Source organism: Aquabacterium sp., from assembly GCF_041909175.1.
Taxonomy (GTDB): Bacteria; Pseudomonadota; Gammaproteobacteria; order Burkholderiales; family Burkholderiaceae_C; genus Aquabacterium.
Genome location: NZ_JAYRDZ010000007.1, coordinates 55372 through 167301 on the forward strand (window position 1 = coordinate 55372; position 111930 = coordinate 167301).

Consider the following 111930-nt stretch of genomic DNA (forward strand, 5'->3'; position numbering starts at 1 on the left):
TAGACGTATCGGACAGGCTGGCCATGAACGCCTGGGCCGACCAGGTCGTGCGTGACCATGGCAAGGTCAACCTCATATTCAACAACGCGGGAGTGGCCCTGGGGGCCACGCTGGATGCGGTTCGCCCGGAAGACTTCGAATGGATCATGGGCATCAATTTCTGGGGCGTGGTGTGGGGCACGCAGGCCTTCCTGCCCTATCTCAAGCAGGCCGGTGACGGGCACATTGTCAACACATCGAGCCTGTTCGGCTTGCTGGCGCTGCCCACACAAGGCACCTACAACGCCAGCAAGTTTGCCGTGCGCGGTTTCACCGAGTCGCTTCGGCAGGAGCTGGACCTGGACGCTTGCGGGGTGAGCGCGACTTGCGTGCACCCGGGCGGCATCCGCACCAACATCGCCATGGCGGCCCGTATCGATCCCGCGATGCAAAAGCGCACGGGGTCCGACCCGGAGCAGGCGCGCAAGCGTTTTGACAAGTTGCTCAACACGACGACGGCGGAGAGCGCAGCCTTGCAGATCCTCCGTGCAGTCGAGAAGAACAAGCGCCGGGTGCTGGTCGGCCCGGATGCCCGTTTCCTGGACAAGGTGGTCCGTCTGTTCGGGTCCTGGTACCAACCAATGACAACCTGGTTCGCGCAGCGAACCATGATGGGGTGATGCAATGAGCGCTGTGACTGTGCCCAATACCGACGAACAACTGCATGCCGGGGCGCTGGCTGAGCCAGTCATACGGCATTTCTTGCCACCCACTGGCGCTGGCGAGGCCATTGGCGCAGCGGTGTTGCGCACCACCTTGCGGGCCCTGCTCAAGCCAGTGTTGCGCCTCGGGGTGCCCTTGTCGATTCAGCGTGGGGTGCTGCATGCCTTGTCGGTGACGATGTTGCAGGCTGGCGGCGTCGAGGTGCGCAAGGAGCAACTGGGCCCGATCATGGTCGAGCGGATTCGTCCCAAGGGCATCAAGCCCCGGCAGGCGGTGCTGTACCTGCATGGTGGTGCCTTCTGTACCGGCAGCCCTCGCAGCCACCGCAGTTTGACGACGCGTTTCGCGCGCTATGGGCAGGCAGAGGTGCTGGTGCCCGACTACCGCCGTATCCCTGAGCATGCCTTCCCGACCCAGATAGAAGATTGCCTGATGGCCTACAAAAGCCTGCTCAAGGCCGGTTGGAAGCCGGAGCAGATTGCGATTGCGGGCGATTCGGCAGGCGGGACGCTGACCTTGCAGGTGTGTCTGGCGGCGCGCTTGCAGGGTCTGCCCATGCCGGCTTGCATGGTGATGATGTCACCGGCCATCGACATGAGCTTGAGCTCGCGCAGTGCGACCGAACGGGCAGCAGTGGACCCGCTCATCAATGTCAGCTGGGGGCGTCAGGCCATTTCCTGGCTGAAGGTGCCGGCCGGGCATCCCTTGGCGCACCCCAGTGAGTCAGACCTTGCTGGCTTGCCGCCGATGCTGGTACAGGTGGGCGAGGACGAGGTGCTGTTCGACGATGCCCACTGGATTGCCCATGGGGCGGCGAAGATGGGGGGCCATGCGGAGCTGGAGATCTACCTCAAGCGTTGGCACGTCTTCCCGATCCACGCTGGCGCCTTGCCGAGTGCAACCGCCGCGCTCGGGCGGCAGATTGATTTCATGCGACGCCATTGGCGTGTGTGAGTACATCAGTGTGCTTCAGGTGAAGCTGAAGTGCTCGTTGTCCATCTGCATGATCACCTCGGTGGGGGCCACGGCCCCGGTGCGATGGGCATCTGCACGCGGCAGCAGGCGTTCGAAGTAGAACTCGGCCGTCTGGATCTTCGCTTTGTAGAACGCTGTCGGTTCCTTCCCCTGGCCGCTGGCAAGCAGCTCATTGGCGCGGAAGGCCTGCATGGCCCAGAAGTAGGCCATCATCACATAGCCCGAGTACATCAGGTAGTCGACACTGGCGGCGCTCACCAGGTCGCGATCCTTGGCGGCGCGCAACATGATGCGGGTGGTCAGCACATTCCACTGGATGGCGCGCTTGGCGATGGTGCGGGCCATTTTGCCCAGTGGGCCACCATCGATCAGGTGGCCTTTGGCCAGCTTCAGCATGTCGCCGGTGAACTCACGCACGCATTTGCCGCGGGTGGTCAGCAGCACCTTGCGGCCGAGCAGGTCCAGCGCCTGGATGCCGGTGGTGCCTTCGTACAAGGTGGCAATGCGGGCGTCTCGCGCAATCTGCTCCATGCCGTGCTCCTTGATGTAGCCATGGCCACCAAAAACCTGCATGCCGATGTTGGCGGCTTCCAGGCCGCACTCCGTGAGGAAACCTTTCAGGATGGGGGTGAAAAACCCCAGCTTGTCGTCATAGGCTTCTTGCTTGGCCTGGTTGCCTTCCACCACGCCGTTGACCATGTGGTCCGCAAATTGGGCCGCGTGGTAGATCATGGCGCGACCGCCTTCGGCAAAGGCCTTCTGGGTCATCAGCATCCGGCGCACGTCGGCATGCCAGATCAGGGCGTCGGCGACCTGGTCGGCGTCCTTCTTGCCTGACAGCGCACGCATCGAGCGGCGCTCCTTGGCGTAGGGCAGGGCGCCCTGGTAAGACAGTTCGGCATGGGCCAGGCCCTGGACGGCCGTGCCGATGCGGGCGGTGTTCATGAAGGTGAACATCGCTTCCAGCCCCTTGTTGGGTTCGGCGATCAGGTAGCCCACGGCACCATCGAAATTCAGCACGGCGGTGGCCGAGGCCCGGATGCCCATCTTGTGCTCGATCGAACCACAGCTGACCGGGTTGCGCTCACCCACCGAGCCATCGGCATGGACCAGGAATTTGGGCACGATGAACAGGGAGATGCCGCGGGTGCCTTTGGGTGCGTCGGGCAGGCGTGCCAGCACGATGTGGACGATGTTGTCCGACAGGTCGTGTTCGCCGGCGGAGATGAAGATCTTGGTGCCGCTGAGCTTGTAGCTGCCGTCGGGTTGCGGCTCGGCGCGGGTCTTGAGTTGGCCCAGGTCGGTGCCGCAGTGCGGTTCGGTCAGGCACATCGTGCCCGTCCATTCGCCGGATACCAGCTTGGGCATGTAGGTTTGCTTTTGCGCCTCGTTGCCATATTGCATGATGGTGTTCATGCAGCCCAGGCTCAGACCGGGGTACATGGTGAACGACCAGTTGGCCGTCCCCATCATTTCCGACTTGATGAGGTTGAGCGACATGGGCAATTCCTGCCCGCCAAACGCTTTCGGGTGCGACAGGCCTTGCCAGCCGCCTGCGACGTATTCGGCGTAGGCTTCCTTGAAGCCCTTCGGCGTGGTGACCTCGCCGTTGTTGAAGTGGCAGCCTTCCAGGTCTCCGCTGTGGTTCAGGGGCGAGAGGATGTCTTCGCAGAAGGTGGCGGCGCCTTCCAGAATGGCTTCCACCATGTCGGGGGTGGCGTCGGCACCGTTGGACAGCGAAGCGTAGTGTCCGGGGTAGTCGAACACGTCATTCATCAGGAAGCGCATGTCGCGCAAGGGCGCTTTGTACTGCGGCATGGGTCTCACCTCGTGGTTTGGTGCGGGGGTCAAACGATCTTTTCAAACGATCGTTCGAAGCAGGCCGCATTTATACCTCAGAGTACAACGCCGTGGATCACGAATGGGTTGGTGCTCGGGGATTTCTCGCCCACTGAAATGCGGGGGCGGAAGCGGCGACACGGCCCGCGGGCCGTGTCTGGTGTTCCTTGAGCAGCGAGATCGGCGACCGATCCCGGGTGACCGGCTTACAAGCCGAGTACTTCGTAGATGGGTTGCAGCAGGGTGTCCAGCCAGCCATAGAGCGGTGTGTTCTGGACGTTGCGTGCCGTCTCGTAGGCGCGGATCGGGGTGCCCGAGCCGTCGATCAGGTTGTCGACCACCTTGCCGACACCGGAAATACCGGCTTCGTTGATCGCCGTGCCCGCAAAGGTCAGGGTGGTCATGGTGTGGGCTTTCAGCAGATCGCGGCTATAGGGCACGTAGTAGCCAATGTTTGACAGCGGCTTCATGCCATCCACCCAGGAGGCGACTTCCTTGCGCCACTTCACGTTCAGCAGGGCGTCGCGCTCTGCCCCTGAGGCAGCCAGGATGTCCGGGTAGAACTTGGTGTACGAAAAGGACGAATAGATGCCGTCAGCCTGGAAGGTGGTGAAGCTGAACCGGTCGTTGGGGAACATCTTGGCCACACCGGTGGTGATGCTGCCCAGGTTCTCTGCCGTGCCTGCCGAGGGGAAGCGGGTCAGCAACTTGGTGACCAGACCATTGGTGCCATCCAGCCCCCACACGTCGCGGATCTTGTTGTGCAGCAGCACCGAGGGGGCTTCTTCCGGTGTGGCGGTGCGTGGCACCTGGAACAGCGGGCCGGAGTCAGCCAGCAGGGCTGATTGCTTGGGGTTCAGGGCCAGGCGCAGCCAGGCATAGTTGGCCGTGCTGCCCGCGCCACCTGCAGAGAAACCGGTCACCAGCAGCTTGTCCGGGCGAGACATGTTGGCCGCCAGCCAGTTGGCCATGGCGACGCCGTTCACGCTGCCGCGGTGGTAGTAGGTGGTCGGGTTCGATGCGTCGGCGTCGCTGTAGACGCTGACCTTGTTGCCGGTGTGCACATCACCGGTGCAATACGGCGCGTAGACGATGTTCCAGCTTTGGGTCTGCACGCTTTGCAGCGGGTGCAGGCGCATCGAGAAGGGGGTGATCAGGCCACCCAGGGCCAGGCCGGACAGCCCGCCGTTGAAGAGGTTGGCCAGGTTGGTCATGTAGTCCGCGGGCACCCCGTTGGGGTTGGACGCGGTGAGGATGCCCAGGCCGAGCGTGCCGCCCTTGCCACGACAGGCATCCTGTTCCCAGCAGGCTCCGCCGCCTTCAAAGATGACAACGGTCTTGGTGGTGAAGGGGTTGCGGTTGATGAAGAAGCGATAGGGCGTGCCGTTGCCGCAGGATGCGCCAGTCGAGGTGGGCAAGGTGACCGCGTCCCAGGTGAAGTAACCCGCAGATGCGCCCAGCGGCGCCAGCATGGCCAAGGCGGCGACGCTGATCAAACGTGACATTTTCATGTTTGTCTCTCCTAAGACATTGCTTTTGTTTGCATGGGTAGCGGCGCAGTCTAGGTATGGCTTCAATTTAATGCGATACGGACAAAGCCTCTTCGTGGGAACCCCGGACTGTCATCTACCCGTCAATCTGGGCCTGGTTTTCGTGATAACGCCTTGCGTTCTGTGCGTGACAAACCTGTTTTGGTGCGCAAGAAACTGGCACATGCGTTGCTTGTATACAAGCTAGTACATCACGGTCGCATCAATGCGGTGCGACCAGAAGATGGACGCTCAACGGTCGCTTCAACAGGAGAAACGCATGGCACAGGATCAATGGAATCGTCGGACGTGGATCAAGAATGTGGGCATGGCAGGAGCCGGTGTGGCTCTGGGAGGTTTGTCTGACCTCGTTCTGGCGCAAAAGCCGCTGACCATCGGCATGATCTATGTCGGCCCCAAGGATGACTTTGGCTACAACCAGTCGCACTACGAGGCCGCATCCGAGTTGAAGAAGATGCCCGGCATCAAGATCGTCGGCGAGGAAAACGTGCCGGAGACCCAGGCGGTGCAAAAGACCATGCAGGGCATGATTTCCCAGGATGGTGCTTCGCTGCTGTTCCCGACCTCATTCGGCTACTTCAACCCGCACATCCTGGCTGTCGCAGCGAAGAACCCCGATGTGCGTTTTGCCCACTGCGGCGGTCTGTGGGATGCCGCCAAGCACCCCAAGAACGTGGGCAGTTTCTTTGGCTACATCGACGAATGCCAATACCTCAATGGCGTGATCGCCGGGCACATGACCAAGTCCAAAAAACTGGGTTTCGTGGCTGCCAAGCCGATCCCCCAGGTGCTGCGCAACATCAACGCCTTCACGCTGGGTGCCCGTTCGGTGCATCCGGACATCACCTGCTCGGTCATCTTCACGGGTGACTGGTCCATGCCGGTGAAGGAAGCTGAAGCCACCAACAGCCTGGCCGACCAGGGGGTGGATGTGTTCACCATGCACGTGGACGGCCCCAAAGTGGTGGTGGAAACCGCGGCCAAGCGCGGCAAGTATGTGTGCGGCTACCACGCCAGTCAGGCCAAGCTCGCGCCCCAGGCCTATCTGACCGGCGCCGAGTGGAACTGGATCACCCCTTACAAGCAGATCGTCGAGGCCGCGCGCACCGGCAAGCCGCACCCCAACTTCCTGCGCGGTGGTCTCAAGGAGGGCTTCGTCAAGACCTCTCCTTATGGTGCCATGGTGCCGGAAAAGGCCCGCAAGCAAGCCGATGCCATCAAGGCCAAGATGCTCAAGGATCAGTTTGAAATCTTCTCTGGCGAACTGAAGGACAACACGGGCAAGGTCGTGGTGGCCAAGGGCACCACCCTGAAGCAGACCGATGTCGTGCTGGAGCAGATGAACTACCTGGTTGAGGGCGTGATCGGCAAGATCTGATCCCAACCACGCAGCCAGGAGAGACGCCATGAGCATCCGAAGCGCAACGCCATGGGTAGAGGCTGTGGGCCTGCCCGTGCTGGCACTGGCAGGCGCCCTGCTGCTGTTTGGCGGCTTTGTCTGGCTGGGGGGTGCGAGTCCCCTGGAGGTCTGGACGCTGCTCTTCAAGGGCGCGTTTGGCGATGCCTTCTCCTGGCAGAACACCTTGCAGCGGGCTGCGCCGCTGATGCTCACGGCGCTGTGCGTGGCCTTGCCCTACCAGGCCGGCATGATGGTGATTGGCGGCGAGGGCGCGCTGGTACTCGGTGGGCTTGCGTGCGCCGGCCTGCCTTACCTGTGGATGCCCCCGGCGAACCTGTGGGGCACTCTGTGTGTGCTGTTGGCCGGGGCCCTCGCGGGGGGCGGATGGATCGCCTTGGTCGGGGCGCTGCGGCAATACCGCGGCGTCAACGAAACCATTGGCTCCCTGCTGATGGGCTACCTCGCGATTGGCTTGTTCAAGCACTTTGTTGAAGGCCCCATGCGGGACCCCGCCAGTCTCAACAAGCCATCCACGCTGCCGTTGCCGGAGGGCATGCTGATGAGCAGCATCCCGGGCTATGACGTGCACTGGGGGTTGGTCTGGGGGCTGGCCTTGTGTCTGCTGTCAGGCATCTGGCTGTTTGCCACCACCCATGGCTTTGCCACGCGGGTGGTGGGGGGTAACGCCCGGGCTGCGCGCCTGGTGGGTCTGCCAAGTCACCGCCTGGCCATCACGGCGTGCGCCATGGGGGGCGCCACTGCCGGTCTGGCTGGGGCGATCGAGGTGGCTGCGGTGCACACGAATGCCAATGCCTCGCTGATCGCGGGCATGGGCTACACGGGGATTTTGGTGTCCTTTGTTGCGCGCCACAACCCGTTTGCCATCATCCCGGTGGCCATTTTGTTTGGCGGCTTCGGCTCGGCTGGCAGCCTGCTGCAGCGTCGCCTGGACCTGCCGGATGCCTCCGTGCTGGTGTTGCAGGGCTTTGCCTTTGTGCTGATTCTGGCCAGCGAAGCTTGGCGTGGTCGACTGTCCTTCGGGGCAGCAGGAAAGGGGCGAGCATGAATGACTCCATCTGGCTGGACGTGGCGCTGGCTGTGCTGGGTGGCGCCATCCGGGTTGGCACGCCTTTCCTGTTCGTGAGCCTGGGTGAGTGCCTCACGGAAAAATCAGGCCGCATCAATCTCGGCCTGGAGGGTGTGCTGGTGTTGTCGGCCATGGCCGGCTTCGGTGGCAGCTACCTGTCGGGCTCTGCCTGGGTGGGCGTGCTCCTGGCCGCCGTCGCCGGTGGGCTGTTGGCGCTGCTGCATGGGCTGTTGTGCTCCTTGCCCCGCGTCAACGACATCGCCACGGGCATCGCCCTGATGCTGCTGGGCTCCGGTCTGGCGTTCTACCTGGGCAAGCCACTGATTCAGCCGCAGGCAGCGCAGATTCCTGCCATCAACCTGGGCATGTGGAGTGACGCTCCTCAGGTGCAGGCGGCTTTGCGTATCAATGCCTTGTTCCCCTTGGGTGTGGTGCTGGCATGGCTGCTCACCTGGGCGCTGGCCAACACGCGCTGGGGGCTGATCGTGCGCATGGCGGGGGATTCGAGCGACGCAGCGCGCGCACTGGGCTACTCGGTCAACACGGTGCGCGTGTTGTCGACCACGCTGGGGGGCTTCATTGCTGGCATCGGCGGGGCTTCGTTGTCGCTGTATTACCCGGGCAGCTGGAACGAGGGGCTGTCCAGTGGGCAGGGGCTGATTGCGGTGGCGCTGGTGATCTTTGCGCGCTGGCGTCCGCTGCACTGTCTGGGGGCGGCGCTGCTGTTCGGTGGCGCCGGGGCGCTGGGCCCCGCTTTGCAGTCGGTGGGGATCAGTGCGGGCTACCACCTCTTCAACGCGATGCCCTATGCACTGACCTTGTTGATTCTGGTGTGGACTTGCTCCCCGAAGCGGACCTTGCAGGGCGCGCCTTCTGAGCTGAGCCTGACAAAGTAGGAAAGGACCTGGATCGTGAGTGGACTGGCAGGATTGAACAAATCACCCTCGGGGGTGGTGGTGGGCTTGGTTCAGCTGAAGCTGCCTGTGGTGGAGACCCCGGCACAGCTGGCAGCCCAGACAGATCGCATTGTCGAGATGGTGGGCAAGGCGCGACGCAGCTATGCCGGCATGGACCTGGTGGTGTTTCCTGAGTATGCGCTGCACGGCCTGTCCATGAGCACGGCCGACGAACTCATGGTGACGCTGGATGGCCCGGAGGTGGCGGCGTTCAAGGCCGCCTGTGTGCGGCACCGCATCTGGGGTTGTTTCTCCATCATGGAGAAGAACCCGGGCGGTCAGCCCTACAACACGGGGCTCATCATCGACGACCAGGGGCAGCTGCAGCTGTACTACCGCAAGTACCACCCGTGGGTGCCGGTGGAGCCCTGGGAGCCCGGCAACATGGGCATCCCCGTGATCACCGGCCCCAAAGGCATCAAGCTGGCGCTGATCATCTGCCACGACGGCATGTTCCCCGAGATGGCTCGCGAATGCGCTTACCAGGGGGCCGAGTTGATGATCCGCACGGCGGGGTACACCGCGCCGATCCGCCATGCCTGGCAGGTCACCAACCAGGCCAACGCCTTCCAGAACCTGATGGCGACGGCCAGCGTCTGCCTGTGCGGCAGCGACGGCACGTTTGACTCCATGGGGGAGGCCATGTTCTGCCAGTTCGACGGCACGGTCATGGCGCAAGGCGGTGGTCGTCCGGACGAAATCGTGTGTGCCGAGATTCGCCCCGACCTGATCCGCGAGGCCCGCCAGCACTGGGGCGTCGAGAACAACATCTACCAGTTCTTTCACCGCGGGTACGTTGCCGTCAAGGGCGGCGCGCAGGACTGCCCCTACACCTTCATGCAGGACATGGTCGCCGGCAAGGCGCGCCTGCCCTGGGAAGACGCTGTGGTGCACGTGGACGGCCGGTCCTGCGGTTTCGATGCGCCCACCCGCACCTTCGGCGGCAATGAAGCCAATCTGTTGACAGGAAAGGTCAAGCCATGAGCCTCACGATCGACTCCAAGCCCTACGCCTGGCCGTATGACGGACAGCTGACTCCGGGCAACACGGCCTTGATCATCATCGACATGCAGACCGATTTCTGCGGGGTCGGCGGCTATGTCGACAAGATGGGCTATGACCTGTATTTGACCCGCGCGCCGATCGAGCCGATCAAGGCCTTGCTGGCCACAGCGAGACAGGTGGGCATGCATGTCATCCACACCCGCGAAGGCCATCGGCCTGATCTGAGTGACCTGCCTGCCAACAAGCGCTGGCGCTCGCAGCAGATTGGCGCCGGTATCGGCGACGCCGGGCCTTGTGGGCGGATCCTGGTGCGCGGCGAGCCTGGCTGGGACATCATCCCAGAGCTGTATCCGGTGGCCGGCGAGCCCATCATTGACAAGCCTGGCAAAGGCTCGTTCTGTGCGACCGATCTGGAGCTGATTCTGCACACGCGAGGCATCCGCAATCTGATCCTCACGGGCATCACCACCGATGTGTGTGTGCACACCACCATGCGCGAGGCCAATGACCGTGGCTTCGAGTGCGTGATGTTGTCCGATTGCACCGGTGCGACCGATCACGGCAACCACGAAGCGGCACTGAAGATGATTCAGATGCAAGGCGGTGTGTTTGGCGCAGTCTCTGACAGCCGAGCCGTCATCGCGGCTTTGCAGGCCTTCGTGCCGGGCAAGGTGGAGTGAGACCATGACTGCACCGCTCGACCCGAAGCCACCCGCCACAGGCGCGCTGGCGCTGTCGACCTACAACCTGACCAAGCGCTTTGGCAGTTTCGTGGCGCTGGATCAGGTGTCGATCGATGTGCGTCCCGGCACCGTGCATGCCCTGCTGGGTGAAAACGGTGCGGGCAAGAGCACCCTCGTGAAAGCCGTGGTGGGTTACCACCAGCCCGAAGATGGTGCCGTGCTCATTGATGGGCGAGAGCACGCCATCACCTCGCCCGTGGTGGCGCGGCAGCTGGGCATCGGCATGGTCTACCAGCACTTCACGGTGGTGCCGGGCATGACGGTGGCCGAGAACCTCTTGCTGGCCAAGGGCGATCTGCCTGCGGTGGTGCCCTGGAAAGCGGTGCGTCAGGAGCTGGAGGCTTTCATGGCCACCACGCCGTTTCGGTTGGACCTCGATGCCCGGCCGATGAACCTGTCTGCCGGCGAGAAACAGAAGCTGGAGATCCTCAAGCAGCTTTACCTCAAGCCGCGGCTGCTGATTCTTGACGAGCCGACCTCCGTGCTGACGCCTCAGGAGGCCGATGAAGTGCTCGGCGCCCTGCGCGACCGTGCGCATGCGGGCGAGGTCTCGGTCATCATGATCACGCACAAGTTCCGGGAAGTGATGGAGATCGCCGATGACGTCAGCGTGCTGTACCGTGGGCGCCTGGTGGCCAGTCGGCACGTGGCTGACACCAGTCCGGCGGAGCTGGGCGCGGAGATGATGGGCGAAGCCAGCGGTCTGCCGGTGAGCAAGGCGGCTGACGACGTAATCGAGTCCGATGAAGAGGCTGTGCGAGACGAGGTGATCTCGTCGGCGCCCTTGCACCGACAACCGCAGCCGGCCCAAGCGGCCATCAGACTGGATGTGAATGCCTTGTCCGTGCAGGGCGACCGCGGTGAGCGTGCCGTGCACGGGCTGAGCCTGCAGGTTGCGGCCGGCGAGATACTGGGTATCGCGGGGGTATCCGGCAATGGGCAGCGTGAGTTGATGGAGGCGCTGGTCGGTCAGCGCGACCGCGAGTCGGGGGTGGTGACGGTCGCGGGCGAACGTTACCTGGCCAGACGTGAACAGAACCAGCGCTTGCACGTTCGCAGCCTGCCCGAAGAGCCCCTGCGCAATGCCTGTGTGGGGGACCTGAGCGTGGCCTTGAACATGGGTTTGAGGCGCTTTGACCAGGTGCCCGCCGCGCGTTGGGGCTGGTTGCGCAAGGGCGTGCTGCGTGAGCGGGCGCGTGAGCTGATCGCTGCCTACAAGGTCAAGACACAAGGGGCGGATGCCCCGATTCGTTCGCTGTCCGGGGGCAATGTGCAGCGTGCCGTGCTGGCGCGCGAGCTCGATGGTCAGGTCGATGTGCTGCTGGTGTCGAACCCCGTGTTCGGGCTGGACTTCGCCGCGGTCGCCGAGATCCATGCCCGCATCATGGATGTGCGCAACCGTGGCGGCGCGGTGCTGCTGGTCAGCGAAGACCTGGACGAGCTGCTCAAGCTGGCCGACCGCATCGTGGTCATGAGCGAAGGCCGCATCGTGCACACCTGTCAGGCCGCCGGCGCAGATCGTCGCGTGCTGGGCGCTTTCATGGGCGGGCACGCGCAGGCAGATCAACACGAGGAGCTGGCAGCATGAGCATCGTCACCGTGAAGGCGCAACCCTTTGATTTCGCCCTGGACATGGCCCACGCCGCACTGGTCATCATCGACATGCAGCGCGACTTCGTGGAGCCAGGCGGATTTGGTGAAACCCTGGGCAACGATGTCACACGCCTGCAGGCCATCGTGCCGACCGTCCAGCGGGTGCTGGAGGCCTGGCGCCAGGCAGGCGGGGTGGTGGTCCACACCCGCGAAGGGCATGCCCCGGACCTGCACGATTGCCCACCGGCCAAGCGCCTGCGAGGCCAGCCCAGCTTGCGCATTGGCGACGTGGGCCCCATGGGGCGGATTCTGATCCAGGGGGAGGCCGGTCACGCCATCATCCCCGAACTCACCCCCGTGGCGGGCGACATCGTCATCGACAAGCCCGGCAAGGGGGCCTTTTACGCCACCACGCTGGGTGCCGAGCTGGCAGCCCGGCAAGTGTCCTATCTGGTCTTCATGGGAGTGACCACCGAAGTGTGTGTGCAGACCTCCATGCGGGAAGCCAATGACCGCGGCTATGACTGCCTGCTGGTCGAAGATGGCACCGAGAGCTATTTCCCCGAATTCAAGCAAGCCACCCTCGACATGCTGCGTGCGCAAGGCGGCATCGTGGGGTGGACGGCGCCTGCTCAGGCCCTGATCGAGGCCATCGGGCGGTGAACTGACCAAGACTGATTTTCTGCGTACCTGACGAAACTGAGCGAACCCATCATGGCGACAACTTCTACTTCCCCCCACACCATTGCTGGTTTGCTGGCCGCCTACCGAGACGGCACCCTGACCCCTGCAGATGTTCTCCAGCCTTACCTGTCTCCTGCTGCTGATCGCGCCGCTGACCCGGCCTGGATCACCCTGGCATCGCCTGCTTTCGTGCAGGCACAGATCGATCGCCTCCAGGGGCACAGTCCGGCCACCTTGCCGCTCTACGGCATTCCGTTCGCAGCGAAGGACAACATCGATGTCGCCGGCTTGCCGACCACCGCAGCCTGCCCTGATTACGCCTACGAGCCGCAGGTCAACGCCACGGTGATCGAACGCCTCATGGCTGCGGGGGCCATCGTCGTCGGCAAGACCAATCTGGACCAGTTCGCCACCGGCCTGGTGGGCACACGCTCTCCCTATGGCATTCCGCGCAGCACCTTCTCGGCTGATCATGTCAGCGGGGGCTCCAGTGCCGGCTCGGCCGTGGTGGTGGCGCGGGGCGATGTCTGCTTCTCGCTGGGCACCGATACGGCTGGCTCGGGCCGCGTGCCGGCCGGCTTCAACAACCTCGTGGGCCTCAAGCCCACACCGGGGCTGGTGCCCATCACGGGTGTGGTGCCCGCCTGCAAATCGCTGGACTGCGTGTCCATCTTTGCGTTGACGGCGTCCGATGCTGCCCGCGTGCTGGCGGTCATGGAGGGGCCGGATGCCGGCGCACCGGTGTTCAACACCGTGGTACTGCAGTCGCCGCGCTTTCCGCGCAGCTTGCGTATTGGCGTGCCGACCGAACTCGAGTTTTTTGGTGATGCAGCCTATGTCGCCGCATTCGAGCAGGCCAAAGCGCGGTGGTCCACTCTGTGTGACGAAACCGGGGCGCCGTGGCCGGTTGAATTCGTGCCGGTTGACCTGGCGCCGTTCAGCGCCGTGGCCCGCCTGCTGTATGAAGGCCCCTGGGTGGCCGAGCGCTATGCGGCCATCAGCGAGTTCATCGAATCCAGCGCGGACAAGATGAACCCGGTTGTGCGCGGCATCATCGAAGGCGCTCGCCGCTTCGATGCCCAGACCACCTTCAAAAGCCTCTACAAGCTGCGCGAACTGGCTGCGGGCACCACGGGCGTCTGGGACCTGATCGATTTCATGCTCGTGCCCACGACCCCGACCCATCCCACGGTGGCCAGTGTCGAGGCTGACCCTGTGGTGCGCAACTCGCAGTTGGGCACCTATACCAACTTCGTCAATCTGCTGGGCTTGTCTGCGCTGGCCTTGCCCGCTGGTTTCACGGAGGCGGGCATGCCGTTTGGCATCACCCTGATTGCCCCCGGGGGGGCCGATGCAGCCCTGGCGGATGTCGGTGTCGCCTGGCAGCAAGGGCTTCAAGGCCATACCGGCTACCCGCTGGGTTGTCGTCTGGGTCTGCCATCCAGGCAGGACCTCACCTTGGCCGTGCAACCTGAGGCCGCCCCCACCATGGCGCTGGCCGTCGTCGGGGCGCATCTCAGCGGCATGCCGTTGCATGGGCAGTTGGTCGAGCGCGGCGCCCGTCTGCGCGCCAGCACCACCACCTCGGCCGCCTACAAGCTGTATGCGCTGCCAGGTACCGTGCCGCCCAAGCCGGGGCTGGTGCGGGTGTCGGATGGCGGCGCAGGCACGCCCATTGCCGTGGAGGTCTATGACGTGCCGCTGGACGACATCGGTTCCTTCCTGGCGCTGATTCCACCACCACTGGGGCTGGGCTCGGTCGAACTGGCCGATGGCAGCTGGGTCAAGGGCTTCATCTGTGAGCCCTGCGGTGTGGCTGGGGCACAGGACATCAGTGAGTTCGGTGGCTGGCGCGCCTACATGAAGCGGAGTGCATGATGAGCATCGACGACCTGAACATCAATCTGCCGGATGTGGTGGCCGAGGTCACCACCTTGTTTGAGGCCTATGAAAAGGCCCTCATGAGCAACGATGTCGAGGCGCTCAACGCCTTTTTCTGGGACAGCCCGCTGGTGACCCGCTACGGCATCGCGGACCGGCAACTCGGCCATGCCGCCCTGGTGTCCTACCGAGATGGCGTGCCAGCCCCTGACTTCACGCGCTATTTGCAGGGTGTGCGCATCACGACCTTTGGCATGGATACGGCCGTGGCCATGACGGAGTTTGTTCGAAGCGACACTGATTTGCGCGGATTTCAGACACAGACTTGGGTGCGCCTGCCAATTGGCTGGAAAATCGTCTCTGCTCATGTGAGCATGATTCCGTTTGCCGACACACCAACATGATCCCGGCCAGCCCGCTCCCACAGGCCTCGCCGGCCACCCTGGCCGAGCGGGTCTACTCCCAGATCAAGCAACTCATCTTCGATTTCGAGTTGCTGCCGGGTGACCGTTTCTCCGAAAACGACCTGGCAATGCGGGTCGAGGTGAGCCGCACCCCCTTGCGCCAGGCCTTGCAGCGCTTGCAGCGCGAAGGCTTTCTGCAGGTCTTTCCAAAGAGCGGCTGGCAGGTGGCCCCGTTCGACTTCAATGTGTTCGACCAGCTCTACGACTTCCGGGTGCTGCTGGAAACCCACGCTGTGGCGAAACTCTGCGAAGCAGAAGAGCGCCCGGTGCTGCAGACCCTGGCCGATGTCTGGATGGTGAAACCCGAAGAGCGGCATCCCGTCAAGAGCATGGTCGACAAGCTTGACGAGGCCTTCCACTCCTCGCTGGTGCATGGCATCGGCAACCAGGAAATGGCCCGTGTGCACGATGACATCACCGAGCGCATCCGCATCATTCGGCGCCTCGATTTCACCAAGGAAGCGCGGGTGGAGGCCACGTATGACGAGCACGCGCGCATCCTGCGTGCCATCACGCGGCGCCGTGCCGACGAAGCACAGCATCTGCTGCGCGCCCACATCGAGCAAAGTAAGCTGGAGGTGCGCCAGATTACCCTGGACATGCTCTACCAGGCCCGCCATCGGCTGGCCCGCGAGCGTCAAGCCTGAACGCCTGCGTTCAGACGCGGGAAATCAGCAGGTCAGGCAAGCGCTGCATCATCAGCAGGTCGCGGCTGTCGATCGGCAAGGTGTCGCCGTGGCCTACGAAACGATAGAACTGACCACTCAGTGTCGAGCGCACGCTCAAGGACCCGTGGCCGAGGTATTTCGCCTGGATGTCGGCTCCGCGGGCGCCATGGGCTGCAACACGGTGGGTGTGTGGGGTGGTGTGGTGAACGGCTGATCGGGCCGCGTCGTGCGACGTGGTGCGGCTGCCGAATGGGATCGGCTGCCTGGGGGCATGGGTTCTGGAAATCATGACTCACCTAGTATTGATGTTGAAGCGGCCCTCTCGGGACCGCCAACCCAGTGTGGAGGCGGAGTCAGACTTTGCCCATCCCTCGTGCTAGGGGCACACCGTCGCGCCGAGGCCTCAACCCCAGACCGTCAGCACGCCGGTGTAGCCATAGAGGTGGTTGCGTGCAATTTCGCCGCTGGCCAGCATGCCGACGAGCGGCACGTCACCCAGGGCGTGCTGGATGATCTGCATTTCCCCATGGGGGCTGCCGAAGTAGTTGCCGCCCCGACCCGTGCAGCTGATGTAGACCGCGCCGGCGATCGGGCGGCTCGGCCCGTCCGCAGGGTCGAATTCCTCGCGGATTTCGGCGCAGATGCGCACCAGATCCCGGCGGGCGGCATCGCGGTTGCGGTGGCAGAAGCTGAGCATCATGTCTTCGCGGGCCTCGTCGCCGATTGCCACCGCCTGGCGGTGCGGGTCCAGACCCACAATGTGGCGCACCCGGGTGTCGGCTCCGAGGATGTGGTCATGGTCCACCATGTCGCTGCCCTCATCGGTCAGCCCGACCAGGGTGTTGCGCACCTTGGGCAGGGCATCGCGCTGCAGCACCGACAAGGCCGTGGTGACCGGCAGGTCCAGATCCTTGAGCAGGCAGCTCAGGGCTGGCTCGCCATCGAGTTCATAGATCACGTTGCGGTCAGCAGATGTGATCTTGCGCGTCGGGCCCACCGTCTGGCAGCCCTGTGTGAGCCGTGACACCAGCTTGACGTGATCCGTGAACGCCACGCCCGAGAGCCCCCCGGTCCAGACACCCTGGTTGCGCGTGCCGTGCTGTGCCAGGGGGTCGAGTGCCAGATGGATCTGCCGCCCCTCCGTGCTGCTCATGCCGCCGAACAGGTAGCCGGTGGTGGTGCGCTGGGCCAACTCCTCGATGAGGTCTTGCGCATCCATCGTGGACGCATCGGCATGCACCTGCGCCACATGGGGCACGAAGTCGGCGCCCGGGCGCAGGGGCGGCAGGGGCTGGCGGCCCGAGAACACCCGGAAGTCGTCGTTGGGCATGGTCGACACCATGACGGCCAGCGCCGGCTCATCGATGTACTCCACCCCGGTTGACAGCACACCGTGCCCGATCGCCCCGACCCAGGCCACGCCGGGCAGACGTTCCTTGAGGCCCTTGATGATGCCTTCGGCTTGAGGAGCGAGTTGTTCGGTCAGGTAGCACCAGCCCAGCGTGGCCCCCATGGTTTCGACACCCTGGGGTACCAGTTGCGCCCAGATCAGCGACAGGGCCAGATCGGCCTGCGGGTGCATCGCATGGGCACAGAGAAACCGTGGCGCTTCGTGTGGCGGCACCGTTTCAGGGGTGGACGAGGTGTCGGTCATGCGGACGTGGGTTCGTTGGGCTGGGTTCAGCGCTTGGTTCGGGCGCTGGTGGTTTTGGTGCTGCGAGCTGCCTTGGCGGGCGGCTTGCTCGCCGCGGTGCGTTTGGTGGCCGGTTTGCTTGTGGCCTGCGCCGCGCGAGGCTGGCGTGCGGCGGCGGGTGCGCTGTCTGCAGACGCAGCCGCGTCAGGAACCACCTTCGCAGCCTGGACCGCCTGGCTGGCCATTTGGCTGAACTGTTCGGTCAGGGTGTTCCACCACTTCATCGGGTTGACCGTGGGCTCTGCAGCACCCTGGGCATCGGCTTGTGCATCGGAGGCGGGCTCGGGCTCCGGCGCGGGTGTCGGGGCCGCCGCTGAAGCCGCTGAGGCCGCGCGTGCCTTGAGCGACTCCCTGACGGCATCCATCGACACATTCATGCCGCGCAAGGTGGTGAGTGTCATGCGCTGGACTTCCAGCCCCTGGATCGTCATGGCGATCATGCGGGCGTTTTGCTCCAGCCAGAACTGCACGGTGCGCAGGTCCTGAATGCGTTTGTCGAGCTCTTCGGGGTCCAGGGTGGGCAGTCCCCATGTGGACGAGCCGCCTGAGCCTTGCGCGGCCTGCAGATTCGGCAGGGCGCTGCCAGCGGCTTTCATCCAGTCCTGAAAGAAGGACAGGCCGGCTTCGAGTCCACCAAAAGGGGAGCCTGACGATGAGCCAGCGCCGCCCGCAGCGGACGACGGGTCAGGGCGGGATCCATGGTTCGACATGACAAGTCTCCTGGGTGTTGGGTCATTGTGCCTTCAAGCACAAGCATAATCGCGTCCTTCATGCAACGCAGAGATCTTCTTCGCCAATTAAGTCTGGGTGCCGCCGCGCTGGCCTGGCAGCAGCTGTTTGCGCCGGGTGTGCGAGCGCAGATGCCGGTGCTCACCGATTGGCGTGAGAGCAACGAGATCTTCACGCTCGGCGTGGCCAGCGGCGAGCCGCGACCCACCTCGGTGGTCCTGTGGACCCGGCTGGCACCCCATCCGCGTCAGCGCGATGGAGGCATGCCGCTGGAATCCGTGCCGGTTCGCTGGGAGGTGGCCACCGACCAGCGCTTCACGCGCGTCGTCCGGTCCGGTTCGGTGATGGCAGACGCTGCCAGCGCCCACAGCGTGCACGTGGATGTCACCGGCCTGATGCCGGGGCAGGAGTATTTCTACCGTTTCGTGGCCGGTGGTCAGGTCAGCCCGGCCGGGCGCACCCGCACGGCCCCCGATCCCGAGTCGATGCCCGGGCGGCTGCGCATGGCGCTCGCCTCCTGTCAGCACTACGAGGCCGGGCACTTTGCCGTGCACCGCCACATCGCGGACAGCGATGTCGATCTGGTGCTGTTTGTCGGGGACTACATCTACGAGACGGAAATGCGCTCCTTCTTGCAGGTGCGCCGCCACCCGCACGTGTTCCCCGACGATGTCGCCAAGTTCACCTTGACGGACTACCGCCTGCACCACGCGTCGTACAAGCTCGACCCCAATTTGCAGGCCAGTCATGCCGCCCATCCCTGGCTGCTGGTCTGGGATGACCACGAGGTGCTGAACGACTATGCCGGGCTGACCGAGCCCGGTGGGCTGGACCATGCCGCGTTTGTCAAATTGCGGGCGGCAGCCTACCAAGCCTATTTCGAGCACTTGCCTGTGTCGCCCACGCGTTCGCCCGTGGCGGCCACCATGCGCATGCACGACCGCTACGAATGGGGGCAGTTGGCCGAGTTGTGGACGCTCGATACCAGACAGTTCCGCTCCTCGCATGTGTGCCAGGGTTGGCGAGGCCCCTCCAACGGACGGATGCTGCTGAACTGCCCTGCGGCCAACGGCACGGAGCGCACCATGTTCGGGCCGGAGCAGGAGGACTGGTTGTCCGATGGACTCGCGTCGAGCACCCGCAACTGGAAGTTCATCCTGCAGTCGACCCAGATCAGCCCGGCGGGCCTGCGTCTGCCATTTGGCGAAAAGCTGCTTTACGGCGATGGCTGGGACGCTTTCCCCGCCGCGCGCGCACGCCTCATGGAGGCCATTGCGCAACCGCGTGTGCCTGGGGTGGTCTGCCTGGGCGGCGATGTCCATCGCCATGTGGCGGCCAATCTCCGTCACCAGCCGCAAGACCGGCGCTCGCCCGTTGTGGCCAGCGAGGTGGTCACGTCTTCGGTGACGAGCCGAGGACTCAGCGAGTTGCTGACGCAGTGGCTCAAGGCCAGCAACCCTGATGTCCTGCATATGCGCAGCGACGAGCGCGGCTATGTGCAGCTGGATGTCACCCCTGACCAGATTCAGGTGGACTTCAAGGGCACGGCCACACCGGTGAAGGCCGATGCGCGGCTGCACTCCCAGGCGCGCTTCGTGATCGAACACGCCACGCCCGGTCTGCGTCGAGTCTGAGCTTCAGCCTCGCAGACGGCTGTGGGCCGGCACGCTGGCCAGCAAAAACTCCATCTGGTCGACCAGGATGCGTCGCCCCCGCAGGATCATGTCTTCGTGCACGCTCGGTACATAAGGCAGGTAATACAACTGCCAGCCGAGTTCATCGAGTGTCCGGTTGCCTTTGCGACCGTTGCAGTTGCGACAGGCCGTGATGCAGTTCATCCAGGTGTCCTGCCCGCCACGTGAAGTCGGCACGATGTGTTCGCGGGTGAGTTCGGTCAGGGGAAAGTGCCCGCCGCAGTACGCGCACACCTGCCGGTCTCGCACAAACAGCTTGGGATTGGACAAAGCAGGGGCTTGCCGCCACGCTCGACTGGGTACCGCGCCATGCACGGCAATGATCGGGTGCAGTTCCAATCGGGACTGCAGGCCGGTCAGCCGCTGGATGCCGCCACGCAGCACCATGAAAGGCTCACCCAGTGTCCATGCGACACCGTCATTGGCATACACCACCGCCGCTTCTCTGGCCGACAACCAGGCCTGCGGACGGCCCGACACGTCGAGTTGCAGCACGTCCATGCACCCTCCATACAGGATTGCCTGAAACAGGATAGGCCAAGTTGTGTGAATTTCACAACCTTGGGCACCTAGATCGCTGTACTTTATGGACAACTGTCCTTTAAAACAGCTGTTAGGGAAAACCCTTGCGTCACCCCCTGGGCAGGGGTAGGGTGTGGGCCTCGACTGTCTAAAAAACGCCAAAAAAAGTGCAAGGCTTTCACACACACGCCACACTTTTCTGCAAAATAGAACGACCGTTCGTTTTATTTCGCCGGAGAGATCCTGTGTCCGATGTCGAGCCTCACCACGATGCCAAGCACGCCGCTGAATCAGCGGGGCGTGAGCGTGGCCGAGGCGCACACAAGGGGCAGCAAACCCGTGCGGCCATCCTCGAAGCGGCCTTGAGCCTCGCCTCCCAGATGGGCATCGAAGGCCTGTCGATCGGGGCGCTGGCTGAAGTCACCGGCATGAGCAAGTCGGGCGTATTCGCCCACTTTGGCTCGCGCGAAGAGTTGCAGATCTCCGTGATCCGCGAATACCACGAGCGGTTCGAGGAAGAGGTCTTCATGCCGGCCATCCAGCAGCCTCGGGGTTTGCCCCGTCTGCGCGCCCTGTTCGAGGGCTGGGTGGCCAAAGTGGCGACCGAAATCGATTCCGGTTGCATTTACATCAGCGGTGCTGTGGAATTTGACGATCGTCCTGGTCCGGTGCGCGACGCGCTGGCCGGCATGGTGGTCACCTGGCATGGCTCGCTGGTGCGCGCCATCCGCATGGCGATCGAGATGGGGCACCTGCGCCCTGACACCGACCCCATGCAGATGCAGTTCGAGATCCATGGCCTGATCCTGGCCCTCCACCACGATGCGCGTTTCCTGCGCTCACCGGAGGCACTGGATCGGGCTCACAAGGCGTTCGAGCGGGTCATTCAGTTCTATGCTGCTGATTCGTCCGTTTCGTCGCCCGGATTGGCCGTGCCGGTTGGCGCGGCCTCTGTTTAAACCGTCGCCTGGCCCTAGAGATCAGGTAATTCTTTTGTTCACTGAGCCTTTCTGACCGAGGAGCTTCACGATGCCTTCCTACAATCCTCCGCTGCGCGACATGCAGTTCGTCATCCACGAGCTGCTGGGTGCCGTTGACGAACTGAAAACGATCCCCGCTTATGGTGATCTGGACGCCGACACCGTCAACGCCGTGCTGGAAGAGGGCGGCAAGTTCGCCTCTGAAGTGCTGGCTCCGCTGAACCTGGTGGGCGACACCCAGGGTTGCAAGCTGAACAAGGAAACCCACGAAGTCACCACCCCGGACGGCTTCAAGGAGGCCTACAAGACCTTCACCGAAAACGGCTGGTCTGGTCTGAGCGTCGACCCTGAGTGGGGCGGCCAGGGCCTGCCGATGCTGGTCAACCAGGCCATCTATGAAATGCTGAACTCGGCCAACCAGGCCTGGACGATGTACCCTGGCCTGAGCCATGGTGCGCACGCCGCCCTGGAAGCCCACGGCACCGACGAGCAAAAGAAGACCTACCTGCCCAAGCTGACCTCTGGCGAGTGGACTGGCACGATGTGCCTGACCGAGCCGCACTGCGGTACCGACTTGGGCCTGCTGCGCACCAAGGCCGAGCCCCAAGCCGACGGCACCTACAAGATCACCGGCCAGAAGATCTTCATCTCGGCTGGTGAACACGACATGGCCGACAACATCGTCCACCTGGTGCTGGCTCGCCTGCCGGACGCACCTGAAGGCTCGAAGGGCATCTCCCTGTTTGCCGTGCCGAAGTTCCTGGTGAACGCCGACGGCTCGCTGGGCGCACGCAACAGCGTGTATTGCGGTGGTCTGGAACACAAGATGGGCATCCACGGCAACGCCACCGCCCAGATCGTGCTGGACGGCGCTGTCGGTACCCTGGTGGGCAAGCCCCACCGCGGTCTGCCTGCCATGTTCGTGATGATGAACGGCGCCCGTCTGGGTGTGGGCAACCAATCGCTGGGCCTGACCCAAGTGGCCTACGAAAACGCTGTGAACTACGCCAAGGACCGCATCCAGATGCGCGCCCTGTCCGGTGCCAAGCGTCCTGACCTGGCTGCCGACCCCATCATCGTGCACCCCGACGTCCGCAAGATGCTGCTGACCGCCCGTGCCTACGCTGAAGGCGCTCGCGCTCTGGTGTACTTCGTGGCCGTCGAACTCGACAAGTCGCACAACCACCCGGACGAAGCCGTTCGCAAGGAATCCGACGACACCGTCGCCCTGCTGACCCCGATCGTCAAGGCCTTCATCACCGACAACGCCTGGCTGTCGACCGTTCACTGCCAGCAAGTCTTCGGTGGTCACGGCTTCATCCACGAGTGGGGCATGGAGCAATTCGTGCGTGACGCCCGCATCAACATGATCTACGAAGGCACGAACACCGTGCAATCGCTGGACCTGCTGGGCCGCAAGGTGCTGGGCGACGCTGGCGCCAAGCTGACCAAGTTCGGCAAGCTGGTGTCGACCTTCGTGAAGGAAAACGCCGACAACGCCGCGATGCAAGAGTTCACCGTGCCGCTGGCCGAGCTGGGCAAGAAGGTGCAAGCCTTCACCATGGAAGTGGGCATGAAGGGCATGCAGAACCCCGACGAAGTCGGTGCTGCAGCTGTGGATTACCTGCGCGTGGTCGGCCACATGGTCTACTCGTATTTCTTCGCCCGCATGGCCAAGATCGCTCTGGAAAAGCAAGGTTCCGGCGACAAGTTCTACGCCGCCAAGCTGGCTACTGCTCGCTTCTACTTCGCCAAGCTGATGCCTGAAGTCGAGACCCTGATGGTCACGGCCAAGGCTGGCCTGAAGCCCCTGGTGGAAATGGACGAGGCCCTGTTCTAATCAGCGGCTGGCTCTTCAAGGGAGGCTCCTGAGCCTCCCTTTCTACCCAATCAACTTCCTATTTCCCTAGGAGAAGACATGAGTCAATTCAACGTGCGCAAGGTGGCCGTGCTGGGCGCCGGCGTGATGGGTGCCCAGATCGCAGCCCACCTGGTCAACTGCAAGGTGCCGGTCGTGCTGTTCGACCTGCCCGCCAAGGAAGGCCCGAAGAACGGCATCGTCACCAAGGCTGTCGAAAACCTGAAGAAGCTGAAGCCCGCCCCCCTGGGCGTGGTCGAAGACGCAGCGCTGATCCAGCAAGCCAACTACGAAGAGCACCTGGAAGTGCTGCGGGGTTGCGACCTGATCATCGAAGCCATCGCCGAGCGTCTGGACTGGAAGGAAGATCTGTACAAGAAGATCGCTCCCTTCGTCAATGACAAGGCCATCCTGGCCACCAACACCTCCGGTCTGTCCATCACGGCCATGGCCAACGTGCTGCCCGAGCAACTGCGTTCGCGCTTCCTGGGCATCCACTTCTTCAACCCCCCGCGCTACATGCACCTGCTGGAGCTGATCCCCACGGAGTACACCGCTCCCGTGGTCATCGACCAGCTGGAAACCTTCTCGACCTCCGTGGTCGGCAAGGGTGTGATCCGCGCTTATGACACCCCCAACTTTGTCGCCAACCGCGTGGGCGTGGCCGGCATGCTGCTGACCTTCCGCGAAGTCGAGAAGTCGGGCCTGGGCTACGACATCGTTGACGACCTGACCGGCAAGAAGCTGGGCCGCGCTTCGTCGGCTACCTTCCGTACCGCTGACGTGGTCGGTCTGGACACGATGGCACACGTCATCAAGACCCTGCAAAACGGTGCCAAGGATGACCCGTTCAACGGCGCCTTCGACACCCCTGCAGCCCTGACCTCCCTGATCGAGAAGGGCTTCCTGGGTCAGAAGACCAAGCAAGGTTTCTTCAAGAAGGAAGGCAAGACCATCCTGCAGTTCAGCGCTGCCACGGGTGAATACGTTGCTGCCGGCGGCAAGGCCGACAAGGACGTCGTCGAGATCCTGAAGAAGCCCGCCGCCGAGCGCCTGAAGGGTCTGCGCGAGTCTGCCAACCCGCAAGCTCAATTCGTGTGGGCCATCCTGCGCAACAGCTTCCACTACGCTGCTGTGACGCTGGACACCATCGCTGAATCGGCTCGCGACGTGGACTTCGCCATGCGCTGGGGCTTCGGCGCCAAGCAAGGCCCCTTCGAGCTGTGGCAAGAAGCCGGCTGGAAGCAAGTGGCTGAATGGGTGAAGGCCGACATCGACGAAGGCAAGGCCCTGTCCAAGGCAGCGCTGCCCGCCTGGGTGTTCGACGGCCGCGACGGTGTGCACACCGCCGAAGGTTCCTGGTCTGCCAAGGCCAGCAAGTACGTGCCGGTGCGCGACCTGCCTGTCTACAAGCGTCAGTTCTTCCGCGAAAACGTGCTGGGTTCCAATGCGCCGAGCGCTGCCACCGCTGGCAAGACCCTGTTCGAAGACGCCGCCATCCGCCTGTGGACCCTGGACGACGAAGTGGTCATCGCCTCGATCAAGTCCAAGATGCACACCATCAGCGCTGAAGTGACCGCCGGCCTGTCCAAGGGCCTGGAAATCGCTGAAGACGGCTACAAGGGCCTGGTGATCTGGTCGCAAGAAGGCCCGTTCTCCGCTGGTGCCGACCTGCAGTCCATGATGCCGGCCTTCATGCAAGGCGGCGGCAAGGCCATCGCTCCGTTCGAGAAGCAACTGCAGGACTTCATGCTGTCGCTGCGCTACTCCAACGTCCCGACCGTTGCAGCCATGCACGGTCTGGCCCTGGGTGGTGGTTGCGAACTGGCTGTGCACGCTGCCAAGCGCGTGGCTGCCATGGAAACCTATGTGGGTCTGGTCGAAGTCGGCGTGGGTCTGATCCCCGGCGGCGGCGGTCTGGCTTACCAGGCGCGTCGCTCCGCTGAGCTGCTGGAAACCTCCAAGGGCGTGTCGGGTCAGACCCCGGTCGACCTGATGGCTTACGTCAAGGAATACTTCCAGGCTTCCGCCATGGCCAAGGTGGGTACCTCGGCCATCGAAGCCCGCAAGTTCGGCTACCTGCTCGACAGCGACGTGATCGTGCCGCACAAGGATGAAGTCCTGTACGTCGCCATCGCTCAAGCCAAGGCCATGTACGAGTCGGGCTACCGCGCGCCTGCCAAGAAGCTGTTCCCGGTGGCTGGTCGCAACGTCAAGGCCACGCTGCAATCGTCGCTTATCAACATGCGTGACGGTGGCTTCATCTCGGCCCACGACTACTACATCAGCTCCTGCATCGCTGACGTGCTGACCGGCGGTGACGTCGATGCCGGTACCCTGGTGAGCGAGGAATACCTGCACGCCCTGGAGCGCAAGCACTTCTGCGCCCTGCTGGACAACCCCAAGACGCAAGAACGCATCATGGGCATGCTGTCGACCGGCAAGCCTGTCCGCAACTGATCGATCGGAGACAAACACATGTCTAAACAACTTCGTGACGTTTACGTCGTCGCTGCCACCCGTACCCCGATCGGCAAGTCTGGCCGCGGCGTGTTCAAGAACACCCGTCCGGACGATCTGCTGGTGGCCACCATCAAGAACGCCCTCAAGCAAGTTCCCACGCTGGACCCTGCTGCCATCGAAGACGCCATCGTTGGCTGCGCGATGCCTGAAGGCGAACAAGGCATGAACGTGGCCAAGATCGCCACGCTGCTGTCGGGCCTGCCCAAGACTGTGGCCGGTGCCACCGTGAACCGCTTCTGCGCGGCCGGTATCACCGCCGTGTCGATGGCTGCTGACCGCATCCGTGTCGGCGAAGCCGAAGTCATGATTGCCGGTGGTGTGGAATCCATGTCCATGGTGCCCATGGGCGGGGCCAAGCCATCGTTCAACCCCGCCGTGGTGAACATCGACGAAAACGTCGGTATCGCCTACGGCATGGGCATGACCGCCGAGAAGGTGGCCGAGCAGTGGGGCATCACCCGCGCCGAGCAGGACGCTTTCGCGACCGAATCGCACCGCCGCGCCATCGCCGCTCAGCAAGCTGGCTTCTTCGACGCTGAAACCACCCCGATCGAAGTCGAAGTGCGTACGCCGAACCTCGAAACCGGCGAAGTGACCATCACCAAGAAGGTCATCAGCCGCGACGAAGGCGCGCGTCCTGACACCTCCGTGGAAGGTCTGGCCAAGCTGCGTCCTGTGTTCGCTGCCAAGGGTTCGGTCACGGCCGGTAACTCGTCGCAGACCTCTGACGGCGCTGGCTGCCTGATCCTGGCTTCGAAGGAAGCTTGCGAGAAGTACGGTCTGAAGCCGCTGGCCAAGTTCGTGGCTTTTGCCGTCAAGGGCGTGCCGCCTGAAATCATGGGTATCGGCCCGATCGAAGCCATCCCCAAGGCCCTGGAATACGCTGGCCTGAAGGCCTCCGACATGGACTGGGTTGAGCTGAACGAAGCGTTCGCTGCGCAATCCCTGGCCGTGCTGAAGGATCTGGACAGCAAGGGTTACGTGCTGGACCGCGCCAAGGTCAACCCGATGGGCGGCGCGATCGCGCTGGGTCACCCCCTGGGTGCAACCGGTGCCATCCGTGCAGCCACCGTGGTTCACGGTCTGCAACGTACCGGCGGCAAGTACGGCATGGTGACGATGTGTATCGGTACCGGCCAAGGCGCTGCTGGCATCTTCGAGCGCGTCGACAGCCTGTAATCGGCCGCATCGCCTCCACTTCAGAAAGCCCGCCTCGTGCGGGCTTTTTCCTGTCATGCCCATGCAAGCGCTGACTCTTCACACTCAGGATGGACGGTCCCTGAGGGTTCGTGTCTACGAGCCCGATGTAGCGCCGCGCCGCGCTGTGCTGTTGACCAATGCCATGGGCGTGCCCCAGCGCTTTTATGAGCCGTTTGCATGCTGGCTGGCGTCGCATGGCCTGGCGGTGATGACCTTTGACTGGCGCGGTACGGGTGAGTCGGCTCCGCGGCGCATGCGGGGCTATCGCGCCAGCATCACCGATTGGGCCACGCAGGACCTTCCGACCGTGGTCGATGCCCTGTGTGCGCGCTGGCCGGACCTGCCACGCACCTACGTCGGGCATAGCCTGGGTGGGCAATTGTTTGGCTGGCTGGATCAGCCCGAGCGCTTTGATCGTGTGGTGACCGTGGCCAGTGGCAATGGCTACTGGCGCATGAACGCGCCCGCTGTGCGTCGCCGTGCGCCCTTGCTGTGGTGGGGGCTGGCTCCGCTGGGGATCGCCGTGGCGGGCTATTTCCCCGGCAGGCGTCTGGGGGCCGTGGGGGATCTGCCGGCTGCGGCCATGTGGCAATGGCGGCGGTGGTGCCTGCATCCTGACTACCTCGGTGCCGAGGGCGAAGCGGTTCGACATCGGTATGCTCGGGTCTCGGTCCCGATCACCGCCGTGCTGTTCGATGATGATGAACTGATCAGCCCGGACGGGGTTCGCCATCTGTATCGACTGTATGCCCAAGCTCCGGTACGCTTTGAGCACCTGTACCCGGCTCGTGAAGGCTGGCCCCGCATGGGTCATTTCGGCCTGTTCAAGGCCTCCTCCGCCTCGATCCTGTGGCCGCGTATGCTGCACTGGATCGAATCCTGATTTCCGAGAACCTATTCGATAAGGAGACCTGCATGTCTGACGACATCCTGATGCATCGCGAAGGCGGTGTCATGACGCTGACTTTCAACCGCGTCGACAAGAAGAATGCCATCACCACCACGATGTACCTGGACCTCGCCAATGCGCTGCGTGACGCGGCGCAGGACGACAGCGTGCGCGTGGCCGTGCTGCAAGGCGCCGTCGAGGTGTTTTCTGCTGGCAACGACCTGGCTGATTTCCTGAAGAACCCGCCGAATGCCGACGCCGTCGAGCAGGCGCCGGTGATCCAGTTCCTGGAAGCGATTCGCACCTTCCCGAAGCCCCTGGTGGCCGGCGTGTGCGGTCCTGCCGTCGGGATCGGTGCCACGATGCTGCTGCACTGCGATCTGGTTTATGCGGGTGACAACGCCGCTTTCAGCCTGCCGTTCGTGAACCTGGGTGTGTGCGCCGAAGGGGGCTCCAGCCTGCTGCTGCCCATGCTTTCGGGCTACCAGCGTGCCGCCGAGAAGTTGCTGCTGGGCGAAGCGTTCTATGCGGAAGAGGCGCTCGACATGGGGCTGGTGACCCGTGTGCTGCCGCCGCATGAAGTGGCCGCCTATGCCCAGGCCCAGGCGACCAAGCTGGCGGCCAAGCCCTCTGAATCGCTGCGTGTCACCAAGGCTCTGATGAAGCAGCCTCAACCCGGTCTGCAAGGCGTGATGGTCGAGGAAATTCGCCATTTCTGCCGCTTGCTCAATGGCCCGGCCGCCAAGGAAGCGATCCAGGCCGTGATGGAAAAGCGCAAGCCGGACTTCTCCAAGTTCTGATCGGCGGGCGCTGGGACGAGGTGGCTGGACGCTTTGTCTCAGGCCTGTTATGGTGTCAATGAGGAAAAATGACATTGATGCCATGAACCGGCCATCGCGCTCCAGCCAAATGCTCTGGGCGGCCCTGTGTGCCGTCTGGTTTGCTGCGCTCGCGCCCACGCTGGCGAACGTGCTCGCAGCACAGGGGCGCATCCATGTCGAGGTCTGCAGCGCATCCGGCATGCGTTTCATCTCGGTGGACACCGGCTCGCATCATCGCCTGCCGGCGACGCCACTGAGCAAGCACTGCCCTTATTGCCTGCTCCAGCAAGACATCATCGCGCCGCCATTGGCATCGATCCAGTCTCTGGAACGGCGTGATCTGTCCTATGCCAAGGTGGCGGCAGCCGAGGTCTTCGGCTTGCGCCATGAGGGGTGGTATCTGCTGCCCTCACGTGCGCCTCCTCTTCAAGCTTGAATCCTGGCTCCGGTGTCCGGAGCCTCCATGGGTGCCGCCGCGCACCGTGTCGATTCAATTGCTGACCTGAGGAGGTCATATGTCGCATGCTGCCCCCCAAACACTGGCCGCCAAGGCCATTCTGCATGAGCCAGGCGAGCAGGGCCAGGTCTGGCGCCTGATGGACGGCGCCCTCCGTCTCGACGAAGTCGATGCTTCGGGTGATCGCCGTTTCGCCGGCTTGCTCCTGCCCGGTGACCTGGTGGGGGGTGAAATGCTCACGCTGGGTGTGTATGCCATGCGGGCGCAGGCCCTGGTGCCGGTTCGGCTGTTACCCGTGCAGTCCACCCAGGGGGCGCCCGTCTCGCCTGAGGCCGCGCTGCAGTCATTTGTCCGCATGCAGCAGCGCACGGCGGCACTGATGTCGATGCGCAGTGGCACCGCCGAAGAGCGGGTGTCCCGGCTGATTCTGCTGCTGGCCGGTCACGACGATGACCGGGTGGTGCTGCCGATCCTGAAGGACATGGCCGACATCACCGACCTCGCCATGGAGTCGGTGTCCCGCGTGATGTCCAAACTGAAGCAGGCCGGAGCCCTGATCGAGCGTGGCCGTCGTCATCTGTTTGCGCTCAGGCGTTCGCAGCTGCTGGCGTCGCCCAGTCAGTTCGCCTTGATGGGGTCCTGAAAGCCGTTGGCACGGAAGGTCAGCACCAGGGTGTCCCGCCAGCCATGTCCATCCAGAGGCTGAATGGGGGTCGACTCGTGGATCACCTGATCGTCCGCAATCAGCAGCACGGACCAGGGCTGGTGCAGGGTGAAGCGTACGCCGCGGGGGCCATCGGCTTCGAACACGCGGGTTTCACCACCCTTGATCTGGTGGCGCCCCAGCATGATCACGGCCACGAAGTCGACGCCGTCACGGTGGGCACCTTCCGGCGTGGGCCGGCCAATGCCGCCTGCCGTGTCGACACGGAACTGGTGCGCTTCGACATACCAGCGGTCTGCCGGTTTGACCTGGGCCAGCAACTGGCCCAGTTGGGTGATCAAGGCCAGCCAAAGTGGGTGCTGGCTGACTTCCGGGCGGACGGGTTCGAAATGGCGTTCGATGCCGCCGTGCAGGGCGTTGTAAGTGACGGGTTGCCAGTGTGGGCGATGCGGCACCTGCGTGGTCGTGCCGGCAGCGGGGTCGACAATGAAGCTGCTGTGGCGGCGGAAACGATAGCGGCCGCCATCTCGCAGGAAGTTGTCTGGTGGCAGGTCCGACCACGAATCGCGAATCGGTGCCAGTGAGGCAGAGTCGGTGTGCAGCCAGTGCTGCAATGCATCGGCTTCCACCACCGCCCAGCCTTGCTGATGCAAGGTCGTGGGTACGGCTTCAATGGGGGTGGGCTTGATGGGATCCATGCCCCAATGGTCTCACGATCCATCAGGGGCTGTTTCGATCAGGGTCAGACTCAGCGCGCTTTGAGATCGTCGCCTTCGACGGTCACTTTGGCGCCCACCTTGAACTCATGGTCCACGGTGAACTTCTTGATGGTGCCGTCTTCCATCTTGACCGTCGTCTTGTAGACGGTCTTTTTCTTCAGGTGCTTTTCAACTTCGTTGCCAGCGTAGCCACCTGCTACGGCGCCACCAATGGTGGTGACCGTGTTGCCCGAACCCTTGCCAAACTGGTTGCCGACCAAGCCGCCGACGACGGCCCCGCCCACGATGCCAAGCCCAGAGCCCTGGCCTTTGACCTCTTTGGCCGTGACGGCGGTGACGACACCGCAGTGCGAACAGGCTGTCGCACTGGCAGCGCTGGCTGCATGCGCAGTGGGTTTGGATGCAGCGCTGGCGGTGGTGGTCGCGAAGGCGCGACCGCCGATCAACAGGCCTCCAGCGACCAAAGTCAGGCCGACCAACCAGCTCAACTGGCGCATCACACGTTGTTGGCGGGCCTGCTGGGACTGCGCGATCGCCAGCGCGCGGGCTGTCGGATGGGCTGTGCGTGACATGGTGTGACTCCTCAGTGAATGGCTGTGCAGCTTCAGTTTAGGCCGTCAACTCACCAATTGCACGTGACAGCTGCAACTTACTGTTTGATTTCTGGCGTTTGCTCGCCAAAAGGACGAGGCTTGCCGTGGCTGTCAATGGCCACGTAGGTGATGTTGGCCTGGGTGACTTTCACCACGATCGGGTTGTCCGGGCGGCGTTCGGCCCAGGCTTCGACGTGCATCGTGATCGATGTTCTCCCCACCCGCACGACCCGCGCATACAGGGACAGCACGTCACCGACCGACACGGCCGACTGGAACGAAAACTCATTGACCGAGACGGTGACGACGCGCCCGCGCGCAATGCGTGCCGGGAGAATGCAGCCTGCGAGATCTACCTGCGACATGATCCAGCCACCAAAGATGTCGCCATTGCCGTTGGCATCCTTCGGCATGGGCATGACCCGCATCACCAGCTCCATGTCTTCCGGCATGTCTGGGGGTGTGAGCAAAATGGGCTTGTAGGAGGATTCAGCAGTCATGAAGATTCCCGTCGACAATCGACAGCATTGTTAAGACAGAACGACAACGATTGTTCCAGAATGCGACGCCACGAGCACAGCCCCCGCGCCGAAAACCCGTCATCTGCCACAGATAAGCACCATCGGTCCGACCGGGAGACGCTGGCACGCCTGTGGCCTTACCTCTGGGCCTATAAGGGGCGGGTGATCCTGGCCCTGGCCTTCATGATCGGGGCCAAGCTGGCCAATGTGGGCGTACCGGTGCTGCTCAAGAGTCTGGTCGACCGTCTGGCCCCACATCCTGGCTCGGCCCAGGCACTCATGGTGGTGCCGGCAGGGCTGTTGCTGGCCTATGGCTTGCTGCGCCTGTCGACGTCGGTATTCACCGAGTTGCGCGAACTCATCTTCGCACGTGCCACCGAAGGGGCCTCGCGCCGCATTTCGCTGGAGGTCTTTTCCCACCTGCACGCACTGAGTCTGCGATTTCACCTGGAGCGCCAGACCGGTGGCATGACGCGTGACATTGAGCGTGGCACCCGGGCGGTCAACTCGCTCATCTCCTATTCGCTCTACAGCATCATCCCGACCTTGATCGAGGTGGTGCTGGTGCTGACCTTGCTGGCCACCAAGTTCGACATGACCTTCGCGTGGATCACCCTGCTGGCGCTGGTCTGCTATGTGATCTTCACGGTGACGGTGACACAGTGGCGCACCCGGTTTCGCCGCGAAATGAACGAGCTGGACTCCAAGGCCCAGAGCAAGGCCATCGACTCCCTGCTGAACTACGAAACCGTCAAGTACTTCAACAACGAAGCCTTCGAGGCGCGTCGTTATGACGACAGCCTGGACCGCTACCGTGCCGCGGCCATCCGCAGCCAGCGCACGCTTTCCATGCTCAACACCGGGCAGCAGCTCATCATCGCGGCGGGCTTGATTGCCATGTTGTGGCGCGCCACCGAGGGCGTGGTGGCGGGGCGCATGACCGTGGGTGACCTGGTCATGGTCAATGCCTTCATGATCCAGCTCTACATCCCGCTGAACTTCCTGGGCGTGATCTACCGTGAGATCAAGCAGGCGCTGACCGACCTGGACAAGATGTTTTCGCTGCTGGAGCGCGAGCGTGAAGTGGCCGACGCACCTGATGCCAAGCCCTTGCTGCTCAAAGGTCCTCCGGTCGTCCGGTTCGAGCATGTCGACTTTGCGTATGACCCGTCCCGGCCCATTCTTCATGATGTGAGCTTCGAGATCCCCGCTGGGCAGACCGTGGCCGTGGTGGGCGCCTCTGGTGCGGGCAAATCAACCCTGGCGCGCCTGCTCTATCGTTTCTATGATGTGAGCGCAGGTGGTCAGGCGGGCCGCATCACGGTCAATGGCCACGACATCCGCCAGCTGACGCAGGACAGCCTGCGCCGCCAGATCGGCATCGTCCCGCAGGACACGGTGCTCTTCAACGACACCGTGGCGTACAACATCGCCTACGGCCGCCCCGAGGCCAGCCGGGAAGAGGTGGAGGCTGCTGCCCGGGCCGCGCACATCCACGATTTCATCGTCAGCACCCCGAAGGGTTACGACACCATGGTCGGCGAGCGGGGGCTCAAGCTCTCAGGCGGGGAAAAGCAGCGGGTGGCCATTGCCCGCACCCTGCTGAAGAACCCGCCGATCCTGGTGTTCGACGAGGCGACGTCGGCCCTGGATTCAGCCAACGAGCGCGCCATTCAGGCTGAACTGGCGGCTGTTGGGCAAGGCAAGACCGTTCTGGTCGTGGCGCACCGGTTGTCCACGGTGGTCAACGCGCACGAGATCATCGTGATGGGGCATGGCCGCATCATCGAGCGCGGCACCCATGCCCATTTGCTGGCCGCCAACGGCCGCTACGCCGAGATGTGGCGCCTGCAGCAGGCTGGTCACGCAGACGCATCGGACTGAGGCGCAGGAAACATTCACTTGCATCTTCCCCCCGTGGGTGGGAAGGCTCCCGAGAACACCTGACGGGATGATGGGCGGCCGCGTTTACGGACGCGTCACGAACAATCACAACATCAGGTGGAACATGGATATCACGGGCGCTCTGGCGCAGGCCGGAGGGGCGGCTTCGCTTTGGACGCAAACCGCCAGTGCCCTGCGAGGCCTGGCTGACGAGGCCCTGAACCGGCTGTGCGCCGCCATTCGGTTGGGCCAGTCGACGCGGCTGCTGCAGATGGACACCGCGCTGCCAGATGGCAGCCTGGTGGTCGAGCGCATGACCCTGCGCGAAGCCGTGCATGCCCACGAGCCCCTGTGGGCCGACGTGGATTGCTTCAGCACGTCAGCGCACCTGGAACTCAAGGCACTCATGGGTGCGCCCGCCACCTTGCGGCTGGTCCTGGCGGATGGCAGTCACCGCATCTGGCAAGGGGTGGTTGCACAGGCCGCGCAATTGGGCTCGGACGGCGGGCTGGCCCGCTACCGGGTGGTGCTGGCCGCATGGACGCACTGGTTGCAGCACCGGCGCGATGCCCGCATCTTTCAGGACCAGACCGCGCAGGACGTGGTCTCGATGGTGTTCCAGGCCTACCCGGCGGCGGCCTTCCGGTTCGATGTGGCTTCTCCTGGGCCCATGCGGGCCTTGACGACGCAATACCGGGAGACGGATTGGGCCTTTGCCTGCCGCCTGATGGCCGACGAGGGCTGGAGCTGGCGGCTGGAGCACGACCCCGCCGAAAAAGGGCGCCACGTGCTGGTGGTGTTCGATGGCCAGGCCACCTTGCCTGACCTGGGGCCGTTGCGGTTCGGGCGTACCGAGCTGAGAAACCAGGGAGGATTGTCGGAAGACACCATCACGGCCTGGTCTCTTGGGCAGGTGGTCACGCCCAATGCCCTAACCATGGCCTCGTGGGATGAGCGCAGGGTGGGCAGCCTCCACAGCGAAGCTGGGGCACTGGGTACGCATGGCGAGGTGCCCACCCTGGCTATGGACCTGCTGGGTGGAGAGCGTCGCCACGCCGATGGGCGGGTGGACGACGCCCAGCCAGGTAGCCAAGACGTGGCGCAGGCGAGGGCAGATGCGCGCATGGCGGCACTGGCCTTGCACCACGTCACCGTGCAGGCACAAGGTGCGGTGCGGGCGCTGCGCGAAGGGGGCAGCTTCACGCTGACGGGGCACCACCAGAGCCACGCAACGGGGGCGTCAGCTTACGACGTGCTGACGGTCACACATGAAGTCGTGAACAACCTGGGCTCAGAGGTCGCCGACATCCTGCAGGTGCCTGAATTCGAACAAGGCAGCTACCGCAACCGATTTGATGCCGTGCCGGCAGGCACTCGGGTGGTCCCTTTGCCCCATGCCAAGCCCACCGCCCCTGGCCCCCAGTTGGCTGTGGTGATGGCGAAAGCTGGCGAGCCACTCACTTGCGACCGTGACGGCCGCATCCGGGTGCAGTTTGCATGGCAGCGAGGTGCCGTGCCCTGGGCTGGGGGGCTACCGGGGGCGACATCGCCCACAGGCCTGCAAACAGGGCATGCCCCTGGCGACGAGGGCAGCGGTGCCTGGGTGCGCGTGGCGCAGCATCTGGCCGGGCCCAATTGGGGTGGTGTGTTCACCCCGCGTCAGGGCACCGAGCTGCTGGTGGATTTTGTCGACGGGGACATCGATCGCCCGCTGGTGATCGGACAGTTGCACAACGGTCAGCACGATCTGCCCTGGCCTGCAGGTGACGAGTCAGGCGCCAACCATGCCGGGGTGCTGTCTGGCTGGCATCACCCGCATCTGGATGGTGCGGGCAGCAACCAATGGCTGGTCGACGACACAACCGGGCAACTGCGCATGCGGCTGGTGTCGCAGGGGCCGGTGAGCGGCTGGCATGAACTGGGGCTGGGTTACCTCATTCAGCAAAGTGGGGGTGGCGGCGCCGGGCATGCGCAGCGCGGCACCTGGCTGGGTGAAGGGTTTTATGGGCACACCGATGGCTGGGCCGTGGTGCGAGCCGGGCAAGGGCTGCTGCTGAGTACCAGTCAACGCGGCCAGCTCGGGGCCAGTGTCACCGGCACGCAGATGGATGCAGCAGAAGCCGTCGCCCAGTTGAAGGCTGCGCGCGAGCTGGCAGAGGCCCTGAGTGCCAGCGCACAGCACCAGGGCGCACAGGTGCTGTCGAGTGCCGCAGACGGACAGGCCTGGCAACATCACACCGACCAGATGGACCCGCAGGCGCAGGGGCGTTTTGAAGGCGATGTCAACGGGCATGCGGCGCGCAAGGCCCAAGGTCGAGCGCTGGGTGACCCGGTAGAGCGCTTCGCCAGCCCCCTGCTGCACCTCGATACGCCAAGCACCGCCACCTGGGTGACACCCACCAGCATCAGCCTGTTCAGTGGCGCGGACACCAGCCTGGTCAGCCAGGGCGATGTGCAGATGAGCAGTGCACACACCGTCAGCAGTGTCAGCGGCCAGACCACCAGCCTCTATACCCATGCAGGTGGCATCCAGGCCATCACGGCCAACGCAGCCTTGAGCCTGCGTGCCCACACCGATGCACAGCAGATCTGGTCAGACCAGAATTTGACCGTGCAGAGCACCACCGACGAGATCCGCATTCAGGCGAACAAAGCCATCACCTTGACGGCCGGGCAAAGCCAGATCGAGATCAAGGGGGGCGACATCACCTTCACTTGTCCGGGGACGTGGACCGTGAAGGGGGGGGCGCATGAGTGGGGAGGCGGTGGCGCTGGGAGTGTTTCGTTGATGGCGTTGCCGGCAAGAGCGGTCGCCAGCGTGTTGGCTTCCAGTGTCGGGCCGTCATTGGAGCCGCCACGCTACAGCGAAGCTTTAGGGTTTACCGATTACCCCTCAGCATGGCTTCCGTTCGGCGGCGACAAGCAGGTCGTGGTCTATGACGGGACAAAGCGGATTGGTTGCTTGTCAGCGGGACACGAGGATGAGTTCACGGCAAGTCTGTTTACGAGCGATTCCCAAAAAGTCAGATATGCATTGACCATTGGAGACGGATGGGCTCTTGAGCAAGGCGTCGAAATCGCGACAAATGATGATGACTTGGATGCCGAGTCGGGTGATGGGGATGGCAATGATGACTGAAGGGGTTATTCGGGATCCATATTTGGTCCGCAAAGGTGACACTCTTGGCATGATCGCAAAGCGTTGTGGCAAGTCTTTGCAAGAGTTGTGTGTGCTGAACAAAATCAGCAACCCGCATCAGCTTGAAGTGGGGCAGACGTTGTATCTTTCAAATGAAACGGCTTTTGGAGTCAGTGTGCTGTTTCTCGATGCGCTGCGTCACCCTATTGAAAACCTTCGGTACAAGATCAGGTTTGATGGCCAAACCAGTGTTGGTCAAACACCTGCTAACGGTGCAGCTAAGAGGGTTACAACGAAATCCGCAAAGTCCCGCGTGGAGGTGCTGGTACAAGATCTGCATGGGGAATGGATCAATGTGTGCCAAACCGCGTCGGACTATGGCCATAAGCTGATCACATTGGTAAGCGGGGCATTGGTGTTCAATGGCTTAACCCAGCTTCACCCTAAAGGCGCCCCCAGCAAGCCTGATGCAGACGGCAAAAAGGCTGGGGTGGGAAAAGGGGCGGCAGATAAAAATAACTCGAATCTGAAAATAAATAAAGTGAAGGGCAAGAGTGGGCAGGCGGTCATTCAGGTCGGGGTCGACATGCCTGAAGGGTTGATGAAGCTGTTTGATCTGTACAAGGACGCGCCAATATCTGAAAAGCAATGGAGCAGTGCCGCCGAAATTCTGTCTTGCGAAGTCGCTGTTTTGAAGGCTATTGCAGAAGTTGAGACCAAGGGGGCTGCATTTTGGCGACTTAATGCTACAGATGGCAAGCAAGTGCCTAGCATCCTGTTTGAGCGACATTGGTTCAAGCGATTGACCAAAGGGGTCTATGACAAGACGCACCCAGACATTTCTGGGCCAGCCTATACCTCAAGTAAGGACGCGGCCGCGGCGGATCGGTATGGTTCGCACTCGGCGAGCTATCTTCGATTGGTTAACGCGTATCGTTTGGATCCCGAGGCGGCCTTAGCGTCTTGCTCCTGGGGGAAATTTCAGATCATGGGTGGAGAATTCTCAAATTGTGGTTTGCGATCGGCAAGTGCTTTGGCGGCCCTGATGTGTGGCGGTGAGTCAACGCAGATCGAGTTGTTGTCAGGATTCATACGGCACAAGGCGAATGGCAAGCTATGGAAGGCAGTACAGGATAAGGATTGGGCCAATATCGCTCGTTACTATAACGGGGGTGGGTACAAGAAAAATGCTTATGACACCAAGATGCATGCAGCTTATGAAAAAAATAGTTCTCGCCAAACTTAAATATTTTTGTGCCTTGATTGCGCTGTGTGTGGTTCAGGTCGGTGTGCGCGCGGAAATTGTTTTGGATGATAATTTTCCGTGGACTGAGCAAGAGGTGGGGTTTGGTCTCGCTGGTGTCCACAACTTTGAGGCTGCAATCAATCGGGATCAGGTTGCTCAGGGTTTTGAGGCCAAGGACTATTACGAAACCATCAATTTTTTTCGTATGCTCTGGAACGATAAGGTGTACTACGTTGCGGGAGCGCAGATTGTGTCAAGAGAGCAAAATGCTGCCCGAGACGCTGCCTTGGCTCGAAGCAAACGTTCTGTTCCAATTCCTGGTGGAGGTGTTTGTGCCCTGTTTGTCTATGATAAAGACCTGAAACAGGTGGCAAAGCATGAGGTCAAGCTTAACGAGGCAAATGGCCATACATGGTGCAATGGTGCGCGCGCACTCGCTCGAGTGAAGGGGCAAGATGCGCTGCTTTTTTCCATTAGTTATTACCTGACAGACAAACCTGTTGCAACAAAATCACAGGATATCGGAGGCGGTTGGCGCTATATGACTGTGCTTTTGAGATTGCGTGAGCGGGAGGGGCGGGTATTGATTGAGCAAGACGATGCTTGCCTAGGTAACCCTAATAAGATCCAAGATCTCTCCTCGGCGAGGAAGGCGCTGGTCGCGTGCAATTAGTATTTGCCGTGGCGGCATGACTCTATTTCTTGGGGTGGTTTTTTTATGGGCGCCTCATGCGGAATGAGGCAAGGAGTCCCGTTGTCACATGGCAATGCTCCATTTTCTAAAGCCGAAGTGGTCCGCAGTCAAGATCACCGAAGAGGATCGTGCGCGCCAGTTCTGGCTTCGCAAGCGCAGAACGAGTTACACCGCCTGGAAGAGGTGCAGGGATGCTTACGCTGTGTACGTCGAATTGATTGAGCGGCAATGCAAGGAAGAGCCCATAGGGCAGATGGGCGCCATTGCGTTGGCAAAAGAGGTTGCGGGTGTCGAGAAGTTAATTTCTGAAGGCGTGTTGCCCAAACATGCCATCAATGGAATAGAGAGGTCATATCAGACCGAATGGACCTCATCCGTTTACGCCACCGCGCTGCGAGGTCTGTCGCTTTACGACAAAGGTCTGGCGCTGCTCAAGCAAGGTGACCGGTCGGTTTTCCAGCACAACAGCCGTGGCTTTCTGGAGGACGCCTATCACTACGCCGATCACGAGTACCAGATGTATGTACTGGGTGGCCGCAATGGCGGAGACGGCATGGTTTACTACGGCAAGTATGTGGCCGCCATCAAGGCTTCACTGGTGTGGGCTAGTGAGGTGGCCGGTTTCGCTGCCGGCGGTTTGCAAGACAAGATGGCCAACCTGTCTGCAGGCGTGATCTGGGAAGACACCAGAGAGGTTTACGACCCAAAGGAGAAGAGGCGCAAACGCATCCTCGGCTCGAGTGATCAGTGGCAGCGGGATACCATTCACCTCAAGGAGTTGCCCCGTGTGCCGAGTCCTGTGGCGGATGTGCTCGTGAGAACGGGGGAGTCGTGTCCTGTTTTTGGGATCTACGAGGCACAAGTCAAAGATGGCCTCATGGTCTACATGTGCGCTGGCGAGGGGGCCTATCGCTATGGCGAGCCGCGTGCATATTCAGGAGGTGGTCAGCCCATCACCTGGCGCCTGATCTGGGAGGACCAGCGGTACGTCGATGGCGTCATGCCTCCTGAGGAGGCTGACTACTACCCCGAAACGCTGACGCCGCCAGATTTTTCTCACTTTGTTGGAGAGGATCTGGAGAACGACTGGAACTCAAACCAGTTGCTTGTTGCTCACACGGGTGAGCCTGCACCGCTGACCGGTCGCTGGGCTGCGAGAGACGACCTGCGCGGGACGGTGTACTGGCGCAAAGGCGACCCGCTGCCGCACAACCAGGGGCAAGACGTGGATTGGGTGTACTCAGGCGCCTGATGCCGTGCATATCGGCAAAAAAAGGAGGCCCTCAGGCCTCCTTTGTGATGAAGCCCATCAATTCTTTGGGCTCACCTGAATGAACGGGGTGGCGCCGCCCGTCACACCGGGCAACTTGCCGTCCCATTTCTCGATGGCTGCACGCTCGTTTTCAATCTTGCGCAGTTGCAGCAGGTCCGGTGTGATTTGCTGGCGCTGCAGGGCCAGGGCATCGGCTTCGGCCTTGGCGCTGGCCACCTTCTGCTTGGCTTCCACCTCGATGCGCTGCAGGTCGCGTTCGGCCTTGAGCTTGTCCTGTTCGGCTTTCACCTTGGCCTCGATGGCTTCGGAGAAGGAGCGCGAAAACGCGAAATTCACGATGGCGAATTCGTCGAGCACCAGACCGTGGCGTTCCATCTTCTGGCGCAGCAGGCTGCCAATGGCATCACGCACTTCGGTGCGGCGGGAAATCAGCTCTTCTGCGGTGAAGCGTGCGGTCACGGCCTTCACGGCTTCCTGCGCGGCCGGGATGATGATCCGGTCCGCTGCAATCTCGGTGGAGGGGCCGATGTTGCGGAACACGTTGACGGCCTGACGTGGGTCCAGGTGGTAGTTGATGGCGATGCGCGTGTGTACCGACTGCAGGTCCTTGGATGCGGCATCGCCTTCGCCTTCACCCTTTTGCAGGCGCACGTCCATCAGGTGCATGGATTGCGCCAGGGGCATGCGGAAGTGGATGCCGGGGTCGTAGACCTGCTCATCCGGCTTGCCGAAGGTGGTGAGCACGCCGCGTTCGCCTGCGGAGATCACGACCACGGGGCTGAGCAGCCACAGCAGCCAGATGGCAACGACCCCGATGACGATGATCTTGAACAGGCGTTGCATGAATGACGAAGCAGAACTGCTGGAGCTGCTGATGTTCAATGGCATGGAAAGTCCTCTCTGCGCCGGTCGTTGCGCCGGTCTGTCCGGCATCCTATCCTGAGCGCAGGGTAGCGAACAGAGGCCCGGCGATGGGACAATCACGCTCTGCACCGAACTGGGTGCATGTGTGTCGAATTCGCAAAAAAGAGAGCAGCCCTATGGCACCGAGCGCCGTTTCCGCCCCCGATACCCTGGTTCTGACCCGTCCTGACGACTGGCACCTGCACGTACGTGACGGTGCCGCCATGGCCAGCGTGGTGCCCGCCACGGCCGAGCAGTTCGCTCGCGCCATCATCATGCCGAACCTGCGGCCTCCGGTGACGACGGCTGAGCAGGCGGTGGCCTATCGCGAGCGCATCCTGGCAGCGGTGCCCTCCGGCATGAAGTTCGAGCCCCTGATGGTGCTCTACCTGACGGACAACACGCCTGCCGAAGAGGCTGCACGTGCCAAGGCCATGGGCGCTGTGGCATTCAAGCTCTACCCGGCGGGCGCCACCACGAACAGTGATGCGGGTGTGACCGATCTGCGCAAGACTTACAAGGTGCTGGAAGCCATGCAGCGCGAAGGTCTGGTGCTGTGCGTGCACGGCGAGGTCACGGACGGGGATGTCGATGTGTTCGACCGAGAGAAGGCATTCATCGACGACAAGCTGATTCCGCTGCGCAAGGACTTCCCCGAGCTGAAGGTGGTGTTCGAGCACATCACCACCAAGGAGGCCGCGCAGTACGTGACCGAGGCCGACCGCTTCGTGGGCGCCACGATCACGCCTCAGCATCTGCTGTACAACCGCAATGCGATTTTCATGGGCGGTATCCGGCCGCACTACTACTGCCTGCCCATCCTCAAGCGCGAGGAGCACCGCCTGGCCCTGGTGCAGGCGGCGGTCAGCGGTTCGCCCAAGTTCTTCCTGGGCACGGACAGCGCCCCTCATGCTGCACATCTGAAGGAGCACGCCAGTGGCTGCGCCGGTTGCTACACCGCGCCATGTGCCATTGAGCTGTATGCCAAGGCGTTCGAAGCCGCAGGCGCGCTGGACAAGCTGGAGGCTTTTGCCAGCTTCTATGGTCCTGACTTCTATCAATTGCCGCGCAACACCGACAAGGTGACGCTGCGTCGCGCACCCTGGGTGGTGCCGCAGGAGTTGCCGTTTGGCGAGACCGTGATCAAGCCACTGTGCGGTGGCGAGACACTGGATTGGCGTCTGCAGCCGGCCTGACCGGCCCCTGCCTGCGCAGAAGATCCGCAGCGCTACCTCAGTCGGGGCAGCGCTGTTTTTTTTCCTCTTCGAGGGCGTGTACCGTCTTGCGCAGTTCAGCCAGGTCTTCCCGCACGATCTTCATTTGTCGGTGCAGGTCCTTGAGGATCTCGCGCTCCATCTTGCGCTCATGGGAGCCGACAAACATGGCGGCAATGCTGGCGGTGACCAGCGACAGCACGCCATAGCCCAGCAGCACCACAAACACCGAGAAGATGCGCGAGGCCGTGGTGCTGGGCACCACGTCGCCATAGCCCACGGTGGCAGCGGTGGAGAAAGCCAGCCACAGTCCTTCCGAGAAACTGGTGACTTCCGGGTCGATCCAGTAGAAGCCGATGCCGCACAGCCCGAGCACGGCGCTGGCCATGACCAGCAAGCGGCCCAGGCCCGCCTCCTGAAAGATGGGCTTGCTGACGATGATGAGCCGCAGCAGGGTTGCCAGGGCAATCATGAGTCGCCAGCCCAGCGCACCAAATGACTGGCTGCTGGCGGGCAGGAAGGCGCTGATGAAAAGACAGACCCCTAGCAGCCAGTCGGCCGTTTGCTGGGCCTTCCAGCGGCCTTGCGTGAGGCCCAGTTCTTCGAGCTTGGTGCCCGATGTCCGCCCCTCGTACCAGGTCGCCGCCAGCACCAGGACGCCGCTGAGCACATACATGGATGCGGCCCACGGCGTTTGCTCGGGCATCAGCGAGTCATAGAAGGCCGGAATGCTGGCGACCAGGGCCATCAGCATCGGCCATGGTGAGCGCAGTTGCGGGAATTTGAGGTGCAGCATCGCGACGCGTTGGCCGTTGATGAGGTCCGGACGGGGTGGGGTCAGGCGGGCAGATAACCTTCGACGGACAGGTAGCGCTCACCGGTGTCGTAGCAGAAGCCCAGCACACGGCTGCCCGCCGGCAGCTCGGGCAGCTTTTGAGCGATCGCGGCCAGCGTGGCACCCGACGAGATGCCCACCAGCAGGCCTTCGGTGGTGGCGGCGCGGCGCCCCATGTCCTTGGCGGCGTCACCGTCGACCTGGATGACACCGTCCAGCAGGCTGGTGTCGAGGTTGCCCGGGATGAAGCCAGCGCCGATACCCTGGATGGGGTGAGGAGCGGGACTGCCGCCGGAGATGACGGGCGAGGCGGTCGGTTCAACCGCGTAGACCTTCAGCTGGGGCCAGGCTTGCTTCAGGACACGTGCGCAGCCGCTCAGGTGACCTCCCGTGCCCACCCCGGTGATCAGGACATCGATGCCTTCAGGGAAGTCGGCCAGGATTTCTTGCGCCGTGGTGCGCACGTGGGCCTCGATGTTGGCGGGGTTGTTGAATTGCTGGGGAATCCATGAGCCAGGGATGCTGGCGGACAGCTCTTCAGCGCGGGCGATGGCACCTTTCATGCCCTTTTCCCGAGGGGTGAGGTCAAAGGTGGCGCCATAGGCCTGCATCAGGCGACGGCGCTCAATGGACATGCTCTCGGGCATCACCAGGATGAGCTTGTACCCCTTGACTGCGGCCACCATGGCCAGACCGACGCCGGTGTTGCCGGAGGTCGGTTCGATGATGGTGGAGCCAGGCTTGAGCACGCCGCGCTGTTCGGCGTCTTCGATCATCGACAGGGCAATGCGGTCCTTGATGGAGCCGCCCGGGTTGCCTCGCTCCGACTTGATCCACACCTCATGCGTGGTCCCGAACAGGCGCTGGGCGCGGATGTGTGGGGTGTTGCCAATGGTGTCGAGGATGGACTGGGCCTTCATGCATGTCTCCTGTCTGTAGAGCTTCGATTTTTTCACAGGTCGATGGGCTTGGAGGACGGATGCCGCCCGGAATTTCACGGCCACTCAGTTACGTTTCTTCACAATGATTTTGTAAATGTGATTTTTGCACATTTAATATGCGCAGCATGTGAAGGGGTACCGATGACCGTTTTATTGACCCTGTTGCTGGCTGCTGTCCTGGAAGAGGTGCTGTTCCGTGGCGGCCTTCAGGAATGGCTCTGGCGGCGGGGTTTGTCTGCGGTATGGGGGGGCTTGAGCCAAGCCAACGTCCTGACATCGAGTGCTTTTGCGCTGGCCCATGGCCTCACACGGTCATGGTCGCTGGCGGCGTGTGCGGGTGTGGCCGGACTCCTTCTCGGGTGGGTTTATGACCGGCAGCGCCGGTTGTGGCCCTGCATGGCGCTGCACGCCGGGATGAACCTGGTGTGGTGGTGGATCCGCCCCCTGGCCGATTGGAGTTGGCTCGGGGCATGAACGAAACGAGGACAAAAATGGACAAGGTATCTGGCTCACCCCCTCGTGCGCTCACCCGCAGTTGGCTGCTGGGTGTGGTTGCGTGTGCCACATGGATAGCAGGCAGTGCGGCTTGGGCTGCAGGTGACCCGGTCAACGGCAAGACCCTGTACCGGGCCGCCAGAGGAACCGATGGCAGCGCCTGCAGCAGTTGCCACGGATCGACCCCCGCCAGCAACACCTCGAAGGTGTGGAATGGCTCGAATTCGCCGACCAAGATTCAGAGTGCCATCACCGCCGGTACGGGGGGCATGGATGTCTTCAAGGGGCAATTCACCACAGCGGAGCTGACCGATCTGGCCTCCTACATTGCTGCGGTGACCACCCCGTCACCGACCGCGGTGTCGTTTGGCACGTCCACGGTTGGCAGTGCATCGTCGACACAGACCGTGACGGTGACCAACACGGGCGGCATCAAGCTGCGATTGACCGCGATCACCAGCTCATCGACCGAGTTCCAGGTCGTGAGTGGCGGCACCTGCACGGCATCGACCACCACAGGCACCTTGCTGGTTGAAGGCTCGAACAGCTGCACGATCAATCTGGCATTCACGCCCTCGACCACCGGCGCGCGGTCTGCCACCTTGACCATCAAGGGGCAAGCCACCAACAACAGCGGTACGGTCGTCACCACGCCCGCCGTGACGGACAAGGTGGTGACCTTGTCGGGCACGGGCCAGGCGGTGCCGACTGCGCAGTTGGGCGTGAGCCCGGGCAGTCTGTCTTTTGCCCAGACCACCGTGGGTCAGCAAAGTACGGCACAGGACGTGACCGTCAGCAACTCGGGTACCGCCGCGATGACGATCTCCGCGATCACGCTGGGTGGCACCAACGCCGGTGACTTCATCAAGAGCGGGACGTGTTCGACTGCCAGCAGTGTGGCTGCAGGCGGCTCGTGCACGGTGTCGGTGGTGTTCTCGCCAACTGGTACAGGGTCGCGCAGTGCCACCTTGACCCTGACGACCAATGCCGCCAACAACGGGGGCAGTGCCACCATCTCGATGGCAGGCTCGGCCGCTGCCGCACCGGTACCGGTTGTGTCGCTCTCGACCACCTCATTGACCATGGACCAGACGCTGCAGAACACCAGCAGCGCGGCCAAGACGGTGACTTTGCATAACACGGGCACCGGCGCCTTGTCGATCAGCAGCGTGGCATCCAGCGTGTCGCAGTTCAGTGTGACGCATACCTGCGGCGCTTCGGTGGCGGCAGGGGCTTCCTGTACCTTGTCCGTGACCTTCACGCCGACAGCGGTACAAAGCTACAGCGGCACCATCAACATTGTCAGCAATGCCAGTACGTCACCTAATCAAATCAGCGTGACGGGAGCAGGCTCTGCGACGGCAGTGCCGGTGGCTCGGCTGTCGCCCACCAGTCTGAGCCTGGCCAGCACCAAGCAGGGCATGACCAGCGCAGCCGTGTCGACCACACTGACCAACAACGGTCCGGGCTCGCTCACGCTGTCGGGCTTGTCCATGACAGGGACCCACGCCTCCGACTTCGCGGTCGACGCGGGTAACAGCACCTGCACGACGTCCACTGTCCTGAGTGTGGGGGGCACCTGCGTGGTCGCAGTCACCTTCTCGCCCAGTGCGGCAGGCACCCGCCAGGGGGCATTGCACATCACCCATGACGGGACAGGTGACACCGATGTGGCCTTGAGTGGCACGGGGCTGGGTGTCGCGACAACGCAGATCAGTCTCAACAAGAGCAACCTGACCCTGCCTTATGACACCACCACCCAGACCTTCGGTGTCGGACAACTGGTACTGAGCAACACGGGGGATCTGGTGGCCTCCATCACCAATGTTGTGGCCAATGACCCGACGGTCACGCTGGGCTTTTCAACCAACGGGGGCGCCGATGGCTTGTGCACGGGCACCAGCTTCACGCTGAACGCAGGGCAGAGCTGCACGGTAGATGTGTCGACATCTGCGGCGGTCAGCACGCAGGTGCTGGTCTCTGTAGCCGGTGTGGGGGATCTGCCGGTGAGCGTCACGGCAAGCACATCCAGCTCTTCCACGGGTGGGTCTTCCAGTGGTGACAACGCGGGTGGTGGTGGGTGTTCCATCGGTCGCCCTGGTCAGCCCATGGACCCCATCTGGCTGTTGATGGTGGGCGGTGCAGCCATCGTGCTGGTCTGGCGCAAAGGGCGTTCGCAAGCGCGTTGAACTCAAGAGGAGATGTACATGACCTTCAAGGCAAACATGGTGAAGTGCGCTGTGTCGGGCGTGCTGGGTTGGGGGCTGGGCCTGGGCATGATGATGCCCGCGCAGGCGGTCGAGGCGGGGCAGCCCGCCCCGGCGTTCGTCCTGCCGCAACAGAGCGGGGGCTCGCTGAGCCTGGCCGACCTCAAGGGCAAACTCGTCTATCTCGATTTCTGGGCATCCTGGTGCGGCCCTTGCCGACAGTCGTTTCCGTGGATGAACGAGTTACAGGCCAAATATGGTGCACGGGGCCTGAAAGTGGTGGGCATCAATGTGGACAGCCGTCGGGCCGATGCCGATGCATTCCTGTCTCAGCTGCCTGCCCAGTTCGCTGTCGTGTTCGATGGCAAGGGTGAAGCGCCTGGTGCTTACAAGATCAAGGGCATGCCTTCGTCCTACCTGATCGCGCCGGATGGCCATGTGATCAAGGTGCATGCCGGTTTCCGGGCAGAGGACCGCAAGGAGCTGGAGGCCGCGATCGAGGCCGCACTCCAGAGTGGGAGGGGGCAATGATGCGACATCGTCTGGCCCTGCTGGTGGCAGGTCTGGTTGCGGTGCTGTCCTCGGGCTGCAGCAGTCTGTATGCGCCGCCTCAGGCATGGGAAAAGGGCAATCTGTCGAAGCCTGAAATGACCATGGGCGGAGACCCCCTGGATGCGCGTTTCACGCAGCACATCAACGGCAGCAAGGAAGGCTCTTCCGGTGGCTATGGCGTAGGCGGAGGTGGCTGTGGCTGCAACTGAGCGAGAACAAGCGACCCGGCTGGGGGCCGTGTTGAGTGCCGCGTTGGCGCTGCCGGGCCTGGTGCCCGATACCGCCCGTGCGGAAGGCGCGCCGGAGCACACCACCGTGGCCTACAAGCAGCTCTATTACAAGGACTGGCAGCCTGACATGAAGCGCATTCAGGTGTCTGCGCCGTCGGTCATGATCGAGGCCCCGGTCGGTCCCAATCTGGCGATTGAAGCGTCGGCGGTCAATGATGTGGTCTCGGGCGCTTCTCCCCGTTATTACACCTCGCTGACGGGCGCCTCGCGCATGTCGGACAACCGCACGGCCGGTGACGTGAAGGTCACTTATTACCGTCCACGCAGTGCATATGGCCTGTCTGTCAGCCACTCGGGTGAGCATGACTACGTGTCGAACGCGGTGGGGCTCGATGCGCGCTTCTCGTCCGAGGACAACAACACGACATTCCATGTTGGCCTGGGCGGCTCCAGCGACGATATTTCGGCGACGGGCTTTTCAGCCTCGGAGTTCTCCGGATCGCGCCATACCGTGGAGCTCATGGCCGGTGTCACGCAGGCCATGACCGCCAACGATCTGCTGCAGATCAATATGACGTATTCGAATGGCCATGGGCTGTATTCGGATGCGTACAAAGGCGACAATCGGCCAGACACCCGGCGCCAGTTCGCGGTCCTGACTCGATGGAACCACCATGTCGAGTCGATGGGCGCGACACTGCGAGGCAGCTACCGCTACTACCGCGATTCGTGGAAGGTGCGGTCGCATACCTGGCAGGCAGAGTGGGTGCAACCATTCGGGAGCCGCTATTCCGTGACGCCACTGTTCCGTTATTACACGCAGAGTTCAGCCTCGTTCTATGTCGATCCGGAGATGAATCCGGTCAGTGGGCAGCCGCAATTGCCCTCGACGCTGGACACGGCAAACCTGTTCACGACGGATCAGCGCCTGTCGGCTTTTGGTGCCGTGACAGTCGGGGTCAAGGCCGAGATGCGGCTGGACCCAACCTGGACGACGGATCTGAAGCTGGACTACACCGAGCAACGGGCCTCGTGGCGGATTGGTGGCAGCGGGTCTCCCGGGCTGCAGCCGTTCAAGGCCACCAGCATCCAGTGGGGCCTGTCCAAGGTGTTCTGATGTCGGACGATGCGGCCATCGGTTTCGAGTTCGTGGCCATGGCCGGTTCAGCCGAAATTCGGCTGGCCGGCCTGCCTGATGAGCGCGCTGCAGCGCTGGCCGAACTGGCCATCGCCGAGGTTCGCCGCATCGAGCAGCGCTACTCCCGATACCGGGACGACAGCATCATTGCCCGCATCAATACGGCAGCGGGCAGCGGTCGCAGCATCACGGTAGATGAAGAAACGGCGGGCTTGCTGGCTTTTGGTGAGCGTCTGTGGCGACTGAGTGAGGGGCGCTTTGACATCACCAGCGGGGTCTTGCGGCGTGCCTGGCAATTTCAGTCCGGGGTGTTGCCGGAGGCCGCCGCGGTGGAGGGCTTGTTGCCCCTGGTGGGGTGGGAAAAGGTAGCGTGGCGCCCGGTTTCCAGGGAAATCAGCCTGCCTGAGCCTGGCATGGAGATCGATTTCGGTGGTTTCGGCAAGGAGTATGCGGCTGACCGTGCCGCGTCGTTGCTGATGCAGCACGGTGCTGTGAGCGGCTTTGTGAACCTCGCTGGCGATGTGCGTGTCCTTGGGCCGCAGCCAGATGGCAGTGGTTGGCGCATTGGCATCCAGCATCCGCGCAAGTCGGCGGACACGGTAGGGGCGGTGGTCATGGCGCAAGGCGCCCTGGCAACCAGCGGTGACTATGAGCGCTTCATGGTGGTGGATGGACGGCGTTATTGCCATATTCTCGACCCCCGATCCGGCTGGCCGGTACAGTGCTGGCAGTCCGTGACCGTGGCTGCCCCCCTGTGTACGGCTGCAGGTGCGCTGTCGACCATCGCCATGCTGATGCAAGATGAAGCCGCCCCCTTTTTGCGGGCGCAAGGTGTGCAGTGGATGACGGTGGATGGCGGCGGTGAAGTCTGCCACCACGGACTGTGACGAGACAGGAATGACAAACATGTATATGACGGACGTGGCGGGGCGTTGGCTCCGTCGGTGGGGTGCAGTGCTGGCCATGATGTGGCTCCTCGTCGCGGGGGCCCAGGCTGCTGACTTTCTGCCCGTTGACGAAGCCTTTCATCTGAATGTGTCCGCCGCGCAGGATGGCAGCGTGCAGTTGCGTTTCAAGCTGGCAGACAAGATCCATCTCTACAGAGACCGGATGAGCGTGGAAACCGACCCGGCTTCGGTGGGGACCAGTGCGCCGCAATGGCCCAAAGGCGTCATGAAATATGACGAAGGGTTCGGCAAGGAAGTCGAGGTGTATTACGGCGACGTGCAGGCACAGGTGAGCTTGCCTGCCGCCACGGCGACAGGAACACCGGTTTCACTCGCTATTAGCTACCAGGGCTGCTCGGACGACGGCTTGTGCTATCCGCCGCAAAAGCGTGTGTACCGGCTCTCTGTGGCCGATCACGGCCGGGTGGTGGCCGTGCAGCCCGATGATGGGGCAGCGCCAGGCTTGGCTGGCGGCGCATCCGCATCCGCATCCGCATCGGCCGCGCCCGCGTCGGCACCGGGAGGCACAGAACAAGGTGGTCGCATTGAGCGTGCGCTGGCTTCTGGCAACGTCTTCAAGATTGCCGGCGTGTTTCTGATTGCCGGGCTCTTGCTGTCCTTCACACCCTGCGTCTTGCCAATGGTGCCCATCCTGTCGTCCATCATCGTGGGTGACGGGCCGGTGAGCCGCGTGCGGGGTTTCCTGCTGGCGCTGAGTTACTCGCAGGGCATGGCCCTCGTCTACACCTTGCTGGGCATGGGGGCCGGGCTGGCGGGTGAAGGGTTGGCTGCAGCCCTGCAAAACCCCTGGGTGCTGGGCACCTTTGGTGTGCTGATGGTGCTGCTGGCCTTGTCGATGTTCGGTGCCTATGAGTTGCAGATGCCCGGCTTCATCCAGGGGCACCTGACCCACCACTCGCGCAAGCTCGAAGGGGGCAGCCTGGTCGGCGTGTTTGTCATGGGGGCGCTGTCTGCCTTGATCGTCGGGCCCTGTGTGACCGGCCCGCTGGCCGGTGCGCTGGTCTATCTGAGCCAGACCCGCGATGTCGTCCTGGGCGGGGTGGCCCTGTATGCCCTGGCTTGCGGCATGAGCGTGCCCTTGCTGCTGGTTGGCCTGTCGGCCGGCACCTTGCTGCCCAAGGCCGGCATGTGGATGGAGTCAGTCAAGACATTCTTCGGCTTGATGCTGTTGGGCGTGGCCTGGTGGCTGGTGTCTCCCGTGATGTCGCCTGCTGTGCAGGTGTGGACCGCGGGTGCCTTGCTGGCGCTGGCGGCAGCCTTCACGGGCGGGTTTGACACCATCGGGCCTCAAGCCAGCCTGCGCCACCGGGCCTTCAAGGCCTTGGGCATGGTGTTGGCCTTGCTGTCTGCGGTGGTGATCCTGGGGGCCTTGGCCGGGGCACAAAGCCCATGGGACCCCCTGCGACCCTTCCTGTCGCGGGCCCAGGCCAGTGCTGTTCCTGCAGCGCAGTCGGCGGAGGAGGCCTTGCCCTTCAAGCGCATTGCCAGCGTGGCCGAACTGGATGCGGCCGTGGCCGATGCCGCCAAGGCTGGTCGACCCGTGATGCTCGACTTCTATGCTGACTGGTGTGTGGCGTGCAAGGAGTTCGCCAAGTTCACGTTCTCGGATGCCCGGGTGCAGGCTCGGCTGAAAAATGCCGTGCTGCTGCAGGCCGATGTGACGGCGAACTCGGCCGACGACAAGGCCTTGCTCAAGCGCTTTCAACTGTTTGGCCCCCCCGGCATCGTCTTCTACAACGCGCAAGGGCAGGAGCAGACCTCGGCTCGCGTCATCGGTTTTGAAGAGGCCGATGCGTTTCTGGCCAGCCTGGAACGCGCAGGCCTGAGATAATGGCGCTGTGAAGTCAGCCAGATCGCCGCTGGTACAAGGCCCGAAAGGGCGTACTGGAGGAAGGTCCGGACTGCACAGGGCAGCGTAGGAGGTAACACCTCTCCACCGCGAGGTGAGGATCAGAGCAACAGAGACGAGCCGATTCAGTTCGGGTGAAACGGGCAATCTCTACGTGCAGCAACACCAAATAGGCACACGACGACCTGGCCCGGGGAGTGTGCGGGTAGGTGGCATCGAGCCGTTCTGGCGACAGGCGGCCCAGAGGAATGGCGGTCACGGTGCGGCATCGCAAGGTGACGTACTGCACAGAATCCGGCCTACCGGCTGACTTCACATTTTTCATATGGCTCAAGTTCGGGCCATTTCTGGACGAAATCAGGCGTGATCCCTGGAGACACGACATGCCTGCACGCACTTCCGTTCAACCTGTTCCCCGTCGTTTCACGTACACCCACCTGGCCCTGGGCGCCTTGGTGTTGTTGACGGGCATGACGCTGGCAGGGCATGCCCATGCGTCGGAAACGCATGGCGCCAGCCATGACAGTGCAGGTGGGGCGTCCTCGGTTGAAACCCCTCGGGTGACCATTTCCAAGGAAGAATTGAAGCGCAAGGCCATGAAGCCCGAAGGCGCGGCCGAGCCCGCAGCGTCCAGTGGTTCGTCGGTATCGATGACTGATCTGCGCGACATGATCGATCAGAAGATCGCCGAAGTGCGTGCCAAGCAAAAGGCTGCACCCATGGTGAAGGTCACGAACCGCAGCCCGGCTGCAGCCAAGGCTGCCAAGGCGGCCAAAGCTGGTTCGCATGACGCCAGTGGCGCCTTGCTGCCCGGCGGTGCCGAACACGGCGGGCACGACATCCACTGGGACTATGCCGGGGCAGGGGCTCCGCCAAACTGGGGGCAACTGAAGCCCGAGTTTCAGACCTGCTCGGTGGGCAAGCGCCAAAGCCCGATCGACATCCGCGACGGCATCAAGGTGCAACTGGAGCCGATTCAGTTTGATTACCACCAGACGCCGTTCCGCGTGATCGACAACGGGCACACGGTTCAGGTGAATGTCGACCCGGGCAACACCATCACGGTCAGTGGTCGCCGCTATGAGCTGGTGCAGTTCCACTTTCATCGGCCCAGCGAGGAGCGCATCAATGGGCGCCAGTACGAGATGGTGGCGCACCTGGTGCACAAGGACGCAGAGGGGCATCTGGCTGTGATCGCCGTGCTGATGGACCAGGGGCGAGACAACCCCATGGTGCAGCTGGTGTGGAACAGCCTGCCGCTGGAGAAGAACATCGAGCAGGGCTCGCCGGTCATGATGGACCTGAACCTGATGCTGCCGGAGCAGCGCCAGTACTACACCTACATGGGTTCATTGACGACGCCGCCTTGCACCGAAGGCGTGTTGTGGATGGTGATGAAACAGCCTGCCACCATGTCGCGCGACCAGATCGCGATCTTCACACGGCTGTATGCGAACAATGCCCGTCCGGTGCAGTCGACCTCGGGTCGACTGATCAAGGAAGGCATGTGAGCCTGCGTCAGTAGACCCGGCCGCCCTTGATCTGGGCGTGTGTGCGCCGGGTCAGCTCGGTGGCCTTGGCCATCTGGGCCATGGCGTGGCCTGCATGGGCGTGGCAGATGGCCAGGCCCAAGGCGTCGGACGCGTCGTTATTGGGTTCGCGTGGCAGGTCCAGCAGGCGCATCACCATGTGGCGGATCTGGGCCTTCGCTGCGTGCCCATGCCCGACCACCGCCTTCTTCATCTGCAGCGCGGTGTATTCAGACACCTTGGGCGAGTTCGGATTGGCCAGCAGCCCGGCAATGGCCGCACCCCGCGCCTGGCCCAGCAGCAGGGTGGACTGCGGGTTCACGTTGACGAACACGATTTCGACCGAGGCTTCTTCAGGCTCGTAACGCGCGACCACCTCGCGCACCCCTTCGAAGATGAGCTTGAGCCGATTGGGCAAATCGCCTTGCGCGGCTTCGCGGGTCTTGATGGTGCCACTGGCCACATAGTGCAGACGAGGCCCATCCGATTCGATCACGCCGAATCCGGTGGTCTGCAGGCCAGGGTCGATGCCGAGAATTTTCATGAGGCTGACAGGATACCTGCGCGGCAGGTGCGCGTGCGTCAGCCCTTCAAGTCTTTGGCCATCAAAGGCCACAGGGCCTGGTGCGACACCCGGAACCAGTCGATGTGCCCGATGCGGCGCAGACCGTGGTCGCCCGGGTGCACATGGTGCACCTGTGCCCGGGCCTGAGGGTAGGTGCGCAGCAGGTCGGCCACCGTGGTTGGGGTGGCGATGTCGTCATCGGTGGCATGCAGCACCGTGATCGGCGTGGTCACCTCATGGTGGAAGTCTTCCTGCGGCTTGCCTTTGACCGCATTGGTGGCGTAGCCGCCGGCAGCGCACCATTGCCCCCACTGCACACCGACCCCGGCCGGCAGGTTCTCGCCCAGGCCCAGGGCCGCCGTGGGGGCATAGCCCTTGATGCGGGCGGCCACCGGGATGGCGCATCGCAGCGCGAAGTAGGCCTTGGCGCGGAAGCTGGGGCGCATGCCGCGTAACCAGCCTGTCGATGCCGCCACCCCGACGACGCGGGCAACGCGCCGGTGGTTGGGCAGCAGGCCGATCATCTGCCCGCCAGCACTGTGCCCGAGCAGCATGACTTGTTCTGCTCCGGTGCGTTGCAGCAGCCACGTCAGGGCGGCCACCTGGTCTTGCTGGCCCCATTGGGCGAGGGTGGCCCGCGAGTCACGGAGTCGGCCGTGCAGTGATTGCCCGATGCCGCGGTAGTCGAACACCAGGATGTCATGGCCCTGCCGGGCCAGCCACTCGGCGAAGCGCAGATAGAACTGCTGCTTCACGCCGGTGGCCGGACACAGCAGCACGGGGCGCTCGGTGGCGGACTGTTCGCCACCGAAAGCAGGCAGGAAGTGGCCTTTGAGGTGGGTGCCGTCCTGGCAGACCAGGTCAACGGGTTCCATGGCGTGTGGCATCTCAATGCTCCAGAGGCGTGTGTTGGTCGAGGTGCTGGACATGGGTGAGCCAGCGGGCCACGGTGGCGAGTTCGGCGTTGGTGAACCCGGCGGTGAGTTGGCCGTTGATGCGTTGTGTGGCCTGGCGGATGAAGGGCAGCACAGCCTGGCCTTCGGGGCGCAGCCAGACCCGCTGGGTTCGGCCGTCTTCCGGGCAAGGCTGTCGATGGACCCACCCCAGTGCTTCCATGCGCTGCACCAGACCGGACATCGCCGAGGGGGCCAGATCGAGCGCCTGCGCGAGCTGTCCCATGGTGGCGCCGTCACCTTGGGCCAGCGCAAACAAGACGCCGCTTTGGGCCGGCGACGGCGTGGTGCCGCCGGGTGCCGCCAGGGCTTCAGTCTGTTGCGCCATCCACTGCTGCAGGTGTCGCTGGGCGCTGTTGAGCAGGAAGATCAGTCGGGGGCGAGCGGCCATCTCATGCCTTAATTGTTTCGTGCGCGAAGTATATATTTGTTTCGTGCACGAAATAAATCGACATGAAAAAGGGCCCCGAAGGGCCCGGTGTCACGTGGCCGTGTCAGCCGATCAATGACGGAAGTGACGCGTGCCGGTGAAGACCATGGCGATGCCACGCTCGTCGGCAGCGGCGATGACTTCCTCGTCGCGCATGGAGCCACCCGGATGGATCACGCAGGTCGCGCCCGCATCGACCACCACGTCCAGACCATCACGGAACGGGAAGAAGGCGTCCGACGCCACGGCGGTGCCTTGCAGGGTCAGGCCAGCGTGCTGGGCCTTGATCGAAGCGATGCGGGCCGAGTCGAGGCGGCTCATCTGGCCGGCACCCACGCCCATGGTCATGCCGTCCTTGCAGAACACGATGGCGTTGCTCTTGACGAAGCGGGCCACGGTCCAGGCAAACAGCATGTCCTTCATCTGCTGCTCGGTGGGTTGCAGCTTGGTCACGACCTTGATGTCACCCACGATGTCGATGTTGTCAGCCGATTGCAGCAGCATGCCGCCGCCCACGCGCTTGAAGTCCAGGGCGTTGCCCAGCTTGCGGGTGGCTTCGTCCAGCGGCACTTCCAGCAGACGCACGTTCTGCTTGGAGGCATAGGCCGCGCGGGCTGCGTCGGTGAACTTCGGTGCGATCACCACTTCCACGAACTGCTTGTTGGCGCTGATGGCGTCGATCACGTCGGCATCAACCACGCGGTTGAAGGCCATGATGCCGCCAAACGCGCTGGTGGGGTCGGTCTTCAGGGCCTTGGTGTAGGCCTCCAGCGGGCCGGCACCCACGGCCACGCCACAGGGGTTGGCGTGCTTGATGATCACACAGGCGGGCACCTCAAAGGCCTTCACGCATTCCCAGGCCGCATCGGCGTCAGCAATGTTGTTGAAGGACAGCTCCTTGCCCTGGATCTGGGTCCAGTTGGCCAGGGTGGACACCACGGGCGCGGCTTCACGGTAGAACGCAGCCGACTGGTGGGGGTTCTCGCCATAACGCATGCCTTGCACCTTGTGCAGTTGCAGGTTGTAGACGGCAGGGTACTCGGCCTTGGCGGGCACGGCTTCGGTGGCCAGTTCGGCACCGGCTTCCAGCGAGGTCAGGTAGTTGGTGATCATGCCGTCGTAGGCGGCGGTGTGGGCAAACACCTTCTTGGCCAGCATGAACTTGGTCGAACGGGTGATCTGGCCGGCCTTCATCTCGGTCAGCACTTGCTCGTAGTCCACCGGGTCGATGATCACGGCCACGTCCTGCCAGTTCTTGGCGGCGGCGCGCAGCATGGTGGGGCCGCCGATGTCGATGTTCTCGATGGCGTTTTCCAGCGTGCAGTCGGCCTTGGCCGTGGCTTGGGCGAAGGGGTAGAGGTTGACCACCAACATGTCGATGGTGTCAATGCCGTGTTCCTTCAGGGCAGCCATGTGCTCGGGCAGGTCGCGGCGAGCCAGGATGCCGCCGTGCACGCGGGGGTGCAGGGTCTTGACGCGGCCGTCGAGCATCTCGGGGAAGCCGGTCACTTCGGCTACTTCGGTCACGGGCAGGCCCTTTTCGGCCAGCAGCTTGGCGGTGCCGCCGGTGGACAGCAGGCGCACGCCCTGGGCGTGCAGGGCCTGGGCAAATTCAACGATGCCGGTCTTGTCGGACACGGACAGCAGCGCGGTGAGGTTCTGGCTCATGGTGTGCTCGGTGGAGATTGCGGGGGATGGTGAAAATCGGTGTGGGGCCGGCGGCTTACTTGATGAGCTTGTGCTCAAGCAGCTTGCGGCGCAAGGTGTTGCGGTTGATGCCCAGCCATTCGGCAGCGCGGGACTGGTTGCCATCGGCACGTTGCATCACGACCTCCAGCATGGGGCGCTCCACCGCGTTGACGACCATGTCGTACACGGCGTGGGGTTCGGCTCCGCGCAGGTCCTGGAAATAGTCCTCCAGGCTGTCCTTGATGCAGTCGTGAATGTGCTTCTTGCTCATGATCTCAATTCGCCATGCACGTCGTTGTGCCGGCGTCATCTGTCTCGTTGTCGTTGTCGTTGTGGTCGCCAAACCCGGGCAGGTCTTCAGGCAGAAGCGCGTGCGTCAGGCTCAGCTGATCAAAAAAATCGGTGACAGCCAGGATTTGCGCGTCGCAGCTGTCGAGTGTGTTCATGTGCTGGCGGAAGGCCTCCCCCCCCGGCAGGGCACGAACCGCCCATCCGATGTGTTTGCGTGCGGTGCGCACACCGGCGAATTCGCCATACAGCCCGTAATGGTCTGTCAGGTGCTCAAGCAGCCATTGCTTGACCTGCTGTGTGCGCGGTGCCGCGCGGCGCAGACCGGTTTCGAGGTAGTGGGCGATGTCGCCAAAAATCCAGGGGCGGCCTTGCGCGGCGCGGCCGATCATCAGGGCGTCGGCCCCGGTGTGGCGCAAGACCGCCAGTGCCTTTTCCGGCGAGGTGATGTCACCATTGGCCACCACCGGGATGCGTACCGCGGCCTTGACGGCTGCGATGGTGTCGTATTCAGCCTGACCCTTGTAGCCCTGCTCGCGGGTGCGTCCATGCACCGTCAACATGGCCACACCGGCCTGCTCGGCCGCGCGGGCGATGCGCTCGGCATTCTTGTGTTGCTGGCTCCAGCCGGTGCGCATCTTCAAGGTCACGGGCACGCCATGAGGCGCACAGGCCGCCACCACGGCTTCGACGATCTCCAGCGCGAGCGGTTCATCCTGCATCAGCGCCGAGCCTGCCCACTTGTTGCAGACCTTCTTGGCCGGGCAGCCCATGTTGATGTCGATGATCTGGGCGCCACGGGCGATGTTGTAGGCGGCGGCTTCAGCCATCATGGCCGCGTCGGTGCCGGCAATCTGCACGGCGATGGGCGCTGTCTCGCCTTCGTGGTTCGAGCGCCGCGAGGTCTTGAGCGTGTGCCACAAGTCCTTGCGCGAGGTCACCATTTCGCTCACGGCATAGCCCGCCCCCAGCCGTTTGCACAACTGGCGGAACGGCCTGTCGGTGACCCCGGCCATAGGGGCCACGAACAGCCGATTGGGCAGGGTGTGGGGACCGATTTGCATGCGTGGAAGACGACTCAGCCCTGATCGAGGGTTCGATCAGGGCTGCTTAAAAAGGAGGCAAAGTATAGCGCCGCCAGCCATCTCTGCGGCATGACGGGCCGCAAAAACTCCCTGGCATGGGTGGCCGGAGTACCTGGGGCTTTCCCTAACGTTTGCACTTATCGTGCAACCATTGCACGAGAAATGTAATAATCGGTTTTTTGACAATCCCGTGTATCAGAACAGCAGTACACCATGACACTCCGTGCAACATCCTGGGCTGCCCTGGCCCTCATCGCTTCCACCGCTTGCGGCGTCGCCCAGGCTCAGGACTGGACCATCAAGTTCGGTGCTGGTTACATTGACCCACGCGCCACCAGCAGTACGCTGCACGGCACGATTCCAATCGAGCACTACGCTGGTCACGTAACCGAGTTGCCCGGCGACAACCGCCTGGTGGTGCAGCCGCAAGGCACCGTGCTGTTCAGCATCGCCCGCAAGCTTGACGACAACTGGGATGCCGAACTGGTCCTCGGTGTGCCGCCCAAGCACGACGTGAAGTTCAAGGTCAGTTCTACAGTGAAGAACTTGGCCCAAATCCCCGTCGTGAATCAGTCGACATATCTGACCCAACAGACCGCCGCCCGCGTGGCAGCCCAAGATGGTCAGGTTGTTGCGACCGTGAAGCAGATCGCTCCGACCTTCTTCATCAACTACAAGTTTGGTGATGCCGAGTCCCGCATTCGTCCTTACGTCGGTGGTGGCATCAACGTGACGATGTTCGATGCCGATGCCACGGCAGCTGGCGCCAAGGTTTACAACGATGGCAAGGTGCGTATCAAGACCTCGACCTCGTTCGGCCTGGCCTTCCAGACGGGTCTGATCTACAAGATCGACGACCACTGGCAAGCAAGCGTGGGTTGGTACACCGCTGCCGTGCGCAACGACATCACCATCAAGACGGACAACAGCGAGCAGAAGGCCTTCTACCGCTTCCACCCGTCCGTGTTCTCGGCCATGGTCGGCTACACGTTCTGATGCTTTCAGTGCCCCTGTATCGGGGTTCTGGAAAACAAAAAACCCGCCGGGCAACTCGCCCTGGCGGGTTTTTTCATGGCTGAAGTGCCAGCCGCGCGGGGCTTACTTCTTCACCTCGATGCTGGTGACGGTGTACTGCCCCTTCACCTTGTCAGCCGTGAAGCGCACCTTGTCGCCAACTTGCAGGGTTTTGAGCCAGTCCGGGTTGGCGACCTTGTAGGACATCTGCATGGCCGGCATGTCGAGGTTCTTGATCTCGCCGTGCTTGAGTGTGACCTTGCCCGCATCCGGGTCGACCTTGCGGACCTCGCCGTCCACGGGCTCGGCCCAGGCGGCTACAGCCAGCCCCAGCCCCAGGAACAAGGCAGCGGCAGACGACAGCAGGGATTTCTTCATGAATTGCTCCTTCAACGGTCTTCAATGACCAGTATGACCGGAACCAGGCTTGCGTACCTGAACTTCCAGCGCATGGGGTGAGGTGGGGGTGTCAGGCGCTTGGGCGATGGCTTCGTCATGTTCCCATAGACGCGCGGATGTGCCTGGCGGTTGACGGTACCAGCCGGGATCGCGGTAGCTGCCGTGGGGTTGATCGCGTCTCACCTTGACGGTGGTGAACATGCCGCCCATGCCGATCGGGCCGAAAGGCCCTTGTCCAGTCATCATGGGCAGGGTGTTGTCAGGCAATTCCATCTCCATCTCGGCCATCTCGTGCATGCCCTGTTCGCCCATGGCCATGTAGCCGGGCACGATGCGGTTGATTTGCTTGACCAGGTCGGCCTGCTTCACCCCGATCAGGTTGGGGACGCTGTGCCCCATGGCATTCATGGTGTGGTGGCTCTTGTGGCAGTGCAGGGACCAGTCGCCCTCTTCATCAGCGAGGAACTCGATCTGGCGCATCTGCCCCACGCCAATGTCGGTGGTCACCTCAGGCCAGCGGGCCGTCTTCGGGATCGGTCCCCCATCCGTGCCTGTGACCTCGAACTCGAAGCCGTGCAGGTGAATGGGGTGGTTGGTCATGGTGAGGTTGCCCATGCGCAGGCGCACACGGTCACCCTGGCGGACGTTGATGGCGTCAATGCCCGGAAACGCCCGGCTGTTCCAGGTCCAGAGGTTGAAGTCCAGCATGGTATTGACCTTGGGCGAGGAGGCGCCGGGGTCAATGTCATAGGCGTTGATCAGGAAGCACACGTCCCGGTCCACCTCGCTGATGAGTGGGTGCGCCGCTTTGGGGTGGGTGATCCACATGCCCATCAGGCCCATGGCCATCTGCACCATCTCGTCTGCATGGGGGTGGTACATGAAGGTGCCTGGGCGCTTCGCGGTGAACTCGTACACGCAGGTCTTGCCGGGCGGGATGCCCGCTTGCGTGAGGCCGGCCACACCGTCCATGCCGTTGGGCAGGCGTTGCCCGTGCCAGTGCACGGTCGTGACCTCGGGCAACTGGTTGGTGACAAAGATACGGACACGGTCACCTTCGACCACCTCGATGGTGGGGCCGGGGCTTTGCCCGTTGTAGCCCCACAGGCGGGCGTTCATGCCGGGGGCGATCTCACGGACCACCGGTTCAGCCACCAGGTGGAACTCCTTGACGCCGTCTTTCATGCGCCAGGGTAGTGTCCAGCCATTGAGGGTGACCACCGGGCGGTAGGGCCTGCCAGCGGTGGGCTGCAGCGGGGCCTGTGTGCCCGGGTGGGTCTGGTTGGCCAGTTCAGGCAGACCAGCCAGGGCCGAGCGCGCCACCGGTGTGGCTGCGGCCGTGCCCAGGCTGGCAAAGGCGGCGCCAGACAGGGCGCCTCTGAGAAATTGTCGGCGTTGGGTCATGCTGGGCTCCCCGTGTGGCTTGTTGCTGGCGTCAGGCTTGATTCACGCCGGCCGCCTTCTGCGCCAACGCCCTGGATGGCCGCGTCGGTTGCAATCCGGCTCAGCCAGTAGGCTTCATCGGCGTCGATGGCGCTCAATACGCCCTCCACCTGCCCCCGCGCTTCCGCGATCAGTTCGAACGGCCCCGTGAGCATGCCGTTGTAGTGCTTGAGACGCTCATCCAGCAGGCGGGCACGGGCTGGCTGCAAGGTGAGGTGATGGTGACGGGCCTGCTGCCAGCGGATGCCCTCCTGGGCGATCTGTTCGCGCAAGGTCGATTCGGCGTCGACCACCGATTGCTGCCACCGCAGCAAGGCGGCGCGCTCGGCCGATGAGCCGGCGTCGCGCTGGGCTGCCCCAAAGTCGAAGCGGGTCAGGCGGATGTCGAGCACGCCGCCATGCTGAGTCGCTTCGCCCCGGCTGCTGTTGCGCTCGATGCCCGCTTCCAGTTCCAGCCACGAGGTCCAGCCCAGTTGCTGTCGCCGGCTCGACAGGGCTTGCCAGCGTGTATAGGCCACCTGGGTGTCGAGGCCTTGCTCCCGCGCGGCCTGTGTCAGCAGGGCGCTGTCACGCTGCGCCGCAGGCAGGTCGGGCAGTTGGGGCGGCAGCTCCATGCGTCGGGCAGACTCGGTCCGCAGTCCGATCAGCCGCACCAGCGCCTCACGCTCTTGCGTGGCTTGCTGAGTGGCATGCAGCAGGTCGATTTCAGCTTCACTCTGCCAGAGGCTTTGACTCTGCGCTTCGAGTGAACTGAGGTGTCCGGCCTGCTGCAGGCGTTGGGCCAGTGCGGCCTGGGCTTGCGCCGCCGCCAGCAGATCTTCGCGGTAGCGCAGGCGCTGCTGCGCGGCAACGGCGCGCACCCACTGGCTGCGTACTTGCTGGGTGTGGCTCAGGAGTTGACGCGACAACGCCATCTCGCTGGCCTTGACCTGGGCGTCGGCGCGTTGCGCCCGCCAGGGCCAGGTCAGCCAGTCCAGCAGGTTGATGCTGAGTGTGCGGTTGAGCTCCTTGTCGTCGCCGCGACGCAGGCGCTCCAGCGAGAACCCCAGCAAGGCGGGGCGGGACTGGTCCAGCAGATCCTGTCGGTCGGCCTCGGCCTGGGCGCGTGCTGCGGCCAGTGTGGGGCTGTTGGCCAGCGCCAGGGCAAGGGCCTGGTCCTGGGTCAGTTCTCCGCTGGGGAGGGGGGCGCCCTCAGGCGGTGGTGCCGTGCCCGGTGTCGTCAGGGTAGATGCTGTGGCATCGGTCTGAACGGAGGGCGCAGTCGCGCAGCCGCCAAGCAGGGCCAGCAGCCCTGCAAGGTAAAGTGGTCTGATCATGATCAAAGGGCCTGTTGGCGGCCCGGTGCAAGGCAGAACAATCCGGCCAAGGCGGCTTGGCCGGTCAGTTGATGCGGTGGGATCAGACCCTGGGTGGGCGGAACAGGCGTGAGGCCAACTGTGGCGTGGCCGGCAGCATGGCCATGGCGCCCCAGCTCTCGGCTGGTGCTTGCATGGTGAGACCGAGAGACAGCGATGGCGGCGCCATGACCGCGTGGCAAACATCGCAGTGAGCGCAGGGCGCCGAGCCGGCATGCGCGCCGCTTTCATCAGGGTGCACGGTAGCCTGTTCGGCATCGTGGCAGGCGGCATGCGAGGGCATGACCGAGGCGGCGTCACCAGCGTGGTGTGACGCAAACGCCGTCTGAGGGGCGCTGCGCAGCGGTTCCACCGACATGGCTGACCAGGCCCACCCGCGCAAGGGGGCCAGCACCATCAGCACGATGATCAGCCAGGTTCGCCACATGATGTCCAGTCTAGCGCAGGACCTGGGCGGTTGACTCGTAAAATAACCGCATTCCGAATTGTTAGCCCAGCCAGCCACAGCCATGCCGAACACCAACCCCGAAGCCGTCGCCAACATTACGCCTCGTGACAAGGCCGAAATCCTGGCCGAGGCCTTGCCCTATATCCGCAAGTTCCACGGCAAGACGCTGGTGATCAAGTACGGCGGCAATGCCATGACGGACCCTGCGCTGCAGCAGGACTTTGCCGAAGACATCGTGCTGCTCAAGCTGGTGGGCATGAACCCGATCGTGGTTCACGGCGGCGGGCCGCAAATTGACGCCGCTCTGGCCAAGATCGGCAAGAAGGGCACGTTTGTCCAGGGCATGCGCGTGACCGACGAAGAGACCATGGATGTGGTCGAGTGGGTGCTGGGCGGCGAAGTTCAGCAGGACATCGTGGGACTCATCAATGCCGTGGGCGGCAAGGCCGTGGGCCTGACCGGCCGTGACGGTGCCATGATCCGGGCGCGCAAGCTCAAGCTGGTCGACAAGGATGACCCGAGCGTCGAGCACGATGTGGGGCAGGTGGGTGAAATCGTCGCCATTGATCCCAGCGTGGTCAAGGCGCTGCAAGATGACGCCTTCATTCCTGTCATCAGCCCCATCGGGTTTGGCGAGAACAACGAGAGCTACAACATCAATGCTGACCTGGTGGCCTCCAAGCTGGCCGAGGTGCTGAAGGCTGAAAAGCTGCTGTTGTTGACGAACATCCGCGGTGTGCTCGACAAGGAAGGGCAATTGCTGACCGACCTGACGGCCCGCCGCATCGACGAGCTGATTGCCGACGGCACCATCAGTGGCGGCATGCTGCCCAAGATTGCCGGTGCACTGGATGCGGCCAAGAGCGGCGTCAACGCTGTTCACATTGTGGATGGCCGGGTGCCTCATGCCATGCTGCTGGAGATCCTCACGGAGCAGGCCTACGGCACGATGATCCGCTCGCATTGATCCGCGCCCACTGTAGTCACATAGTCCATGATGGCCGAGCAGTCCTGGCTTGATCGCCTGTTTCAGCGACCCTGGGGCCTGCTTGTGCTGGCTCTGTATTTCGCCGCGGTGGCGGGCCTGCAGTGGGTTGCATCGCCCACGGCTGAGCTGGATCAGGCCGGGCAGCTGGTGCTGTCGCAGCGCCTGAACTGGGGCTACACCAATCAACCGCCGCTGTTCACCTGGCTGACCTGGTCGCTGTTCCAGCTGACAGGCCCCAGCCTGTTGAGCCTGTTCGTCATCAAGGTGGGCTTGCTGACCGGACTGATGGCGGCTGTGTACGGCGTCTGCCAGCAACTAGGCTTCCATGCCCGGCAGCGGCAGCTGGCGCTGTCGGGCATGTTGTTGTTGCCCACGGTCATCTGGGAATCACAGCGTGACCTCACCCACTCGCTGAGTGCCACCACGTTTGCTGCCACCACCTTGTGTTGTGGCCTGTGGGCGGTGCGGCGCGGCGGCTGGTGGCGCTACGCCCTGCTGGGTGTGGCGGCCGCCGCAGCCATGCTGTCCAAGCACAACAGCGTGGTGTTCCTGGCAGGGCTGTTGCTGGCCGTGCTGGTGACCCCGTCCTGGCGAACCCGGCTGGATTGGACCGGCGCGGTCCTTGCCGGGGTTGTGGCGTTGTTGCTGTTTGCACCCCACGCCCTGTGGTTGCGCGAGCATGCGCAGGTGCTGGATCAGACACTCAACAAGCTGGATCATGGACAGAGCGGGGTGAAGCGCTATGTGCGCTTGTTCCGTGAAATGGCCGAAGGGCTGCTGTCTTTCGTGCTGCCCTGGCTGCTACTGGCCGTGCCCATGTGGTGGCGAGCCCGGGGGCGCATTCAGACGCAGCACATCATGGTGCGTCTGGTGGCCTCTGTGCTGTTCGTGCTGGTGCTGTTTGTCGTGGCGATCGGGGCAGACTCCTTCAAGGGACGCTGGCTCTTTCCGCTGATGTTTTTCCTGCCCATCAGTCTGGCCGCCGCCTTGCCGGATGTCAGCGCACGCGCGGCACGTGTCATGGGGGTGGCTGCGCTGGGCATGGCTTTGCTGTGTGGCGTGGTGATGCCTGCCAGACTGGTGTGGGCGATGCCAGGGGCTGCCCAGACCAGGCAGAACTTGCCCATGCAGGCCATCGCGCAGCAGATCGAGCAAGCCGCGGGCACCATGCCGGGGGCGGCACTGGTGTCCAACCATCTGATTGGCGGCAACATGCGCTTGTGGTGGCCGACATCGGTGGCGGTGCTGACGCCGCATGCACCTTGGTCCGAACCTTTGCCTTCAACGGTACTGGTGGTGGCGACCGAGGCCGACCTGCGAGACCCGGATGTGCAGGCATGGCTGTTGCGCGTGACCGGGGTCGCTTCGACGGACATGGCGTGGCAGCCAGCGGTCTCGGCAGTCATGCTGCACCGACCGCATCGCAAGCCGTTTGTGGTGCAGTGGGCGCGGGTGGCCGTGCGTGAAGGTGTGGCCCCATGACCCGTGGCCTGCGTGACCGTGTCTTGATGTGGGGCGGCTGGCTGGCTTTGTGGCTGGTCTTGTCGCTGGTGGTCTGCCTGACCATGCCCGGCGGTCGCTCGGACGATGCTGAAATCCTCCAGCATGTGCAGTTTCTGGCACCCGGATACCGTTTGCGCAACCCGCCGCTGTTCGAGTGGATCAGTTGGTCGGTGATGACCTTGACCGGGCCCTCGATGGCCGTGGTGCTGTGTCTGCGGGTTGGCTGTGTCGCCCTGATGATGGCCTTGCTCTACAAGCTGGGTCGCGTGCTGTCGCTGTCGACCTGGGGGGCATTGGCTGCAGCCTTGTCGGTGGGGCTGGTTCCCAATCTGTATTACTACGCGCTGTTTGACCTCACCCATACTGTGCTGGCTGGGGTCTTCTATGTAGCCTTGCCGCTGGCCGTTCTGTGGGCGCGTGCGCAGCCATCTGTGGTGCGCATGGCTGTGCTGGGCTTGATGGGGGGGCTGGGGCTGCTCACCAAGCACGTGTTTGTCATCTATGTGGCTGCTGCGCTGCTGAGTTGTGCCGTGGTGCCGTCGTTTCGCCGCTTGCTGCAGCCACGTCACTTGCTGGTCGCGGTGGTGGTGGCCGTGCTGGTGGTGTCACCTTACGCCTTGTGGGTGATCCAGCAGGGGGCGGATGCCTTTCACATGCAGCAGCAAGAGAGCTTGCACGTTGACGGCCATGGCAGCCCGTCCCGCTTGATGGTGGTGGTTCGTCTGCTGTCCGTGGTGGCGGCCGTGGTGCTGCCGTGGATGGTCTGGCGCTTCCTGTTCATCGGGCGCGCCTTGTGGCAGGTGGCCCCCGGGCCCGCTCGCGATCAGGAGGCCGTGCGCTGGCTGACCTGGACCTTGGGTGTGACCTTGCTGTTGATGCTGCTGATCTGGATGGCGCAGGGCGCACAGCGGCTCGAACCGCATCACGTGTATTTCCTGGCGCTGGCACCTGTGGCCTGGGCAGCCAGTTTTGTTCAGGTCGATACGCCGAAGGTCAAACGCCTGGCCTGGGCGACCCTGGTGTGGACTGCGGTGGTGGTTCCACTGGTCTTTGCCGTCAATGCCCACAAGACGGCCAGCCGCTGTCGCGAGTGCGGTCCTTATGTGGACTACCCGGAGCTGGCGCGGCACATCGGTGAGGCTGGCCTGACGCAAGGCACCTTGTATTACGCCAGTCACACGCGCTTGTTGTCGGTGCCGGCCCTTGTGCCTTATTTGCCTGGTGTGCAGATGGTGCGTGTGGATGTGCCGGCCAGCGAGAGTCCGGTGGCATCACGCCAGGGCGCTTGCGGGGTCATCTGGCAACCCGGCAAGGACCGGTGGCAGCAGTCGCCTCCCGACAGCCTGCCGGTGGCCTTGCGCGATGCGCTGGCTGCCGGGCAGCCTGTTGCCGTGCAATGGACGGTGCGTTTGGCCACGACCAACCGAGATGCCCAGACGGTGTCTCTGATTGTCTTGCCGAAAGGGTGTCCATGACGCAGCGCCGCGATCGATCTGCCCCGATCTGGCTGTTCGATCTGGACAACACCCTGCACGACGCGGGGCAGGCCGTGTTCGGGCCGCTCAATGTGTCGATGACCGACTACATCGAGCAGCACCTGGGTTTGTCTCGTGAGCAGGCCGATGCCTTGCGTTTGCATTACTGGCGCCGCTATGGCGCGACCTTGCTGGGGCTGGAGCGGCACCATGGCGTGCGGGCTGCGCACTTTCTGCATGAGACACACCGCCTGCCGGAACTGGAACGCGCCCTGAGCATGCCCAAGCGTGACCGCATCGCGCTCAGGCAGTTGCCCGGCCGCAAGTTCATCGTCACCAATGCGCCGGCGGCGTACGCCAAACGGGTGCTGACCGAACTCGACCTGGTGTCCTGCTTCGAAGGGGTGATCTCGATCGAGTCGATGCGTGTGTTCGGCGATTTGCGCCCCAAGCCTGATGCCCGCATGCTGCGTGTGGTGCTGGCCCGCCATCGGCTGCCTGCCGCGCGCTGTGTGCTGATCGAAGACACGCTGGCCAATCTGAAGGCCGCGCGCAGTGTGCGCATGAAGACGGTCTGGATGCAGCACTATCTGGCCCTTGCCGTGCATGGTCCGGAGGTCGGTTTGGCCTGGCGTCGCCGCCCCGCGTGGGTGTGTGCCAGAATCAATCGGCTGAGTGCACTCCGGACCTGGGGTGCACGTTGGTCAGACCCTCACACCGACACACGATGAACGACGACGCAGTTCCGCCCCAGTCTGATGCCGAAGCCACCCCGGTAGCGGTGCGCAAACGGCCCAAGCCGGGCGAGCGACGGGTGCAGATCCTGCAGGCCCTGGCTGCGATGCTTGAGCAACCCGGTTCGGATCGCATCACCACGGCGGCCCTGGCTGCACACCTGAAGGTGAGCGAGGCGGCCCTGTATCGGCACTACGCCAGCAAGGCGCAGATGTACGAGGGCTTGATCGAATTCATCGAGCAGAGCCTGTTTACCCTGGCCAACCAGATCCAGGAGAAAGAGCCTGATCCGGCTGCCCAGATCGCCCGCATCCTCGCCATGGCGCTCCAGTTTGGCGAAAAGAACCCGGGCATGGCGCGGGTGATGGTGGGTGATGCCTTGGTCAACGAGCATGATCGTCTGGCTGCGCGCATGAGCCAGTTGTTCGAGCGACTGGAGTCCGCGCTGCGGCAGAGCTACAAGGCACTGGCCGATGCGCGGGGCTCGCAGACCCCGACCGTCGATGCCCAGGCAGGTGCGTCGCTGGCCATCAGCGTGTTGCTGGGACGGCTGCACCGGTTTGCGCGCTCCGATTTCAAACGTCTCCCTACGGAATACCTCGACGCCACCGTGCGTCAATTGTTGTCATGAGTTCCATCGATCTGAGTGGTTTGCTGGCGCGCGCGGAAGCCGTGCTGGATCGTCTTGCCGCGGTGCTGCCGGCACCAGGTCAATCGGCCATCAACGCGCCTGACTGGGCGGCCTCGGTGGCGTTTCGCTACCGCAAGCGCGGTGGGCCGCTGGGTGGCCTCGGGCTGCTCGACCCTGTTCGGCATGTGGGGCGTATCCGCTACGAGGACCTGCAGGAGGTGGACAGCCAGAAGGAGCGCTTTGCGCGCAATCTGGCGCAGTTCGTGGCCGGGCGTCCCGCCAACAATGTGCTGCTGTCCGGCGCGCGAGGCACGGGCAAGTCGTCGCTCGTCAAGGCGGGCTTGCAGGCGCATGCCGAGCAGGGACTGCGGCTGATCGAGGTCGACAAGACCGACATGATCGACCTGCCGGATCTGATCGAGCTGGTGAGTGGTCGTCCGGAGCGCTTCATCATCTATTGCGATGACCTCAGCTTTGAAGATGGCGAGCCTGGCTACAAGGCCCTGAAGTCCATTCTCGATGGCACCGTCTCCGCCAGTGGCGACAACGTGCTGATCGTGGCCACATCCAACCGCCGCCACCTTTTGCCCGAATACCACTCGGACAACCAGACTTACAAGCACACGGCGGATGGCGAGCTGCACCCTGGTGAGGTGGTGGAAGAAAAGATCTCCTTGTCCGAGCGCTTCGGACTGTGGATCAGCTTCTACCCCTTCAGCCAGGACGAGTACCTGGCCATCGTGGCGCAGTGGTTGAAGCACTTTGGCGTGGCTGAAACCGGCTGGGATCATGCCCGCGCTGAGGCGTTGATCTGGGCCTTGGAGCGGGGTTCTCGCTCAGGCCGTGTGGCGTATCAGTTTGCACGCGACTATGCCGGGCGCAGCCATGGCTGAGCGTAAGTCGTATCACGTGATGGACGAGACCGACCGAACGCCGGTAGAGGTGGCGGTGGGAGTGCTGGTCGAGCGCGACGCTGATGGGCGAGAGGGGCGCTTCCTGATGACCTCCCGACCAGTCGGCAAAGTCTATGCCGGCTACTGGGAGTTCCCGGGCGGCAAGCTGGAAGCCGGCGAAACGGTGGAGCAAGCCTTGCGCCGTGAGCTGCAGGAAGAGCTCGGCATCACCATCGGTGCAGCACACCCCTGGCAGGTCGAGGTGATGGAGTATCCCCACGCCAAGGTGCGCCTGAACTTCTGCAAGGTCTATGAGTGGACAGGCGAGTTCGAGATGCGCGAGGCTCAGCAAATGGCCTGGCAGAGCCTGCCAGTGTCGGTGGTGCCGGTCTTGCCGGGCACGGTGCCCGTGCTGATGTGGCTGGCAGAAGAAAGGGGCCACCAGGGCCCCACACATCAGACTACCTGAGCAGGCTGTCGATCAGTTCGATGCGGCGCTGGCTGCGGCGCTGGCGGCTTCGACGGCCGGGGCGCTGGCAGCAGGCGTGCTGGCAGCATCAGAAGCGGTTTGCTCTGGAACATGCGTGGCTTCACCACCGTGCTTCTCGCCGCTCATGTCGACATTTCCGCCGCTCTTCATGAGCACGAAAACGACCAGCACGGCAAACACGATAAAGCCAACCAACATTTTCCACATGGGGATCTCCTTGAGAGTGGGCACAACAGAGTGACGGCGTTTGGCCGCCGAGCGGTGCCGGCCTGGTGGGCACGGCGGGGGCATTGTCGTGTGACCGAATAGCCAAAGCTCTACGGGGTTCCCCTAGGTCATAAAAAACCCGGCACAGGGCCGGGTTTCGGAAGGTATGGGCGGGCTCGTCAGCCAGCCTGACCAGATGCTCAGCTCAGTTGGTCGCTGATCAGCTTGGTCATCTCGAACATCGAGACCTGAGCCTTCTTGAAGATCACCTTCAGCTTGTCATCGGCATTGATGTTGCGCTTGTTGGCTTCGTCTTGCAGCTTGTGCTTCTTGATGTATTCCCACACCTTCTTGGTCACTTCCGTGCGCGGCAGCGGCTTGTCGCCAATGATGGCGGCCAGAGCCGGGCTCGGGGTCATGGCCTTCATGAAGGCCGCGTTCGGGGTGCGCTTGGCGGCGGGGGCGGCCTTCTTGGCAGGGGCCTTGGTGGCTGCAGGAGCCTTCGTTGCCACAGCCTTCTTGGCCGGGGCTTTCTTCGCAGTTGCCATGTGAATTCACTCCATCAAAGGACTTGTCTGTTACCGCCCCGGGCAGGTGCTGAGTCCGCACGTGTTCCTCTGGGGCATTGCGTCTGCCATGGTAATGCCTCTTCCCTCTGAAAAACAGCGATTTGCAAGGAATGTGGCCCTTCAGCGTCATAGAAATGTGTCGGGATGCTGCTGGAGCGCCCTTTCGGTGCGGGTTTTCGGGGTATGCGTGTACATGGGGATGGTTTCCGCGGGCTGCAGAAGTGGGCGCTTCCGTGTCCAATCAGGGCTTCCATCGTGACTCCAAGGAGTGCTTTCCATGACGCCTGAGCAGGTCTTGTCCCAGTCCTTTACCTTGCCGAATGGCAGCGTCATCCGCAATCGCCTGTTCAAGTCGGCCATGTCGGAGGCGCTGGGAAGCCGCGATGGGCATGCCACGCCTGAACTCGCACGGCTCTATCGCACATGGGCAGATGGTCGCATCGGGCTGTGTGTGACGGGTAACGTGATGATCGATCGCCGAGCCCTGGGTGAGCCCGGCAATGTGGTCATTGAAGATGACAGTGGGTTGGCTGCCCTGCAGACGTGGGCGAGTGAAGCCACCCATGGCGGCACGCCTTGCTGGGTGCAGTTGAACCACCCAGGCAAGCAGGCGCCCAAGGGCTTGAATCGGGAAAACGTGGCGCCGTCGGCGGTGCCGTTCCGGCCGGACATGCAGGCGTTCTTCCCCACTCCTCGCGCCTTGACCGCGGCAGAGATTGAGGGTCTGGTGCAGCGCTTTGCGAAGGCTGCGGCCATCGTCAAGCAGGCCGGGTTCAGTGGTGTGCAGATCCATGGCGCACACGGCTACCTGGTCAGCCAGTTCCTGTCGCCCCATCACAACCAGCGAGACGATGAGTGGGGCGGGTCGGCAGAGAAGCGTCGTCGGTTCGTACTGGCGGTTTATCAGGCCATGCGCGATGCGGTCGGCCCGGACTTTCCCATTGGCATCAAGCTGAACTCGGCAGACTTCCAGCGCGGTGGGTTCACCGAGGAGGAGTCCATGGACACGATCAAGGCGCTGGCGGAAGCAGGCATCGACCTCATTGAAATTTCCGGGGGCACCTACGAGGCGCCCGCCATGACCGGGGTGAAGACGGCAGGTACGTCGATCAAGGACAGCACCCGCCAGCGTGAAGCCTACTTCCTCGACTTCGCCGCCAAGGCCAGGCAGGCGGTGCGCACGCCGCTCGTGGTGACAGGGGGCTTTCGGTCGGCCGAGGGCATGGCGCAAGCCATCGAGTCGGGCGCTGTCGACCTGGTTGGCCTGGCCCGTGCACTGGCCCTGGAGCCCGATCTGCCCAAGCGCCTGATGGCCGGGCAGGCGCCGCGTTATCAGGTGCGCCCCATCCGTACCGGCATCGGTCCGGTGGACCGCATGGGTCTGCTGGAGGTGACCTGGTACACGAAGCAGCTCAAGCGCATTGGCGGTGGCTTGCCGACACGGCCGAAGACGCCGGCGCTGTGGGTGTTTTGCCAGTTTCTGTGGGCGCAGATGCGGGCAGGCAAGCGGCGCAAACCCACGCGCTTGCGTGCCAGCTGAGCCGCAGTTCTGTGCGGCGGCTCAATCAAACAGCACGTCGGGACCGATGTCGGCGAGGGTCGCACAACCAGACAGGGCCATGGCGATCTCCAGCTCGTCACGCAAGAGGCGCACGGCATGGGCGACACCCAGGGCGCCCGCCGTGGCCAGGGCATGCACATAAGGCCTGCCGATCAAGGCCGCGCGTGCGCCAAGGGCCAGGGCCTTCAGCACGTCCGTGCCGCGACGGATGCCCCCATCGACCAGCACGGGCAAGTCTGAGCCGACCGCGTCGACGATGCGCGGCAGCACCTGCGCGGTGGCCGGAACGGTATCGAGTGTGCGTCCGCCGTGGTTGGATACGATGAGTGCGCCCACCTGAAGGCTCTGTGCCTGTCGGGCGTCGGCCGGGTGCAGCACGCCTTTGAGGATCACCGGCAGGCGTGTGTGGGCCTGTAGCCAGGCGATGTCGTCCCAGGTCGGGGCGTCATGCAGGACATCGTCGAACAGGGCGCTGCCGCCGGGCTGCAAGGCACGAGCGGGGGCAGGCTGGAGCCCAGCGAGGTTCACCGCGTGGATGCCATCCGGCACACGGAAGTGCGTGCGGCGTTCGCGGTCTCGCGCGCCGCTGGTAGGCGCGTCCACGGTCACGACCAGCGCTTCGTATCCGGCGGCCTCGGCGCGGCGCACCAGTTCCAGCGTGAAGCCGCGGTCGTGCTGGATGTAGAGCTGCAGCCACAAGGGGCCGCGGTCCGGGTCATCATGGATGGCCTGGGCGATTTGCTCCAGCGGCATGCTGGCCTGGGTGCTCAGAATCAGGCCGGTCTGCTGTGCCGCTGCGGCATAGGCCGTAGCGAGTTCACCATCCGGATGCACCATCTTCTGGTAAGCCACCGGGGCCAGCAACACAGGCCAGGCGAGGGTGCGCCCTAGCAACTCGGTGCGGGTATGACCACCGGCCAGTGCACGCAGGACGCGAGGGTAGAGCCGCAAGGTCGACCAGGCTGTCTGGTTGGCCCGCAGGGTGTGTTCGTTGGCGGCGCCACCGTTGAGGTAGGCCCAGGCCGCTTCGGTCAGGCGTTCCCGGGCATGGCGCTCGTAATCACACAGCGCGACGACATCACCAGGAATGGCCGAGGCGTTCATGTGTCTGCCCACATGCGCAACAGGTTGTGATACGTCCCGGTGAGGTTCACCAGATAGGACGACTCGCCATACGCTTCGCGCAGGCGCAGCAGGTTCATGTCCAGGTCAAACAGCATGCGCCGTTGCTCATCGCTGCGCACCATGCTTTCGACCCAGAAGAAGCAGGCCACGCGGTGCCCGCGGGTCACGGGCTCGACGCGGTGGATGCTGGTGGAGGGGTAGAGCACCATGTCACCGGCCGCCAGCTTGACGCGCTGCGTGCCGTAGGTGTCTTCAATGGCCAGATCGCCGCCATCGTAGTCTTCGGGCTCGGCCAGGAACAGGGTGCAGCTCACATCCGAGCGGATGCGCTGACCGGTCTGGCGGGCCTGCATGACGGCGCCATCGACATGGTTGCCGTAGAAATTGGTGTCACCGCCATAGCGGTTGAACAAGGGGGGGTAGATCTTCTTGGGCAATGCAGCCGAGAAGAAAAGGGGGTGGCGCTCCAGCGCCTTGAGCACGAGCGCACGCAGGCGCTCGGACTCGGGGCTGTCTTGCGACAGCTGTTCGTTGTTCTTGGCTTGCAAGGCCTGTGTGCCTGCCGTGCTCTTGCCGTCCTTCCATGCGGCCTCCGCGAGGATCTGGCGGGCTTGCGTCAGCTCGTCAGCGGTAAGGACTTCGGGGATGCGAATCAACATGATGGAGCAGCAAAGAGTGGGGCAGGCGACACAGGGGGATGCGACCTTAGAACGTGGCCTTCAGCGAGAAGGTGACCGTGCGCTCGGCACCGGGCACGTAGAAGCCGCGGTACAGGCCATCAGCATACAACTCGTTGGTCGCGTTGGTGATGTTCACCTTGGCGGAGAAGTTCTTGTGGATGGTGTACTCGGCCATCAGGTCCAGCGTGGTGAACTCGGGTGCGATCACGTGACGAGCCCCTTCTGGGCTTTGCTCGCTGCGGTGGGTCAGGCCGGCGCCCAGGCGCAGGTCAGGCAGTACACGGTAGGTGTTCCACAGGCTCGCGCTGTGCTTGGGCGTGAGTGCTGGGCGGTCACCCTGCACCTGTGCGCCTGTACCTGCTGCATTTTTCGCGACGTTGCTCTTGTCGATGCGGGCGTCCGGAATCCAGGTCCACGACAGGAAGGCTTCCCAGGCCGGGGTGATACGACCTGACAGCTCGATGTCCATGCCGTTTGCGTGGCGTTTGCCGGACAGCAGTTCTTCATCGGCGCCGGGCTCTGGATCCGTATTGCGCTCGTGGTACTTCTCGGAATGGAACAGACCGATACTGGCCGACAAGCCTTGCTCGAACAGATCGTACTTTGCACCCAACTCCATGTTCAGGCTCTTTTCAGGAGGGGTGTGTACTTGACGTCCTGTGGGGGATCCTGGCGAGAACTGGTACGTATCACCTGAGGTGTTGTAAGACTGCCCGTAGGAGAAGTAATAAGAAGACGTGTCAGTGGGTTGATACAGCGCGCCGAAACGAGGGCTCCACAGTTTATCTTTGCGATTGAACTTGTAGTACGCAGCCGCTGCGGAGTTGTAGACGTCGTAGTTGGCGGTGAAGTTGTCGTGGCGCAGCCCCGCAATCAGCTTCACTGTGGGCGTCAATTCCAGCGTGTCCTGGAAGTACAAACCCAAGGTTCGAGTTTCAAACTTGTTCAAGACCGGGGCGACACGGTTATCCGTGACGGAGTCACCGTCATGAGGTGTGCCGACAGTGGTGGTCGGCTGTGTACCTGTGTTGGCGTAGTTGTTGTTGCGTTTGGCGTTTTCCTGTGACAGGTCGACGCCCGTGATGATGTTGTTCTTCAGCCCAAACCAGGTGAACTTGTTGTTGTAGTCACTCTGAATGAAGGTGTTGTTGCTGATGCCGATGCGACCTTTGGAGCGACGGTTGATGACCGTGCTGTCGTTGATGTTGTTGATGGTGGTGCCTGAGGCAAAGCTGATCACCGAGGTCATCAGGTCGCGCTTGTATCGACCATAGCGCAGAGAGGACTTCAGCTCGCCGCCATCGTCAAAGCGGTGGGTATGGCTGAAAGTGCCGTAATCGACATTGCCTTGGTTGTAGTCGCTGTCCAGGCCGTAGAAGGCGTTGGCGGCCAGCACGGGGATGATGCGCCCGCGGTTGCCGTTGGACAGGAACCAGGGGTGGTTGTAGATCGGGTTGTTGTCGTATTCAAGGTGGTAATAGCTCACCAGGAATTCGTCGGCCGTGCCGATGCCCCAGCGGTAGCTGGGAGCGATGCCCTTCTTGTCCACCGTGGCACCCCAGTTTTCAGCCTTCTGGGTCATGACGTTGATGCGCAAAGCAGCATCGTCGCCAGTCTGGATATTGAAGTCGCCCGTCAGCCGCTTGTTGCTGCCGGTGCCGATGCTGGCTTCGACTTCACTTTGCGTCATCAGGAAGGGGACCTTGCTGACCTGGTTGACCACGCCGCCGGTCGAACCACGGCCGAACAGCATCGAAGCTGAGCCCTTGAGCACGTCGATGCGGTCGTTGTTGAAGGTGTCGCGCTCGTAGAGTGCCGAATCGCGGATACCGTCGACATACACGTCACCGGCCTGCATCAGCGAGAAGCCGCGCAGACGGATGTCTTCTTCGCCGGTTTCGCCAGTCAGGAAGGTGATGCCGGAGGTGGCGCGCAGCACATCCTTGAAGTCATCGAGGTTGCGGTCGTCCATCAGGCGCTCGGTGACCACGGTCACGCTTTGCGGGATGTCGCGCAGGGCCTGTTTGCCTTTGGCGATGCTGGTGGTTTCTGCCTTGTAGTCCTGCTTCGATGCAGGGGTGCGGTCGACTGTGGCATTGACACTCACTTCGGGCAGCGCGTTGTCGGCCTTGTCTGCGGTAACGGGGTTGGCTGTTTGCGCGAGAACCGGGGCGGCCAGGCTGAGGCCGAAACCTGCTGCCAAGGCGCCCAGCGAGATGGTCGTAGAGGGCTGCGACGCAGGCAAGGTTGATTTGACCTTGCGCGCTCGGTAGTGGGATCGCGACATGTGGGTACTCCAGAGACAGTGGTTTGCGTGGGTGTCACGGATGTGACGATTTGGTTACGCAAATGATAACGATTCGCAATTGCATGAGCAATAAGGGCAGGCAGCATCGGATGGAATAACCCCTGCGGGGCCCGTTCCTGTGTTGGACATACGCGACAAGCGGGGCACATATTCAGAACTGGTGACTTGGCTTCTTGCTGTCGGGGATCTGGAGATCGTGCGCGTTCTACCAAGATAAGATGCAATAATGAGAATCAGTTCTGATTGAATTGGTTTGCTTCAGGGATATGCCATGCCACGCGAATTGCCCCCATTCGTGCGACGTTTTGGTCAACGACTCGCGTTTGTTGTCTTGTCCTTGGCGGCTGCCCTGCCGGCCCAGGCTGATGAATCAGCTGTAGCCTCGCAGACTGAGCGTGAGCAAGCCAGTTGGGCTGCTTCCCCGTCCGTGGTTGGGCAGCGGCTGAATGCACCGGCAACAGCTTCCGGCAAGTCGGAGGGGCGGCTGTCTTACCGGGGAGACTTGTCGGGGCAGTGGGCTGCCGGTGCCTGGCTGGGGGCCGAATGGTCTCTGGCAGGGCATATGCGTTTTGGCCGAGGCGCGGGCGTCGTGCAGACCGATCGCCTGTATACCGGGGCGGTGAACTCTCTGGCCTTTCCGACGGGTGATGGTTATCCGGCCTGGTTCGCCATCCTCGCCGAGGCGTATGCCAACCTCTCCTGGCCAGTGGCGGTGGCCGGGGCGGGCTCCCAGATCGATGTCACGGTTGGCAAACTTGATCCGTTCGTTTTTTTCGATCAGAACGCAGTGGCTGCTGACGAGTCCCGCCAGTTCCTGAATAATGTGTTTGTTCACAACCCCTTGCTGGATTCGGGTAAAGATGTCGCTGTAGATGACTGTGGCTTTGCCCCTGGGCTCAGACTCGCTTACCGCAGTGCCATCGACCGGGTGTGGTCATGGAGTGGATCGGTGGGGGTGTTTGCGTCGGGGAATGCTGCGCGGCTACATGGCGATGTCAAGGCGCCGTTGGGGATGGCTCAACTTGAGTTGACCGAGGCTGAAAACGGGGCTGACCGCGCGGTGGGTGGGTACCGCCTGTACGTCTGGACGAACGGCCAGACCATGGATGCGCTTGCCCAGCGCCCGCAGCGACATGCCGGTGTCGGCGTGTCGGTGGATCGGCGCGTGTCGCCATCATGGGTGCTCTTCGGACGGTGGGGGAAACGCACCGCCGGCACAGGTGTTTTTGACCAGGGCACCACGGTGGGAGGCGAGCTGGACGGCCGCTACTGGAGCCGAGAACAAGACGTGCTGGGGCTGGCCCTGGGCTTCCTGAATGGCTCGGGCAGCATGGGGCAAGAACAGCTGGCCGAGATGTATTACCGTCTGCATCCGCATGAGGGCGTTGAAATCTCCCCCGACATCCAGCTCATTCGTAACCCCGGTGGGCAAAAAAATGGCGGATTGGTGAAGGCCGTGGGCCTGAGGGTGACGCTCAGCTACTGAGTTGCGCCAGGTCAGGGCCCACCGTCTTCCTTCATGTCCTCGCGCTGCTGGCGCTGCCAGGCGCGCAGGCGTGACTGCATGACGGACAGCTCGATGGCCTCATCGTCACTGGGGCGCTTGACCAGTTTGCGGCCCCCTTCGATGCGGTCGATGGCGCCGGGCAGGTCGCCGTTGGCCGCGGTGGCCTCGGCTTCTGCACGTACCGCACGCAAGGGGTAGCCCAGCCGCTGCCACAGCGGCGCCAGGGCAGCCCAGGCGGTGGCGTCCAGTGGGTGGGCGCTCACATGGGTTTGAAGCCGTGTCGCCGTGTCCTGGATGGCGCTGCGTGCGCCGGCCGTATCCGGCAGATTCAGCGCGGCCTGCGCAGCCAGCAGCAACTCTGGGCGACAGGTTGGTGTGATCAGGCTGTTGCGGCTTGGCGCGGCATGGAGCAGGTTGGTGGCCACCCAGGCTTGCCGGGCGCTCACGTCCAGATCGACCTCTTCGAGCGTCAGCAGACGATCCACCTCGGCCCGTTGCGCCTCTGGCAGCAAAGGCAGCCGCTCTCTGGCTGCCTTGAGCGAGGCCGACGCTTGCGCGCCGTCTCTCAACATGCGCGAGGCCACCGCTGACAGGTAATACTGCGCGATGCTCTGCAGGGGGGGCATATCGGGGTGCACATTCGGTGCAACCAGCGGCTGCAAGCTGGCGCTGCGGATGTCCATGAGCGCTTTGGCTCGTGCGGACAGCATCGCGTGTCGGGCCGTCCAGGCCTGTTCTTCAGCCGATACCGGGGCATTGGGGTTCCAGCCTGATGTGCCAAGCCTGGAGCGGGCCTCGCCAATGCGTTCGGTGGTCAGCGGGTGGGTGCGCAGGTAGGGGTAGCTGTTGTCGTCGTTGAGCCGGGAGGCGGTTTGCAGATGTTCGAACATCTGCGCCATGCCGGCGGGCGAAAAACCGGCATCGGTCAGCACGCCGAAGCCGACGCGATCCGCTTCGCGCTCCATGTCACGAGAAAAATTGAGTTGTCCCTGGATGGAGGCGGCCTGCCCGCCCACGATCAGCGCCTGGCCAGCCTGGGGTGCGCGGGCAATGGCCACCGCGCCGAGAATCATGGACACCAGGCTCACCAGCGACTGGCGAGACTGTTCGCTCATCATGCGGGCGATGTGTCTTTGCGTGACGTGAGACAGTTCGTGGGCCATCACGGAGGCCAGCTCATCCGGGGAGCCGGTCATGGCCAGCAAGCCCAGATGCACCCCGATGTAGCCGCCAGGCAGGGCAAACGCGTTCACGCTGCGCTCACGGACCAGGAAGGGGCGCCATGCATACAACTCGTCCATCTCGGTGCTGATGTCACCGCGTTGACGGGCGCTGCGCAGCAGGTCCTGCCAGACGTCGTTCACATATTCGAGGGTCACGGGGTCGTCCACGACATCCGGGTCACCCAGGATGGAGCGCATGACCCGATCCCCCAGGCGCCGCTCGGCGGCCGGTGACAGGCTCTGAGTGGACACGTCGCCCATGGCCGGCAAGGCGCTGGCCGACGATGCAGGCGCCACAGGCTGCGCCATGGCCGGCGTGAGCACCGGCATGGGCGCCAGGAGGCTGCCCGCAGCCAGCAGGCAGACCAGTTGACGCGGCAGGAGGGGGAAGCTGGAAATCTTCAAGTTCGTGCGGGCAGAGCCGGAGTAGCGACGCCGGACAACAGTATGCTGCCGGCTGCGCCAGATTGGAGCGCGGGGACCAGAGATGGTTCAATCAATCTGGATCCTTTACGAACGGTAATCATGAGCGAACTCACCCATTTTGATGCCCAGGGCCAGGCCCACATGGTCGACGTGTCCGGCAAGGTGCCTACCTTGCGCAAGGCGGTGGCAGAAGGCCAGATCCGCATGACGCAGGAGACCTTCACCCTGATCGCCGAAGGTCGTGCGGGCAAGGGCGATGTGCTGGGTGTCGCCCGGATTGCAGCCATCCAGGCGACCAAGCGCACGTCGGAGCTGATTCCCCTGTGCCACCCGCTGCCGCTGACCAAGGTGGCGGTCGAATTCGAGTTGCTGCCCGAACTGCCGGGAGTGCGGTGCGAGGTCACGGCGCAGACCGTGGGTATCACGGGGGTCGAGATGGAGGCGCTCACCGGCGTGCAGATCGGCTTGCTGACGATCTACGACATGTGCAAGGCCGCGGACAAGGGCATGTGCATCGACCGCGTGCGCTTGCTGGAAAAGTTGGGCGGCAAGTCCGGCCACTGGCAGGCCGGCAGCTGACCCCTCGTTACTGCGGCAGCAATTCCCGCCATGTGTAGGTCTTGGCGGGTGGGCTGCACTGGAAGGGCGGCTCCTCGTCGTTGTCCAGGGGCTCGTTGCACTCGTCCATGAACTCATCGCCGATGGGGTTGTGAAACTCCTTGAGGCGTTCGACCACGTAGCGGGCCTTGTCGACTTCACCGTGCTCGGCCAGCGAGCGTGCGTAGGCCTTCATCAGGCGGGCATCCAGCAGGTTGTGCAGGGTGCGGCGGAACGCGCGCGGCGGCAAAGAGGGCTCGTCGTCGTCTTGCGTGGTGGCGGCAGCGTAGTCGGCCTGGTAGCCAAACCACGGCATGCGTTGCCCGAACAGGATGCGCTGGTCGAGCGGGCCAGCACCTTCACGGGGTGCATAGATGTTGGCGGCAGCCAGATAGTCCCAGGTGCACCATGCGGCACACAGGCAGGTCGTCAGGCTCAGCACCAGCAGGCGACGGCCCAGCTGGCTTGGTTCGCTGGCCTGGCTGACTTCACCTTGCTGACGCGCGCGTGCTGCCAGCCCGGCACCCCAGGCAAAGGCTGCGGGCAGCAGGAAATAGCTGTACCACAGGGGGTATTCGAGCAGGCTGTGCAGGCCCACGATCAGCACCATGACCGAGGTGGCCCCTGCCGGCGAGCCATGGAAGCCGTCTCCCGGGGGCGGGGTGTCGTCGAGTTGACGCGGCCGAATCAGGGCCCAGGTGCCAAGGCCACATGCCAGCGTCATCAACAAGGCCAGGGGCAGGCCGAGTTCGACCGCCCACTGCAGGATGATGTTGTGGGTGTGGTCGAAGAAGGCCACCGGCCGGGTTGGGAAGGGCGTGAGGGTCCATGCCAGGTTGAACTCACCGTAGCCCACGCCAAACCAGGGGTTCTGGCGAATCAGTTCCAGCACATTGGCCCAGATCTTGAAGCGCGAGCTGGAAATATCGCTTTTGTCATGCAGGCGGGCTTCAGAGGCGAATGCGACCTGCTGGTCGACATGGCTCAGCAGGTACATGCCGCCCCAGAACACACCATAGACGAGCGGGGCGGCCATCAACAGGGCGCGCAGGGGGCGCGGCAGGTCACGGTCACGCCAGCCCCACAGGGCGAGCAGCAGCATGCCCAGCATGCCCGTGCGCGAGGCCGTCAGCACGATGCCGCCGATCATCAGGGTGATGGCCGACAAGGCGAGCCACAGCGGCCAGCGGCGTCGCGCGCCCAGCCAGGCTGTGGCGCAGACCGACCAGACCAGCAGGGTACTGAAGTGGTTCGGCTGGCGCAGGTTGCCCACCGCGCGCCCCGGCATCGTGGGGCCGGCGATCCAGGTGCCATCAGCCCAGGCAGGGTGAAAAACCTGGATGCCGGCGATCACCAGGCCAATCAGCCCGGCAGCGCCCAGCGCCATGCAGAAGGTGTCGAAGATCTCGTCAGCGTCCTGGCGCAAGCCGGTTTTCCAGCCCACGGTGAGTGCCAGCAACGCGGCCAGCGACAGCCCGCCCCCCATCATGCCCAGCCCCAGCGGCAGGTCATGGAGTGCGGGCGAGATCAGCGCCATGGCGGCATTGATCGACAGTGCAGCCCCCACCGCGAGCAAGCCAGCCCGAGGCAGGCCATGACCCACCTTGGGCAGGCCTTGCCCCAGCAGGGCCGCCAGCCACAAGCCCCAACCGAAGACGGCCAGCGCCTGGTTGTAGAAGGTCACCGACGGGGGATCATGTGCGGCAATGAGCGTGGGGGCCACGATGGCCAGCAATGCCAGGGGGAGCCAGATGTCGAAGCGTGCTTTCACAGCGGGACAGCGAAATAGGTATGGCGGTATTGTCGCGGGATTCCGGGCACTTAAGACCCCATGCCTGCGGTGAGTTGAACTTGCGGGCAGACTGGCGGCATGTCTGCTGATCTGTCCCTGTCTCGCCGTGGCGAGACTTTTTTGTTGTGGGTGCTGGCTTCCGTTCAGTTCACCCACATTGTTGACTTCATGGTGATGATGCCGCTGGGGCCAGCCCTGACGCGCCTGTTCGGCATCTCGGATGCCCGCTTCGGGCTGCTGGTCTCGGCCTATTCTCTGGCAGCCGGTGTGTCGGGCCTGGTCGCCTCTACCCTCATCGATCGCTTCGAACGCAAGCGTGCGCTCCTGTTTCTGTACGCCGGTTTCGCGCTGGCCACGCTGGCCTGTGGTCTCGCCAGCAGCTATGGCGCCTTGATGGCCGCGCGGGTTGCCGCCGGGACGTTCGGCGGCGTGCTGGGGGCTTTGGTCACGACCATGGTGGGTGATGCCATTCCCTATGAGCGGCGTGGTCGCGCCATGGGTGTGGTGATGTCGGCCTTTTCTCTGTCTACCGTGGCAGGCGTGCCGGCTTCGCTGTTCGTGGCCAGCCACTGGGGCTGGCACTGGCCTTTCATGCTGATTGCCCTGGTGGCGTTGCCGGTTTGGCTGGTGGCCTGGAAGGTGGTGCCACCCTTGTCTGCCCACCTGCATGGCGCGGGGGCATCGTCAGGGGGAGGGCCGTTGCTCAAGGTGGTGGGTGACCGCAACCACTGGCGGGCGTTTGGCTTGTCCGCCCTGCTGGTGTCGGGCAGCTTCACCATCATTCCCTACATCACCATTTACACCACCACCAACACGGGCCTGCGCAGTGATCAGGTGCCTCTCATGTACCTGGCTGGCGGGGTGGCGACCTTCTTCACAGCGAGGCTGTGGGGGCGTCTGGCTGACCGGTATGGCAAGGTTGGTGTGTTTCGGGGCGTCAGCCTCGCTGCGGTCGTGCCGATGATGGCCCTGACGCATCTGCCACAGGTACCGGTGGCGGTGGTGGTGCTGGTGACGACCGCTTTCTTCGTGTTCGTCTCGGGGCGCATGGTGCCAGGCATGGCCATCCTGACGGCGGCCCCCGAGGCTTCGGTGCGCGGTGCGTTCATGAGTGTCAATGGGGCCTTGCAATCGGCCGCCATGGGCCTGGCGTCCTGGCTGGGCGGCGTGCTCATCAGCCGCGCACCAGATGGTCGGGTTGTGGGGTATGGGGCGTGTGGCTGGCTTGCCCTTGTCAGCACCGTGGTCATGGTCTGGTGGGTGGGCAAGCTGGCGCTGCACAAGTCGGCAGAAGCTGCCGCAACTTGAGCTGGGCGACGTGCAAATATTGCGTCTGCTCAAGGTTTGACGCGAATCCATGTGAAGCTGTTGCAACCAAGTGCAAACCCTTATTTCACGCACTTGTCATGAGCCGGAACCGGGCGCAAACTGACCTTCCGGTTGACGAATTCAGGCAGTTCGCCGGGTCTGGCAACCGGACCTGTTGCAACCTCTTCTGCTCTCGAAAGGAGGCAGTATGAATCTGACGATCAGTGGCCACCATCTTGAAGTTACTCCTGCTCTGCGCGAATACGTGCTGACCAAGCTGGAGCGTGTGACCCGTCATTTCGATCAGGTGGTGGACGTTGCCGTCCTGCTCAGTGTCGAAAAGCAAAAGGAAAAGGAGCGCCGTCAGAAGGCCGAAGTGAATCTCCACGTGAAGGGCAAGGACATCTTCGTGGAAACCTCACATGAAGACCTGTACGCAGCGATCGATCAGCTGATGGACAAGCTTGATCGCCAGGTGGTCCGCCACAAGGACCGTTCGCAAGATCACCAGCACACGACGCACAAGCGTCAGGACGATGTGGCCTGGGAGGCCGCTTCGTGATGTCACCAACAGCAGCACCAAGCTTGGTGCGACCTGATGACGGGTCGCCCGTGCAGTGAGGCACCAAGTTAACGGCCCTTAGGGGCCGTTTTTCATGGGAAAAGACGAGAGTGTGGGATCTACACTGAAATCGACCAACAGATGACTTGCTGCGCTGCAGCAGACAGTGCAGAATGACTTAACGGGTCCTGTTTTGTCGCCTACTTGCAGTAACCCGGTTCATACTTATAATTCGCGCCTCATCCGTCCAGAGGGTGGGGGACAAGGTTTGCCGTCGCCCCCGCTTGTAACAAGATGAATCGACTCTCCGCCATCCTCCCGCCCAGCCAGGTACTGGTCGACGTGGACACAAGCAGCAAGAAGCGTGTTTTTGAATACGCGGGTTTGCTGTTTGAAAATCAGCATGCGATTGCCCGTGCTACCGTCACGGACAATCTGTTTGCCCGCGAGCGGCTCGGGTCGACGGGGCTCGGCCATGGTGTGGCCATTCCCCATGGTCGCATCAAGGGTTTGAAGAACCCGCTGGCTGCCGTGATCCGCCTGAAGGACCCCATCCCCTTCGATGCACCCGACGACGAGCCGGTCAGCCTGCTGATTTTCCTGCTGGTGCCAGAAGCAGCCACGCAGCGCCACCTGGAAATCCTGTCCGAGATTGCCGAGTTGCTGTCGGACCGCGAATTGCGGGACAAGCTCAAGACCGAGCCTGATGCGGCCAAGGTGCACGAGCTGATCGAACGCTGGCAGCCCCTCAAGTCTGTTGCCTGATCACGTGACCGCAGTCCGCGTCAAGGATCTCGCTGTCATCAGCGCGGAGGTGCTCTTCGAGGCCAATCGGGGCGCTTTGCGCTGGGAGTGGATCGCGGGGCATGCCCATCCCGAGCGCCGTTTTGACGAAAAGGCGGTCAAGACCGCCCAGTCGGCGGCCGACCTGGTGGGCTACCTGAACTACATCCACCCCTACCGGGTGCAGATCGTGGGCAAGCGCGAGTCCGAGTATTTTGCGGGCTCCAATCCTGAAGATCAGGAGCGCCGCATCCAGCGCATCGTGACGCTGGAACCACCCGTGGTGGTGGTCGCCGATGCGCAAGCGCCATCCGACCGGCTGATTGCCCTGTGCGGTCGGGCTGGCATTCCTTTGTTTGTGACCCAGGAGCCGGCCGGCCACGTCATCGACGTGCTGCGGTCCTACCTGACGCAGCACTTTGCCGAGCGCATCACGCGCCATGGTGTCTTCATGGACATCCTGGGGCTGGGCGTGCTGCTGACCGGGGAATCTGGCCTGGGCAAGAGCGAACTGGGGCTGGAGTTGATTTCCCGCGGGCATGGCCTGGTGGCCGATGACGCGGTCGACCTTTACCGCGTCACGCGTACCGCGATCGAAGGGCGCTGCCCTGATCTGCTGCAGAACCTGCTGGAAGTGCGGGGCATTGGCCTGCTCGACATCAAGGCCATTTTTGGTGAGACCGCTGTGCGTCGCAAGATGCGACTCAAGCTCATCGTGCACCTGGTTCGCAAGGAAACGATGGAGCGGGAGTTCGAGCGTCTACCGTATGAGCCGCTCTACGAAGAGATCCTGGGCGTGTCGATTCGCAAGGTGGTGATCGCCGTGGATGCCGGGCGCAACTTGGCTGTGCTGGTCGAGGCTGCCGTGCGCAACACCGTGCTGCAACTGCGCGGGATCGACACCTACAAGGAATTCATCAGCCGCCACCAGCGCGCGATGGAGCGGGGCGGCCAGGGCTGAGCAGCCCTGACGATGTCGTGATCAGCGTGGATTCTGTTGTGACTTGCCCGGGCAATTGGGCTTCTGGCAGTTCACATACAGGGACAGCGCATGGTCTTGCAGGGTGTAGCCGCGTTCCTGGGCGATCTGCTGCTGGCGACGTTCGATTTCAGGGTCGTAGAACTCTTCCACGTGGCCGCAGTCCACACACACCAGGTGGTCGTGGTGCTTGCCCTCGTTGAGTTCAAACACGGCCTTGCCGGCTTCGAAGTGGTTGCGCGACAGGATGCCGGCCTGCTCGAACTGCATCAGCACACGGTAGACCGTGGCGAGGCCAATGTCGGAGCCTTCGTTGAGGAGCACCTTGAACACATCTTCCGCAGTCAGGTGGCGATCGCTCGAACGCTGGAACACTTCCAGGATCTTGATGCGCGGCAGCGTGGCTTTGAGTCCGCTGCTCTTGAGTTCGTCGGCGTTGTTCATGGTTGCTCCGTGAAATGCAGGCAGCGGGTGTCGGCCGCCGCTAGAATCCGAGATGATATCGACTTGGCCGTCAATCTGACGCGTCAGGGTTTTATGCCCGGCGTTTTTTTGTGCTGATTTTTAAGGCGTAGACCTCATGCTGCTTTCTGTGACCCGCCGTTCCCTGGCCCTGGTGGCTGTTCCTGCGTTGCTGCTGACACTGCCTGGTTGCAGTTCCTGGCGCAATTCATCCTGGTCGCCTGAAACCCTGTTCGGCGTGATCAAACCCTACAAGACCGACGTGGTGCAGGGCAATGTGGTGACCCAGGAGGTGATGGCGCAGATCCAGCCTGGCCTGGGTCGTGTTCAGGTGCGTGACATCCTGGGTGCGCCGCTGCTGGCCGATGTGTTCCACCAGGATCGCTGGGATTACGTCTTCACCATCCGTCGCCAGGGGGTGGAGCCCCAAAAGCGCAAGGTGACCGTCTACTTCAAGAATGATGTGGTCGACCATTTTGAAGCCGACGCCCTGCCTTCCGAGCATGAATTCGTGGCCTCGATCGACAAGCCGGGCGAGGCGAAGAAGCCGCCTCAGGATCTGAGCGATGCCCAGATCGCCGCCTTGCCGGTTCCACCCAAGGTGGATGACACCCGCAAGGTGCCTGTGGGCGCGGTGCGTACCTACCCGACACTGGAGTGATGGTGCAGGGCTGAGCCCTTCATGCACTCCCTTCCTTTACTGAACAAGACACCATTTCTCCATGAGTTCGGAATCCTCTTCCCCGGCCTCCCAGCCAAGCTACAAGATCGCCATTGCCGGAGCCTCCGGCCGCATGGGCCGCATGCTGATCGAGGCCGTTCAGGCTGCCGATGACGCGGTGCTCGCCGGTGCGCTGGATGTGCCGTCCAGTCCTGCCATCGGCATGGATGCCACGGCCTTCTCGGGTCAGCGCTCTGGTGTGCTCATCACCGCCGATCTGCAAGAAGGCCTCAAGGGCGCCGATTTCCTGATCGATTTCACCCGCCCCGAAGGCACGCTGGCCCACCTGAAGGTCTGCCGCGAGCTGGGTGTGAAGGCGGTCATCGGCACCACGGGCTTCACGCCCGAGCAACTCGCCGAGGTGCGGGATGCCGCGCGCGATGTGGCCATCGTGATGGCGCCGAACATGAGCGTGGGTGTCAACGTGGTCATGAAGTTGCTGGCCCAGGCGGCCAAGGCACTCAAGGAAGGCTATGACATCGAGATCATTGAAGCCCACCACCGCCACAAGGTCGATGCGCCGAGCGGTACGGCCCTGAAGATGGGCGAAGTGGTGGCCGAGGCGGTGGGACGTGATCTGAAGTCCTGCGCGGTTTATGGTCGGGAGGGTGTGACCGGCGAGCGTGATCCGAGCACCATCGGTTTTGCCACCGTGCGTGGCGGCGATATCGTGGGTGACCACACGGTGCTGTTTGCCGGTATCGGCGAGCGCATCGAGATCACGCACAAGTCTTCCTCTCGCTCGACCTATGCGCAGGGCAGCCTGCGGGCCGTGCGTTTCCTGGCCAACCAGCCACACGGTCTGTTCGGGATGGATGACGTCCTGGCGCTGAAGTAAACAACAGGAGTGCGGCCATGAACGGGCTGTTGCACGTATGGGAACAGGGTGACCTGGTCAGCCGTGGCGTGGCCGCCATGCTGCTGCTCATGTCGATCGCGGCATGGGTGATCATCCTCTGGAAGGGTTGGGTGCTGGCCCGGGTGCGGCGCGACATGGCGCAAGGCGTCGGCCTGTTGTGGCAGGCTCGCGATCTGGGTGCCGCCCGTCAGGCCGTCGAGGGCGTGGACCGCGAGGGCGTGATGGTGCCCTTGATCGATGCGGCGCAAGGCGCGCCTGCGCCGGGCACCCTGGAGGATGCCGGCGACCCCGAGGCTCAGCTGACCCGTCGCCTGCGCGATGCCCTGCATGCCGTGCTGACGCGTCTGCAGGCAGGCCAGGTGCTGCTGGCCTCTGTCGGGGCTGTGTCGCCCTTTGTGGGGCTGTTTGGCACGGTCTGGGGCATCTACCACGCCATGATCGCCATCAGCACCGAAGGCTCGGTCGGCATCGACAAGGTGGCCGGTCCGGTGGGTGAGTCGCTCATCATGACCGCGACAGGGCTGGCTGTGGCCATCCCCGCTGTGCTCGCCTACAACGTGCTGGGCAAGTACGTGTCGGCCTGCGAAGCCGATCTGGAAGGTCTGGCGCATGACCTGCGTGAGCTGGTGCTGGGCCGTCCCGCATCGGGTCGCGGCGACTGAGGCGCGATCATGGCATTCGGCCGACTGGAGCGACGTCAGGGCGCCAAGCCCATGAGCGACATCAACATGACGCCGCTGATCGACGTCATGCTGGTGCTCGTCATCATCTTCATGCTGACGGCGCCGCTGATGACGTCCGACCTCAAGCTCAACCTGCCCAAGGCGGATGCGGTGGCCACCGAGGCCCCGCCGGACAGCCTCACCATCGCATTGACTGCCAAGGGCGATGTCTATCTGAACGACAAGCTGCTGTCGGCTGGTGACCTGAAAGCCCAGGTTGGCGTCATTGGCAAGCAGCGGCCGGATACCGAAGTGCAACTTCAGGCCGATCAGGCTGTCGCCTACGGGCGTGTGGCCGAGCTGATCGGGGTGTTGCAAAAAGCCGGCTTGAATCGCATTGCCTTCGTGACCCTGCCTGCTCCCGGCGCACAATAAGCCTGTGTTGATCGATCAGGAGTGGTATGGCCGCCCCCAAGTTTGCGACCCGGCATTTTGATGATGCCCAGGCTGCACTGTCGTATGTGCAGCACCTTTACGACTCCCAGATCCAGTACTTGCGCGAAGCCTTGAAGCGCTTCGTGGCAGGTGAGGACGTCAAACACCATGTGCGCGCCAAATACCCCTTTGTGCGCATCCACACCGACACGGTGGCCCACGCCGATTCGCGTCTGTCATTCGGTTTCGTGGCGGGCCCCGGCATCTATGAGACGACGCTGACCCGTCCGGACCTCTATGCCGATTACTACCGCGAGCAGTTCGAGCTGCTGCTGAAGAACCACGGGGTGTCACTGGAAGTCGGCCTGAGCAGCGAGCCGATTCCCGTGCATTTCTCGCTGGCCGAGCATGCGCATCTGGAGGGCAATATGCCGGCGGAGCGGCGCCTGCTGCTGCGCGACATGTTCGACCTGCCCGACCTCGCCTCCATGGACGATGGCATCGCCAATGGCACCTATGAAAGCCGTGGCGGTGCAGCGCGGCCCCTGGCGCTGTTCACGGCGCCGCGTGTCGACTATTCCCTGCACCGTCTGCGCCATTACACCGGTACATCGCCTGAGCATTTCCAGAACTTCGTGCTGTTCACGAACTACCAGTTCTACATCGACGAGTTCGTGCGCATGGGGCAGGAGCTGATGGCGCGACCCGTTGACCCGGCCAACCCGCGTGATGACGACGACTGCATCGCGTTTGTGGAGCCCGGCAACGTGGTGACCCGGCGCGTGGGTGCGCCTGCCGAAGCGGGGGATGAGTTGGGGGCGGTGCCCCCCCGTTTGCCGCAGATGCCGGCCTACCACCTGATTCGCCGCGACCGCAGCGGTGTGACGATGGTGAACATCGGGGTGGGCCCGGCCAACGCCAAGACGGCAACCGACCACATCGCCGTGCTGCGTCCGCATGCATGGATCATGCTGGGGCACTGCGCGGGCCTGCGCAATTCACAGCAGTTGGGCGACTATGTGCTCGCACACGGCTATGTGCGTGAGGACCATGTGCTCGATGAAGACCTGCCGCTGTGGGTGCCGATTCCGCCGCTGGCGGAAATCCAGCTGGCGCTGGAAGGGGCCGTGGAGGATGTCACCCAGCTCAACGGTTACGAACTCAAGCGCATCATGCGCACAGGCACAGTGGCGTCGACCGACAACCGCAATTGGGAGTTGTTGCCGCACCGTGAGCCGGAACGTCGCTTCAGCCAGAGCCGGGCGGTGGCCCTCGACATGGAAAGCGCGACGATCGCCGCCAATGGCTTCCGCTTCCGGGTGCCCTATGGCACTTTGCTGTGTGTGAGCGACAAGCCGCTGCACGGCGAGCTCAAGCTGCCGGGCATGGCCAACCAGTTCTACCGAGAGCGGGTAGACCAGCATCTGCGCATTGGCTTGCGGGCGATCGAGCGTCTGCGCCAGAACGGGCTGGGGCAGTTGCACAGCCGCAAGCTGCGCAGTTTTGCAGAGGTGGCGTTCCAGTAAGCTGGACTGGTGCGCCAAAGAAGAAGAGCGGCCTGGAGCCGCTCTTGCTGTTTCTGGAACCGATCAGGCCACGTGGGCTTGCTGGTTCATCATTTCCGCGACAGGGATCACTTCGCGGCGGATCTGCTCACCAGCCAGTTCGGCAGCGACCTTCAGGTCGTAGGCCGTCTGGAGGTCCATCCAGTACTGAGCCGTGGTGCCGAAGAAGCGAGCCAGTCGCAGCGCGGAGTCGGGGCTGATGCCGCGGCGTTCGCGAACGATGTCATTGACACGAGGAGCGGGCACATGGAGGCGAATCGCCAAGCCGCTAGCGGACAAGCCCTGAGGCGCCATGAACTTGTTGCGGAGAATGGCACCCGGGTGTACTGCTTCAGTGGTATTCATCGTGCTACTTATTAGGGTTTTCATGGATACTTGTGGCATCCTAGACCGAATGTGACATTGAAACTGTCAAGGTCATTACAGTTTACACGTGAACCATCTAACCCGCCTAGGGTTAACAAATCTTGACTGCTCGACGTACCGAAGCGACTCCGCTGTCCTTGTTGCCGGCGCTGAGGTCGCACCTCTGGTTTGCCAGTTGCCCTGTTCCCTTGCAGGAAGGGCTCATCAACCTGTCTCGCCTCTGGCATCTGGATGCCGGAGAAACCCTGTTCGCCCGTGGCGGTGACCACGATGGCCTGTGCTGTGTCGTGGCCGGGGCCTTGCGGGTGGGGTCGGTGAGTCCGCATGAGGGGGCGCAGCAGATCACGGCTTATCTGGAGCCATATCAATGGTTTGGCGAGATCGCCCTGATCGACAGCCTGCCGCGCAGCCAGGATGCCGTGGCCGATACCGACAGCACCGTGTTGGCCGTGCCCAAGGTGTTGCTGGAGCCCTGGCTCAATGAACACCCGCAATACTGGCGCGACATGGCCCGACTGGCGTGTACCAAAGTGCGGATGATGCTGATGGCGATGGAGGACAACGCCACCTTGCCGATCGAACAGCAATTGGCGAGGCGCTTGTTGTACTCGGCCACCAGCTATGGGCACTCGGCTTCGCCCAAGGCCCGCCGCCACCTGCGTTTGCCGCAGGAGTATCTGGCGCGCATGCTGGGGGTGTCTCGTCAGACAGTGAACAAGGCGCTGAAATCGCTGGCCAATGACCAGCTGATCGCTGTGCGTTATGCCGAGATCGAGATCACCGACATGGCCGGCCTCATGATGCGGGCCGGGCCAGTCGAATCGCCCCTGTGGGGGCGGGTGCACCTGCCGGATGTCGGCGTGCCACCCGATCCGGTTGTCTGAGCTACCTCAGACCTGGCGTGGGTGGACTTTGCCCGCGGCTTCCTTGGCGCGCTGGCGGGCCACTTCGACATCGGCGTCGTAAGCGAGGGCCACGCCCATGCGGCGCTTGACGAAACTTTCCGGTTTGCCGAACAGCCGCAGGTCGGTCTGGGGGACGCGCAGCGCGTCGGCCACGCCGTCAAAGGCCAGGGCCTGGGCATCGACACCACCGTAAATGACGGCAGAAGCGCCAGGAGAACGCAAGGCGGTGTTCACGGGCAGCCCGAGGATGGCGCGTGCGTGCAACTCGAATTCGCTTTGCACCTGGGTGGTCAGGGTGACCAGGCCGGTGTCGTGCGGGCGGGGGCTGACTTCGCTGAACCATACCTGTTCGCCCTTCACGAACAGTTCGACGCCGAACAGGCCTTGTCCACCGAGGTCGTCGGTGATGGCCTTGGCGATGTCACGGGCCTTTTGCAGGGCGGCCGGGTGCATGGGGTGCGGCTGCCAGCTCTCGACGTAATCGCCGCTGACCTGGATGTGGCCGATGGGGTCGCAGAAGTGGGTCTCGATCTGGCCATCGGCACCGACGGCCCGCACGGTCAGCTGGGTGATTTCGTAGTCGAAGTCGATGAAGCCTTCGACGATCACGCGCCCATGGCTCACACGTCCACCGGCCATGGCGTAATCCCAGGCGGTGGCGATGTCGTCTTCGCCATCGAGCTTGCTCTGGCCTTTGCCGGAGGAGCTCATCACGGGTTTGACCACGCAGGGAAAACCGATGCCGGGCTGATGGCCCTCGCCGAGGATGGCTGCACGCAGCTCGTCCAGCGAGTCACAGAAACGGTAAGGGCTGGTGGGCAAACCCAGTGTTTCGGCCGCCAGGCGGCGGATGCCTTCGCGGTCCATGGTCAGGCGTGCAGCCCGTGCAGTCGGGATCACGCGAACCAGCCCTTCGGCTTCCATCTTGACGAGTTCGTCCGTGGCGATCGCTTCGATTTCAGGCACCACCAGATGGGGGCGGTCTGTCTCGACCAGGTGGCGCAAGGCCGCCGGGTCGCTCATGGTGATGGTGCGGCTGTGGTGGGCAACCTGCTGACCAGGCGCCCCTGCATAACGGTCAACAGCCGTGGTTTCGACACCCAGTCGCTGCAAGGCGATCAGCACTTCCTTGCCCAGCTCGCCTGAGCCGAGCAGCATCACGCGTGTGGCTGCGGGTGACAGGGGGGTGCCAAGGGTGCAGGTCTGGGCTTGAGTGGGCGAGGCGGACTTCATGACAGCAGTGAGGTGGCTTGCCCGGATCGGGCGGATTCAGACATTGTGAAGCATGGGCAGGCAAACCTCGAAGCGGCTGCCTGCTCCCGGGGTACTCTGCACGCCGAGGTGGCCGTCCATGCGGTCAACCAGGCGCTGCACCACGGCCAGACCCAGCCCCGTGCCTTCGGTGTTGGTCGACCGGGCGTGCTCCAGCCGCACATAGGGCTGAAAGATGTCGCTCAGGTGCGCTTCGGGCATGCCGACCCCGGTGTCTTCGACGACCAGGCAGACCATGCCGGGCTCGGTGGTGCTGGTGTGGGCCTTCAGGACCACCTCGCCATGAGGGGTGTACTTGATGGCATTGCTCAGCAAGTTCCCCAGCACCTGTCTGACCCGCATCGGGTCACCATGGGACAGGGCCAGCAAGGGGCGTTCTGCATCATGCAGCACCAGCCGGAGCTGGAGCCCCTTGCCTTGGGCCGATGCGCGCCACTCGTCGATCAGCTCGCTCAACAGGGCAGGTAGATCGATCGGTTCGTTTGCCAGGTGCAGAGAGGGGTCCTCCAGCCGGGTGTATTCGGTGACGTCGCGCAAGTGGGTCTGCAACTGGTCAGCGGCGCCACGCAGACGCGCTACGACGCGCTGGTCGGCCGGGGCAGCCAGGCGCATGGCGAGCAGATCGATGGAGCCCAGCATGGACTGCAAAGGGGTGCGGATCTCATGCGAGACCATGGCGAGAAAGCGGGCCTTGCTGCGGTAGCTGTCCTGTCGGGCCTGGTCCAGAGAGCGCCGCAGCCGCACGATATAAGGCAAGGCCAGGATATAGAGCGGGTGGGAGACCGCCGTGGTGAGCAGGGCTTGTTGAATCAGCGCCTGGATGCCGGCTTGCTCGTCGGGCAATTGGCCGCTGAGATGCCAGGACCACACGAACTGGATCATCAAGGCGGTGTAGTGGATCCAGCACAGCCAGGTGGCGGCCAGGCCACGCAGGGTGATGTAGGCGCCGACGTAGAGCAGTGGCATGAACTGCATGACGGCGGCGACGTTGTAAAGGCCATGCACGCTCGGTTGCTGCAAGGTGAAAAACAGGGCGCCCTGCATGAAGAGGGCGGCCGGCAGCAAGGCCACCTTGGCCATGAGCCTGGCGCGCCGCTGGTCAGCGGTCAGGCGTTTCATCAGCGTCGGTCTGAGCCAGGCGGTCGAGGTGGCTCTGGATGGCCGCTGCCAGCACGGCAGGGCGGACTGGCTTTTCGAAGAAGGTGGCGCCACGTGTGCGCAAGAGCGTGGTCAGGTCGGCTTCGGTGGCCTGGCCGTCACGCAACTGCCCGGTGAGCACGACGATGGGCGCGACCGGGCAGGTGCGGCGGATCTGCTCGATCAAGGCATGCGCGGTGCGTTGGTGCCCGAGGATGAAGTCGACGATGAAGGCATCGTAGTGTGTCAGCGGGGTGTCCAGCAGGCCGCTGGCGCTGGTGAAGGCCTGGGCCTGGTAGCCGGCTTCGACAAACCACTCCTGCAGGGCTTCAGCCGCGAGCCGATCGTCATCCACGATGGCGAGGCGGGCCAGGTGATCGGGCCGCTCCTGGCTGATCACCAGTTGGTCGACGGCGTAATGGGGAAAGGCCATGCCCCGGTCGCGCAACTCGCCCGTACTGGCAACCCACCAACCGTGCGCATCGTGGGCGGCGGCGAGTTGATCGGCAGGCGCGTGGGCGGGCAATTGGGCACCCAGACGGATGTCGCAGGGCAGCAGCTGTGCCAGGTGCACAAACCGGGCAGACAAGGTGGAAGGCTGTGGGGGCGGCAGTGCGCTGGTGCTGGTGCTGGTCGATCCCATATCGGCAAACACGGCGTCCAGTGATTCACCGTAGTAGCGGGTGAGTTGCCACACTTCGCCGAAGGACCAGCTGGCGCCTTTCAGCTTGCGGCGAGCCTGACTGATGGACATGCCCGTGATTTGCGACAGCACATTGGCGTGTTGCCGCGCCGGTACGCCGTGACGGGCCATCAACTCCGCCAGGCGAGTGGCAGCCATGCCCGACAGGGCGTCATCGGTCGATGCCATGTCGTCGGTGTCGGGTGGGGTGTGCAGGGCGTCCATATGTGTGGAAATTATCACGTGCCGCCTCAGGGTATCCACGCTGTTTGATGCAGCTCGTAACAAATATCGTTCATAAATGATTGCGTGACGCAGATTTGCGCCTCAAAATCCGCGTCACGCGCAAAATTCATCTTCCGGGCACAGCTCAGGGACCCTTTTCCAACAAAGTGCTGATCTCTCACCAGGTCAGCCAGCAAAGCCTTGGTGGTCACCACCTATGCTGGGCTGCATGCCTTCGGGCTTGCCAAGCCGCCTCTCGGGGCGGCTTTTCTTTTGGTCGACACCGCGGGCTTCGGCGATGATCTCGGGGTTGTTGCTGGAGTTGCCATGTCAGAAGTGTCCCGTCGCCTTGCCATCGTGGCGGCCATGCCCGAAGAGCTTGAAGCCTTGTTGAATGCGATGCCGGACCGCCGGCCTGTCGAGCGTGCAGGGCGCATCTTCTGGCTGGGGCACTGGTGTGGTCAGGAAGTGGTCGCAGTGCTGTCGCGCATTGGCAAGGTGGCGGCAGCCATCACCACCACGGTGTTGTTGTGCGAGTTTGCTGTCGATCGGGTGCTGTTCACCGGTGTCGCAGGTGGTCTGGGTGACGACGTTCGGGTGGGCGATGTGGTGGTGGCCGACCAGTTGATTCAGCACGACATGGATGCCAGCCCGCTGTTTCCCCGTTTTGAATTGCCTGGAACCGGGCAGACTGCCTTGGCGGCAGACGAAACCTGGTGTCAGTCGATCGTGGCCTGTGCGGAGCGGGTCTTGAGCCCGCAGGCCTTGTCGAGTGGCGGAGCGTTGGCTGAGGTGCATTTGTCTGCGCTCGGGCTGGCGGCACCGCGCGTGCACCGGGGGTTGATCGTCAGTGGCGATGTGTTCGTGTCCACCACTGCGGCCAGCGAGGCCTTGCGTGCAGCCTTGCCCGGGGCGCTGGCAGTCGAGATGGAGGGTGCCGCAGTCGCTCAGGTGTGTGGTGACTTCGGCGTGCCCTTTGCGGTGGTGCGCACGATCTCGGACCGAGCCGATGACGCCGCCCATGTGGATTTTGGGCGCTTTGTGCAGGACGTGGCGAGTCGCTATTCCCTGGCTCTGGCTCAGGCCATCGTGCTGGATCGATGGTGAACGGACACGCCTTCAAGGGATGAAACCCCCGCGTTTTCGAGCTTTCCTCCGCAGGCGCAGCAAGTCATAGTGCCCAGGTTCGTATGTCGATAACCGAGGGGCGGTCGCCATGAAGCGCGCGTTGCAATCTTTTTTCTTTCCGGGTGTGCTGGTCATGCGCAGCCTCCGCTTGCGCGCCAAGCTCGTGGGTTTGATGGCGTTGCTGATCGTGCCCTTGCTGGTCTTGATTGTGGAGACCATTGCACGCCACCGCGCTGACCTGACAGTGGTGCAAAACGAAATACAGGGTGCCGATATTGTTCGGGCGCTGGACGACGTGGTCGTGCTGACCCAGAAGCACCGAGGGCAGAACAACATGGTGCTGTCGGGCAACAGCGCTGCGCAGGCCGGGCGGGACGAAACCCGGCAAAAGCTGGCCGAGGCCCTTGCGCAGGTTGAGACGGTGCTGGCGCATGGCCCTGAATTAGGTCTGAAGTCGGACTGGCAGGCGCGGGGCAGCGAGCTGCTGCGCATCACAGGTCAGCAGTTGCCCAACGACAAGAAAGAAGCCTTCCGGTTTCACACAGAGCAGGTCAATGCCCTCATGGAGCTGATTCAGCTGGCGGCTGAAAAGTCGGGCCTGTTGCTGGACCCCGAGGCCTCGACTTATTTCCTGATGGATCTGACGGTGGAGCGTGTGCCCTTGTGGTCTGAGACCGTGGGGCTTTTGCGAGGGCAGGGGGCGGGGGTGCTGGCTGCACACGAGATGAACTCGGCCGAGCGCAGCGCCCTGATTGGCCGAGCCGAGGCTTTGAACAACACCCTCAAGGCGGTACGGTGGCGGCTGGGTGCCTTGCAGCGATCCGGTGAAACGGCTCCCTTGAGTGCGGACGGTGCCCTGAAATCGAGTGAAACGTTTGTCGAGGCGGTGCGTGCGGCGTTTGGCGGGGAGGCTCCGGTGGGTGAGGCTGCGGCCTACTTTGCACAGGGCACCCAGGTGATCGGTGAGGTGCAGGCCTTTCACCACGATGCCCTGGCCCGCTTGACCGGCTTGCTGAAGGCGCGTGAAGGTGCGCTCCAGCGGGAGTTTCTGTTTTCGATGTGCCTGTCGGCCGTCGGTGTGCTGGGGCTGTTGTATGCGGTGATTTCGTTCTACCGCAGCTTCATGGGCGCCATGGGCGCGGTGCACAAGGCGGTGTCGGCCAGTGCCGATGGCGACCTGTCTCAGCATGCGGCGGTCAGGGGGCGCGATGAGGTGGCCTTGATCGGCGCCGATCTGGAACGCATGAATGCCAGCCTCTCCGGCATGGTGGCGGAAATCCGCAGCACGGCTGCGATGGTGGCGATGGAGGGCGAGTCGCTCACGCGTGGCAACGAGGAGTTGTCAAGCCGCACCGAGCAGCAGGCCGCCAGCCTGGAGCAAACGGCCGCCAGTGTCGAGCAGTTGTCGAGCACTGTGCAGCACAACGCCGACAACGCCCGTGCGGCAGATGGCCTGGCGACGCGGGTGCGCGATGTGGCCGAGTCAGGCAGCGGCGCCATGCAAGGGGCCGTGTCCACGATGACGGCGATTGAAGACAGCTCGCGCAAGGTAGGCGAGATCGTCGGCGTGATCGATGCGATCGCCTTCCAGACCAATATCCTCGCGCTCAATGCGGCAGTGGAAGCCGCGCGTGCCGGCGAGTCGGGGCGTGGCTTTGCCGTGGTGGCGGCGGAGGTGCGCACCCTGGCCCAACGCAGTGCCCAGTCGGCAGCCGAGATCAAGAGCCTGATAGGACAAAGCCGAGAGCAGGTGGAGTCAGGTGCCGCGCAGATTCGCGAGGTGAGCGAAACGCTCGATAAAGTGGTCGCGGGCATCCGCGAGGTGGCGGCCAATGTGAATGCGATCTCGGCCTCGACGGTGGAGCAGAGCGAAGGCCTCAGCCAGATATCCACCGCTATCCAGAGCCTGGACCAGATCACGCAGAGCAATGGTCTGATGGTGGAGGACTCGGCCCGTGCCGCCAAGGCCCTGATGGAGCGTGCGCGCCACCTCACGTCGGCGGTCTCGGCCATGCGGCTGCGCCAGGGCAGTGCGGACGAGGCCAAGACCTTGGTGGAGCGCGGCCTGCAGGACATTCGTCAGCATGGCTTCGATGCGGCCGTGCGCCTGTTTCAGGATCCGCAGGGCAGCTACATCGACCGCGATCTCTATGTGTTTGCGATCGACCGGCAGGGGGTGTTCCGGGCGTTTGGCGCCGACCCGAAGCGGGTGGGGCGCTCGTTTGACGAGATGCCCGGCGTGGACGGGCCAAAGCTGGTTCACGACGCCTTTGAAGTTGCCCAGCACGGCGGTGGCTGGGTGGAGTACCGCATCACCAACCCGATGACGGGTGAGGTGGCGGAAAAGACCACGTTTGTGCGCCCCATCAACCAGAACATGGTGCTGGGTTGCGGCATCTACAAGGGGCTCAACACCCAGCGGATGGCCTCGTCGGACGACGAAGACGAGGGGTGAGCCCGGGCGTCATGCCGCCAGCGGCAGGGTGAGTGTGAACACGGCGCCCCCCTCAGGGCCGTTGCCTGCTTCGAGCTTGCCACCGTGCCGGTCGACGATGCCGTAGCTGATCGACAGACCGAGACCAGTGCCCTGCCCGACGGGTTTGGTGGTGAAGAAGGGCTCGAACAGCCGGCTGAGGTTGGCCGGTGCGATGCCTGGGCCGTTGTCGATGAAGCGCAGGGTGACCTGCGCATCGTGCTTGTTGCCCACGATGCGCAGGGTGGCATCCGGCTGGCTGGCCGTGGCGTCACAGGCGTTTTGAATCAGGTTCATGACCACCTGCTGCAGTTGCCCTGACGAGCCCTGGCAGTAGAGGTCGGCGGGCAGGTCCATGTCCACCTGGAAGCGCATGGGGGCGCTTTGAACCACCCAACGCACCGAACGTTCGATGACCTCGTTGAGGTGCACGCGCTCGGCACTCATGCGGTCCACCGCCGAGAAGCGCTTGAGGGCATCGACGATGTCGCGGGTGCGCTCGGCGCCTTCGATCATGCCGTCGATCAGGTTGGGCAGATCGGCCAGGATGCGGTCGATACGCAGTTCCTTGCGTTGAGCCTTCAAGGCAGGGTCTTCAGCCAGCGGGCTGGCGTGCACGGCCTGCAGATAGCCATCAAGCCGCCCGGCGTAGCGCTGCAGTGACAGCACATTGCCCAGCACGAAGCTGATGGGGTTGTTGAGTTCATGCGCCACACCGGCCACCAGCCGCCCGAGGGACACCATCTTCTCGGCGTGCAGCAGCTGGCTCTGTGTGCGCTTGAGGTCGTCATGGGCCTGGCGCAGGGCCTGGTAGGCCTTGCGCAATTCGCCTACCGGGCGGCCCGTGACCACCACGCCCACGAGCTTGCCGGCGGGCGACAGACGGGGGGTGCAGTTCATCGACACCGGCACGGTCGACCCATCGCCCGCACGCAGGAAGAGTTCGCAGTCGTGCAGCCCCTCGCGGGCATAGCGTGTCACGAGGTCACGGGCCTTGGCGCGCTCGGTGTCGTCGGCAAACAGCTCATACACCGGCTGGTGCAGCAACTGTGCAGCTTCCTTGCCGGTGAAGTGGCACAAGGCGGCGTTGACCTCTTCGATCTCGGCATTGCGGTTGCAGACGATCAGGATGTCCGACATCGACGAGAGCACGCTCTCGATGAACTGGTGCGAGGCTTCCAGGGCCTCGTTCTTTTCTTCGAGTGCCACCTCGTACTGAAGCAGGTCGTTGTAGACCTCATCCATCTTCTGGATGACTTCGATCCAGGCCTGCTCTTCGAGCTTCTCCGGCATGGGGGGCAAGGGTTCTGCCATCAGGCGCTCCTCAGTGCACGGTGCAGACCATGCAAGGGTCAAATGAGCGCACCACGTGATGCACGATGAAGGGGGCAGCGTCACCGGTCGGCAAGCCTACCAGGGCTTGCTCCAGCGGCCCGGGCTGGCCATGTGCGTCACGGGGCGAGAAGTTCCAGGTCGTTGGCGCCACGATCTGGTAGCGCTCGATGCGACCTCGCTTGACGCTGATCCAGTGGCCCAGGCTGCCACGTGCCGCCTCGACCAGGCCACGCGCCTCGCCTTCTTCGGGCAGGGGCGCCTCGATGCAGTAGGGCTCGCCTGGTTGCAGCGCGCGTGCCCACTCCAGCATGAGCGGCAGCACGCGGGCCATCTCGATCATGCGGGCCACCACCCGCGCCAGCACGCTGCCGCCGTGGCGCTGGACCAGGCTCAGCAGCAGTGGATGGCCGCCCACCATCTGGCGTGCCAGGGCCCCGGTTTCGGCCACCTGACCGTCATAGCGGGGGGCCTTGCACCAGGTGTAGCCTTGCTCCTTGTCCGCCAGGACCCGGGTTTCGCCCTGTGCCGGTGCTTGGACCAGCTGTCCGGACAACCAGGCGTGGCTGATGTCTTCGGTGATGCGGCCATCGTCCAGTGGGGACACGGGGCCGGTGCTTTGGCGCACCCCGGCAGAAAACAGGCCGTAGGCACCGAAGGACAGGAAGTGATCGGTGGCTCGCCCTACGTGCTCGAGGCCGAGGTCATAGGCCAGGCGAACGAAGGTGGCGAGGTCGCCATAGGACTGCTCGGCCCAGGCGCGCAAGGCGCCTTCACTGGGCAAGGCGCTGAAGGTCTCCAGCTTGCAGCCCAGCAGTTCCTTTTCGACGAAGTCGATGAAGTCCCTCAAGGTAGCTTGCAGGTGTATGCGCTCTTGCGCGGTCACGGCCTTGGTGCTGCCACCGGGCTGCAAGGCCAGCGTGTGGGGCCAGCGCCCGGCCAGGATGCCGATCAGATGGAAGAAGCGCGCACGCGCAGGCAGCATGGTGCGCGTGGCTGTGCCCTGGACTGCCGTGAACCGATCGGCAACGGCCGCATGCCAGCGCCGACCGGCATAGGCGGGACGGGCGAAGTCCGGCATGAAGAAGAGGTAGAAATGGCTGAGGTGATCGGCGAGGTTTTCAGTCGCCTGGATCAGGTGTCGGGCCAGCACGGCATTCGGTGGCGGCGTGACCCCGGCCAGTTGTGCCAAGGCCTCGGCCGCCGCGGCAGACTGCGCGACCGAACAGATGCCGCAGATGCGCGGCACGATGCCCAGCGCGTCGGCGGGCAGCCGGCCCACGAGCAGCTGTTCGAAACCGCGGAACATGGGTGAGTTGACGCGTGCGCCCACCACGAGATCGCCTTCGACATCCAGGTGGACTTCGAGGTCGCCTTCGACCCGGTTGAAAGGCCCCAGTTGAATGCGCTTCATCGGCTGCTCTTTCTGCCGTTGGGCTTGTGCAGCGCTGGGACGATGACGGTGTGGTCGGCCACGGCGTTTTCACGCACCCGTGCCGGTGTGGCTGATTTGGACAAGGCTGCCAGGGCCACGAACCAGGCCTTGGGCATGTCGGCGGGCAGGCCCAGCGGGATGCCGGCGAGCTTGGGTGTTTCCAGGAAGGCGTGGCCGGGGGTCTCGAAGCCCGGTTCGGTGCAGCCCACACAGGCGAAGCCCCCCTTGATGCAGGAGTTGTTGCCGTTCCAGGGGCGGGTGTTGCAGTCGGCGTGGACCTGGGTGCCCTTGCAGCCCAGGTTCTCCATCAAACAGCCCAGGTCGGCATGCTTTTCAGCGCTGGCCTTGAATTCATAGAACTCGTTGCGGGGGCAGCCATGGTGGACCAGTTGGTCGGCGTACAGGCGCGGCCGGCCGAGCGGGTCCAGGTCCTCGGCCGTGAGGCCCTCGAAGGCGAGTTTTTGCAGGGTGTCGACCACCCAGCCCGGGTGGGTGGGGCAGCCTGCGATGTTGACGACCGGCAGGTCACCTTGCGAGCGAAAGGAAGCGCCCAGCAGACCGCCCGGGGTGGCTTCGTCGTATTGGAGGCCACAGGCTTCCAGCGGGTTGCCCGGGGTGGCCGCCGACAGCCCGCCGAAAGCGGTGCAGGAACCGATGGCAAATACCCAGCGCGCATGCGTGGCCAGCCGCATCACCCATTCGGTCAAGGGGCGGCCATCGCCCGACATCAGGTGGAACTTGCCGGTGCCATGGGGCCCGCGCATCATGGCGCCCTCGATGCACAGCACGTCGAATGGCTGCTCGCCACTGGCGCAGGCTTCCAGTATGGCCAGGGCTTCCGGTCCACTGGCTTCCGACAGTGCCGGATGCCAGACAAATTCGATGCCGGCGCTGCGCAGCTCGTCAAACAGCGAGCGCGGTTCGGCACACAGCAGGGACTGGGTACAGCCTCCACAGCCCCCGCTTTGCAGCCACAACACCTTCATTCCGCATCCCCCAGTCCGTACCGGGCGAGTTTGGCACGCAGGCCCACGCGGGAGAGCCCCAGCTCGCGCGCCACGCGTGATTTGTTGCCGGCATGTCGCAGCATGGCATCACGCAGGGTGGCTGTTTCCAGCGCGTCGACGCGGTCCTGCAGCGTGCCGCCGGTCAGGGTGGCCAGCGTCTGCTCGGGCGAGGCACTCAAGGCGCCCTGTGGGCGAGGGGTGAAGAGTCCATCCTGCAAGGCGCCATCTTCCGACAGGGCCACCAGCCGGATCAGCTGGTTTTGCAGCTCACGCACATTGCCCGGCCAGCCGTGGCTGACCAGGCGTGCCAGCAACCCGGGTGTCAGGTTCATGCCGGTCTTGCCCAGTTCCTGCTGGAAACGGCGGAGCAAGGTGTCGGCCAGCAGCGGCAGATCCATGGGGCGTTCGCGCAGCGGCGGCACACGCAGGGCGATGGTGGCCAGGCGGTAGTACAGGTCTTCGCGGAAACGGCCATCGCGCACATCGGCCTCCAGGTCGCGGTTGGTCGCGGCGATGACCCGCACATCGACGGTGACGGTGCGGGTGCTGCCCAGCGGCCGGAATTCGCCCTCCTGCAGTACGCGCAGCAGCTTGACCTGGAAGGCGGGGCTGGTCTCGCCGATCTCGTCGAGAAAGAGCGTGCCGCCATCGGCTTGCTGGAACAGGCCGATGCGGTCATCGACTGCGCCCGTGAAGGCCCCCCGCTTGTGGCCGAACAGTTCCGACTCGAGCAGGGTGTCGGGCACGGCGCCACAGTTCTGGGTGATGAAGGCCTTGTCGGCACGCTCGCTTTCATAGTGGATGGCGCGCGCGACCATTTCCTTGCCCGTGCCGGATTCGCCGGTCACCAGCACCGAGAGGTCATAAGGGGCCACCTTGCTGATCAGATCGCAGACGGCCTGCATGGGGCTGTCTTCGGCGCGGATGAGCGCGTCGAGGCCGAACTGCTGATGGGCCTGAGAGCGACGGCGTTCCACCTGCCGCTTGAGGGTCGGGCCGGCGATGCGCAGATCGAGTGCCAGGCGCAGGTTGTCCTGTTGCAGGCGCCAGACTTCGGCAGCGCGCTGCAGGGTCAGCAGCAGCTGTTCCGGCTGCCAGGGCTTGAGCAGGTATTGCCAGATGCCGGCGTCGTTCACCCCGGAGATGATGTCGTCGCTGTCGGTGTAGCCCGACAGGATGATGCGCACCAGATCGGGCCAGCGCTCGCGCACGGTCTTGAGAAACTGCACGCCGGTGGTGTCCGGCATGCGCTGGTCGGTCAGCACGATGCAGATGCCGGCCGACGCCTGTTCCTGTTCGAGGACCTCGATGGCCTGGGCGGCACTGCTGGCGCAAAAGACCTCGAAGTCTTCTTCCGCCGTGCGCCGGATGGCCTCCAGGGAACGGGGCTCGTCATCGACAACAAGGATGGCGGGGAGGCGGCGCTCTGCAGGCTGGGACATCAGGAAGCTCGGTAGGGGCGGGCAGGTCGATAGCCTGCCACAAATCAGCAGATGCGGGGCAGTTGCTCGCCAGACATCCAGTCAACGATACGCCGACCGCCGAGCGTGGTGGTCATCTGCACGAAGTGATGAGGGTCTTCGTGTACGGTGCCGATGACGGCGGCATGGCGCCCCAGCGGGTGGCTGCGCATGGCGGCGAGCAGGCGCTCGGCATCATCTGCTGCGCACAGGGCCAGCAGCTTGCCTTCGTTGGCCACGTAGAGCGGGTCGAGCCCCAGCAGTTCGCAGGCGGCTTCGACTGGTCGGGTCACCGGCAGGGCCTTTTCCTGCAGCATCATGCCGACGCCTGCCTGGCGGGCGATCTCGTTGAGCGTGGTGGCCACACCGCCGCGTGTTGGGTCGCGCAGGGTATGGATGTCGACCCCGGTGGCCAGCAGCGTGTCGATCAGGCCATGCAGGGCGGCCGTGTCGGACACGATGGGCGCTTCGAAGCCCAGGCTTTCCCGCTCGGCCATGATGGCCATGCCGTGGTCACCCATGGTGCCTGACAGCAGGATCACGTCGCCCACCTGGGCTCGCCGGCCCGACAGCGCACGGCCGGGTGGCACCACCCCGACGCCTGTGGTGGTGATGAAGACGCCATCGCCCTTGCCGCGTTCGACCACCTTGGTGTCGCCGGTGACGATGGGCACACCGGCTTCGTTGGCGGCAGCCGCCATGCTCTGGACGATGCGCGCCAGATCGGCCAGCGGGAAACCTTCTTCCAGAACGAAGGCAGCCGACAGGTACAGCGGGCGGGCCCCCATGACCGCCACGTCGTTGATGGTGCCGTGCACCGACAGGCAACCGATGTCCCCCCCGGGGAAGAACAAGGGGGAGACGACATGCGAGTCGGTGGCCATGACCAGGCGGCCTTCATGCGGCAGCGGCAGCACCGCACCATCGTCGCCCTGGGCGAGGTAGTCGTTGCCCAGATGGCGCGCGAAGAGCTCTTCGATGAGTTGCGCCATGGCGCGGCCACCCGAGCCATGGGCCATGTCGACACGGCCTGAACGGAGGTCCAGCGGCCGGACGTAGTGCTTGCGGGGTTCAGACATCTTTGTAGCGTCCATAGGTGTAGTGCGCCGCACAGGCGCCTTCCGAGCTCACCATGCACGAGCCCACGGGGTTGTCGGGTGTGCAGACGGTGCCGAAGATCTTGCAGTCCTGCGGGCGTTTGACTCCGCGCAGGATGGCGCCACACTCGCAGGCCTTGTGATCGGGCACCGAGCGGTAGGGTGTGGGGAAGCGCCGTTCGGCATCGAAGTCGGCATAGGCCTCGCGGATGCGCAGCGCCGAATGGGGCAGCTCGCCCAATCCGCGCCATTCGAACGTTTCGCGCAACTCGAACACCTCATCGACCAGACGCTGCGCCTTGCGGTTGCCATCACGGGTCACCGCCCGCGAGAACTCGTTTTCCACCTCGGCGCGGCCTTCGTTGACCTGGCGGATCAGCATGCGGATGGCCTGCATCACATCCAGCGGCTCGAAGCCGGCGATCACCACCGGTTGGTGGAAGCGCTCCGAGACGAACTCGTAGGGTGCGCTGCCGATGATGGTGGACACGTGGGCCGGCCCCACCAGGCCATCGAGCACCACGGTGCCGAGCTCCTGCACCTCGGGCGAGGTCAGGATGCTGGTGACGGCAGCAGGGGTGAGCACATGGCAGCACAGCACCGAGAAGTTCGATACCCCCAGCGCCTTGGCCTGCGAGAGGGCGACGGCGGTGGGCGGGGTGGTGGTCTCGAAGCCGATGGCAAAGAAGACGACCTGACGGTCAGGGTGCTTCTGGGCCAGTGCCAGGGCGTCGGCGCTGGAGTAGACCATGCGCACATCGGCGCCGCGGGCCTTGGCCTTGAGCAGGGACAGTCCGTCCGAGGCCGGCACGCGCAGGCAGTCTCCATATGTGCACAGGATCACGCCGTGGTCGAGTGCCATCTGGATGGCCTGGTCGATGCGCCCGATGGGCAGCACGCACACGGGGCAGCCCGGTCCGTGGATCATCACCACGTTGTCGGGCAGCAGGTCGCTCACGCCATAGCGCGAGATGGCATGCGTGTGCCCGCCACAGAACTCCATGAAATGGTAGCGGCGTGCCGGGGCGGCCTCCTGACGGATGGCCTGGGCCAGCTTGCCTGCGACCTCGCCATCGCGGAATTCGTCGATGTACTTCATGACGAGATCTCGGCAAACAGTTGCAGGGTGCGCGCGGCCTCGTCGGGGTCGAGCTTGTTGAGCGCGTAGCCCACGTGCACGATCACGTAGTCGCCCACGGCCACATCCTCGACCAGGGCCAGGGAAATCTCCTTGCGGACGCCGGCCAGATCCACCACGGCCTGATCGGCTTCGCGCAGTTCAACGACCTGCGCCGGTATCGCGAGACACATTGCTCATCTCCTTGTATGCATGGCGGGCAACCCAGGCCTGACCGAGGGCGATGCCCCCATCGTTCGGGGGTGCCAGGTGGGCCTGAATCAGCCCGATGTGGTGGGTGTGCAGGTGCTGGCGCAGTTGGCTTGCCAGCACCTGGTTGAGTGCGCAGCCGCCGGCCAGCAGCAGAGCATCACCCGGCTGCAGTGCCGCCACCGTGCGGGCCCAGTCGGCCAACGCGGCTGCCAGGGTGCTGTGGAAGAGGGCGGCGCCATGGGCTGGGTCCGTTTCATGCAGCAGGGCGGTCAGCAAGGGGCGCAGGTCCAGTGTGCTGTCTGCCAGGCGCCAACCGTCCGGTAGCGGTGGGACGGCACCGCGCTGCGCGGCCAGGCTTTCCAGTTCCATGGCGGCCTGGCCTTCGTACAGATTGGCATCGCGCACACCCAGCAGGCCTGCAGCGGCATCAAACCAGCGTCCCAGGCTGCTGGTGCGGGGGCAGTTCAGGCCTTTGTCCAGCAGCCTGTACAGGGCGCGGGCATCTCGCGCGGGGGCGTGTCGGGCGGCCCAGGCGTCCACCTCGTCATGCAGGCCTGCCGCATGCAGGGCCGAGATGGCTATGCGCCAGGGCTCGCGGGCCGCACGGTCACCACCGGGCAAGGCCAGGGCGTGCAGGTGGCCCAGTCGTTCGCAGCGGGCGCCGTCCACACGCAGCAACTCACCACCCCAGGCCCCGCCGTCAGGGCCGATCCCGACGCCATCCAGCGCCAGGCCCGTCACCGGGCCGTTCAGCCCGTGTTCGGCACACAGCGCGGCCAGGTGGGCGTGGTGGTGGGCCACTGGAATGGCCGGGATCTGCCAGCGTGCGGCCAGGGTGGCAGCGAGGTGGGTCGAGGGCGCATCGGGATGCAGGTCATGTGCCACCACGTCGGGGCGCACATCGAGGATCTGCAGCAGGTGGTCGGCCACTTCTTCCTGGAAAGCCACGGCGGCGGCGTTGTCGAGGCTGCCAATGTGCTGCGAGAGGATGGCCGCTTGCCCCCGGCTCACACACACGGAGTTCTTCAGGTAGGCGCCCAGGGCGAGCACCGTGGGGCCCTCATCCCGCAGCGGCAGCGGTGCGGGCACATGCCCCCGGGCCCGGCGCAGCAGGGTGGGGCCAGCGGCATCGGCCCGCACCACGCTGTCGTCACAGCGGACCACGATGTCGCGGTCGTGCAGCAGGAAAGCATCTGCCAGGCCAGCCAGTCGGCTCAGGGCTTCATCGTTGTCGCGCACCAGCGGCTCGCCGTGGGGGTTGGCGCTGGTCATCACCAGCAGCAGCGGGTGTGGCTGGGTCAGCCAGTCGGTACCCGCGGGGCGCCCCGCGGCTTCATGCCACAGCAAGAGGTGCAAGGGCGTGGCCGGGCGCATCACCCCCAGGTGGCTCAGCCCGGGGGCGATGCCGTCGAGCTCGGCCGGGCCGCGTGGGCACAGCACGATGGGCGCCGCCGTGCTGTCGAGCAGGTGCGCGTCGGCCGGGCCAATGTGCGCGACCGATTGCAGCGATGCGGCATTGAGCCCCATGACCGCCAGGGGCTTGGCTTCGCGGTGCTTGCGCGCACGCAACTGGGCGACCACCTCGGGCTGGCGGGCATCGCAGGCCAGGTGGAAACCGCCCAGGCCCTTGATGGCCACCACTTGCCCGGCGCGCAGCCGGGCCACCGTCTGCTCGATCGGGTCACCCGGTACGGGATGCCCTTGTGCATCCAGCAGGCTCAGGTGCGGGCCGCAGACTGGGCAGCAGGTGGTTTCGGCATGAAAGCGGCGGTCAGCGGGGTTGCGGTATTCGGCCTCGCAGGCCGGGCACAGCGGAAAGGGTGCCAGGCTGGTGCGCGCGCGGTCGTACGGGATGCTGCGGCTCACCGTGAAACGCGGCCCGCAATGGGTGCAGGTGGCGAAAGCGTGGCGCCAGCGGCGCCCTTCTGGCTGGCAGATGTCGGCGGCACAGTCCGGGCAGATGGCCGCATCGGGGCCGATGGCGGTGTGGACCTCGCCGCCCACGCTGTCCAGGATGGCAAAGCCCGTGACGGGCCAGGATACATCGGAGGCGGGTGGGGCGTCTTCGATGGCGTCGATGCGGGCCAGCGGCGGCAATTCAGCCGGCAGCCTGTGCAGAAAGCGCGCGAGCGCCTCACCGCCGACGGCCAGTGACACGCCCTGGCCGTCGTTGCGCACCCAGCCGGCCAGGTTCAATTCACGGGCGAGTTGCCACACATAGGGGCGAAACCCCACCCCTTGAACCAGACCGCGAATGCGCAGATGCCGCACGTCCATCTTCGCCCCGGGCTCGGTGTGCTGGCTTCAGCGCGCGGCGAGCTGACGCTCGAGCTCGGCGATGCGGGCCTTGAGTGCGTCGACGTGGTCGTGGCGCTTGGCATGCTGGGCTGCCAGACCGGCGCGGATCCAGTCCAGCCAGGCCGCCATGCCATCGCCTGTTGTGGCCGATACGCGGAAGATCGTCAGGTGCGGGTTGACGCGGCGGGCGTTGGCTTCGGCCAGATCGGCATCGAACTGCAGGTAGGGCAGCAGGTCGCACTTGTTGAGCAGCATCACATCGGCGGCTGCAAACATGTCGGGGTACTTCAGGGGCTTGTCCTCCCCTTCGGTGACCGAGAGGATGGCGACCTTGTGGTGCTCACCCAGGTCGAACGCGGCGGGGCAGACCAGGTTACCCACGTTTTCGATCAGGAACAGCGAACCCTCGGCGGGCTGGAGCCGATGCATGGCATGGCCGACCATGTGACCATCAAGGTGGCAGCCCTTGCCGGTGTTGATCTGCAAGGCCGGCACACCCGTGGCACGGATGCGCTCGGCGTCGTTGGCGGTCTGCTGGTCACCCTCGACCACGGCGATCTCGACCTCACCCTTGAGTTGCTCGATGGTCTTGACCAGCAGGGTGGTCTTGCCGGAGCCGGGGCTCGACACGAGGTTGAGCGTGAAGACGCCGTGTTCGTCGAACCAGCCGCGGTTGGCATCGGCGTACGCGTTGTTCTTGGAGAGGATGTCCTGCTCGATCTGCACCATGCGGGCCTGGCTCATGCCGGGCACGTGCGCACGGGCAGGGCCAGCGCCGAAGTCCAGGTCCTGGCCGTGGTGGTGGTCGTGGTCATGGGGGTGTCCATGGTCATGCGCATGACCGTGTTCATGTCCCGGCTCATGGGGGTGGGCGTGCGCATGTTCATGGTCGTGATCATGGCTGTGCGTGTGCACCGTGCCATCCGCATGCACATGGGTGTGGCTGTGGCCATCACCCTCGATCTTCACTTCGCCTGCACTGCAGCCGCAAACTGTACACATGGTCTTGTCTCCTGCACAACGATCGCTCAGGCGATCTCGATTTCCTTGACCCGCATCTCGGTGCCGCCGGTGGGTTGCACCTGGTGGCTGCCGCACTGCGGGCAGGCTCCATACCGTTCATTGATTCGAACCGAGGCGCCGCAGGGCAGGCACCAGGCCGTGCCGGGGACGTCGATGATCTCGAGCACGGCGCCGTCGGCCACGCTGTGACGGGTCACGACGTCGAAGCAGAAACGCAGGGCTTCCGGCTCGACCGACGACAGCTCACCGATTTCGACAATGACGCGGCTGACCTGCCGGGCCCCTTCCCGGCGAGCCGTGTCTTCAACCAACTGAAGGACGCCTTCGGCGAGTGACATTTCATGCATGCTGCAGCTCCAGAGTGTACGGGAGGCAGGGGTCCAGCGCGAGCACCGCCTGGCCCAGCAGCTGGCGTGCATGAGCCAGGTCGTTCACGGCCTGTCCGGCCAGCAGGCGGTCGATGGCTTGCGGGTTGGCGAAATGGTGATCCGTGGGGGCCCAGATGGCATAGCGGGTCACCCGACTGTCTTCCACTGTCGCGGCATGGGTGAGCACCCCCCGCGCGGTCAGGGACTGCGCGATGCCATGGGGTGCCTCCCCCCAGTTGGCCACGGGGTAGGGGCGTTGTTCTGCGAGTGCACGGGCCGCATCGTGGGCGGCTTGCACGCGTGACAGGAAGGCACCTCGGATGGACGTCACCGTGTGGCGTTCGGGAGGCGTCCAGGCACCACCCACCCAGTGCATGCACCATGATTCGGGCGACAGGGCGGCGGGAGCGGGGGGCACTGTTCCACCATCGTCGGGCAGGCGTGCCGCACATGGCTCGACCAGTGCGGCCAGGGGGCCATCCAGCAAGGCCTGGGTGATCTGGCCCCGGGTGTCCTGCTCGCGCTGGCGACGCCAGTCGGCAAAGGCCTGGCGGGCCAGCTCGAGCCCCACAGCAGCGGGCCAGTCCAGCAAGAGGCGCCACAGGGTTTCGTGCAGCAACTCGTGCCAGAGCGCCTGCGTGCGCTGAGGCGGCAGCGGTTGCTCCTGGGCCGAGGCCAGGGCCAGGGCTGCCGTGGCCCATTGGGCCTGGGCGCACAGGGCATAGAGCCCCGGCACCAGTTGCTCGACAGCATAGGCCGATCGACCCGTGAACAGCCGCGTGAGGTCGGGCCGCGACAGGGCCACGTCACAGCCTTGGATGTGGCCGTCCTGAACGCGGGCCGTCACCAGCAGGGAGCCAGCCAGATTCATGCGCCCAACCCCAGAAAACGGCGACGGCTGGGCGGGGGCGTGGTCGCCGCCGGCGACGCGGGGGCCGCCTTGGGCTCATCGAGTGCGGCCATGGCCGCCTCGGCGGTCAGGCGGGCCTGCTCATGTGAATCGAATTCGGACATCGGAGAAAACAGGGAACACAGGTGGTAGCTGCCGATCTGGGCTTCGTCGGCCACCATGAACTCGTAATGGCCGGAGGCGAAGTCCCACTCCAGCTTGGCCCCGGTCGGGCAGTCAGGCCAGCCTTCAGCCTGGCCGCACAGGCGCAGCAGGTTGAGCGACCAGGGCGTGACCATGGCCCCCACCCAATGCCCGTCCGCCGCACGCCGAAAGCCCACGGCTTCGACCTGCAGGGCCGGGTTCAGGATGGGCAAGCCGGCCATGCGGGTCTCGGCCACGTGGCGGAACAGGGCCTCCAGTTGCGGCGATGGGTCCAGGTCCCAGATCTTCACAGGGTCACTCAACCATCTTCAGGAACTTGTGGCGCGGGCCGTCGCAGCCGGGACAGCACCAGTCGGTCGGCAGCTCTGAAAACGCCGTGCCGGGCGGGATGCCTCGGCTGTCGTCACCCTGCTCGGGGTCATACACCCACCAGCAGATGCTGCACTCCAGCTTGTCGCCCGGGGCCAGATCCTGATAGGCCCCTTCAAATCGGGTGGGCGTGTTCATACCGGGTCGACCATCACGTCCAGGTATTCGCGCAGGCGTTCGATCGAGTCATCGAAGTCTTCCTGTGCAGCCAGGGCCACTTCCGGCATGTCCACCACCTCGATCGAGTTGAGGATCAAGGTGTCCATGCTGTTGAAGTACTGCACCCACCAGACGTTGCGCAGGTGCGTGCTGGTGATGCGGCAGTTGCCATAGCCACGCGAAAGAATGGACACATCGCGGTGACCCAGCCAGTGGTAGAGCGTGTCGAGGTCGGCGTCGCTGACAGGCAGCAAGGTCAGGTTGATGACGTGGGCGCTCTGGCCGTCGGCATAGCTGGCTGCGCGCTGGCGGATCTCTTCGACCAGGGCAGGGCTGTTCATGGTGCCCTCCGGAAAGGCCGGGGCAGCCAGTTCAGCCTGCGCCGTGCCCGTCATGGCATCGCGCAGCACCTGCGGGATGGTGCCAGTTTCCAGGCGGTCCAGGGTGATCTGACCCTGGGGGCTGACCTGCAGCACGCGCCAGATGCCGGCGAACGCCGTTTCCTGCACGCGCCACTGGGTGTCACCGCTGGTGAAGGCACTGACCTCGCCAAAGCCCATCGACTGGTTGATGACGTTGCGGGTGCCGGCGTCCAGACTGGTCAGATCCAGTGTCGGCGCGCGGCCGAAGCCGCTGCGCTCGGCGTCGTCGACAAATCGGGTGAGCAGGTCGGCGGCGCGTTGCAGCGATTCCTGGCTGGCATCTTCCGGCAGGCGGGGCGCCGAGAAGGTGTCCATGCCCTTGGGCATGGGCAGGTAGTCCGGGCCATCGGTGTCTTGCGAGCCGGGGCCGACAGCGACCACGGAAATCGGGAAGGGCCGCATGGTGGGCGGCATGCCGTTGACGTTCATGAACAGGCTCCCTGACGGGTTTCGACACGCACAGGGATGCCGATGGGTTTCTGGATGCTGCTGTCGTTGGGGGCCATGGCGAGCAGGCGCTGTACTTCAGCCTGGTACTCGCCCCAGTCGCGGATGCCGGTCAGCACGCCAACGTATTGCCCGTCGCGCAGAAAGACCACGGCGGGGCCACGAAATGCCACGCCGTAACGCTGCAGCAGGGTGGGGGTGTGGTCGGGGCCGGACACCAGCTTGGTGACTTGTTCGGGCAGGCCTTTGAGGGCTTCCGGCAGGATCACGCAGGCATCGAGGAATTCAAGGTTGCGCTGCGGGTCATCGGTGAGCAGCAGCACGGCCAGGCCTGCCGGCAGATCGGGTGTGTCGTTGCTCAGGCGCTGGAAACCGTGCTTGTGCACCATGCGCTCGATGGCCGTGTCCAGCCTGTCCAGCGAGGTGGGGCCGGCAGTGAAATTCAGATTCATGGGTGTGCCTTCCGGAGGAATTCAGGCAGTTGGGGTTCTCTGTCGAGGTCGGCAAAGAAGGCGTCGAAATTGGTTTCGCCACGCTCGGCGGCTTGCAGCGCGGCCAGGGCATCGTTGACCATGCGGGCGTGGTCGGCCGAGATCACCTCGCGTGCGGCGTCCAGGAAGGTCATCAGCCAGGTGCCCGGCGCCTGCGGACCGACCAGGGCCAGGTCGACGCGGACCTCCTGCCCACCTTGGCCCAGGCAGCGCGCAAAGTGCTCACCCG

At 63.8% G+C, this 111930-nt stretch carries 108 protein-coding genes and 1 other RNA gene (2 of these 109 cut by a window edge); 59 read left to right on the plus strand and 50 right to left on the minus strand.

Annotation, left to right across the window (positions count from 1 at the left end):
• Both ACE3PH_RS11685 and ACE3PH_RS11690 read left to right on the plus strand, forming a co-directional pair.
• Positions 1-659, plus strand: the 3' portion of a protein-coding gene (locus ACE3PH_RS11685) for an SDR family NAD(P)-dependent oxidoreductase (protein WP_374319121.1). It extends 184 nt beyond the left edge of the window; 659 of the gene's 843 nt are visible here — the last part of the coding sequence; its start codon lies beyond the left edge, outside the window; it ends in the stop codon at positions 657-659.
• 4 nt (positions 660-663) lie between these two features.
• Positions 664-1656, plus strand: a complete 993-nt coding sequence (locus ACE3PH_RS11690; protein ID WP_374319123.1) for an alpha/beta hydrolase — start codon at positions 664-666, stop codon at positions 1654-1656.
• A 15-nt stretch (positions 1657-1671) separates the two neighbouring features.
• Here ACE3PH_RS11690 and ACE3PH_RS11695 read toward each other — a convergent pair whose 3' ends face one another.
• Entirely contained in the window at positions 1672-3495 is a 1824-nt protein-coding gene (locus tag ACE3PH_RS11695) for an acyl-CoA dehydrogenase C-terminal domain-containing protein (RefSeq protein WP_374319125.1), read from the minus strand.
• A gap of 227 nt (positions 3496-3722) precedes the next feature.
• On the minus strand, positions 3723-5027 hold the full coding sequence (locus ACE3PH_RS11700; protein ID WP_374319127.1) for a pectin acetylesterase-family hydrolase: 1305 nt from the start codon (positions 5025-5027) through the stop codon (positions 3723-3725).
• A gap of 298 nt (positions 5028-5325) precedes the next feature.
• On the opposite strand from ACE3PH_RS11700, the gene ACE3PH_RS11705 reads away from it, so the two are divergent.
• The 10 genes from ACE3PH_RS11705 to ACE3PH_RS11750 are packed head-to-tail and all read left to right on the plus strand — an operon-like array spanning position 5326 to position 15525.
• On the plus strand, positions 5326-6444 hold the full coding sequence (locus tag ACE3PH_RS11705) for a BMP family ABC transporter substrate-binding protein (RefSeq protein ID WP_374319129.1): 1119 nt from the start codon (positions 5326-5328) through the stop codon (positions 6442-6444).
• A 28-nt stretch (positions 6445-6472) separates the two neighbouring features.
• Positions 6473-7531 carry an ABC transporter permease gene (locus ACE3PH_RS11710; RefSeq protein WP_374319131.1) on the plus strand — a complete coding sequence of 353 codons (1059 nt, stop codon included), beginning with the start codon at positions 6473-6475 and terminating at the stop codon, positions 7529-7531.
• Entirely contained in the window at positions 7528-8448 is a 921-nt protein-coding gene (locus tag ACE3PH_RS11715) for an ABC transporter permease (protein ID WP_374319133.1), read from the plus strand. Before ACE3PH_RS11710 ends, ACE3PH_RS11715 begins: the two co-directional genes overlap by 4 nt.
• Positions 8449-8463: 15 nt before the next feature.
• Complete coding sequence (locus ACE3PH_RS11720; protein ID WP_374319135.1) at positions 8464-9492, plus strand: formamidase; 1029 nt, start codon at positions 8464-8466, stop codon at positions 9490-9492.
• Positions 9489-10193: a cysteine hydrolase family protein gene (locus tag ACE3PH_RS11725; RefSeq protein WP_374319137.1), complete on the plus strand. Its 705-nt coding sequence runs from the start codon at positions 9489-9491 to the stop codon at positions 10191-10193. The genes ACE3PH_RS11720 and ACE3PH_RS11725 overlap by 4 nt, the downstream gene beginning before the upstream one ends.
• Positions 10194-10197: 4 nt before the next feature.
• Complete coding sequence (locus ACE3PH_RS11730) at positions 10198-11844, plus strand: ABC transporter ATP-binding protein (protein WP_374319138.1); 1647 nt, start codon at positions 10198-10200, stop codon at positions 11842-11844.
• Positions 11841-12512, plus strand: coding sequence for a cysteine hydrolase family protein (locus ACE3PH_RS11735; protein WP_374319140.1), 672 nt, complete (start codon positions 11841-11843; stop codon positions 12510-12512). Before ACE3PH_RS11730 ends, ACE3PH_RS11735 begins: the two co-directional genes overlap by 4 nt.
• Positions 12513-12563: 51 nt before the next feature.
• The gene (gene atzF / locus ACE3PH_RS11740) at positions 12564-14411 is read left to right on the plus strand and encodes an allophanate hydrolase (RefSeq protein ID WP_374319142.1); all 1848 of its coding nucleotides are present in this window, start codon (positions 12564-12566) and stop codon (positions 14409-14411) included.
• The gene (gene hpxZ / locus ACE3PH_RS11745) at positions 14408-14818 is read left to right on the plus strand and encodes an oxalurate catabolism protein HpxZ (RefSeq protein ID WP_374319144.1); all 411 of its coding nucleotides are present in this window, start codon (positions 14408-14410) and stop codon (positions 14816-14818) included. The genes atzF and hpxZ overlap by 4 nt, the downstream gene beginning before the upstream one ends.
• Positions 14815-15525: a GntR family transcriptional regulator gene (locus ACE3PH_RS11750; protein ID WP_374319146.1), complete on the plus strand. Its 711-nt coding sequence runs from the start codon at positions 14815-14817 to the stop codon at positions 15523-15525. Before hpxZ ends, ACE3PH_RS11750 begins: the two co-directional genes overlap by 4 nt.
• Before the next feature lie 10 nt (positions 15526-15535).
• Here the strand turns inward: ACE3PH_RS11750 and ACE3PH_RS11755 are convergent, their stop codons facing one another.
• From ACE3PH_RS11755 to ACE3PH_RS11765, 3 genes are all read right to left on the minus strand, one after another.
• Positions 15536-15835, minus strand: coding sequence for a hypothetical protein (locus ACE3PH_RS11755; RefSeq protein ID WP_374319148.1), 300 nt, complete (start codon positions 15833-15835; stop codon positions 15536-15538).
• A 114-nt stretch (positions 15836-15949) separates the two neighbouring features.
• Positions 15950-17200 (minus strand): FIST N-terminal domain-containing protein, encoded by a 1251-nt coding sequence (locus tag ACE3PH_RS11760; RefSeq protein WP_374319150.1) that lies wholly within the window; start codon positions 17198-17200, stop codon positions 15950-15952.
• A 26-nt stretch (positions 17201-17226) separates the two neighbouring features.
• Positions 17227-17949: a PhaM family polyhydroxyalkanoate granule multifunctional regulatory protein gene (locus ACE3PH_RS11765; RefSeq protein ID WP_374319152.1), complete on the minus strand. Its 723-nt coding sequence runs from the start codon at positions 17947-17949 to the stop codon at positions 17227-17229.
• Between the two features lie 60 nt (positions 17950-18009).
• Here ACE3PH_RS11765 and ACE3PH_RS11770 point away from each other — a divergent pair, with 60 nt between their 5' ends.
• Positions 18010-19602: an alkaline phosphatase gene (locus ACE3PH_RS11770; RefSeq protein WP_374319154.1), complete on the plus strand. Its 1593-nt coding sequence runs from the start codon at positions 18010-18012 to the stop codon at positions 19600-19602.
• A 3-nt stretch (positions 19603-19605) separates the two neighbouring features.
• On the opposite strand, the gene ACE3PH_RS11775 is transcribed toward ACE3PH_RS11770, so the two are convergent.
• Positions 19606-20163, minus strand: a complete 558-nt coding sequence (locus ACE3PH_RS11775; protein ID WP_374319156.1) for an HNH endonuclease — start codon at positions 20161-20163, stop codon at positions 19606-19608.
• A 266-nt stretch (positions 20164-20429) separates the two neighbouring features.
• Between ACE3PH_RS11775 and ACE3PH_RS11780 the strand changes: the two genes are divergently transcribed.
• From ACE3PH_RS11780 to ACE3PH_RS11815, 8 genes are all read left to right on the plus strand, one after another.
• Positions 20430-21143 carry a TetR/AcrR family transcriptional regulator gene (locus tag ACE3PH_RS11780; RefSeq protein ID WP_374319158.1) on the plus strand — a complete coding sequence of 238 codons (714 nt, stop codon included), beginning with the start codon at positions 20430-20432 and terminating at the stop codon, positions 21141-21143.
• A 70-nt stretch (positions 21144-21213) separates the two neighbouring features.
• Positions 21214-23004, plus strand: a complete 1791-nt coding sequence (locus ACE3PH_RS11785) for an acyl-CoA dehydrogenase C-terminal domain-containing protein (protein ID WP_374319160.1) — start codon at positions 21214-21216, stop codon at positions 23002-23004.
• Positions 23005-23082: 78 nt separating this feature from the next.
• Positions 23083-25482, plus strand: coding sequence for a 3-hydroxyacyl-CoA dehydrogenase/enoyl-CoA hydratase family protein (locus tag ACE3PH_RS11790; RefSeq protein ID WP_374319162.1), 2400 nt, complete (start codon positions 23083-23085; stop codon positions 25480-25482).
• Between the two features lie 18 nt (positions 25483-25500).
• A complete protein-coding gene (locus ACE3PH_RS11795; protein ID WP_374319164.1) occupies positions 25501-26724 on the plus strand; it encodes an acetyl-CoA C-acyltransferase in 1224 nt (407 codons plus the stop codon).
• 61 nt (positions 26725-26785) lie between these two features.
• The gene (locus ACE3PH_RS11800; protein WP_374319166.1) at positions 26786-27628 is read left to right on the plus strand and encodes an alpha/beta fold hydrolase; all 843 of its coding nucleotides are present in this window, start codon (positions 26786-26788) and stop codon (positions 27626-27628) included.
• A gap of 32 nt (positions 27629-27660) precedes the next feature.
• Positions 27661-28434, plus strand: a complete 774-nt coding sequence (locus ACE3PH_RS11805) for an enoyl-CoA hydratase (RefSeq protein WP_374319168.1) — start codon at positions 27661-27663, stop codon at positions 28432-28434.
• 82 nt (positions 28435-28516) lie between these two features.
• Positions 28517-28891: a DUF2946 domain-containing protein gene (locus tag ACE3PH_RS11810; protein WP_374319170.1), complete on the plus strand. Its 375-nt coding sequence runs from the start codon at positions 28517-28519 to the stop codon at positions 28889-28891.
• Between the two features lie 79 nt (positions 28892-28970).
• A complete protein-coding gene (locus tag ACE3PH_RS11815) occupies positions 28971-29555 on the plus strand; it encodes a Crp/Fnr family transcriptional regulator (RefSeq protein ID WP_374319172.1) in 585 nt (194 codons plus the stop codon).
• Here the strand turns inward: ACE3PH_RS11815 and ACE3PH_RS11820 are convergent.
• The 3 genes from ACE3PH_RS11820 to ACE3PH_RS11830 form a co-directional block, all read right to left on the minus strand.
• Positions 29531-30274 (minus strand): 2OG-Fe dioxygenase family protein, encoded by a 744-nt coding sequence (locus ACE3PH_RS11820; RefSeq protein ID WP_374319174.1) that lies wholly within the window; start codon positions 30272-30274, stop codon positions 29531-29533. The two genes, ACE3PH_RS11815 and ACE3PH_RS11820, sit on opposite strands and share 25 nt — an antisense overlap.
• Before the next feature lie 50 nt (positions 30275-30324).
• Positions 30325-30867 (minus strand): glycine zipper 2TM domain-containing protein, encoded by a 543-nt coding sequence (locus ACE3PH_RS11825; RefSeq protein ID WP_374319176.1) that lies wholly within the window; start codon positions 30865-30867, stop codon positions 30325-30327.
• Between the two features lie 77 nt (positions 30868-30944).
• Complete coding sequence (locus ACE3PH_RS11830) at positions 30945-31388, minus strand: acyl-CoA thioesterase (protein ID WP_374319178.1); 444 nt, start codon at positions 31386-31388, stop codon at positions 30945-30947.
• A gap of 60 nt (positions 31389-31448) precedes the next feature.
• On the opposite strand from ACE3PH_RS11830, the gene ACE3PH_RS11835 reads away from it, so the two are divergent.
• The 5 genes from ACE3PH_RS11835 to ACE3PH_RS11855 all read left to right on the plus strand — a co-directional run bounded on the left by ACE3PH_RS11835 (position 31449) and on the right by ACE3PH_RS11855 (position 39624).
• Complete coding sequence (locus ACE3PH_RS11835; protein WP_374319180.1) at positions 31449-33293, plus strand: ABC transporter ATP-binding protein/permease; 1845 nt, start codon at positions 31449-31451, stop codon at positions 33291-33293.
• A gap of 124 nt (positions 33294-33417) precedes the next feature.
• Positions 33418-36432 (plus strand): type VI secretion system Vgr family protein, encoded by a 3015-nt coding sequence (locus ACE3PH_RS11840; protein ID WP_374319182.1) that lies wholly within the window; start codon positions 33418-33420, stop codon positions 36430-36432.
• Complete coding sequence (locus ACE3PH_RS11845; RefSeq protein WP_374319184.1) at positions 36353-37678, plus strand: N-acetylmuramidase domain-containing protein; 1326 nt, start codon at positions 36353-36355, stop codon at positions 37676-37678. Before ACE3PH_RS11840 ends, ACE3PH_RS11845 begins: the two co-directional genes overlap by 80 nt.
• The gene (locus tag ACE3PH_RS11850; protein WP_374319186.1) at positions 37641-38351 is read left to right on the plus strand and encodes a hypothetical protein; all 711 of its coding nucleotides are present in this window, start codon (positions 37641-37643) and stop codon (positions 38349-38351) included. Before ACE3PH_RS11845 ends, ACE3PH_RS11850 begins: the two co-directional genes overlap by 38 nt.
• Positions 38352-38439: 88 nt before the next feature.
• Positions 38440-39624, plus strand: a complete 1185-nt coding sequence (locus ACE3PH_RS11855) for an Imm72 family immunity protein (protein WP_374319188.1) — start codon at positions 38440-38442, stop codon at positions 39622-39624.
• A gap of 57 nt (positions 39625-39681) precedes the next feature.
• On the opposite strand, the gene ACE3PH_RS11860 is transcribed toward ACE3PH_RS11855, so the two are convergent.
• Complete coding sequence (locus ACE3PH_RS11860) at positions 39682-40533, minus strand: prohibitin family protein (RefSeq protein ID WP_374319190.1); 852 nt, start codon at positions 40531-40533, stop codon at positions 39682-39684.
• A gap of 152 nt (positions 40534-40685) precedes the next feature.
• Between ACE3PH_RS11860 and pyrC the strand changes: the two genes are divergently transcribed.
• Entirely contained in the window at positions 40686-41744 is a 1059-nt protein-coding gene (gene pyrC / locus ACE3PH_RS11865) for a dihydroorotase (RefSeq protein ID WP_374319192.1), read from the plus strand.
• A gap of 37 nt (positions 41745-41781) precedes the next feature.
• On the opposite strand, the gene ACE3PH_RS11870 is transcribed toward pyrC, so the two are convergent.
• A complete protein-coding gene (locus ACE3PH_RS11870; protein ID WP_374319194.1) occupies positions 41782-42558 on the minus strand; it encodes a potassium channel family protein in 777 nt (258 codons plus the stop codon).
• Between the two features lie 41 nt (positions 42559-42599).
• Positions 42600-43517, minus strand: coding sequence for a cysteine synthase A (cysK, locus tag ACE3PH_RS11875; RefSeq protein WP_374319196.1), 918 nt, complete (start codon positions 43515-43517; stop codon positions 42600-42602).
• Positions 43518-43679: 162 nt separating this feature from the next.
• On the opposite strand from cysK, the gene mrtJ reads away from it, so the two are divergent.
• The 9 genes from mrtJ to ACE3PH_RS11920 all read left to right on the plus strand — a co-directional run bounded on the left by mrtJ (position 43680) and on the right by ACE3PH_RS11920 (position 52488).
• Positions 43680-44012, plus strand: a complete 333-nt coding sequence (gene mrtJ, locus ACE3PH_RS11880; RefSeq protein ID WP_374319198.1) for a JDVT-CTERM system glutamic-type intramembrane protease — start codon at positions 43680-43682, stop codon at positions 44010-44012.
• 17 nt (positions 44013-44029) lie between these two features.
• Positions 44030-46222, plus strand: a complete 2193-nt coding sequence (locus ACE3PH_RS11885; RefSeq protein WP_374319200.1) for a choice-of-anchor D domain-containing protein — start codon at positions 44030-44032, stop codon at positions 46220-46222.
• A gap of 18 nt (positions 46223-46240) precedes the next feature.
• A complete protein-coding gene (locus tag ACE3PH_RS11890; RefSeq protein WP_374319202.1) occupies positions 46241-46771 on the plus strand; it encodes a TlpA family protein disulfide reductase in 531 nt (176 codons plus the stop codon).
• Positions 46768-47001 (plus strand): DUF4266 domain-containing protein, encoded by a 234-nt coding sequence (locus tag ACE3PH_RS11895; protein ID WP_374319205.1) that lies wholly within the window; start codon positions 46768-46770, stop codon positions 46999-47001. The genes ACE3PH_RS11890 and ACE3PH_RS11895 overlap by 4 nt, the downstream gene beginning before the upstream one ends.
• The gene (locus ACE3PH_RS11900; protein WP_374319207.1) at positions 46988-48139 is read left to right on the plus strand and encodes a DUF3570 domain-containing protein; all 1152 of its coding nucleotides are present in this window, start codon (positions 46988-46990) and stop codon (positions 48137-48139) included. The genes ACE3PH_RS11895 and ACE3PH_RS11900 overlap by 14 nt, the downstream gene beginning before the upstream one ends.
• Positions 48139-49047 carry an FAD:protein FMN transferase gene (locus ACE3PH_RS11905; RefSeq protein ID WP_374319209.1) on the plus strand — a complete coding sequence of 303 codons (909 nt, stop codon included), beginning with the start codon at positions 48139-48141 and terminating at the stop codon, positions 49045-49047. The genes ACE3PH_RS11900 and ACE3PH_RS11905 overlap by 1 nt, the downstream gene beginning before the upstream one ends.
• 76 nt (positions 49048-49123) lie before the next feature.
• Positions 49124-50959, plus strand: coding sequence for a protein-disulfide reductase DsbD (dsbD, locus tag ACE3PH_RS11910; protein WP_374319211.1), 1836 nt, complete (start codon positions 49124-49126; stop codon positions 50957-50959).
• 9 nt (positions 50960-50968) lie between these two features.
• An RNA gene (rnpB, locus tag ACE3PH_RS11915) (RNase P RNA component class A) lies at positions 50969-51295 on the plus strand.
• Between the two features lie 65 nt (positions 51296-51360).
• Positions 51361-52488, plus strand: coding sequence for a carbonic anhydrase (locus ACE3PH_RS11920; protein ID WP_374319213.1), 1128 nt, complete (start codon positions 51361-51363; stop codon positions 52486-52488).
• Between the two features lie 7 nt (positions 52489-52495).
• Here the strand turns inward: ACE3PH_RS11920 and ruvC are convergent, their stop codons facing one another.
• The 6 genes from ruvC to dusB form a co-directional block, all read right to left on the minus strand.
• Positions 52496-53050: a crossover junction endodeoxyribonuclease RuvC gene (gene ruvC / locus ACE3PH_RS11925; RefSeq protein WP_374319215.1), complete on the minus strand. Its 555-nt coding sequence runs from the start codon at positions 53048-53050 to the stop codon at positions 52496-52498.
• A gap of 38 nt (positions 53051-53088) precedes the next feature.
• On the minus strand, positions 53089-53946 hold the full coding sequence (locus ACE3PH_RS11930; protein WP_374319217.1) for an alpha/beta fold hydrolase: 858 nt from the start codon (positions 53944-53946) through the stop codon (positions 53089-53091).
• A 13-nt stretch (positions 53947-53959) separates the two neighbouring features.
• Positions 53960-54415, minus strand: coding sequence for a MarR family winged helix-turn-helix transcriptional regulator (locus ACE3PH_RS11935; RefSeq protein WP_374319218.1), 456 nt, complete (start codon positions 54413-54415; stop codon positions 53960-53962).
• 111 nt (positions 54416-54526) lie between these two features.
• Positions 54527-56122 (minus strand): bifunctional phosphoribosylaminoimidazolecarboxamide formyltransferase/IMP cyclohydrolase, encoded by a 1596-nt coding sequence (gene purH / locus ACE3PH_RS11940; RefSeq protein WP_374319220.1) that lies wholly within the window; start codon positions 56120-56122, stop codon positions 54527-54529.
• A 55-nt stretch (positions 56123-56177) separates the two neighbouring features.
• On the minus strand, positions 56178-56414 hold the full coding sequence (locus ACE3PH_RS11945) for a Fis family transcriptional regulator (RefSeq protein WP_374319222.1): 237 nt from the start codon (positions 56412-56414) through the stop codon (positions 56178-56180).
• A gap of 4 nt (positions 56415-56418) precedes the next feature.
• The gene (dusB, locus tag ACE3PH_RS11950) at positions 56419-57495 is read right to left on the minus strand and encodes a tRNA dihydrouridine synthase DusB (protein WP_374319224.1); all 1077 of its coding nucleotides are present in this window, start codon (positions 57493-57495) and stop codon (positions 56419-56421) included.
• 234 nt (positions 57496-57729) lie between these two features.
• On the opposite strand from dusB, the gene ACE3PH_RS11955 reads away from it, so the two are divergent.
• On the plus strand, positions 57730-58512 hold the full coding sequence (locus ACE3PH_RS11955; RefSeq protein WP_374319226.1) for an OmpW family protein: 783 nt from the start codon (positions 57730-57732) through the stop codon (positions 58510-58512).
• A gap of 102 nt (positions 58513-58614) precedes the next feature.
• Here ACE3PH_RS11955 and ACE3PH_RS11960 read toward each other — a convergent pair whose 3' ends face one another.
• The 4 genes from ACE3PH_RS11960 to ACE3PH_RS11975 all read right to left on the minus strand — a co-directional run bounded on the left by ACE3PH_RS11960 (position 58615) and on the right by ACE3PH_RS11975 (position 62154).
• Entirely contained in the window at positions 58615-58908 is a 294-nt protein-coding gene (locus tag ACE3PH_RS11960) for a copper-binding protein (protein ID WP_374319228.1), read from the minus strand.
• Between the two features lie 21 nt (positions 58909-58929).
• Positions 58930-60333 (minus strand): multicopper oxidase family protein, encoded by a 1404-nt coding sequence (locus ACE3PH_RS11965; protein ID WP_374319230.1) that lies wholly within the window; start codon positions 60331-60333, stop codon positions 58930-58932.
• Complete coding sequence (locus ACE3PH_RS11970; protein WP_374319232.1) at positions 60330-61688, minus strand: TolC family protein; 1359 nt, start codon at positions 61686-61688, stop codon at positions 60330-60332. The genes ACE3PH_RS11965 and ACE3PH_RS11970 overlap by 4 nt, the downstream gene beginning before the upstream one ends.
• 82 nt (positions 61689-61770) lie before the next feature.
• Positions 61771-62154, minus strand: coding sequence for a hypothetical protein (locus ACE3PH_RS11975; protein WP_374319234.1), 384 nt, complete (start codon positions 62152-62154; stop codon positions 61771-61773).
• A gap of 82 nt (positions 62155-62236) precedes the next feature.
• Between ACE3PH_RS11975 and argB the strand changes: the two genes are divergently transcribed.
• The 7 genes from argB to ACE3PH_RS12010 are packed head-to-tail and all read left to right on the plus strand — an operon-like array spanning position 62237 to position 68869.
• Positions 62237-63142, plus strand: a complete 906-nt coding sequence (gene argB, locus ACE3PH_RS11980) for an acetylglutamate kinase (RefSeq protein ID WP_374319236.1) — start codon at positions 62237-62239, stop codon at positions 63140-63142.
• Positions 63143-63169: 27 nt separating this feature from the next.
• On the plus strand, positions 63170-64645 hold the full coding sequence (locus ACE3PH_RS11985; protein ID WP_374319238.1) for an ArnT family glycosyltransferase: 1476 nt from the start codon (positions 63170-63172) through the stop codon (positions 64643-64645).
• Entirely contained in the window at positions 64642-66141 is a 1500-nt protein-coding gene (locus ACE3PH_RS11990) for a glycosyltransferase family 39 protein (RefSeq protein WP_374319240.1), read from the plus strand. The genes ACE3PH_RS11985 and ACE3PH_RS11990 overlap by 4 nt, the downstream gene beginning before the upstream one ends.
• Positions 66138-66872 carry a pyrimidine 5'-nucleotidase gene (locus ACE3PH_RS11995; RefSeq protein ID WP_374319242.1) on the plus strand — a complete coding sequence of 245 codons (735 nt, stop codon included), beginning with the start codon at positions 66138-66140 and terminating at the stop codon, positions 66870-66872. The genes ACE3PH_RS11990 and ACE3PH_RS11995 overlap by 4 nt, the downstream gene beginning before the upstream one ends.
• On the plus strand, positions 66869-67507 hold the full coding sequence (slmA, locus tag ACE3PH_RS12000) for a nucleoid occlusion factor SlmA (protein ID WP_374319244.1): 639 nt from the start codon (positions 66869-66871) through the stop codon (positions 67505-67507). The genes ACE3PH_RS11995 and slmA overlap by 4 nt, the downstream gene beginning before the upstream one ends.
• Positions 67504-68400: an ATP-binding protein gene (locus tag ACE3PH_RS12005; protein WP_374319246.1), complete on the plus strand. Its 897-nt coding sequence runs from the start codon at positions 67504-67506 to the stop codon at positions 68398-68400. Before slmA ends, ACE3PH_RS12005 begins: the two co-directional genes overlap by 4 nt.
• Positions 68393-68869, plus strand: coding sequence for an NUDIX domain-containing protein (locus ACE3PH_RS12010; RefSeq protein ID WP_374319248.1), 477 nt, complete (start codon positions 68393-68395; stop codon positions 68867-68869). Before ACE3PH_RS12005 ends, ACE3PH_RS12010 begins: the two co-directional genes overlap by 8 nt.
• A 12-nt stretch (positions 68870-68881) precedes the next feature.
• On the opposite strand, the gene ACE3PH_RS12015 is transcribed toward ACE3PH_RS12010, so the two are convergent.
• Positions 68882-69097 carry a hypothetical protein gene (locus tag ACE3PH_RS12015; RefSeq protein ID WP_374319250.1) on the minus strand — a complete coding sequence of 72 codons (216 nt, stop codon included), beginning with the start codon at positions 69095-69097 and terminating at the stop codon, positions 68882-68884.
• A 200-nt stretch (positions 69098-69297) separates the two neighbouring features.
• Positions 69298-69645: an SWIB/MDM2 domain-containing protein gene (locus ACE3PH_RS12020; RefSeq protein ID WP_374319252.1), complete on the minus strand. Its 348-nt coding sequence runs from the start codon at positions 69643-69645 to the stop codon at positions 69298-69300.
• A gap of 298 nt (positions 69646-69943) precedes the next feature.
• Here ACE3PH_RS12020 and ACE3PH_RS12025 point away from each other — a divergent pair, with 298 nt between their 5' ends.
• Positions 69944-71206, plus strand: coding sequence for an NADH:flavin oxidoreductase/NADH oxidase family protein (locus ACE3PH_RS12025; protein ID WP_374319254.1), 1263 nt, complete (start codon positions 69944-69946; stop codon positions 71204-71206).
• A 21-nt stretch (positions 71207-71227) separates the two neighbouring features.
• Here the strand turns inward: ACE3PH_RS12025 and ACE3PH_RS12030 are convergent, their stop codons facing one another.
• From ACE3PH_RS12030 to ACE3PH_RS12040, 3 genes are read right to left on the minus strand one after another with little or no spacing between them, the layout of a single operon-like run.
• Positions 71228-72331, minus strand: a complete 1104-nt coding sequence (locus ACE3PH_RS12030) for an alpha-hydroxy acid oxidase (protein ID WP_374319256.1) — start codon at positions 72329-72331, stop codon at positions 71228-71230.
• A complete protein-coding gene (locus ACE3PH_RS12035) occupies positions 72328-73011 on the minus strand; it encodes a Fe2+-dependent dioxygenase (protein WP_374319258.1) in 684 nt (227 codons plus the stop codon). Before ACE3PH_RS12035 ends, ACE3PH_RS12030 begins: the two co-directional genes overlap by 4 nt.
• 46 nt (positions 73012-73057) lie before the next feature.
• Entirely contained in the window at positions 73058-75319 is a 2262-nt protein-coding gene (locus ACE3PH_RS12040) for a TonB-dependent receptor (RefSeq protein ID WP_374319260.1), read from the minus strand.
• 292 nt (positions 75320-75611) lie between these two features.
• Here ACE3PH_RS12040 and ACE3PH_RS12045 point away from each other — a divergent pair, with 292 nt between their 5' ends.
• A complete protein-coding gene (locus ACE3PH_RS12045; RefSeq protein ID WP_374319262.1) occupies positions 75612-76826 on the plus strand; it encodes a carbohydrate porin in 1215 nt (404 codons plus the stop codon).
• A gap of 11 nt (positions 76827-76837) precedes the next feature.
• Here the strand turns inward: ACE3PH_RS12045 and ACE3PH_RS12050 are convergent, their stop codons facing one another.
• Positions 76838-78475 carry a M48 family metalloprotease gene (locus ACE3PH_RS12050; protein ID WP_374319264.1) on the minus strand — a complete coding sequence of 546 codons (1638 nt, stop codon included), beginning with the start codon at positions 78473-78475 and terminating at the stop codon, positions 76838-76840.
• A gap of 120 nt (positions 78476-78595) precedes the next feature.
• On the opposite strand from ACE3PH_RS12050, the gene moaC reads away from it, so the two are divergent.
• The gene (moaC, locus tag ACE3PH_RS12055; RefSeq protein WP_374319266.1) at positions 78596-79075 is read left to right on the plus strand and encodes a cyclic pyranopterin monophosphate synthase MoaC; all 480 of its coding nucleotides are present in this window, start codon (positions 78596-78598) and stop codon (positions 79073-79075) included.
• A 7-nt stretch (positions 79076-79082) separates the two neighbouring features.
• Here moaC and ACE3PH_RS12060 read toward each other — a convergent pair whose 3' ends face one another.
• The gene (locus tag ACE3PH_RS12060; protein WP_374319268.1) at positions 79083-80864 is read right to left on the minus strand and encodes a Wzy polymerase domain-containing protein; all 1782 of its coding nucleotides are present in this window, start codon (positions 80862-80864) and stop codon (positions 79083-79085) included.
• A 99-nt stretch (positions 80865-80963) separates the two neighbouring features.
• Between ACE3PH_RS12060 and ACE3PH_RS12065 the strand changes: the two genes are divergently transcribed.
• From ACE3PH_RS12065 to hprK, 4 genes are all read left to right on the plus strand, one after another.
• Positions 80964-82193 carry an MFS transporter gene (locus ACE3PH_RS12065; protein WP_374319269.1) on the plus strand — a complete coding sequence of 410 codons (1230 nt, stop codon included), beginning with the start codon at positions 80964-80966 and terminating at the stop codon, positions 82191-82193.
• 208 nt (positions 82194-82401) lie between these two features.
• Positions 82402-82755: a ribosome hibernation-promoting factor, HPF/YfiA family gene (hpf, locus tag ACE3PH_RS12070; protein WP_374319272.1), complete on the plus strand. Its 354-nt coding sequence runs from the start codon at positions 82402-82404 to the stop codon at positions 82753-82755.
• Positions 82756-83049: 294 nt separating this feature from the next.
• Complete coding sequence (locus tag ACE3PH_RS12075; protein ID WP_374319274.1) at positions 83050-83520, plus strand: PTS sugar transporter subunit IIA; 471 nt, start codon at positions 83050-83052, stop codon at positions 83518-83520.
• Between the two features lie 4 nt (positions 83521-83524).
• Entirely contained in the window at positions 83525-84499 is a 975-nt protein-coding gene (gene hprK / locus ACE3PH_RS12080; RefSeq protein ID WP_374319276.1) for an HPr(Ser) kinase/phosphatase, read from the plus strand.
• Between the two features lie 21 nt (positions 84500-84520).
• Here hprK and fur read toward each other — a convergent pair whose 3' ends face one another.
• Positions 84521-84961: a ferric iron uptake transcriptional regulator gene (fur, locus tag ACE3PH_RS12085; RefSeq protein ID WP_374319278.1), complete on the minus strand. Its 441-nt coding sequence runs from the start codon at positions 84959-84961 to the stop codon at positions 84521-84523.
• A gap of 136 nt (positions 84962-85097) precedes the next feature.
• Here fur and ACE3PH_RS12090 point away from each other — a divergent pair, with 136 nt between their 5' ends.
• The 5 genes from ACE3PH_RS12090 (at position 85098) to ACE3PH_RS12110 (ending at position 89182) form a co-directional block, all read left to right on the plus strand.
• Positions 85098-85640 (plus strand): outer membrane protein assembly factor BamE, encoded by a 543-nt coding sequence (locus ACE3PH_RS12090; RefSeq protein ID WP_374319280.1) that lies wholly within the window; start codon positions 85098-85100, stop codon positions 85638-85640.
• A gap of 61 nt (positions 85641-85701) precedes the next feature.
• Positions 85702-86538 carry a 4-hydroxy-tetrahydrodipicolinate reductase gene (gene dapB, locus ACE3PH_RS12095; RefSeq protein WP_374319282.1) on the plus strand — a complete coding sequence of 279 codons (837 nt, stop codon included), beginning with the start codon at positions 85702-85704 and terminating at the stop codon, positions 86536-86538.
• A gap of 17 nt (positions 86539-86555) precedes the next feature.
• The gene (locus tag ACE3PH_RS12100) at positions 86556-87221 is read left to right on the plus strand and encodes a MotA/TolQ/ExbB proton channel family protein (protein ID WP_374319285.1); all 666 of its coding nucleotides are present in this window, start codon (positions 86556-86558) and stop codon (positions 87219-87221) included.
• Positions 87222-87230: 9 nt separating this feature from the next.
• A complete protein-coding gene (locus ACE3PH_RS12105) occupies positions 87231-87656 on the plus strand; it encodes an ExbD/TolR family protein (protein ID WP_374319287.1) in 426 nt (141 codons plus the stop codon).
• 26 nt (positions 87657-87682) lie between these two features.
• Positions 87683-89182, plus strand: coding sequence for an AMP nucleosidase (locus ACE3PH_RS12110; RefSeq protein WP_374319289.1), 1500 nt, complete (start codon positions 87683-87685; stop codon positions 89180-89182).
• Between the two features lie 63 nt (positions 89183-89245).
• On the opposite strand, the gene ACE3PH_RS12115 is transcribed toward ACE3PH_RS12110, so the two are convergent.
• A complete protein-coding gene (locus ACE3PH_RS12115) occupies positions 89246-89566 on the minus strand; it encodes a HigA family addiction module antitoxin (protein WP_374319291.1) in 321 nt (106 codons plus the stop codon).
• Between the two features lie 122 nt (positions 89567-89688).
• On the opposite strand from ACE3PH_RS12115, the gene ACE3PH_RS12120 reads away from it, so the two are divergent.
• Positions 89689-90471, plus strand: a complete 783-nt coding sequence (locus ACE3PH_RS12120) for a Crp/Fnr family transcriptional regulator (RefSeq protein WP_374319293.1) — start codon at positions 89689-89691, stop codon at positions 90469-90471.
• A gap of 6 nt (positions 90472-90477) precedes the next feature.
• On the opposite strand, the gene purT is transcribed toward ACE3PH_RS12120, so the two are convergent.
• From purT to ACE3PH_RS12135, 3 genes are read right to left on the minus strand one after another with little or no spacing between them, the layout of a single operon-like run.
• A complete protein-coding gene (purT, locus tag ACE3PH_RS12125; protein ID WP_374319295.1) occupies positions 90478-91725 on the minus strand; it encodes a formate-dependent phosphoribosylglycinamide formyltransferase in 1248 nt (415 codons plus the stop codon).
• 36 nt (positions 91726-91761) lie between these two features.
• On the minus strand, positions 91762-92883 hold the full coding sequence (locus ACE3PH_RS12130) for a sensor histidine kinase (RefSeq protein WP_374319297.1): 1122 nt from the start codon (positions 92881-92883) through the stop codon (positions 91762-91764).
• Positions 92864-93808 (minus strand): helix-turn-helix domain-containing protein, encoded by a 945-nt coding sequence (locus ACE3PH_RS12135; protein ID WP_374319298.1) that lies wholly within the window; start codon positions 93806-93808, stop codon positions 92864-92866. Before ACE3PH_RS12135 ends, ACE3PH_RS12130 begins: the two co-directional genes overlap by 20 nt.
• Positions 93809-94135: 327 nt before the next feature.
• Between ACE3PH_RS12135 and ACE3PH_RS12140 the strand changes: the two genes are divergently transcribed.
• The gene (locus tag ACE3PH_RS12140; RefSeq protein ID WP_374319300.1) at positions 94136-94915 is read left to right on the plus strand and encodes a 5'-methylthioadenosine/adenosylhomocysteine nucleosidase; all 780 of its coding nucleotides are present in this window, start codon (positions 94136-94138) and stop codon (positions 94913-94915) included.
• A 109-nt stretch (positions 94916-95024) separates the two neighbouring features.
• Positions 95025-97391: a methyl-accepting chemotaxis protein gene (locus tag ACE3PH_RS12145; RefSeq protein WP_374319302.1), complete on the plus strand. Its 2367-nt coding sequence runs from the start codon at positions 95025-95027 to the stop codon at positions 97389-97391.
• A gap of 9 nt (positions 97392-97400) precedes the next feature.
• Here ACE3PH_RS12145 and ACE3PH_RS12150 read toward each other — a convergent pair whose 3' ends face one another.
• The 16 genes in view from ACE3PH_RS12150 to ACE3PH_RS12225 are tightly spaced (at most 44 nt apart) and all read right to left on the minus strand, a layout consistent with a single transcriptional unit that may run on beyond the window.
• Positions 97401-98723, minus strand: coding sequence for a sensor histidine kinase (locus ACE3PH_RS12150; RefSeq protein ID WP_374319304.1), 1323 nt, complete (start codon positions 98721-98723; stop codon positions 97401-97403).
• A gap of 10 nt (positions 98724-98733) precedes the next feature.
• A complete protein-coding gene (locus ACE3PH_RS12155) occupies positions 98734-100155 on the minus strand; it encodes a nickel-dependent hydrogenase large subunit (protein ID WP_374319306.1) in 1422 nt (473 codons plus the stop codon).
• Complete coding sequence (locus tag ACE3PH_RS12160) at positions 100152-101162, minus strand: HupU protein (RefSeq protein WP_374319307.1); 1011 nt, start codon at positions 101160-101162, stop codon at positions 100152-100154. Before ACE3PH_RS12160 ends, ACE3PH_RS12155 begins: the two co-directional genes overlap by 4 nt.
• Complete coding sequence (locus ACE3PH_RS12165; RefSeq protein ID WP_374319309.1) at positions 101159-102625, minus strand: sigma-54-dependent transcriptional regulator; 1467 nt, start codon at positions 102623-102625, stop codon at positions 101159-101161. Before ACE3PH_RS12165 ends, ACE3PH_RS12160 begins: the two co-directional genes overlap by 4 nt.
• A 44-nt stretch (positions 102626-102669) precedes the next feature.
• Positions 102670-103722: a hydrogenase expression/formation protein HypE gene (gene hypE / locus ACE3PH_RS12170; protein ID WP_374319311.1), complete on the minus strand. Its 1053-nt coding sequence runs from the start codon at positions 103720-103722 to the stop codon at positions 102670-102672.
• Positions 103715-104839 (minus strand): hydrogenase formation protein HypD, encoded by a 1125-nt coding sequence (hypD, locus tag ACE3PH_RS12175; RefSeq protein ID WP_374319313.1) that lies wholly within the window; start codon positions 104837-104839, stop codon positions 103715-103717. The genes hypE and hypD overlap by 8 nt, the downstream gene beginning before the upstream one ends.
• On the minus strand, positions 104836-105051 hold the full coding sequence (locus ACE3PH_RS12180) for a HypC/HybG/HupF family hydrogenase formation chaperone (protein ID WP_374319315.1): 216 nt from the start codon (positions 105049-105051) through the stop codon (positions 104836-104838). The genes hypD and ACE3PH_RS12180 overlap by 4 nt, the downstream gene beginning before the upstream one ends.
• Positions 105020-107341: a carbamoyltransferase HypF gene (gene hypF, locus ACE3PH_RS12185; protein WP_374319317.1), complete on the minus strand. Its 2322-nt coding sequence runs from the start codon at positions 107339-107341 to the stop codon at positions 105020-105022. The genes ACE3PH_RS12180 and hypF overlap by 32 nt, the downstream gene beginning before the upstream one ends.
• A 33-nt stretch (positions 107342-107374) precedes the next feature.
• A complete protein-coding gene (hypB, locus tag ACE3PH_RS12190) occupies positions 107375-108370 on the minus strand; it encodes a hydrogenase nickel incorporation protein HypB (RefSeq protein WP_374319319.1) in 996 nt (331 codons plus the stop codon).
• 26 nt (positions 108371-108396) lie between these two features.
• On the minus strand, positions 108397-108738 hold the full coding sequence (gene hypA, locus ACE3PH_RS12195; RefSeq protein ID WP_374319321.1) for a hydrogenase maturation nickel metallochaperone HypA: 342 nt from the start codon (positions 108736-108738) through the stop codon (positions 108397-108399).
• Positions 108731-109630 carry a hypothetical protein gene (locus ACE3PH_RS12200; RefSeq protein ID WP_374319323.1) on the minus strand — a complete coding sequence of 300 codons (900 nt, stop codon included), beginning with the start codon at positions 109628-109630 and terminating at the stop codon, positions 108731-108733. Before ACE3PH_RS12200 ends, hypA begins: the two co-directional genes overlap by 8 nt.
• The gene (gene hybE / locus ACE3PH_RS12205) at positions 109627-110103 is read right to left on the minus strand and encodes a [NiFe]-hydrogenase assembly chaperone HybE (RefSeq protein WP_374319325.1); all 477 of its coding nucleotides are present in this window, start codon (positions 110101-110103) and stop codon (positions 109627-109629) included. The genes ACE3PH_RS12200 and hybE overlap by 4 nt, the downstream gene beginning before the upstream one ends.
• Before the next feature lie 4 nt (positions 110104-110107).
• Positions 110108-110320 carry a rubredoxin gene (locus ACE3PH_RS12210; protein WP_374319327.1) on the minus strand — a complete coding sequence of 71 codons (213 nt, stop codon included), beginning with the start codon at positions 110318-110320 and terminating at the stop codon, positions 110108-110110.
• Entirely contained in the window at positions 110317-111192 is an 876-nt protein-coding gene (locus ACE3PH_RS12215) for a hydrogenase expression/formation protein (RefSeq protein WP_374319329.1), read from the minus strand. The genes ACE3PH_RS12210 and ACE3PH_RS12215 overlap by 4 nt, the downstream gene beginning before the upstream one ends.
• A complete protein-coding gene (locus tag ACE3PH_RS12220) occupies positions 111189-111662 on the minus strand; it encodes a hypothetical protein (protein ID WP_374319331.1) in 474 nt (157 codons plus the stop codon). Before ACE3PH_RS12220 ends, ACE3PH_RS12215 begins: the two co-directional genes overlap by 4 nt.
• Positions 111659-111930, minus strand: the 3' portion of a protein-coding gene (locus ACE3PH_RS12225) for a HypC/HybG/HupF family hydrogenase formation chaperone (protein ID WP_374319333.1). The gene runs 34 nt beyond the window's last position; 272 of the gene's 306 nt are visible here — the last part of the coding sequence; the start codon falls outside the window, past its right edge; its stop codon occupies positions 111659-111661. The genes ACE3PH_RS12220 and ACE3PH_RS12225 overlap by 4 nt, the downstream gene beginning before the upstream one ends.

Coding starts and splice junctions, on each gene's coding strand:
- ACE3PH_RS11690 (WP_374319123.1), top strand. CDS start 664: ATGAGCGCTGTGACTGTGCCCAATACCGACGAACAACTGCATGCCGGG.
- ACE3PH_RS11695 (WP_374319125.1), bottom strand. CDS start 3,495: ATGCCGCAGTACAAAGCGCCCTTGCGCGACATGCGCTTCCTGATGAAT.
- ACE3PH_RS11700 (WP_374319127.1), bottom strand. CDS start 5,027: ATGAAAATGTCACGTTTGATCAGCGTCGCCGCCTTGGCCATGCTGGCG.
- ACE3PH_RS11705 (WP_374319129.1), top strand. CDS start 5,326: ATGGCACAGGATCAATGGAATCGTCGGACGTGGATCAAGAATGTGGGC.
- ACE3PH_RS11710 (WP_374319131.1), top strand. CDS start 6,473: ATGAGCATCCGAAGCGCAACGCCATGGGTAGAGGCTGTGGGCCTGCCC.
- ACE3PH_RS11715 (WP_374319133.1), top strand. CDS start 7,528: ATGAATGACTCCATCTGGCTGGACGTGGCGCTGGCTGTGCTGGGTGGC.
- ACE3PH_RS11725 (WP_374319137.1), top strand. CDS start 9,489: ATGAGCCTCACGATCGACTCCAAGCCCTACGCCTGGCCGTATGACGGA.
- ACE3PH_RS11730 (WP_374319138.1), top strand. CDS start 10,198: ATGACTGCACCGCTCGACCCGAAGCCACCCGCCACAGGCGCGCTGGCG.
- ACE3PH_RS11735 (WP_374319140.1), top strand. CDS start 11,841: ATGAGCATCGTCACCGTGAAGGCGCAACCCTTTGATTTCGCCCTGGAC.
- atzF (WP_374319142.1), top strand. CDS start 12,564: ATGGCGACAACTTCTACTTCCCCCCACACCATTGCTGGTTTGCTGGCC.
- hpxZ (WP_374319144.1), top strand. CDS start 14,408: ATGATGAGCATCGACGACCTGAACATCAATCTGCCGGATGTGGTGGCC.
- ACE3PH_RS11750 (WP_374319146.1), top strand. CDS start 14,815: ATGATCCCGGCCAGCCCGCTCCCACAGGCCTCGCCGGCCACCCTGGCC.
- ACE3PH_RS11755 (WP_374319148.1), bottom strand. CDS start 15,835: ATGATTTCCAGAACCCATGCCCCCAGGCAGCCGATCCCATTCGGCAGC.
- ACE3PH_RS11760 (WP_374319150.1), bottom strand. CDS start 17,200: ATGACCGACACCTCGTCCACCCCTGAAACGGTGCCGCCACACGAAGCG.
- ACE3PH_RS11765 (WP_374319152.1), bottom strand. CDS start 17,949: ATGTCGAACCATGGATCCCGCCCTGACCCGTCGTCCGCTGCGGGCGGC.
- ACE3PH_RS11770 (WP_374319154.1), top strand. CDS start 18,010: ATGCAACGCAGAGATCTTCTTCGCCAATTAAGTCTGGGTGCCGCCGCG.
- ACE3PH_RS11775 (WP_374319156.1), bottom strand. CDS start 20,163: ATGGACGTGCTGCAACTCGACGTGTCGGGCCGTCCGCAGGCCTGGTTG.
- ACE3PH_RS11785 (WP_374319160.1), top strand. CDS start 21,214: ATGCCTTCCTACAATCCTCCGCTGCGCGACATGCAGTTCGTCATCCAC.
- ACE3PH_RS11790 (WP_374319162.1), top strand. CDS start 23,083: ATGAGTCAATTCAACGTGCGCAAGGTGGCCGTGCTGGGCGCCGGCGTG.
- ACE3PH_RS11795 (WP_374319164.1), top strand. CDS start 25,501: ATGTCTAAACAACTTCGTGACGTTTACGTCGTCGCTGCCACCCGTACC.
- ACE3PH_RS11800 (WP_374319166.1), top strand. CDS start 26,786: ATGCAAGCGCTGACTCTTCACACTCAGGATGGACGGTCCCTGAGGGTT.
- ACE3PH_RS11805 (WP_374319168.1), top strand. CDS start 27,661: ATGTCTGACGACATCCTGATGCATCGCGAAGGCGGTGTCATGACGCTG.
- ACE3PH_RS11810 (WP_374319170.1), top strand. CDS start 28,517: ATGAACCGGCCATCGCGCTCCAGCCAAATGCTCTGGGCGGCCCTGTGT.
- ACE3PH_RS11815 (WP_374319172.1), top strand. CDS start 28,971: ATGTCGCATGCTGCCCCCCAAACACTGGCCGCCAAGGCCATTCTGCAT.
- ACE3PH_RS11820 (WP_374319174.1), bottom strand. CDS start 30,274: ATGGATCCCATCAAGCCCACCCCCATTGAAGCCGTACCCACGACCTTG.
- ACE3PH_RS11825 (WP_374319176.1), bottom strand. CDS start 30,867: ATGTCACGCACAGCCCATCCGACAGCCCGCGCGCTGGCGATCGCGCAG.
- ACE3PH_RS11830 (WP_374319178.1), bottom strand. CDS start 31,388: ATGACTGCTGAATCCTCCTACAAGCCCATTTTGCTCACACCCCCAGAC.
- ACE3PH_RS11835 (WP_374319180.1), top strand. CDS start 31,449: ATGCGACGCCACGAGCACAGCCCCCGCGCCGAAAACCCGTCATCTGCC.
- ACE3PH_RS11840 (WP_374319182.1), top strand. CDS start 33,418: ATGGATATCACGGGCGCTCTGGCGCAGGCCGGAGGGGCGGCTTCGCTT.
- ACE3PH_RS11850 (WP_374319186.1), top strand. CDS start 37,641: ATGCAGCTTATGAAAAAAATAGTTCTCGCCAAACTTAAATATTTTTGT.
- ACE3PH_RS11855 (WP_374319188.1), top strand. CDS start 38,440: ATGGCAATGCTCCATTTTCTAAAGCCGAAGTGGTCCGCAGTCAAGATC.
- ACE3PH_RS11860 (WP_374319190.1), bottom strand. CDS start 40,533: ATGCCATTGAACATCAGCAGCTCCAGCAGTTCTGCTTCGTCATTCATG.
- pyrC (WP_374319192.1), top strand. CDS start 40,686: ATGGCACCGAGCGCCGTTTCCGCCCCCGATACCCTGGTTCTGACCCGT.
- ACE3PH_RS11870 (WP_374319194.1), bottom strand. CDS start 42,558: ATGCTGCACCTCAAATTCCCGCAACTGCGCTCACCATGGCCGATGCTG.
- cysK (WP_374319196.1), bottom strand. CDS start 43,517: ATGAAGGCCCAGTCCATCCTCGACACCATTGGCAACACCCCACACATC.
- mrtJ (WP_374319198.1), top strand. CDS start 43,680: ATGACCGTTTTATTGACCCTGTTGCTGGCTGCTGTCCTGGAAGAGGTG.
- ACE3PH_RS11885 (WP_374319200.1), top strand. CDS start 44,030: ATGGACAAGGTATCTGGCTCACCCCCTCGTGCGCTCACCCGCAGTTGG.
- ACE3PH_RS11890 (WP_374319202.1), top strand. CDS start 46,241: ATGACCTTCAAGGCAAACATGGTGAAGTGCGCTGTGTCGGGCGTGCTG.
- ACE3PH_RS11895 (WP_374319205.1), top strand. CDS start 46,768: ATGATGCGACATCGTCTGGCCCTGCTGGTGGCAGGTCTGGTTGCGGTG.
- ACE3PH_RS11905 (WP_374319209.1), top strand. CDS start 48,139: ATGTCGGACGATGCGGCCATCGGTTTCGAGTTCGTGGCCATGGCCGGT.
- dsbD (WP_374319211.1), top strand. CDS start 49,124: ATGATGTGGCTCCTCGTCGCGGGGGCCCAGGCTGCTGACTTTCTGCCC.
- ACE3PH_RS11920 (WP_374319213.1), top strand. CDS start 51,361: ATGCCTGCACGCACTTCCGTTCAACCTGTTCCCCGTCGTTTCACGTAC.
- ruvC (WP_374319215.1), bottom strand. CDS start 53,050: ATGAAAATTCTCGGCATCGACCCTGGCCTGCAGACCACCGGATTCGGC.
- ACE3PH_RS11930 (WP_374319217.1), bottom strand. CDS start 53,946: ATGGAACCCGTTGACCTGGTCTGCCAGGACGGCACCCACCTCAAAGGC.
- ACE3PH_RS11935 (WP_374319218.1), bottom strand. CDS start 54,415: ATGGCCGCTCGCCCCCGACTGATCTTCCTGCTCAACAGCGCCCAGCGA.
- purH (WP_374319220.1), bottom strand. CDS start 56,122: ATGAGCCAGAACCTCACCGCGCTGCTGTCCGTGTCCGACAAGACCGGC.
- ACE3PH_RS11945 (WP_374319222.1), bottom strand. CDS start 56,414: ATGAGCAAGAAGCACATTCACGACTGCATCAAGGACAGCCTGGAGGAC.
- dusB (WP_374319224.1), bottom strand. CDS start 57,495: ATGCAAATCGGTCCCCACACCCTGCCCAATCGGCTGTTCGTGGCCCCT.
- ACE3PH_RS11955 (WP_374319226.1), top strand. CDS start 57,730: ATGACACTCCGTGCAACATCCTGGGCTGCCCTGGCCCTCATCGCTTCC.
- ACE3PH_RS11960 (WP_374319228.1), bottom strand. CDS start 58,908: ATGAAGAAATCCCTGCTGTCGTCTGCCGCTGCCTTGTTCCTGGGGCTG.
- ACE3PH_RS11965 (WP_374319230.1), bottom strand. CDS start 60,333: ATGACCCAACGCCGACAATTTCTCAGAGGCGCCCTGTCTGGCGCCGCC.
- ACE3PH_RS11970 (WP_374319232.1), bottom strand. CDS start 61,688: ATGATCAGACCACTTTACCTTGCAGGGCTGCTGGCCCTGCTTGGCGGC.
- ACE3PH_RS11975 (WP_374319234.1), bottom strand. CDS start 62,154: ATGTGGCGAACCTGGCTGATCATCGTGCTGATGGTGCTGGCCCCCTTG.
- argB (WP_374319236.1), top strand. CDS start 62,237: ATGCCGAACACCAACCCCGAAGCCGTCGCCAACATTACGCCTCGTGAC.
- ACE3PH_RS11985 (WP_374319238.1), top strand. CDS start 63,170: ATGATGGCCGAGCAGTCCTGGCTTGATCGCCTGTTTCAGCGACCCTGG.
- ACE3PH_RS11990 (WP_374319240.1), top strand. CDS start 64,642: ATGACCCGTGGCCTGCGTGACCGTGTCTTGATGTGGGGCGGCTGGCTG.
- ACE3PH_RS11995 (WP_374319242.1), top strand. CDS start 66,138: ATGACGCAGCGCCGCGATCGATCTGCCCCGATCTGGCTGTTCGATCTG.
- slmA (WP_374319244.1), top strand. CDS start 66,869: ATGAACGACGACGCAGTTCCGCCCCAGTCTGATGCCGAAGCCACCCCG.
- ACE3PH_RS12005 (WP_374319246.1), top strand. CDS start 67,504: ATGAGTTCCATCGATCTGAGTGGTTTGCTGGCGCGCGCGGAAGCCGTG.
- ACE3PH_RS12010 (WP_374319248.1), top strand. CDS start 68,393: ATGGCTGAGCGTAAGTCGTATCACGTGATGGACGAGACCGACCGAACG.
- ACE3PH_RS12015 (WP_374319250.1), bottom strand. CDS start 69,097: ATGTGGAAAATGTTGGTTGGCTTTATCGTGTTTGCCGTGCTGGTCGTT.
- ACE3PH_RS12020 (WP_374319252.1), bottom strand. CDS start 69,645: ATGGCAACTGCGAAGAAAGCCCCGGCCAAGAAGGCTGTGGCAACGAAG.
- ACE3PH_RS12025 (WP_374319254.1), top strand. CDS start 69,944: ATGACGCCTGAGCAGGTCTTGTCCCAGTCCTTTACCTTGCCGAATGGC.
- ACE3PH_RS12030 (WP_374319256.1), bottom strand. CDS start 72,331: ATGAACGCCTCGGCCATTCCTGGTGATGTCGTCGCGCTGTGTGATTAC.
- ACE3PH_RS12035 (WP_374319258.1), bottom strand. CDS start 73,011: ATGTTGATTCGCATCCCCGAAGTCCTTACCGCTGACGAGCTGACGCAA.
- ACE3PH_RS12040 (WP_374319260.1), bottom strand. CDS start 75,319: ATGTCGCGATCCCACTACCGAGCGCGCAAGGTCAAATCAACCTTGCCT.
- ACE3PH_RS12045 (WP_374319262.1), top strand. CDS start 75,612: ATGCCACGCGAATTGCCCCCATTCGTGCGACGTTTTGGTCAACGACTC.
- moaC (WP_374319266.1), top strand. CDS start 78,596: ATGAGCGAACTCACCCATTTTGATGCCCAGGGCCAGGCCCACATGGTC.
- ACE3PH_RS12065 (WP_374319269.1), top strand. CDS start 80,964: ATGTCTGCTGATCTGTCCCTGTCTCGCCGTGGCGAGACTTTTTTGTTG.
- hpf (WP_374319272.1), top strand. CDS start 82,402: ATGAATCTGACGATCAGTGGCCACCATCTTGAAGTTACTCCTGCTCTG.
- ACE3PH_RS12075 (WP_374319274.1), top strand. CDS start 83,050: ATGAATCGACTCTCCGCCATCCTCCCGCCCAGCCAGGTACTGGTCGAC.
- fur (WP_374319278.1), bottom strand. CDS start 84,961: ATGAACAACGCCGACGAACTCAAGAGCAGCGGACTCAAAGCCACGCTG.
- ACE3PH_RS12090 (WP_374319280.1), top strand. CDS start 85,098: ATGCTGCTTTCTGTGACCCGCCGTTCCCTGGCCCTGGTGGCTGTTCCT.
- dapB (WP_374319282.1), top strand. CDS start 85,702: ATGAGTTCGGAATCCTCTTCCCCGGCCTCCCAGCCAAGCTACAAGATC.
- ACE3PH_RS12100 (WP_374319285.1), top strand. CDS start 86,556: ATGAACGGGCTGTTGCACGTATGGGAACAGGGTGACCTGGTCAGCCGT.
- ACE3PH_RS12105 (WP_374319287.1), top strand. CDS start 87,231: ATGGCATTCGGCCGACTGGAGCGACGTCAGGGCGCCAAGCCCATGAGC.
- ACE3PH_RS12110 (WP_374319289.1), top strand. CDS start 87,683: ATGGCCGCCCCCAAGTTTGCGACCCGGCATTTTGATGATGCCCAGGCT.
- ACE3PH_RS12115 (WP_374319291.1), bottom strand. CDS start 89,566: ATGAATACCACTGAAGCAGTACACCCGGGTGCCATTCTCCGCAACAAG.
- purT (WP_374319295.1), bottom strand. CDS start 91,725: ATGAAGTCCGCCTCGCCCACTCAAGCCCAGACCTGCACCCTTGGCACC.
- ACE3PH_RS12130 (WP_374319297.1), bottom strand. CDS start 92,883: ATGAAACGCCTGACCGCTGACCAGCGGCGCGCCAGGCTCATGGCCAAG.
- ACE3PH_RS12135 (WP_374319298.1), bottom strand. CDS start 93,808: ATGGACGCCCTGCACACCCCACCCGACACCGACGACATGGCATCGACC.
- ACE3PH_RS12140 (WP_374319300.1), top strand. CDS start 94,136: ATGTCAGAAGTGTCCCGTCGCCTTGCCATCGTGGCGGCCATGCCCGAA.
- ACE3PH_RS12145 (WP_374319302.1), top strand. CDS start 95,025: ATGAAGCGCGCGTTGCAATCTTTTTTCTTTCCGGGTGTGCTGGTCATG.
- ACE3PH_RS12150 (WP_374319304.1), bottom strand. CDS start 98,723: ATGGCAGAACCCTTGCCCCCCATGCCGGAGAAGCTCGAAGAGCAGGCC.
- ACE3PH_RS12155 (WP_374319306.1), bottom strand. CDS start 100,155: ATGAAGCGCATTCAACTGGGGCCTTTCAACCGGGTCGAAGGCGACCTC.
- ACE3PH_RS12160 (WP_374319307.1), bottom strand. CDS start 101,162: ATGAAGGTGTTGTGGCTGCAAAGCGGGGGCTGTGGAGGCTGTACCCAG.
- ACE3PH_RS12165 (WP_374319309.1), bottom strand. CDS start 102,625: ATGTCCCAGCCTGCAGAGCGCCGCCTCCCCGCCATCCTTGTTGTCGAT.
- hypE (WP_374319311.1), bottom strand. CDS start 103,722: ATGTCTGAACCCCGCAAGCACTACGTCCGGCCGCTGGACCTCCGTTCA.
- hypD (WP_374319313.1), bottom strand. CDS start 104,839: ATGAAGTACATCGACGAATTCCGCGATGGCGAGGTCGCAGGCAAGCTG.
- ACE3PH_RS12180 (WP_374319315.1), bottom strand. CDS start 105,051: ATGTGTCTCGCGATACCGGCGCAGGTCGTTGAACTGCGCGAAGCCGAT.
- hypB (WP_374319319.1), bottom strand. CDS start 108,370: ATGTGTACAGTTTGCGGCTGCAGTGCAGGCGAAGTGAAGATCGAGGGT.
- hypA (WP_374319321.1), bottom strand. CDS start 108,738: ATGCATGAAATGTCACTCGCCGAAGGCGTCCTTCAGTTGGTTGAAGAC.
- ACE3PH_RS12200 (WP_374319323.1), bottom strand. CDS start 109,630: ATGAATCTGGCTGGCTCCCTGCTGGTGACGGCCCGCGTTCAGGACGGC.
- ACE3PH_RS12210 (WP_374319327.1), bottom strand. CDS start 110,320: ATGAACACGCCCACCCGATTTGAAGGGGCCTATCAGGATCTGGCCCCG.
- ACE3PH_RS12215 (WP_374319329.1), bottom strand. CDS start 111,192: ATGAACGTCAACGGCATGCCGCCCACCATGCGGCCCTTCCCGATTTCC.
- ACE3PH_RS12220 (WP_374319331.1), bottom strand. CDS start 111,662: ATGAATCTGAATTTCACTGCCGGCCCCACCTCGCTGGACAGGCTGGAC.